Source organism: Psychrilyobacter piezotolerans, from assembly GCF_003391055.1.
Taxonomy (GTDB): Bacteria; Fusobacteriota; Fusobacteriia; order Fusobacteriales; family Fusobacteriaceae; genus Psychrilyobacter; species Psychrilyobacter piezotolerans.
The window spans coordinates 1-115,343 of record NZ_QUAJ01000002.1; the positions used below are offsets into that span (position 1 = coordinate 1).

At 33.5% G+C, this 115,343-nt stretch carries 98 protein-coding genes, 1 pseudogene and 1 riboswitch (1 of these 100 running past the window's edge); of the genes and pseudogenes, 10 read left to right on the forward strand and 89 right to left on the reverse strand.

What is annotated here, in order from left to right:
• From DYH56_RS01380 to DYH56_RS01610, 47 genes and pseudogenes are all read right to left on the reverse strand, one after another.
• Positions 1–2,762 (reverse strand): NACHT domain-containing protein (locus DYH56_RS01380; protein ID WP_114641062.1); only part of this gene is annotated, 2,762 nt, incomplete at its 3' end.
• Positions 2,763–3,392: 630 nt separating this feature from the next.
• Positions 3,393–4,313, reverse strand: a pseudogene (locus tag DYH56_RS01385) (peptidase U32 family protein); the annotation flags it as partial.
• A gap of 139 nt (positions 4,314–4,452) precedes the next feature.
• Entirely contained in the window at positions 4,453–5,688 is a 1,236-nt protein-coding gene (locus DYH56_RS01390) for a peptidase U32 family protein (protein WP_114641064.1), read from the reverse strand.
• A 354-nt stretch (positions 5,689–6,042) separates the two neighbouring features.
• The gene (dnaB, locus tag DYH56_RS01395; RefSeq protein ID WP_114641065.1) at positions 6,043–7,383 is read right to left on the reverse strand and encodes a replicative DNA helicase; all 1,341 of its coding nucleotides are present in this window, start codon (positions 7,381–7,383) and stop codon (positions 6,043–6,045) included.
• Positions 7,384–7,391: 8 nt separating this feature from the next.
• Positions 7,392–7,841 (reverse strand): 50S ribosomal protein L9, encoded by a 450-nt coding sequence (gene rplI, locus DYH56_RS01400; RefSeq protein ID WP_114641066.1) that lies wholly within the window; start codon positions 7,839–7,841, stop codon positions 7,392–7,394.
• On the reverse strand, positions 7,842–8,636 hold the full coding sequence (locus DYH56_RS01405) for a hypothetical protein (RefSeq protein ID WP_114641067.1): 795 nt from the start codon (positions 8,634–8,636) through the stop codon (positions 7,842–7,844).
• A gap of 71 nt (positions 8,637–8,707) precedes the next feature.
• The gene (gene dnaX, locus DYH56_RS01410; RefSeq protein ID WP_114641068.1) at positions 8,708–10,198 is read right to left on the reverse strand and encodes a DNA polymerase III subunit gamma/tau; all 1,491 of its coding nucleotides are present in this window, start codon (positions 10,196–10,198) and stop codon (positions 8,708–8,710) included.
• Between the two features lie 16 nt (positions 10,199–10,214).
• Positions 10,215–11,609: a sigma-54-dependent transcriptional regulator gene (locus tag DYH56_RS01415; RefSeq protein WP_114641069.1), complete on the reverse strand. Its 1,395-nt coding sequence runs from the start codon at positions 11,607–11,609 to the stop codon at positions 10,215–10,217.
• Between the two features lie 3 nt (positions 11,610–11,612).
• Positions 11,613–12,554, reverse strand: a complete 942-nt coding sequence (locus DYH56_RS01420; protein WP_114641070.1) for a TonB family protein — start codon at positions 12,552–12,554, stop codon at positions 11,613–11,615.
• An 11-nt stretch (positions 12,555–12,565) separates the two neighbouring features.
• Entirely contained in the window at positions 12,566–13,006 is a 441-nt protein-coding gene (locus tag DYH56_RS01425; protein ID WP_114641071.1) for an ExbD/TolR family protein, read from the reverse strand.
• A 10-nt stretch (positions 13,007–13,016) separates the two neighbouring features.
• On the reverse strand, positions 13,017–13,631 hold the full coding sequence (locus tag DYH56_RS01430) for a MotA/TolQ/ExbB proton channel family protein (RefSeq protein WP_202922745.1): 615 nt from the start codon (positions 13,629–13,631) through the stop codon (positions 13,017–13,019).
• Positions 13,632–13,761: 130 nt separating this feature from the next.
• Complete coding sequence (locus DYH56_RS01435) at positions 13,762–14,118, reverse strand: hypothetical protein (protein WP_114641072.1); 357 nt, start codon at positions 14,116–14,118, stop codon at positions 13,762–13,764.
• Positions 14,119–14,127: 9 nt separating this feature from the next.
• Positions 14,128–17,088 carry a tetratricopeptide repeat protein gene (locus DYH56_RS01440; RefSeq protein WP_114641073.1) on the reverse strand — a complete coding sequence of 987 codons (2,961 nt, stop codon included), beginning with the start codon at positions 17,086–17,088 and terminating at the stop codon, positions 14,128–14,130.
• A gap of 9 nt (positions 17,089–17,097) precedes the next feature.
• Positions 17,098–17,628, reverse strand: a complete 531-nt coding sequence (locus tag DYH56_RS01445) for a DUF116 domain-containing protein (RefSeq protein ID WP_114641074.1) — start codon at positions 17,626–17,628, stop codon at positions 17,098–17,100.
• Positions 17,629–17,783: 155 nt separating this feature from the next.
• Complete coding sequence (gene dnaN / locus DYH56_RS01450) at positions 17,784–18,896, reverse strand: DNA polymerase III subunit beta (protein WP_114641075.1); 1,113 nt, start codon at positions 18,894–18,896, stop codon at positions 17,784–17,786.
• Between the two features lie 255 nt (positions 18,897–19,151).
• Complete coding sequence (locus DYH56_RS01455; protein WP_114641076.1) at positions 19,152–19,979, reverse strand: sigma-70 family RNA polymerase sigma factor; 828 nt, start codon at positions 19,977–19,979, stop codon at positions 19,152–19,154.
• 19 nt (positions 19,980–19,998) lie between these two features.
• Positions 19,999–20,997, reverse strand: a complete 999-nt coding sequence (locus DYH56_RS01460; RefSeq protein ID WP_114641077.1) for an NAD(P)H-dependent glycerol-3-phosphate dehydrogenase — start codon at positions 20,995–20,997, stop codon at positions 19,999–20,001.
• 29 nt (positions 20,998–21,026) lie between these two features.
• Complete coding sequence (plsY, locus tag DYH56_RS01465; protein ID WP_114641078.1) at positions 21,027–21,638, reverse strand: glycerol-3-phosphate 1-O-acyltransferase PlsY; 612 nt, start codon at positions 21,636–21,638, stop codon at positions 21,027–21,029.
• Positions 21,639–21,666: 28 nt separating this feature from the next.
• The gene (rlmD, locus tag DYH56_RS01470; protein WP_114641079.1) at positions 21,667–23,025 is read right to left on the reverse strand and encodes a 23S rRNA (uracil(1939)-C(5))-methyltransferase RlmD; all 1,359 of its coding nucleotides are present in this window, start codon (positions 23,023–23,025) and stop codon (positions 21,667–21,669) included.
• A 94-nt stretch (positions 23,026–23,119) separates the two neighbouring features.
• Positions 23,120–23,407, reverse strand: a complete 288-nt coding sequence (locus DYH56_RS01475) for a hypothetical protein (protein ID WP_114641080.1) — start codon at positions 23,405–23,407, stop codon at positions 23,120–23,122.
• The gene (gene rsmH / locus DYH56_RS01480) at positions 23,404–24,345 is read right to left on the reverse strand and encodes a 16S rRNA (cytosine(1402)-N(4))-methyltransferase RsmH (RefSeq protein WP_114641081.1); all 942 of its coding nucleotides are present in this window, start codon (positions 24,343–24,345) and stop codon (positions 23,404–23,406) included. The genes DYH56_RS01475 and rsmH overlap by 4 nt, the downstream gene beginning before the upstream one ends.
• Positions 24,346–24,508: 163 nt before the next feature.
• A complete protein-coding gene (locus DYH56_RS01485; RefSeq protein ID WP_114641082.1) occupies positions 24,509–24,775 on the reverse strand; it encodes a YggT family protein in 267 nt (88 codons plus the stop codon).
• 12 nt (positions 24,776–24,787) lie between these two features.
• Positions 24,788–25,345 (reverse strand): CDP-diacylglycerol--glycerol-3-phosphate 3-phosphatidyltransferase, encoded by a 558-nt coding sequence (pgsA, locus tag DYH56_RS01490; protein WP_114641231.1) that lies wholly within the window; start codon positions 25,343–25,345, stop codon positions 24,788–24,790.
• A 30-nt stretch (positions 25,346–25,375) separates the two neighbouring features.
• A complete protein-coding gene (gene rimO / locus DYH56_RS01495; protein WP_114641083.1) occupies positions 25,376–26,716 on the reverse strand; it encodes a 30S ribosomal protein S12 methylthiotransferase RimO in 1,341 nt (446 codons plus the stop codon).
• 218 nt (positions 26,717–26,934) lie between these two features.
• The gene (accB, locus tag DYH56_RS01500) at positions 26,935–27,387 is read right to left on the reverse strand and encodes an acetyl-CoA carboxylase biotin carboxyl carrier protein (RefSeq protein WP_114641084.1); all 453 of its coding nucleotides are present in this window, start codon (positions 27,385–27,387) and stop codon (positions 26,935–26,937) included.
• Positions 27,388–27,471: 84 nt separating this feature from the next.
• A complete protein-coding gene (locus DYH56_RS01505) occupies positions 27,472–27,918 on the reverse strand; it encodes an ACT domain-containing protein (protein WP_114641085.1) in 447 nt (148 codons plus the stop codon).
• 17 nt (positions 27,919–27,935) lie between these two features.
• A complete protein-coding gene (gene folD / locus DYH56_RS01510; RefSeq protein WP_114641086.1) occupies positions 27,936–28,784 on the reverse strand; it encodes a bifunctional methylenetetrahydrofolate dehydrogenase/methenyltetrahydrofolate cyclohydrolase FolD in 849 nt (282 codons plus the stop codon).
• The gene (locus DYH56_RS01515; RefSeq protein WP_233499971.1) at positions 28,777–29,424 is read right to left on the reverse strand and encodes a redox-sensing transcriptional repressor Rex; all 648 of its coding nucleotides are present in this window, start codon (positions 29,422–29,424) and stop codon (positions 28,777–28,779) included. Before DYH56_RS01515 ends, folD begins: the two co-directional genes overlap by 8 nt.
• Positions 29,425–29,434: 10 nt before the next feature.
• Positions 29,435–30,388, reverse strand: coding sequence for a methionyl-tRNA formyltransferase (gene fmt / locus DYH56_RS01520; RefSeq protein WP_114641087.1), 954 nt, complete (start codon positions 30,386–30,388; stop codon positions 29,435–29,437).
• A 134-nt stretch (positions 30,389–30,522) separates the two neighbouring features.
• Complete coding sequence (gene def / locus DYH56_RS01525) at positions 30,523–31,035, reverse strand: peptide deformylase (RefSeq protein ID WP_114641088.1); 513 nt, start codon at positions 31,033–31,035, stop codon at positions 30,523–30,525.
• Between the two features lie 11 nt (positions 31,036–31,046).
• Positions 31,047–33,176: a replication restart helicase PriA gene (gene priA / locus DYH56_RS01530; protein WP_114641089.1), complete on the reverse strand. Its 2,130-nt coding sequence runs from the start codon at positions 33,174–33,176 to the stop codon at positions 31,047–31,049.
• A 7-nt stretch (positions 33,177–33,183) separates the two neighbouring features.
• The gene (locus DYH56_RS01535) at positions 33,184–35,298 is read right to left on the reverse strand and encodes a penicillin-binding transpeptidase domain-containing protein (RefSeq protein ID WP_114641090.1); all 2,115 of its coding nucleotides are present in this window, start codon (positions 35,296–35,298) and stop codon (positions 33,184–33,186) included.
• A 76-nt stretch (positions 35,299–35,374) separates the two neighbouring features.
• Positions 35,375–36,820 (reverse strand): Asp-tRNA(Asn)/Glu-tRNA(Gln) amidotransferase subunit GatB, encoded by a 1,446-nt coding sequence (gene gatB / locus DYH56_RS01540; RefSeq protein WP_114641091.1) that lies wholly within the window; start codon positions 36,818–36,820, stop codon positions 35,375–35,377.
• Positions 36,821–37,157: 337 nt separating this feature from the next.
• The gene (gene gatA, locus DYH56_RS01545; protein WP_114641092.1) at positions 37,158–38,651 is read right to left on the reverse strand and encodes an Asp-tRNA(Asn)/Glu-tRNA(Gln) amidotransferase subunit GatA; all 1,494 of its coding nucleotides are present in this window, start codon (positions 38,649–38,651) and stop codon (positions 37,158–37,160) included.
• Positions 38,641–39,495, reverse strand: coding sequence for a phosphatase PAP2 family protein (locus DYH56_RS01550; protein WP_114641093.1), 855 nt, complete (start codon positions 39,493–39,495; stop codon positions 38,641–38,643). The genes gatA and DYH56_RS01550 overlap by 11 nt, the downstream gene beginning before the upstream one ends.
• On the reverse strand, positions 39,495–40,940 hold the full coding sequence (locus DYH56_RS01555; RefSeq protein WP_114641094.1) for an ArnT family glycosyltransferase: 1,446 nt from the start codon (positions 40,938–40,940) through the stop codon (positions 39,495–39,497). The genes DYH56_RS01550 and DYH56_RS01555 overlap by 1 nt, the downstream gene beginning before the upstream one ends.
• Positions 40,941–40,951: 11 nt before the next feature.
• Positions 40,952–41,245 carry an Asp-tRNA(Asn)/Glu-tRNA(Gln) amidotransferase subunit GatC gene (gatC, locus tag DYH56_RS01560; protein WP_114641095.1) on the reverse strand — a complete coding sequence of 98 codons (294 nt, stop codon included), beginning with the start codon at positions 41,243–41,245 and terminating at the stop codon, positions 40,952–40,954.
• 20 nt (positions 41,246–41,265) lie between these two features.
• Positions 41,266–41,991, reverse strand: coding sequence for a polyprenol monophosphomannose synthase (locus DYH56_RS01565; RefSeq protein WP_114641096.1), 726 nt, complete (start codon positions 41,989–41,991; stop codon positions 41,266–41,268).
• Between the two features lie 12 nt (positions 41,992–42,003).
• The gene (locus DYH56_RS01570; RefSeq protein WP_114641233.1) at positions 42,004–42,423 is read right to left on the reverse strand and encodes a GtrA family protein; all 420 of its coding nucleotides are present in this window, start codon (positions 42,421–42,423) and stop codon (positions 42,004–42,006) included.
• Positions 42,424–42,461: 38 nt separating this feature from the next.
• Positions 42,462–43,172 carry a pseudouridine synthase gene (locus DYH56_RS01575; RefSeq protein ID WP_114641097.1) on the reverse strand — a complete coding sequence of 237 codons (711 nt, stop codon included), beginning with the start codon at positions 43,170–43,172 and terminating at the stop codon, positions 42,462–42,464.
• Between the two features lie 166 nt (positions 43,173–43,338).
• A complete protein-coding gene (gene scpB, locus DYH56_RS01580; RefSeq protein ID WP_114641098.1) occupies positions 43,339–43,893 on the reverse strand; it encodes an SMC-Scp complex subunit ScpB in 555 nt (184 codons plus the stop codon).
• Positions 43,890–45,545, reverse strand: coding sequence for a hypothetical protein (locus tag DYH56_RS01585; RefSeq protein WP_114641099.1), 1,656 nt, complete (start codon positions 45,543–45,545; stop codon positions 43,890–43,892). The genes scpB and DYH56_RS01585 overlap by 4 nt, the downstream gene beginning before the upstream one ends.
• 19 nt (positions 45,546–45,564) lie before the next feature.
• Entirely contained in the window at positions 45,565–46,620 is a 1,056-nt protein-coding gene (locus DYH56_RS01590; RefSeq protein WP_304466112.1) for a rod shape-determining protein, read from the reverse strand.
• A gap of 9 nt (positions 46,621–46,629) precedes the next feature.
• Positions 46,630–47,214 (reverse strand): Maf family protein, encoded by a 585-nt coding sequence (locus tag DYH56_RS01595; RefSeq protein WP_114641100.1) that lies wholly within the window; start codon positions 47,212–47,214, stop codon positions 46,630–46,632.
• A 2-nt stretch (positions 47,215–47,216) separates the two neighbouring features.
• Positions 47,217–48,071 (reverse strand): hypothetical protein, encoded by an 855-nt coding sequence (locus DYH56_RS01600; protein ID WP_114641101.1) that lies wholly within the window; start codon positions 48,069–48,071, stop codon positions 47,217–47,219.
• A 143-nt stretch (positions 48,072–48,214) separates the two neighbouring features.
• Entirely contained in the window at positions 48,215–49,597 is a 1,383-nt protein-coding gene (locus DYH56_RS01605) for a phospholipase D family protein (RefSeq protein ID WP_158539009.1), read from the reverse strand.
• Entirely contained in the window at positions 49,594–50,460 is an 867-nt protein-coding gene (locus DYH56_RS01610) for an alpha/beta fold hydrolase (RefSeq protein WP_158539010.1), read from the reverse strand. Before DYH56_RS01610 ends, DYH56_RS01605 begins: the two co-directional genes overlap by 4 nt.
• Before the next feature lie 361 nt (positions 50,461–50,821).
• Here DYH56_RS01610 and DYH56_RS01615 point away from each other — a divergent pair, with 361 nt between their 5' ends.
• A complete protein-coding gene (locus DYH56_RS01615; protein WP_114641104.1) occupies positions 50,822–52,255 on the forward strand; it encodes an amino acid permease in 1,434 nt (477 codons plus the stop codon).
• A gap of 175 nt (positions 52,256–52,430) precedes the next feature.
• On the opposite strand, the gene folE is transcribed toward DYH56_RS01615, so the two are convergent.
• Positions 52,431–52,991: a GTP cyclohydrolase I FolE gene (gene folE / locus DYH56_RS01620; RefSeq protein WP_114641105.1), complete on the reverse strand. Its 561-nt coding sequence runs from the start codon at positions 52,989–52,991 to the stop codon at positions 52,431–52,433.
• Between the two features lie 291 nt (positions 52,992–53,282).
• Between folE and hslU the strand changes: the two genes are divergently transcribed.
• The 8 genes from hslU to nox all read left to right on the forward strand — a co-directional run bounded on the left by hslU (position 53,283) and on the right by nox (position 64,802).
• Entirely contained in the window at positions 53,283–54,602 is a 1,320-nt protein-coding gene (hslU, locus tag DYH56_RS01625) for an ATP-dependent protease ATPase subunit HslU (protein ID WP_114641106.1), read from the forward strand.
• Between the two features lie 105 nt (positions 54,603–54,707).
• On the forward strand, positions 54,708–58,220 hold the full coding sequence (smc, locus tag DYH56_RS01630) for a chromosome segregation protein SMC (RefSeq protein WP_114641107.1): 3,513 nt from the start codon (positions 54,708–54,710) through the stop codon (positions 58,218–58,220).
• Positions 58,221–58,232: 12 nt separating this feature from the next.
• On the forward strand, positions 58,233–59,912 hold the full coding sequence (locus DYH56_RS01635) for an ABC-ATPase domain-containing protein (protein ID WP_114641108.1): 1,680 nt from the start codon (positions 58,233–58,235) through the stop codon (positions 59,910–59,912).
• A gap of 40 nt (positions 59,913–59,952) precedes the next feature.
• The gene (gene lpxK, locus DYH56_RS01640) at positions 59,953–60,942 is read left to right on the forward strand and encodes a tetraacyldisaccharide 4'-kinase (protein ID WP_114641109.1); all 990 of its coding nucleotides are present in this window, start codon (positions 59,953–59,955) and stop codon (positions 60,940–60,942) included.
• A gap of 8 nt (positions 60,943–60,950) precedes the next feature.
• Positions 60,951–61,688 (forward strand): hypothetical protein, encoded by a 738-nt coding sequence (locus DYH56_RS01645; RefSeq protein ID WP_114641110.1) that lies wholly within the window; start codon positions 60,951–60,953, stop codon positions 61,686–61,688.
• 434 nt (positions 61,689–62,122) lie between these two features.
• The gene (gene nadD / locus DYH56_RS01650; RefSeq protein ID WP_114641111.1) at positions 62,123–62,710 is read left to right on the forward strand and encodes a nicotinate-nucleotide adenylyltransferase; all 588 of its coding nucleotides are present in this window, start codon (positions 62,123–62,125) and stop codon (positions 62,708–62,710) included.
• A gap of 182 nt (positions 62,711–62,892) precedes the next feature.
• Entirely contained in the window at positions 62,893–63,240 is a 348-nt protein-coding gene (locus tag DYH56_RS01655; protein ID WP_114641112.1) for a cupin domain-containing protein, read from the forward strand.
• A gap of 209 nt (positions 63,241–63,449) precedes the next feature.
• Positions 63,450–64,802: a H2O-forming NADH oxidase gene (nox, locus tag DYH56_RS01660; protein WP_114641113.1), complete on the forward strand. Its 1,353-nt coding sequence runs from the start codon at positions 63,450–63,452 to the stop codon at positions 64,800–64,802.
• Positions 64,803–64,922: 120 nt separating this feature from the next.
• Here the strand turns inward: nox and DYH56_RS01665 are convergent, their stop codons facing one another.
• The 15 genes from DYH56_RS01665 to DYH56_RS01735 all read right to left on the reverse strand — a co-directional run bounded on the left by DYH56_RS01665 (position 64,923) and on the right by DYH56_RS01735 (position 84,394).
• Positions 64,923–65,276 carry a uracil-DNA glycosylase gene (locus DYH56_RS01665; RefSeq protein ID WP_233499972.1) on the reverse strand — a complete coding sequence of 118 codons (354 nt, stop codon included), beginning with the start codon at positions 65,274–65,276 and terminating at the stop codon, positions 64,923–64,925.
• 97 nt (positions 65,277–65,373) lie between these two features.
• Positions 65,374–66,693: an APC family permease gene (locus DYH56_RS01670; RefSeq protein ID WP_114641235.1), complete on the reverse strand. Its 1,320-nt coding sequence runs from the start codon at positions 66,691–66,693 to the stop codon at positions 65,374–65,376.
• Positions 66,694–66,853: 160 nt separating this feature from the next.
• Positions 66,854–69,145 (reverse strand): patatin-like phospholipase family protein, encoded by a 2,292-nt coding sequence (locus DYH56_RS01675; RefSeq protein ID WP_114641114.1) that lies wholly within the window; start codon positions 69,143–69,145, stop codon positions 66,854–66,856.
• 78 nt (positions 69,146–69,223) lie between these two features.
• Entirely contained in the window at positions 69,224–69,637 is a 414-nt protein-coding gene (locus DYH56_RS01680; protein ID WP_114641115.1) for a HutP family protein, read from the reverse strand.
• A gap of 64 nt (positions 69,638–69,701) precedes the next feature.
• Positions 69,702–71,816, reverse strand: coding sequence for an ATP-dependent zinc metalloprotease FtsH (ftsH, locus tag DYH56_RS01685; protein WP_199532950.1), 2,115 nt, complete (start codon positions 71,814–71,816; stop codon positions 69,702–69,704).
• 151 nt (positions 71,817–71,967) lie between these two features.
• A complete protein-coding gene (gene tilS / locus DYH56_RS01690; protein ID WP_114641117.1) occupies positions 71,968–73,323 on the reverse strand; it encodes a tRNA lysidine(34) synthetase TilS in 1,356 nt (451 codons plus the stop codon).
• A 299-nt stretch (positions 73,324–73,622) separates the two neighbouring features.
• Entirely contained in the window at positions 73,623–74,747 is a 1,125-nt protein-coding gene (locus DYH56_RS01695) for a SpoIID/LytB domain-containing protein (protein WP_158539011.1), read from the reverse strand.
• A 1-nt stretch (position 74,748) separates the two neighbouring features.
• Entirely contained in the window at positions 74,749–76,437 is a 1,689-nt protein-coding gene (locus tag DYH56_RS01700; RefSeq protein ID WP_114641119.1) for a B12-binding domain-containing radical SAM protein, read from the reverse strand.
• Between the two features lie 17 nt (positions 76,438–76,454).
• A complete protein-coding gene (gene mltG, locus DYH56_RS01705) occupies positions 76,455–77,432 on the reverse strand; it encodes an endolytic transglycosylase MltG (RefSeq protein ID WP_114641120.1) in 978 nt (325 codons plus the stop codon).
• A gap of 151 nt (positions 77,433–77,583) precedes the next feature.
• On the reverse strand, positions 77,584–79,242 hold the full coding sequence (locus DYH56_RS01710) for a DEAD/DEAH box helicase (RefSeq protein ID WP_114641121.1): 1,659 nt from the start codon (positions 79,240–79,242) through the stop codon (positions 77,584–77,586).
• A gap of 283 nt (positions 79,243–79,525) precedes the next feature.
• The gene (locus tag DYH56_RS01715) at positions 79,526–81,157 is read right to left on the reverse strand and encodes a Na/Pi cotransporter family protein (RefSeq protein ID WP_114641122.1); all 1,632 of its coding nucleotides are present in this window, start codon (positions 81,155–81,157) and stop codon (positions 79,526–79,528) included.
• A 136-nt stretch (positions 81,158–81,293) separates the two neighbouring features.
• The gene (locus DYH56_RS01720; RefSeq protein ID WP_114641123.1) at positions 81,294–81,650 is read right to left on the reverse strand and encodes a hypothetical protein; all 357 of its coding nucleotides are present in this window, start codon (positions 81,648–81,650) and stop codon (positions 81,294–81,296) included.
• Positions 81,651–81,798: 148 nt separating this feature from the next.
• Positions 81,799–82,080: a hypothetical protein gene (locus tag DYH56_RS01725; RefSeq protein ID WP_114641124.1), complete on the reverse strand. Its 282-nt coding sequence runs from the start codon at positions 82,078–82,080 to the stop codon at positions 81,799–81,801.
• A 60-nt stretch (positions 82,081–82,140) separates the two neighbouring features.
• Positions 82,141–82,476, reverse strand: coding sequence for a hypothetical protein (locus tag DYH56_RS01730; RefSeq protein WP_114641125.1), 336 nt, complete (start codon positions 82,474–82,476; stop codon positions 82,141–82,143).
• 196 nt (positions 82,477–82,672) lie between these two features.
• Complete coding sequence (locus DYH56_RS01735) at positions 82,673–84,394, reverse strand: AMP-dependent synthetase/ligase (protein ID WP_114641126.1); 1,722 nt, start codon at positions 84,392–84,394, stop codon at positions 82,673–82,675.
• Between the two features lie 218 nt (positions 84,395–84,612).
• Between DYH56_RS01735 and DYH56_RS01740 the strand changes: the two genes are divergently transcribed.
• Positions 84,613–84,990, forward strand: coding sequence for a hypothetical protein (locus DYH56_RS01740; RefSeq protein ID WP_114641127.1), 378 nt, complete (start codon positions 84,613–84,615; stop codon positions 84,988–84,990).
• 62 nt (positions 84,991–85,052) lie between these two features.
• Here the strand turns inward: DYH56_RS01740 and dapF are convergent, their stop codons facing one another.
• The 26 genes from dapF to DYH56_RS01865 all read right to left on the reverse strand — a co-directional run.
• Positions 85,053–85,874 (reverse strand): diaminopimelate epimerase, encoded by an 822-nt coding sequence (gene dapF, locus DYH56_RS01745; protein ID WP_114641128.1) that lies wholly within the window; start codon positions 85,872–85,874, stop codon positions 85,053–85,055.
• Positions 85,875–86,012: 138 nt separating this feature from the next.
• A riboswitch (Lysine riboswitch) is annotated at positions 86,013–86,187 on the reverse strand.
• A gap of 100 nt (positions 86,188–86,287) precedes the next feature.
• Positions 86,288–86,482, reverse strand: coding sequence for a hypothetical protein (locus DYH56_RS01750; RefSeq protein ID WP_114641129.1), 195 nt, complete (start codon positions 86,480–86,482; stop codon positions 86,288–86,290).
• 769 nt (positions 86,483–87,251) lie between these two features.
• The gene (locus DYH56_RS15775; RefSeq protein WP_147269579.1) at positions 87,252–87,461 is read right to left on the reverse strand and encodes a hypothetical protein; all 210 of its coding nucleotides are present in this window, start codon (positions 87,459–87,461) and stop codon (positions 87,252–87,254) included.
• Positions 87,462–87,531: 70 nt separating this feature from the next.
• The gene (locus DYH56_RS01755; RefSeq protein ID WP_114641130.1) at positions 87,532–87,744 is read right to left on the reverse strand and encodes a hypothetical protein; all 213 of its coding nucleotides are present in this window, start codon (positions 87,742–87,744) and stop codon (positions 87,532–87,534) included.
• 213 nt (positions 87,745–87,957) lie between these two features.
• Positions 87,958–88,602: an O-methyltransferase gene (locus DYH56_RS01760; protein WP_114641131.1), complete on the reverse strand. Its 645-nt coding sequence runs from the start codon at positions 88,600–88,602 to the stop codon at positions 87,958–87,960.
• A gap of 66 nt (positions 88,603–88,668) precedes the next feature.
• On the reverse strand, positions 88,669–89,985 hold the full coding sequence (gene rsmB / locus DYH56_RS01765) for a 16S rRNA (cytosine(967)-C(5))-methyltransferase RsmB (protein ID WP_114641132.1): 1,317 nt from the start codon (positions 89,983–89,985) through the stop codon (positions 88,669–88,671).
• Between the two features lie 181 nt (positions 89,986–90,166).
• Positions 90,167–90,592 carry an FKBP-type peptidyl-prolyl cis-trans isomerase gene (locus tag DYH56_RS01770; protein ID WP_114641133.1) on the reverse strand — a complete coding sequence of 142 codons (426 nt, stop codon included), beginning with the start codon at positions 90,590–90,592 and terminating at the stop codon, positions 90,167–90,169.
• 237 nt (positions 90,593–90,829) lie between these two features.
• Complete coding sequence (locus DYH56_RS01775) at positions 90,830–91,105, reverse strand: DUF1294 domain-containing protein (protein WP_114641134.1); 276 nt, start codon at positions 91,103–91,105, stop codon at positions 90,830–90,832.
• A 187-nt stretch (positions 91,106–91,292) separates the two neighbouring features.
• Positions 91,293–91,535 (reverse strand): TIGR03905 family TSCPD domain-containing protein, encoded by a 243-nt coding sequence (locus tag DYH56_RS01780; protein ID WP_114641135.1) that lies wholly within the window; start codon positions 91,533–91,535, stop codon positions 91,293–91,295.
• A gap of 106 nt (positions 91,536–91,641) precedes the next feature.
• A complete protein-coding gene (locus tag DYH56_RS01785) occupies positions 91,642–94,035 on the reverse strand; it encodes a glycogen/starch/alpha-glucan phosphorylase (protein ID WP_114641136.1) in 2,394 nt (797 codons plus the stop codon).
• A 75-nt stretch (positions 94,036–94,110) separates the two neighbouring features.
• A complete protein-coding gene (malQ, locus tag DYH56_RS01790; RefSeq protein ID WP_114641137.1) occupies positions 94,111–95,607 on the reverse strand; it encodes a 4-alpha-glucanotransferase in 1,497 nt (498 codons plus the stop codon).
• 325 nt (positions 95,608–95,932) lie between these two features.
• A complete protein-coding gene (locus DYH56_RS01795) occupies positions 95,933–96,898 on the reverse strand; it encodes a FomA family porin-like outer membrane protein (RefSeq protein WP_114641138.1) in 966 nt (321 codons plus the stop codon).
• A 279-nt stretch (positions 96,899–97,177) separates the two neighbouring features.
• Positions 97,178–98,116: a FomA family porin-like outer membrane protein gene (locus DYH56_RS01800; protein ID WP_114641139.1), complete on the reverse strand. Its 939-nt coding sequence runs from the start codon at positions 98,114–98,116 to the stop codon at positions 97,178–97,180.
• Between the two features lie 211 nt (positions 98,117–98,327).
• On the reverse strand, positions 98,328–99,293 hold the full coding sequence (locus DYH56_RS01805; RefSeq protein ID WP_114641140.1) for a FomA family porin-like outer membrane protein: 966 nt from the start codon (positions 99,291–99,293) through the stop codon (positions 98,328–98,330).
• Between the two features lie 472 nt (positions 99,294–99,765).
• Positions 99,766–100,239, reverse strand: coding sequence for a MarR family winged helix-turn-helix transcriptional regulator (locus DYH56_RS01810; protein ID WP_114641141.1), 474 nt, complete (start codon positions 100,237–100,239; stop codon positions 99,766–99,768).
• 250 nt (positions 100,240–100,489) lie between these two features.
• Entirely contained in the window at positions 100,490–101,350 is an 861-nt protein-coding gene (locus tag DYH56_RS01815) for a carbohydrate ABC transporter permease (protein ID WP_114641142.1), read from the reverse strand.
• The gene (locus DYH56_RS01820) at positions 101,350–102,225 is read right to left on the reverse strand and encodes a carbohydrate ABC transporter permease (RefSeq protein WP_233499974.1); all 876 of its coding nucleotides are present in this window, start codon (positions 102,223–102,225) and stop codon (positions 101,350–101,352) included. The genes DYH56_RS01815 and DYH56_RS01820 overlap by 1 nt, the downstream gene beginning before the upstream one ends.
• A gap of 53 nt (positions 102,226–102,278) precedes the next feature.
• Positions 102,279–103,556 (reverse strand): ABC transporter substrate-binding protein, encoded by a 1,278-nt coding sequence (locus tag DYH56_RS01825; protein ID WP_114641143.1) that lies wholly within the window; start codon positions 103,554–103,556, stop codon positions 102,279–102,281.
• Between the two features lie 19 nt (positions 103,557–103,575).
• A complete protein-coding gene (locus DYH56_RS01830) occupies positions 103,576–104,565 on the reverse strand; it encodes a LacI family DNA-binding transcriptional regulator (protein ID WP_158539012.1) in 990 nt (329 codons plus the stop codon).
• A gap of 163 nt (positions 104,566–104,728) precedes the next feature.
• The gene (locus DYH56_RS01835) at positions 104,729–106,132 is read right to left on the reverse strand and encodes a carbohydrate porin (RefSeq protein ID WP_158539013.1); all 1,404 of its coding nucleotides are present in this window, start codon (positions 106,130–106,132) and stop codon (positions 104,729–104,731) included.
• 295 nt (positions 106,133–106,427) lie between these two features.
• On the reverse strand, positions 106,428–108,506 hold the full coding sequence (gene glyS / locus DYH56_RS01840) for a glycine--tRNA ligase subunit beta (RefSeq protein ID WP_114641146.1): 2,079 nt from the start codon (positions 108,504–108,506) through the stop codon (positions 106,428–106,430).
• Between the two features lie 67 nt (positions 108,507–108,573).
• Positions 108,574–109,443: a glycine--tRNA ligase subunit alpha gene (gene glyQ, locus DYH56_RS01845; protein ID WP_114641147.1), complete on the reverse strand. Its 870-nt coding sequence runs from the start codon at positions 109,441–109,443 to the stop codon at positions 108,574–108,576.
• A gap of 66 nt (positions 109,444–109,509) precedes the next feature.
• Positions 109,510–109,980: a signal peptidase II gene (gene lspA, locus DYH56_RS01850; protein WP_114641148.1), complete on the reverse strand. Its 471-nt coding sequence runs from the start codon at positions 109,978–109,980 to the stop codon at positions 109,510–109,512.
• A gap of 76 nt (positions 109,981–110,056) precedes the next feature.
• Entirely contained in the window at positions 110,057–112,858 is a 2,802-nt protein-coding gene (gene ileS / locus DYH56_RS01855; protein WP_114641149.1) for an isoleucine--tRNA ligase, read from the reverse strand.
• Complete coding sequence (locus DYH56_RS01860) at positions 112,851–115,223, reverse strand: sensor histidine kinase (RefSeq protein ID WP_114641150.1); 2,373 nt, start codon at positions 115,221–115,223, stop codon at positions 112,851–112,853. The genes ileS and DYH56_RS01860 overlap by 8 nt, the downstream gene beginning before the upstream one ends.
• A gap of 1 nt (position 115,224) precedes the next feature.
• A protein-coding gene (locus DYH56_RS01865; protein ID WP_114641151.1) for a Tex family protein crosses the window boundary here: on the reverse strand, positions 115,225–115,343 show its end. 2,044 nt of this gene lie beyond the right edge of the window; the window shows 119 of its 2,163 coding nt (coding positions 2,045–2,163); its start codon lies beyond the right edge, outside the window; the stop codon is at positions 115,225–115,227.

Genomic DNA, 115,343 nt, shown 5'->3' on the forward strand with positions numbered 1-115,343 from the left:
TCATTTAATTCTAAATTTTTTATTTTAACGTTTTCAAAATTTATATAACCGCAATTACAATTAAAAAAACTTATGTTAATTAAATTTGAATTTTCAAAATTAGAGTTATATAAATTGCAATTTCTAAATGAAATATTTTTAAATATACTATTTGAAAAATCTACCTCCCCTAAATCTAAATAATTAATTGCATTCCATCTTTTAAAAAAAACATCATTGTCTTGATGATTAAAATAATTATCATTATCTTTATGATTAAAATCTAAACCATTGAATAATTGATTTCCCCATTCAGGTGAACTTGATCCATGAGTATAATTTCTATCTTTCCACAAAGAAATTATATTTTCCATTTTTAATTTTTTGTTAAAAAACTTCTCTTTGTTTTTATCATTATATAAAGTATTTCCAACTAGTAGTGCAATCCATTTATCAATTTTTAAATTGGAATTAACCATATAATTGTTTATTGAATAAATTTCTTCATTAAACAATGATGAATTTTGTTTCCCCTTAACAAATAAATTTGTATTATCTGATTCAAATAATTCATACATTGTATCTATAATCTTTTGAATTGTTTTACCTTTTATTGGCCAATCCCGTAACATTTCTTCATTAATGTGTGATAAATATTCATCACACATGTATTTTTCATTCCATGTATAGTCTATGTGCGATGAATATAAATTGTTGTTTTGATCAATTCCTAAAGATGCAATTATTGGGAGGAGAAGCTTTCTTTTTTCTAAGATTTCTTCATTAGCCTCTTCAACTGAAGATTCTCTTAACATAATCATTAAATTTGTGAGAAATTCCATTGTCTGATCAGTTGGTTCTCCGAGCGTTAACTTCATCCCTAATTCTTCAGCATTTGACTGTTTGTCTAATGAGTACTTAATTATAGCTTTTAAATAATATTCGGCTAATAATATTTCAGCAAATGATTGATGATGAAAGTGAAGTGTATTTCCATCTTCACCAAAATAAGAATGAGATAAAAATTGAATATCTTTAATCTTTTTAAATTTTTCAAGGACAACATTATCATTATCATCAATTTTATTACCTTTAATGGTTCTGCAAATATCAGATTTTTTCAAAATTCCTTGATTTCCAGTATGTCTTTCTACCATCCATAAAGCTGAAATTGCATGTAAAATATTTCTGAATTCAAATTCTTCTTTTAAGCTAACGTTATAATTAATGTCCTTAACGTGCTTAGCATCTTTTGTCAATAAATTTAAAAATGTCATATAAATACCTATTTTTCCATACTTATTAAAATCAATATTTTTTATTATCAATTGAAACATCATATATGAAAAAATAGGACGTCTTAGTTCATCAGCTGAAATCACTTGATCTTCTATTAACATTTTAGCAATGTTAATTTTTTGATCTTCTAAGCTATCGATTATTTTTTTTGAAAAATTAGTATATTTAGATTTATCCTGAACTATTTTCTTTAAATTTTTATAAATATAATTATTTACCTGTTCATTTTTAAATCCTAGAATAGATAAATAATTTGGTATAGGACAACAACCCTCTTTTATTGTTTCTTTTGGCTTATATTTACATAAATGACTCTTTAATCCTTCATTAATTGGTCTAGAAGTAATAATTATTCTATTTTTTCGACAGATTGACATATCAAGCCGTTGAATCCTACGAATACTTTCAATAACCTTATCAATATTTTCTGCCCTTAATTCTCCGCTTTCATCTAACCCGTCAAATAAAAATACATATTCTCTTTTTTTATAGTGTTCTTCTGATATGTCTATTTGATATTTTTTTATCAAAAAATTGGAAACTAAGCCTAATTTACTGTCATCTGAATACTGGCTAAATTCTCTTAAATTAATATAAATTGGGAATTTTCCTTCCATACATTCAAGATATTCTTTTGCCAATTGAGAAGCAAGATATTTCATAAATACTGATTTTCCTTTCCCAAAATCAGCTATAATAAATAATATCTTATCTAAATTATCTTCATCATTTTTAAAATATTCTTCAATTAACTCGTTAATTTCAGAATATTCATTTTCATCAATTTCATTATGAGGTGATTTATAATTAGTTACCTCTACCCATTTGGCATATGTTGTTTCATATTCTAAATTTTCATCTTCTTGAAAACCAATTTTTTCAAGCTTTTTAATATCTTCTAATAAATCTAATTCTTTTTCTTTTAACCAAAAATTTTCAATTGAAATTTGATGATTATTAAAACTATCCCCAAATTTAGTTTTTATCTGTTCTTCAATATTAGTATTAAAATGCAGTATAAATTTACTCATTACTTCATCTGACTCACCCAATTCATTAAATATATTTTTATAAATAGATTTAATTTTTAAAATGATTGGATGTTTTGTATAATCAAATCTTAATGTATTTAATAATTCTGTTGATTTATCAGTATCATTTTTAAAAGCGGTTTTAATTTTTTTTAACACTTCACCATTTAAAACCTTAAACCGAATATCATCATTAACGTACTCAAAAGATTCTTTTCCTTGTGTTAATGCAGCCATTAAATATGTATTCCGTCCAAACTCTTCCAATTTATTTTTTTCAACTGCTTTAGTACATTCATTAATTAAGGGTTTTGTAAAAACCTTTAAAATCAATCCAGTGATTCCATTAACATCCTTAAGTAACGTATCACCCTCTTCTCCAATATAATTAATTACCCCATTTAATAAATCAGGTATTTTTTCCAAATAATGTGTCACCATTTCTTTCTTCAAACGTTCTTCCCCCTTATAATTAACATTTATAACATAATCTTGAAATTTTCTAAAGTTTTTATTTTTTTCGACTTATTAATTAATACAATACTTTATTTTCTTCACTTAGGTTGAGACTTTACAGTAGCCTAATATTCTTTTACAATTCCCTTAATAAGTAATAGGTTAATCATAAACATATTAACTCTTTTTTAGGTTTTCTGCAATATTTTTAATTATTTTTTATGGTAGGGTGCATTATTTATAGACATAGCTTCCTCAATCTTTTATTTGAATCATTCTTATATATAGCACTCCTAAAAATACTCATGACATTGGTGGAGTAGCTTTTTAGCCTTCTTCCGAGACCTACTTCCCCCACTTATCCACATTTTAAAATTTTACTCAATTGAGTAAATTTTAAATACTCGTGGATCAAGGGGGAACAAAAGAGGGCGTTACTCTTTCGAAAATTTTCCTCCTCCCTCCACTTTAGTTTCTTTAACGAAGAGAAACTATAGAAAGGAAGAGTGGTTAAAGTCCTCCTCTCCTAATTTAGGAGAGGAGTTAGAGGTGAGGTCTGAGAGAAATCCACCAAAAAAAAAGCGACTAAATCCTCATTGGAATTTAGCCGCTTTTTATTATTTTCTATATTGATCTCTTACCTTCTATCCCAAAGTAGAAACCCCTTGTAAATTCCCTTGGTGAAGCTTTTTCCAGGTCTTCCAACCACTCTTCTTTCACATCAAAGTTTCCACTATAGAAATCATTGATCCCCTCATTATAAACTCTAACCGATGCAGTTAAGTAGTAGTTATCCATCATTCTTCCTTCAATTCTTATGGCATCTACGCCTAATTCTAAAATTTTATCTAAATTTTCAATGGAGCATAAATCCTTTGAATGAAAGATGTGGGTCCCATGCTCATCTTCAAATACCGGCATATATTCACCGGGTCTTGTTTGCTCTTCTACCGAATATTTCCACTGTGCATTGTTGGAATCCAGGTTTTCTTCCTTAGAAGACATATAGCTGGTCAGCAGACTCCTGCCAGAGGTAGACATATGCATGGCTCCGTGAACATAGATCTCCAACTCTATTTCAGGTACTTTTTCCCTAATATCTTTTACATTTTCAATGGATATCTCTCTGGCTAAGATAACTCTCGAAGCTCCTAACTTCTGCCACATCCTCACAGCTCTAAAGTTGGTGTTGCTTACCTGAGTTAATACACTTATCTTTAAGTTAGAAAACTCTCTCACAACCTGAAAAACCCCTAAATCTCCTACCATAACACCATGAACACCGATGGTCTCCAAATATTTAACATATTCATCTAAACCTTCTAATTCATGGTTATGGGGGATAATATCCAGTGTTACCCATATTTTTTTACTGTTTTTTTTTGCATAACTTACAGCTTCTTCCAGTTCTTCATCTGTAAAATTATGACTCCCTGTTCTCAGGTTATATTTTTTCCCGCCTAATAATACACTGTCAGCTCCACTTTCAAAAGCTAACTTTAATTTTTTCATATTCCCTGCTGGGGCTACTAATTCTGTTTTTCTCATCTTTTACTCCTTAAAAATCTCATGAATTTCTTGCACCTTCATTTCATAATATTTTCATAAACCAAAACCACAGATTATTTTAATTTATCTGTGGTTTCTTTAGTTTCTAGGACAGTGGAACGTCTCGTTCTTTTTGCCTCTATTCTGCTTCTGGTAAAACTCTTCTTATCATATCAAGTCTGTTGATATCTGCATCTATCTTTACCCTTACAACAGAGTTAGGATTAGCATCAGTTACCATACTTGTTATTCTCTTCTTTGTAATCTCCATCTCCGGCAGCACAATGATCTTCGGCTGGCCGTTATTACTTGCTACTTCCAGCTCTTCCCCAGTAAATATTTTATTTCTTACTTCTAAGATATATTCATTTTCACTTAGTTTCTCCGCTACTTTTGCAACTAATTTATGACTCTGACTGTATGAATTTCTATTGTTATAATTTTGTGAATCTGAATTTGGTTTATTAAAATAGAACCCAGATGTATATTTCCTATGGGACATTGTTTCAAGTTCTTTTAACCACTTTTCACTATATTTAAAGTTTCCTTCATAGTATCTATTGACTGCTTCCCTGTAAACTTTTACAGCTGTGGCAACATAATAAATACCCTTCATTCTTCCTTCAATTTTTAGTGAATCCACACCTGCATCTAATATCTGATCTATAAATTCAATTGTGCATAGATCTTTTGAGTTAAATATATGTGTAGGATCATCTTCAGAATAAACAGGTTGCTTATCCCCGTTATTATCCTCTTCCATGACATTATACTGCCATCTGCAGGACTGGGCACAGTCTCCACGGTTTGCATCTCTTCCTATCATATAGTTACTGAGTAAGCATCTACCTGATACAGACATACATAGTGCTCCATGGATAAATACTTCTATTTCAATATCCGGTACATGAGCTCTGATTTCTTTGATGTTTTCCAGGGAAACTTCACGAGCCAAAACAACTCTCGAAGCACCCATCTCCTGCCACATCTTAACCGATCTCCAGTTAGTGTTACTTGCCTGAGTACTTGCACTTATGTGTAAGTTTGAGTTTTCCTTAACTATCTCCAAAATCCCTAAATCTGCTACTATTACACCATCTACTCCAGCTGTTTTTTCTAAAAACTGTACATACTCCGGCAGTGCATCCATCTCATCGTTATGCGGGATTATATTTAGCGCTACCCATACTTTTTTATCCCTTGCATGAGCATATTTAACAGCTTCCACTAACTCTTCTCTGTCAAAGTTGTGTCCCCCTGCTCTTAAACTAAATTCTTTCCCGCCTAAAAATACTGCATCAGCACCATAATGAAAAGCCATCTCTAACTTCTCAAAATTCCCTGCTGGAGCTAACAGTTCTACTCTTTTTTTCATTCCTTTCATCTCCTTTTATATATGTTTATAAAAAGCAGACTTGCACCCTAACTTTTATTGCTATTTTTATTTTTATGACTAATCTATATTCGTCGATATATAAAACATTTTTTTTGACGCAGACTAAGATCTGACTTTATCACCGACTAATAATTCTTTTTTGTCACGAATTACACTAAATATCACGAATAAATTTTCAAAATTCTTTGTAATCTGTGACTGTTTTTTATTAGTGAAGATTAGTGTTCATTGGTGGCTAAGTTTTTTCTTTCACCTCACCTTTGGTTTCCTTGATCTGAGGGAAACCTAGGAGGAAGAGTTTATCGGGTAAGCACAAGGCGTTACCCTAACGAACTAGTTTATACTTGTAGTGTAATCTCCAAATTGTGTATATTCATGGAAGAACCGCAGTTTTACCGTTCCTACAGGACCGTTTCTCTGCTTACCTATGATAACTTCGGCAATTCCCTTATCTTCACTCTCTTCGTTATAGTAGTCGTCTCTATAGAGGAAAACTACCATATCGGCATCCTGCTCGATGGCACCTGAATCTCTCAGGTCTGATAACATTGGTCTCCTGTCAGCTCTTTGTTCGGGACCACGTGAAAGCTGCGACAGTGCTATTACCGGTACTTCTAATTCTCTGGCTATTATTTTAAGTGATCTGGATATATCCGAGATCTCCTGTTGACGGGATTCACCATTTTTATCCCTACCCTTTATAAGCTGCAGATAGTCTATGATTATCATATCTAATTTTCCTGCTGCCTTGGCTCTCCTTGCCATGGCTCTTATCTCCATAACATTTATATTGGGCATATCAGCTATCTGGATACTGGATTCAGCTAATTTTGAACTGGCTGATCCCAGCTTTACCCAATGATCTTGTTCTAAAAAACCGTTTCTCAGGTTTGAAAGGGGAATCCTGGCCTTTGCAGCTAAGAATCTCTGGAGTAACTGGGAGTTGGACATCTCCAGACTGAATATCATGACACTTTTTTTCTCTTCTACAGCAGCCTGCAGTGCCAGGTTCAGAACAAATGCTGTCTTACCCATGGCTGGTCTGGCCGCTAAGATCACGAGATCCGAAGGATGAAAACCATTGGTCATCTCATCAAAATGTTTAAATCCTGAGGAGATCCCGGTGGTCATTCCCTTGTTGTCCATTAATTTTTCCAATCTTTCATATTCCTGGGATATAATATCTTTTACCTCTATTACATCCTTACTCTCTTTATTTTCAGCTATTTTAAAGATCATCCCTTCAGCTTTATCCAATATATCATCTATATCTTCATAACCTTCATGGGTCATCTCCACTATTTGAGTACCTATATCTCCTAATTTACGCAGGGTAGCTTTTTCCTTTACTATTCTGGCGTAAGTTAAGATATTTGCAGCAGTAGGAACCTGTTCTATAATCTCATACAGGATGGCTTCCCCGCCGCTTTCTTCAAATTTATTTTGTTTTTTTAACGTATTTATTAAAACTACAGGGTCTATTACTTCCCCTTTAGAATAAGCCACTAACATGGCTTCATAAATATTTCTATGTGCTCCTTTGTAGAAGTCACTGGCTTTTACTATCTCTACGATATCTTCCAGGGAATCCGGCTTCAACAACACCCCGCCTAATACCGACCTTTCAGCTTCTAAACTAGTTGGAACCATCTTTAATTTATCTATACCTTGCATATTTTCTCCTACATTCTTTCTGCTATTACTTTTAAGCTAGCCTTTACACCTTTGTGTAATTTTAAATTTACTTTGTGTTCACCTATTTTTTTTATACTTCCATCTATTTTTTTCTTGTCTATTACCATATCAAATTGAGCTTTTATTGCCTCAGATATCTCTTTATTGGTTATAGAACCAAATACCTTTCCATTTTCCCCGGCCTTTACCTTCATGAATAAAGTTTTTTCTCCTAATACCTTAGCTTGTTCCTCTGCTACAGCAGTTTCAGCCTGATCTTTTGCCGCAGCTTTATTTTTTTTAGCTTCTAATTTTTTCATCTCTTCATCAGTAGCTATAATCCCTTTATTCCCTTTTAATAAGAAGTTTTTAGCATATCCTTCCGATACACTTACTATGTCACCTTTTCTTCCTTGTCCTGCTACATCTGTATTAAGTATTACTTTTATTTTTGACATTTATTTCCTCCTTTTGTTTATTCTTATTATTCCAAAACTATTCATTGCTCCTAAAATAAAAATTCCTATTGGAAAAAAACAAGCAGTTACTATTGCTAATGATTTTCCATAAACTCTCCATTTTATCTTTTCTCTAAACATACTATATAATACTTTAATTCCATAAATTACATAGATCAAAGTAGTTATTGAATATAAATTCTTAACATAAAAATTATCAATTTTCAGAGTCTTATCTATAAAAAATGTAACTATATATACCAGTATCCATAAATAAGAAATATTCCATTTTCTATAGGTTTTCCCTTTCAATATAAAATATGTAAAATAATTTATCACCAATGAATATGTAAACATTATAAATAATAGATGCTCTTTAACATAACCCATCATGGTAGTTATGACACTTTGGTCTAAAATTAGATATTCCCTGTACATAGTATCCATGATTGTCATCAGATTATCCGGTGTTCCGATAAATGCTTTCATAAGCAGGTATCCTGCTGCTGTAGTTATTGTAGTTGAAATAAAGATCCTGTCAAATATTTCTATAGAAGTCATTTCAAATATATAATAGGCTCCTTCTAGTAAGAGGAAAAAGCCTACATAGACAAAGAACAATTTATCATCTATAAAATATATTACCCCGCCAGAAATTAAATTTGCCAAGAGTCTGTCCTTAGAATTTAATTTAGGCATTTTTTTTATCTTATATGCCGGCAAGATAAATGACCCCAATGGTATCAATGATGACGCTAAAAATAATAAGATGATATTTATCGTTACTTTAATCATGATTTGTGCCTCCCTTTTTCATTTACTTCCACAGTCCTTATTGTATCATAATTCCCATAATTAGTTAAGAATTAGATAAGTTCACCATCAAAAAAGTCCACTACTCTTTCTACAAAATCACTTTTATCTTCTACAACTTTATTCTTTTCATTTAAAAGATCATATTTTACAACTACTCTCCCTCCGAATTTATCCTTGAGTACTCCTAAGAATATATCGTTGTAATATGGTTTTTCCATACTTTCCTTGTGGAATCTATTTTCTGCGTAGAATCCAATATGCAGAATCCCGTCTTCTATCTTAGTAGGTGTGGCAGTAGATAAAAATGAGATCAGCGGCATCTTTCTTCTCTTGGCCTCATTTACAAGGTCATTCCAATTTGTCCTGACATCCTCTATACTTATATCCACTGTTTTTTCCTGTACGGGCAATTCATGAATTGTCCCTGTCTCCTCGGATTTAGCAGAGACCTCTTTTTCAACATACACTATTTTTTCCACTATCTTTTCTTGTACGGGTGATTCATGTAAGGGCAATTCATGAATTGCCCCTATTTTATGCAGGATTACATAACCTAAGATCCTCTTATCCTCTTCATATCTGAATTTACCCATGACCTCAAATATATCTTCTATGACTGCTATAGATTTCATTATATTAAATGGTGATTTTTTTTCAATCATCAGTTCCTTCAGATAGTAGGCAAAACTTTTCAAAAATTCCTCTACATTTATAGAGTCATTCCATAAGTCATCTAAAAAATTGATCCCATTAACCAGGTCATTCTCTCTGATGATCTCCAAAAATTCTGCCAGTTTTTTTTCTGGGATAACTCCCAATATTTTTTCTGTTTTTTCTAAAGTGATCCCCTCTCCATAACATGAAGATATTAATTTTTCAAAGATAGAGATAGCATCTCTCATACTTCCGCCGGATTTTTCATAGATCAATTTTAGACTGGGATCATCTATTTCTACCCCTTCGGACTTGGCTATCATAAGGAGGTGATCCATGGATTCCTTTAAATTTACAGGTTTAAAGTCATACCTCTGGCACCTTGAGATAATAGTCTCTAATATCTTATCCGGTTCGGTAGTTGCCAGGATAAAGATAACATGAGCCGGGGGTTCTTCCAATGTCTTTAGGAGAGCATTAAACGCTTCTTTAGTAAGCATATGGACCTCATCTATTATATATACTTTTTTCCTGCCCTTGGCAGGCTGATAATTTATCTTATCTTTTAATGATCTGATCTCATCGATTCCACGATTTGATGCAGCATCAATTTCTATCAGATCTATAAACTTATTTTTACTGATTTCTATACAGTTTTCACATCTGTTACAGGGTGTATCGGTAACACCATTTTCCATACAATTTAATCCCTTGGCTATCAGTCTTGCAGTAGTTGTCTTCCCTACTCCTCTTGGCCCTGTAAATAAATATGCATGGGCCATCTTATTTTCCTTTAAAGAATTTTTTATAGTTTTTATTATATCGGTTTCTCCAGCTACCTCTTCAAAGGTACTGGGTCTATACTTTCTATAAAGCGTTATATGCATCTTATCTCCTCAAACTCTAATCTAAATTATAGTTATTCATCTTTGTTCTTAATGTATTTCTTGTAATTCCCAGTGTTTCTGCTGCTTCTACTTTTTTTCCATTGGCCACTTCCAGTACCTGTCTGATCAATTCCCTCTCAACTCTGGAGATTATATTACCGTAGTAATCTTTTTGATTAGATCCCTGGAGCATTTGGATCTCTCCCTCTACCCAGTCGGATAATATCCAGTCTTGGACATCTCCCCTTCTTTTAGTAGTTTTATTCCCAATAATATTTGACGGCAGGTCCTCTACTAAGATACTCCTACCTCTAGATAATACCATGGCTGATTTTACAGCTGATTTTAATTCCCTTACATTTCCCGGCCAGTCATACCTCATTATTTTCTTCATGGCTGGAGTAGATACTCCCTTGACCGCCTTAGAAAATTCCTCATTGAATCTTTTAATAAAATGATGGATCATAAGGGGGATATCATCTTTTCTTTCTCTCAGCGGCGGTATCTCTATCTCCAATATTCGGAGTCTATGATACAGCTCTTCAATGAAGTTTCCATTCATTATCAGTTCTTCTAAGTTTACACTGGTAGTAGCTATGATCCTGATATCGGTTTTAATAAGCTTTGACCCGCCTACTCTAAAGAATGCTCCCTCTTGAAGTACTCCCAGTAATTTTGCCTGGAGAGTCAGATCCAGTGACTCTATATTTCCTAAATGAATCGACCCGCCATAACCCTTTTCCAATATACCGATTTGTTCTACCTGTGATTCAAATATATTTCCCTTTTCATATCCAAATAACTTTCTGTCTAAGAACTCTTTTTGATATGCTGTACAGTTTACACTGACAAATGGTTTCTCCTTCAGACAGCTGAATCTATGGATAGATTTTGCCACTGCCTTCTTACCATTTCCCTTTTCCCCGCTTATCAATACCGGTATTTTATTTGTGGCTACCTTACCTATTTTTTTATACACTTCCACCATTTTAGGACTGTTTCCAATTACCGTTCCCTTAGGTGTCTCTTTTTTCTTTAACTTTTCAGCCTTTAACTTCTGGTCTTTTAATGCTTTTTCGATTATCTTTATTACCTCGTCCTCTTCAATTGGTTTAAGAAGGTAATCATATACTCCCAGCTGGATTGCCCAGGCTATCAGGTCTAAGGTTGCTCTTTCTCCCAGTGCCACAATTATAGCTTTACTCTGGTTTTCATAGATCTCTTTTATCACTGTTTTAGTTTTATCCAACTCTTCCAACCCATCTATATCCATGACTATCAGATTGTATTTGGTATTCTCTATATAATCTCCTACATTAGTATAACTACTTTCAAAAGAAAAATCTCCATCTAAATTCTCCAACAGTGATTCCTTTATTTTTTCCGTTAAATTTATTCCCAATATGTTCATCTATTACCTGCCTTTTAACTTAAATTTATATTCTACCATGACACTTCCACTTACAGCCATTCCGCTGTTTATAAGTTTTATATTCCAGTCACGGGCTATGCTTTCTACAGCTCTGTCTATTACATCTACTCCTGTTTTAACCAACCTTACTCTGAGAACTTTTCCATCGGCATCTACATCCAAAATTATTTTTACATCAGCAGTTTGAGCATTTTTTTCTGCTTCCAATGGATATTTTGGATCCTTATTGGATGGATCCCAGATCACTTTGGATTTCCCATCTACAGACCCTACTTTTAATCCTGATTTAGGCCCTACTATATTTGGATTTTCTTCACTCATGAGGTTATCCCATCTTATATCCTTTACCCCATCTGTTGGATCATTTTTTACCACGATTTTTTCCGATCCATTGTCAGATATTACAGCTTCCACTGAATCTAAATTTTCCTCGATTCTATCTTCAGGATTATCATTGATTTCATTTAATTTTCTGTCTTCCATTTCAGTTATTTTATTTTTATCTTCCATATCTGAAACCTTTATTATCTTAGGCTTAAGATCTTCCCCACTCTTACTTACTTCTCTGGGGGAGTCTAAACTTGCCAAGATATCCAGATCATCAAATGACTGGGTCATCTGTAAAATCTTCTTTTTCTCCACTTTTTTCTCTATCTTCTCAGGAATTTCTTTTTTTAATTCCTCTTTTTTTTCTGCAACTTTAACTTCTTTTTGCTCTATAACTTCAGCGGCTTTCTTCTTTTCAATAATTTTTTTAGGAGCACTGTCAACGGAATAATTATTTATCCCAATGGTGATCTTACTTACTTCCGGCTCCTTTATTACTATCTTTTTTAAGCCCGGCATTATATAGAGGAAAATTATATGAAGGATAAGGACTCCTACAAATATTTTATTAAAATAATCATTTCTATCTGTCTTCACCTTATCACCTCCTAATTCAAACTTTTAGTATTGAGGTCTAATGAACCTGCTCCCGCTTCTTTAGCTATATCTAACACCTCTATGAGAGATTGGTAATTCACACTTTTATCAGCACTTACAATTACATTTTTATCCTTTGTAAGTTCTAATTTCTGCCCTAATTTTTCTTTAAGATTTCCTTGTTCTACTTTCATCATTTCATTTTTGCCGTTTAGATCTTTCACTATTAAATAAATCTCCAGGTCTTTATTTATCTTCACCTCTAAAGTTTTAATAGTTATCTTATGTTCTGAACTGGATTTTGGCAGTTCTATGTTTACACTGGAATCCACATCTTGAAATGTTGTAGCCACCATGAAAAATATCAGGAGTAGAAATACTACATCTATCAATGGAGTCATATCCAAGATCAAATTTCTACTATTTTTCCTTTTCAGTCTTTGTATTTTCATATAGTCCCCCTTATTTTCTAAGAGAGTTGATAAACTCAACGGTAGTTTTTTCTATTTCATTTACTATATGATCGATCTTTTTATTATAATAATTATATAATATAAGTGCTGGTATAGCTACTGTAAGTCCTGCAGCTGTAGTGATTAAAGCCTGGGATATCCCGTCTGCCAGCATCTCCGGCTTTCCTGACCCTACTACTGCGATAACTCTAAATGCTGCGATCATCCCTGATACTGTCCCTAATAATCCTACCAATGGAGTTACATGAGCCACTACTCCCAATAACCACATATGATTCTCTAATTTAGGTATCTCTATCAAGGCTCTTTCTCTGGCTTTTTCTTCCAGATATTCGATATCTACCTTTCCATCAAAATCATGCTCTAATATGAGTTCTTTTAATACCTTTAAACTGGATGAATTCTCACTCTCACACAAACTCAAAGCTAACTCCTTGTCTTTAGAGGTAATCGCTTCCTCTAACTGTGCTTTCAGCTCATCTTTTATTCCTTTTTCATTCTTTAAAAAATATACAAATCTCTCTATTATTACTGTTGTTCCCAATATGGATAATAGCAGAATTCCATACATCAACATCCCGCCGCTCTTAAATATTTCTATCATGATTAAGTCTCCTTATAACTCTTTCTTTGTTATCGTTTTCCCTTCGCTAAGGAAAACTATCGTAAATAAATTCTGCACACTTTTTTACTTTGGTTCCTTTAGCGAAGAGGAACCATAGAAAGGAGGAGTCTTATTTTGAGCTCAAGGCCAATCCTGCTACCAATACTCCTAATATAGTCAATCCCCACACCACATAGTTAGGTTGTGTTTTTGTCTCACTTATATCTGCTAAAAGATCATCTGTCTGCTCGGTTTGATTGTAGTCTATATCAGTAGTTTCTAACTTTTGATCTGAATTATTTACTAAGTTTAGGTCCACTGCCTGTAATGTAGGGTCCTTTTCCTGCCCTTCCAACAATATTCTACCCTCTGTTGCAGTACTTTTATTGATCCCGCTGACTTCTTTCTGGATCTCTGCTTCACTTCCCTCTGCAAAAATACTCATCGACATCATTATTAATAGTAATCCACTTATAAATCTTCTCATCTTGTCCCCCTAATTATTGTTTGTTGTTTTTTCCTCTTTTTCTTGGGTTTTTTCAGTATTTACCTGTGATACTTCCTCTTTTTCATCTTCTTTTTTATCTTCTTTTTTTTCAAAGTATGAAGTGTATCTTTCTGCCACATCTTTATTTGCTGCCAATAGTTCATCGTAATATTTCTTAGCTTTCTCTGGCTTATCTTCATTTAGGTTTATCACCAATAATTTTTCCAAGATCAAGCCCCTGTATTTACTCTGAGGATAGGTTTCATAAAACTCTTCATAGGTTCTTTTAGCCTTCTCATCTTCTTTTTGAATCTCATAGGTCGTTGCAATCTTTAATTTTGCCGCTTCCCTCAGACTGCTCTCTTCATATAAAAGCTCTATCCTCATAAAGTTTCTAAGTGCCTTACTGTAATCCTTTGAGTTAAAATATATCTGCCCTATACGATATGTAGCTGTATCCTTATATGGACCATCTTCTACCTTCAATATATTTTCATAATATTTTTTTGCCTCATCATAGTTTTTTTCCTTATAATAGTTAGCTGCTAAATTGAAGTTTACCCTACTTCCATACTCTGCATTGTCTGTCAGTTTTTTATATTCCACTACAGCCAGATCCATCTTCCCTTGTTTTTCATAGATAAGTGCCGACAAATATATCTTTTCATTGGGATCACTTATTTTTTCCTTCCATAGGTTGGCATTTTCATAGTCATCCACATTGTAATATAAAGTTGTAAGCTCCTTGGCTGTTTTATTTTTCAGCTTTTCATCGGTTGTCTCCTGGTATATCTTGGCATAAGTTTTAGCTGCACTCTTTATATCGTTTAATTTAAAATATGCATCAGCCCTGTAAAAATTAACATCTGCTATATAATCACTCTCAGGATACTCCAAATTGAATTCCCCGCTTTTTTTAATTACATCTTCGTATTTTCCCTGGGTATAGAGGATATTTATCCCCCAGTACAATGATTTTCGGGCATACACACCTTTTTTATCTTCTTCATAGAGATCGTTATATCCACTAAAAGACAGATCAAATTTTCCCTCATTATAATATGTTTCAGCTATCTGGAACTGGCTGTATTCCTTATATTTTGGATCTTTTCCCAATTCACCAAATATTTCCCTGGCATCTGAATATTTCCCCAGTCTAAAGTTGGACAGGGCTTCTAAATCCATAACTTCATTTTTATATTTTTTGTACTCCTTCACTGTAAAATATTGTTCGGCAGATCCTATGGCATCACCATAATTTTTAGCAGCAAAATGAGTCTTTATCAGATTATAGCTGGCTTTTTCTTTTTGATCCAAACTCGCATCTTTTCCTGTCATTACACCTTGAAATTTTGTTGCTGCTTTCTCATATTGTGTCAGTCCCAGATATGCAACTCCTAAAAGATACCTGTTTTCTGCTGTTTTAGGCTGGGGAGTCAGGTATGTTATCAGATCCCTATAACTTCCATCTGCTACCAGGATAGTTATCAAATTTTCTGAAATTTTAGTGTCGTTATAGGATCTTAAATACTCTTTATAAGTATCTTTAGCTGCCTTTATATTCCCGCCCTTATAATATGTATTCCCTACTATAAGATAGATCTTTTGTCTGTATTCTATATCTGTAGAAAACTTAGTTTTATATTCCTCGAACCTCAACCTTGTATTTTCCAGATCCTTTAATTTACCGTTAACCAGGATCAGTTGGTAAAGACCTTCCTTACTCTGTGTTCTATTATATACATCTGTATAATAAATTCTGGCTTTTTTATAGTTTTTTGTCTCAAAATACGATTTCCCTAAGAATAGATCTATATTATTTCTATACTCCCTCTTCATCTTAGATTCATCATAAGATTTTAAGTCTTTTATCACTTCACTATATTTTTCAGCTCTAAAATCTATCAGTGCCATATAGTAGATCCCTTCGGAATTTAGATTCGTTCCCAGAAGATTTTCAAATCCTTTTTTCGATCTTTCAACCAGCTTGTCACCCTCTATACCACCTTTTGATTCTCCTACCTCAAGCATACTAAAGGCTGACCCGTATATAACTTTAGGATCACTGGAATTTTTTACTAATTCATAGTATTTCAATGAATTCTCATAATTTTTTTTTGCAAAATAATAATTGGCTAAAAGTATATTGGCTTTCTCCTCATTACTACCGCCCATTGATTTTTTATAGTATTCCCCTGCTTTTTCCATATCTTCGGTGGATAGATAGATATCCAAAAGACCATATCTCACATCCGCTATATATTTACTCTGAGGATAATTTGTTTCCACCTCTGTTAATTTTTTTATAGACAGATCATTATTTCCCAACTTATACTGGTTCATCCCATACATATAGCTGGCTAACTCTATGTTCTTCCCCAAAGCGTCACCCTTTAAATATTCATCTAAATAGATGGTGCTGTTCACATACTCCTCGTTATTATAAGATGACAGGGATATATACAGGAGGGCATCTTTTGATCTTGCAGGTTTAGTAATGAGATATTTAAAAGTTTTTTTAGCCTCTTCATATCTGCCGTTTTCATAGTAGGATATTCCCAGATAATAGACAGCATCTATTTTTTCAGGAGAATCTTTATCAATTAAGTTGATCTCTTTTTTGGCTCCATTATAATCCTTTAGATAAGTTAAATTTCTGGCTAAATAATAATGTGCTTCATTTTTCTCATCTTTTTTTAATCTTTCCAATTTTAAATATTGATTAAAATAAGTTGCAGAACTCTTATACTCTTTATTCAAATAGAGAGTTTTAGAAAGTCTCTCCAGTGCTACTTTTTGATACCTGCTGTCGGGATATTTCCCTACAAAAGTTTTCAATTCATCTGCAGCCATGGAATATTCTTTAGCTTCATATAATTTATCAATGTATTTCATATCATCTCTATCTGTAGCAAAAATTTGACTCCCCACTACAATCAAAAGGGATAAAATAAATAATTTTTTCTTCATGAGTTCCTCCTACCTTAATTTTTCTAGTACACTCTCAACCTCTTGAATTGAAAGATCGGTATTAAAACATGGCCCATTTATTTTTTTATTGAATACACCGTATACAGACATTGGAAAAGCATCATAGATTCCTGCTACTAAATCTCTTTCACAGGCTACAGCTATTACAAGTTTTGGTTTTGTTTCTTTCAAAAACTTACGAGCCAGTGTTCCGCCGGTAGCGATCTTAGCTTTCACGCCATATTTTCTTTGTAATTTCAGGATATCTCCTACTTTGCACTTCCCGCATTCCTTACAATTTTCTACCCTGGATGTCACCTTTAACGGGCATTCATAATTTTGAATACAATGGGGGAGTAAGATAGATACCCTGTTTGCAGGTATATTCTTACATCGTTTTAACACGACACCATTATTAAAACGGATAAATATCTTAGAGATCCTGCTATTCTCAATCTCTTCTTTGGAAAATTTTCTAGCTATGATCACTAGAAGGTAAAATATGAGATATATCCACCTTAAAATAACTAATTTCAACATATTATCTTCTCCATCAGGCCTATAGATAAAAACCTTTATAAACCTTATTTAATCAAGGGATTCTTACATATGGTACTCTTAGTTAGTATATCATATTAAAATTACACCGTCAAAAAAAGCTCAAGTTTTAACCAAAACTTGAACTTCCTTATATTTTAATCTTTTAATGCTAAAGGCATCACTAGATATTTAAAATTCTTTTCATTTTCTATCGTCAATTCCACAGCACCACTAGAAGTGGAAAGATTCAAAAATACATTTTTTCCCTTTTCTATAAAAGCAAGATAATCCAATAAAAACTTTACATTGAGAGATATTTTCAGATCTTCTCCATCTTTTTTTATCCCTATAGTTTCATTGATCTTAGCTATTTCAGATATCCCGCTTACTTCCAAGAGATCATCTTTAAATTCAAATATCCCGCTATTTTTAGATTCTGTATTATTTCTAACAAATATCTGTACCCTTTTAAGTACATTTTTAAATTCAGCCGAATCTATTAAAACTTCTTTGTTGTATCCTGTTGCATTTAATATCCCATCATAGTCCGGGAATGGCAGATCAATTACCCTGGTCAATATCTCGGTAGCTCCCACTATGAATTTAACCTGGTTTCCTTCATATGTAAAGATAATATCATCGACTTTTTTTGAAACTAAAATTTTTATCATAGCTTCTACACTTTTTAGGGGGATACTGACTTTTAATTCCCCATCCAGGTCTACTTCCTCGGTTATATAGACCAGTCTGTATGTATCTGTTGAGATTAATTTCAACATCCCGCCTTCCAATTCCATCCTCAAACAATTTATAGATATATTATCTGTAGTTTGAGAAGCCGCAAACTTTGATTTTTCCAATAAGTTCACAAAAAGTTCTATGGGCAATTTATATTCTTTCCCGCCTTTAAATCCTCTGATTTTTGGATATTCATCAGCATCAAAAACAGAAAATTCCGAAGATGAATCTTCAGTTTCTATCAAAAGAGTTTTTCCATCTATACTAAGAGTTATCTCGGTGTCACTGATCTCTTTCAGGTATTCTTCCACCAATTGATGGGAAAATACCAGATTTCCGCCCTCTATTACCTCTCCTTCCATCTTGGATGTAACCGTTAATTCTAAGTTTGTTCCCTTTAAAATTATCGTGGAATCATTGGCCTCCATATATACACCTGAAATAATAGGTCTTATTTTATTTTCAGTGATAGCCTTACTGACTATCCTTAAAGTTTTTAAAAATTCTTGTTTATTTACTTTTATTTTCAATTTTTACCTCCCATGTGCTAATTCCTTTATTACTACCTTTCCCTCGATTCACCAGTACTCAAAATTCTTTTTAACTACACGCTTTTCTACGATTATCAAAATCAAGTATAGTTAAAACTTGATTTTGAATGTCGATTCTAACAGTTGTAATCTCGAGAAACCATAAAAAAGAAGAGTCTGTTTCAATTCACTTATTCTACCACATCTATCATTAAAATTAAAGATTCCCCACCGGAAAAAGGCGGGGAACTTATATTATTTAAATAAATAGGGCTTCAATTCCTCACTAAATCTTGTTTTAAGCTTTAATAAGGTCTTTTTCTCAATCTGCCTCACTCTTTCTCTGGTAATATTAAATGTCTTACCAATTTCTTCTAAAGTATGGATATCGTATCCATCTATTCCATATCTTAATTTCACTATCTCTTTTTCACGAGGTTTTAGAGCATCTAACATCTTAGTGATCTCTTCCCTGCCTATTCCTCTCAAAACCTGGTTTTCGAGGGACTGTTCTTCAGGCTGGCTTATGGTGTCTTCTAAGAAGATGTCCTCTCCTATGGAAGCATTCAAAGACATCAGATCTTGAAATTCTAACATTACTTTTTGAATCTTGTCTTCTGGTATACCTAAGCCCTTTGATATTTCATTAAAATCAGGATATTTACTGGTTTCCATCACATGATTCATAATATATTTATTTACTTTATTCAACATATCATATTTATAAGATGGTATCCTTATTTCCCTTCCCTTACTTATTATAGACTTAGTTATAGATTGTTTAATCCACCAAACTGCATAGGTTGAAAATCTAAACCCTTTATCCACATCAAATTTCTTAATAGCATGAATAAGCCCAAAATTACCTTCACTGATAAGGTCCATTAAACCCAGTCCTTTTCTAGTATATTTTTTAGCTACATTCACTACTAACCGTAAGTTGGACAGAATTAATTTTTCCTTAGATTCCTCACAGCCATTTTTAGCTGCTATAAGTAATTTTAATTCCTCTTCCTTTGTCAAAATTTCATACTGCCTAATATCTTTTAAATATAAAGATACTAAATCTTTTGTTCTCTCCATAGTCTCATCATCCTTAGTTTTAAAATTCTCTCTTTAAGTCTCTAGTCATCAATTCTTTTACCATTTCAGTTGCTAATTTATCTTCATATAATACCTTGTAGACACCTTCTAATATTGGCATTGACACTTTCTTCTTTTGAGCTAATTCGTAGACAGCTTTCACAGTCGGTACTCCTTCAGCTACCATCTCCATCTCATCTAAGATCTCTTGTAATTTCCTTCCTTCACCTAATTTTTGTCCCACATATCTATTTCTACTGTGGGTACTAGCACATGTTACTATCAGATCTCCCATTCCAGAAAGTCCCGAAAAAGTCTCAGCTTTAGCTCCTAAAGCTTCTCCAAACCTTATCATCTCTGCTAATCCTCTAGTTATAAGAGCTGCCTTTGTGTTGTCTCCAAGCCCTATTCCATCAGCTGCACCTGCAGCTATTGCAATACCATTTTTCACAGCCCCGCCTAGTTCTACCCCGATAATATCATTACTTTCATACACCCTGAAATTTTCTGTATTAAAGAGTTCCTGGATTTTTTTAGCACACTCAGATTCCCCGGCAGCCACTATTGTAGACGGAAGATTTTTAGCCACTTCCTCTGCATGGGTAGGACCAGAAAGAATCACAATATTCTTGTGGAATTTCCCCAATATTTCATCCTTAATCACCTGGGATAATCTCATCCCTGTAGAAATCTCTATCCCCTTGGCAGTGTTAACTATTATTGTTTTTTCTGTCAGCTGACAACTGATCTTTTCCATAACAGATCTCAATACTTGGGATGGTACAGCCATGATCAGGTATTCTACCCCATCTAACAAACCTTCGATCTTAGATGTTACCTGTAAAGTTTCTGGAAATTCAGCATTGGGTAAAAACTTTTTATTTACCCTGCTTTTTTGCAATAATTCTGCCCTCTCTTCGTTGTAATCCCATAAAGTTACATTGTTTCCTTTAGACGCTATAATCCTAGCAAGTGCTGTTCCCCAAGAACCTGCTCCCATCACTACAATTTTCCCCATAATTTACTCCTTTTTTAAAATCGTTTAAATTATTTTTTAGCTCCAAATTTGTTTTCATTTCCATGAAGAAGTCTTTGTATATTACTTCTATGTTTGAATATTACAAATAAAGCTATTATAAGGGCAAATCCAAACATATTCCATTTTCCCAGCTCCGGCTTCACAGGCATAAACAGTACCAATATCGGAAATAATCCTGCTGCTGATACAGAAGCCAGGGATACGTATTTAGTTGAAAATGCAATCAGTATAAATACAGCCACTAAGATTAAAACTATATTTGGAACTAAGTATAAAAATACTCCTAAACTAGTAGCTACACCTTTTCCGCCTTTAAATTTTAAAAACATGGACAGGGTATGACCAACTATCGTCACTAACCCTACCAAGATAAGCTGCCACCCATTTATTCCAGCTAAATGTGCTAGAAAAACCGGCAGATATCCCTTTAAGGCATCTGCCAAAAGAACAATTATCCCGTATTGTTTTCCAAGTACCCTGTATGCATTGGTTGCACCGGTATTTTTACTGCCGTGTTCTCTGATATCTATACCTTTAAACTTTTTTCCTATAACTACACCTGTTGGAATAGATCCCATGAAATAAGCTATTATTAAAAAAATTATCAATTTAACTTCCATCTTCCCTCCTGTACGGATAATTCATGAATTATCCCTTCTTTAAAAATTTCCCCACTACCTCAATATGACTGGTATTAGGAAACATGTCTAACGGACAAACTTTGGTTAACTTATATCCCAATCCTTCTAATATCTGCGTATCCCTGGCAAATGTTGACGGATTACATGATATATATACCACTTCTTTTATCTTTGTTTCAGATAACTTTTCCAGTATATTCTGTGCTATTCCCTTTCTAGGGGGGTCAAATATTATTGAATCTATTTGATTTCCTGTTTCGATTAGTTCAATTAATTTTTCCTCAGCTTTACCATTTATAAATTCTATATTCTCTATCTTATTTTCTGCACTTGTTTTTAGTGCAGCTCTTGTTGCTGATTCCACTATCTCTATAGCGTAGACCTTATTGGCGTCCTTTGACAGGATCATAGCGATAGTTCCTGTACCTGAATAAGCATCCACTATATTTTTATTTTTTATGTCGTCAAAGTAAGAGATCGCCTTCTCATATAACTTTTTAGTCTGTTCTATGTTAATCTGGAAAAACGATGTAGGAGATATGTTAAACTCAATTCCATACAGTTCTTCCTTTATATATTTTTCCCCCAACAGATGGATATTTTGCTCACCTAAAGCAAAATTTGTCCTCTTGTTGTTGATAGAAACGTATACAGACTTAATCTTGTCGTTTTCATTATACAGGGTATTTAAAACCTCTTCTATTTTTGAATCTACCTTACCTTTAATGATAAGTACAACCATAGCCTCATTGAATGACGTGGTTCTGACCATTATATGTCTCAATATTCCCTTATGAGCTTTTTCATTGTATACACTTAGTTTAGCTTCATTTAGGAGTTCTTTGATCCTGGATATAATTTCATTTGAAAGCTGGGATTGAAGGATATTTTCCTCTACTTCAAAAACTTCATGGGATCTTTTTTTAAAGAATCCTGATATAATCTTTCCGTTTTTACGTGCAAAGGGTTCGATCACTTTATTTCTATAGTTAAATTGATTTTCTGCTCCTACGGTGTCCGATATTTCTACCTTATCTAAATCTACCTTCCCTACTCTGGAAAGCACATCTTCTACCATGAGTTTTTTATACTTTAACTGCTCATTGTATTTAAGCATGGCAAAGTCGCAGCCATGATGTTCTTCAAAACTTATTTTGTCTCCTGCTGCTCTATCTATTCCAGGTGTTATTATCTTTTTTATAAGAGCTCTTCCATATGTTTTTTTTAGTGAAATTATTTCTACTTCTAAGACATCCCCAGGTACAGACATAGGTACAAAAATAGCTAGATCGCCATAATATCCTAATCCTTCACCACCAAAAATTATCTTATCTATTTTAATCTCTACTATATTTCCTTTTTTCAACTTCTACCTCTTTTCATAACAATTTATAATCAAACTAGCACTTACTCATCATACAACCTAAATCGACCAAAGTCAAGTTTCAAAGCTTTTTATTTCATTTTGAAACACTTTTTCCCATCTTGACATAGTTTATAGACTCGGAAACTTCCATCCCCAACTCTTTTTCAGCACGTTTTTTAATTGTATTTAAGTCCATTTTTTCTGTCAATTTTATTTTTTCCCTGGATATATCCTTTTGAAGGTTCTGATTATAGGTTTTCTGTGCCTTAATCTCCTTACTCACTCTGACTGCCTCTATAGTATAATGCAGACGTAACCCTTCCATAAAAATTAAAAAAATTATCGGTAATAAAATCATTAATATTTTACGTCTTTTTTTCATAACTTTTCTACTACTCTCAATTTGGACGAATGTGCTCTATTGTTAAATTCCAGCTCATCTGTATTAGGAATAACAGGTTTTCTTGTTATACGTTTCACTGTTGCTTTATGGTTGCATTGACAAACCAATAGATGGGATGGGCAGAGACAATCTGTAGACAGCTCTTTAAATTTTTGCTTCACTATCCTATCCTCTAACGAATGGAAGGTAATTATAGCCAGTCTTCCCCCTGGCTTCAACAGGTTAACCGCCTTATCAATTACGTTTTCAAGTACATCCAATTCCTTATTAACTTCTATCCTTATAGCTTGGAAGGTTTTTTTAGCCGGATGTTTCTTAGGATGTCCTTTGATAGCTTTTTTGATTACCGCTACCAAATCTCCAGTAGTTTCTATAGCTTTTTCCTCTCTGTTGTGTACTATATATTTAGCTATCTTTCTGGCATATCTTTCCTCACCATACTCATATATGATTCTCGAGATCTCCTCTTCCTCATAGTTGTTTATTACTTCGTAGGCTGAAATAGGCATATTTTTATCCATTCTCATGTCTAAACGAGTATTATATTTATACGAAAACCCTCTTTCAGGATCATCCAGCTGTTTAGAAGAAACTCCTATGTCCATCATTATTCCATCCACTTTATCGTATCCTGCCATATATACTACACTATCCATCTCCTGGAAATTAGATTTAAATATTTTTACTTTATCCCCGTACTTTTCCAACCTTTTCCCTGCAAAGTCAATGGCATTCTGATCCTGGTCTATAGAGATCAACACACCTTTTTCCGAAAGTCTTTTCACGATTCCTTCTGAATGACCTCCTCCACCTAGGGTCCCATCTACATACACCCCGTCTGCATTAGTAACCAATCTGTCTAAGGTCTCCTCATACAGCACCGGTATATGGTATTCACACTCTATCTCTTTATGCATTTTTCCTCCTACTTAAAACTGTTAATTTTCTTTTTCCCCTTTAACTTTTACGTCATTACACGCCTTTAAAGATAATGGAGTCTGCCCGCCTTTGGCGGGCAGACTCCATTAATTTTTCATTTCGTAAGGGTAATTCATGAATTACCCTTACGAAGAATTACCCCTACGAAATCATACTTAATATTCTAAAAATTAAATACTTTGCAAGACCCAGTACATAATATGCCAGGATTGGTGACAGATCTAACCTGGCACCACCTAAAGGAATCAATATTCTAAATGGTCTTAAGATTGGTTCTGTAACCGTATAAATCAAATCAATAAATTCATTCCTGCTTCTTGGAGCAATCCATGATAATATTATTCTCAATAAAATTAAAATTTTCAATATTTCTACTGCATAACTCACTACTCTATATATCAAAAACATCTATTCCTCCACTTATTCCATATTCATAAAATAATGTTTTGCTTTCACTGAATAATCCCATCCTGACCATATAGTCAAAATTACAGAAGGTAACATTATCCAAATATTTAAATTAATACCCAATACTTCGATCTGTGTTACTCCCAATATCATTATTATCACTATCCCTACCATCTGAGCAGTCGTCTTATATTTCCCCAGGTTCCCAGCAGGAATAACCTCTCCATTGGCGGCTGCCAATGACCTGATACCACTGATCAGGAATTCACGAGCCAGGACAACTATAGATATCCATGATGGTAAAAAGCCAACTTCTACAAATACCACCAATGCTGATATAACTAATATCTTATCTGCCAAGGGATCCATCAGCTTTCCAAAATCTGTAATCATATTATTTTTTCTAGCTATATATCCATCTAAAAAATCTGTAATAGATGCTATCGTAAACAACCCTAAAGCTATCATTCTGTATATAAATCCATTATCTCCATCAGATATTCCTAGAAAATAAATAAATGGAACTGCTAAAACCATCCTTGCCATGGTTAATTTATTAGGCATATTCATACGCATCTTCATCTTCATTCCTCCTAAAGCTTAGTTAACTTCATTTGCTACTATGGGCCCTAACAGGTCATAATTGAAGTTCTGTTCTACTTTCACTTTCACTATCTCCCCTGGTTTAGCAGTCCCGTCATTGGTTAAAACTTTACCATCTATCTCCAGAGCCTGTCCTCTTGTTCTTCCTTCCAGCATATATTCGGATTCTTCCGATACACCGTCTATCATCACTTCTATCTCTTTTCCCAAGAATGATCTGTTCTTCGCTTCTGCAATCTCAGCTTGTAAATTGGTAAGTTCTACCCATCTTCTATGTTTTGTATCTTCATCCACTTGGTTTTCCATATCATAGGCTACTGTATCTTCTTCTCTTGAATATTTAAAGGCACCAATATAATCAAATTTAAATTCTTCTACAAAATCCTTTAATTCCTGGAAATCATCTTCTGTTTCACCTGGGAATCCCACTATTAGAGAAGTTCTAAATGTAGCATCTGGAATCTCTCTTCTGATCTTACGTAACAACTCTTTAGAAGCATCTCCAGATATGGCTCTTTTCATCCCTTGCAGCATAGAATCAGATACATGCTGAATGGGGATATCAAAGTAATTACACACTTTTTCTTCCGTCTTCATAACTTCTATAAGTTCATCAGTTACTGAATTAGGGAACATATAGTATGTCCTGATCCATTTTAAGTCCTCTATCTTAGCTAACTCTTTCATTAGGTCAGGCAAGGCTTTTTTCTTGTATAGATCCAGTCCATATTCAGTAGTTTCCTGAGCTAATAAGTTTATCTCCCTAACACCATTTGCCACTAACCTCTCAGCTTCTACTACGATATCTTCAATAGTCCTGCTACGAAGATTTCCACGTAAACTAGGGATGATACAGTAAGTACATCTTCTATTACACCCTTCTGCTATCTTCAGGTACGCAGTATGCGGGAAAGTTGTGATTATTCTTTCCGTTTGAGCATTGGCCAAGAAATCTAAAGATTCACTTCTAATAACCCTTTTATCTGCTAATATCTCGTCGATTACTTCCTCTATCTTATCTACGTCACCAGTCCCTATTATCGCATCTACTTCCGGCATCTCTGCCAACAGTTCATCGGCATATCTTTCCGCCAGGCAGCCAGCTACAATTATCTTCTTTAATTTCCCACTTCTTTTATGCTCTGCTACTTCTAATATACTTTGAATAGATTCCTCTTTGGCATCACCAATGAATCCACAAGTATTTATGATACAAAGATCTGCGTCCTCCACCTCTGTAGTGATCTCAAATCCTTTTTTATTTACTAATATTCCTAAATAATGTTCTGTGTCTACTAGGTTTTTACTACAACCTAAAGTTATAACGGCTAATTTCATCTTCTACTCCTACCTTTTTTTTTGTTTAAAAACATTTTTTCACTCTTCTTTTTTTACATTTTCCATCTTTAAATTATAGCATATTTAACTAGGAATTGCTAGAATTTCGACCTCAAGATTCCACAGATTCATCATGTGTTTTATAAGGTTTTTCAATTTTATTCTACCATATGAAAAGATGAAAGGCAGCTGCCTTTCATCTTTTCATATGATTCTCTTTATACTTCTTCTATTAAGAACAGATCGGCTCCCTTAGTTACAGGTGCTCCGTCAGTTAACACTGCTTTTACTATTCTACATCTTTTTTCTGCTTTTACTTCATTCATAAGCTTCATAGCTTCTACGATACATAGAATATCTCCAACTTCTACAATTTGTCCTTCTTTTACAAATTTGTCTGCGTCTGGAGATGGTGCACCATAAAATGTTCCTACCATAGGTGATTTTATAGAGTCATAGTTTTTCGTCTCTACCTCAGTTTTAGCTTTCTTTGCTTTTCTAGGGGCTGCCGCTACAACTCTTGGCTCTGCCACTACTTGAGTTACAGTTGCTTTTTCTATCTCTCTTTTAAGAGAAACTTTAGTTCCTTCACTCTCTAAAGTTATCTCCTCTAACCCGTATTTTTCTATATTTTCAGATAATTCCTTTATAGCTTTTACATCTATTTTCATATTTCCTCCTGCTAATATGGATAAGCACAAGGCATTACCCCTATATTTTTATTTGTTAATATTGCGTCATTGGCGGTTAAGCTCTTAATTATTCCCTATTATCCTGATCTCACTTACACCTGGCTGTTCAGTTATTTTTTCCAACATAGTTTCTATATTTCTTAGTGAATCAGCATTAGTTCTAAGTGCCAAAGTAACCCTTGCAATTCCGTCGATAGGTATATTTTGAGTTATTGTAAGGATATTTACTCCTGAAGCTGCTATTACATTGAATATTTTAGATAACATCCCCGGCTCATCATGGAGTGCCATATTTATATTAAATACAGTATCTTTTCCACTTTCAAAAAATGGTTTGATAAAATCTTTATATTTATAATATGTACTTCTACTTATTCCCACTCTTTTTATTGCCTCATACTTTGATATTCCCTCTTTTTGAACTATTTCATTTACCTTAATTACATTTTGAATTGAATTAGGTAAGATCCTTTTATCTACTATAAAAAATTCTCTTGATTCAGTTACCATGTCCCCACCCCGTTAATTTATATTTTTTCCATTCTTGATTTTACTGTGTTTTTCATAAGCATTGCTATTGTCATAGGGCCTACTCCCCCTGGTACAGGTGTTATTAATGATGTTTTTTTAGATACATTTTCAAAATCTACATCTCCGCATAGTTTCCCTAAACTATTTCTATTTATGCCTACATCTATTACTATACTTCCCTCTTTTACCATATCTTCAGTCAAAAACTTTTCCCTTCCTATAGCCACTATCACTATATCTGCGTTTAAAGTTTTTTCCGATAGATTTTTTGTCTTACTGTGGCATAGAGTTACAGTTGCATTTTCATTGGTCAGCATAACTGCCAATGGTTTTCCAACTATATTACTTCTGCCTACTATCACTACGTCTTTACCATTCAGATCCAGCTCATACCTTTTTAACAATTCCATAATACCATATGGAGTGCAAGATTTAAACCCATTCTTTCCTATAACTAATTTACCTAAATTTATTGGATGAAATCCATCTACATCTTTATTTGGTTTTATAGCTTCTATTATTTTATCTTCATCTATATGTTTTGGCAGCGGCAACTGCACTAGTATACCATCTATTTCCTCTTTATTATTTAATTCTTCGATTAATTTTAAAAGTTCCGCCTCTGTAATTTCAGAATCCAAATTATATTTTTCAGAATATATACCCAAAGCACTGCATGTTTTTACTTTTGAATTGACATATACCTTAGATGCAGGATTTTCTCCCACAATAATTACTGCCAGACCTGGTGCTCGTTTACCACCTTTAGTCAATTCCTCTATCTCTATCTTCATTTCTTCTTTTATCTCTGCTGATATCTTTTTACCATCTATAATTTTAATCATTGTTTATTACCTGCTCCTTCCAGTAATTTAATTCCTGTAACTTAGCATATAGATCTATATTTTGTACTGCAATATGATCAGGTACCTCTAAATTTATTGGTGCAAAATTTAAAATCGATTTAACTCCTGCTTCCACCAATAGTGTAGCCATTTGCTGGGCTACTTTTTTAGGTACTGTTAAGATTGCTACATCTACCTTGTCTTTAGACTGTAAAAAGTATGGAATCTCCTTTACATCTCTGATCTTGATCCCTTTCATCTCAGTTCCAATCTTGGTGTCAGAATTATCAAAAACCCCTATTATATTGAAGCTTTCCTTGGTAAATTCAGGTTCTGAAACCAAAGCTCCTCCAAGTCTTCCTGCTCCTATAACTATTATATTATTCGTTTTGTGCACTCCTAATATTCTTTCGATATCGCTATAAAGAGTTCTGATTTGGTAACCCTTTCCTCTTATGCCAAATTCACCAAAATTAGACAGATCTTTTCTAATCTGAGCTGCTGTGAATCCCATTTTAAGCGCTAACTCCTCTGACGATATATAATCTTCAGGTGATAAATTTTCTAAACATCTCAAATATTTAGTCAATCTCTCTATCACCCTTGAGGATATCCCATTTCTTTTTTCTTTTATAATCACTCGTTTCCCCCTATAATTGAATTACTTTACTGCCTATACTAAATTTTTCCCCCACTTTAATATAGTTTCCATTCACTAAATCCGCTCCAGTCATTACCCTTTTATTTTCAGGCTTTATACTGGTTATTATTAAACTTCCATCCAATACCTTTATAATCGGGCCTTTTCCTTTAACCAGGTCCACCACTTCTCCAAATTCACCATCATAGACCCTGTCGTATTTTTCTACAAAATATATTTTGTATAATTTTTCATTACAGAATGAATATGCAGATGGAAACGGATTTAATCCCCTTACAAAATTATATACCCTTTCCATGGAATGATCCCAGTGTATCTCACATTCCTCTTTTTTGATAGGTTTAACAAAAGTTACCTTGGTCTCATCTTGGGGAGTTCTAGTGGCAACTCCGCTTTCTATCATATTTACAGCTTTTAACAGGGCTTCGCTTCCTATTACAGCCAGTCTATCGTGCAGATCCTCCAGTGTATCCATTTCATCTATCGGTGTTTTAGCCTGTAAGATTATATCCCCGGCATCCAATTCCTTCACTATATCCATTATAGTGACCCCACTTTCCTTCTCACCATTTATTATGGCAGCATGGATTGGAGCAGCCCCTCTATATTTAGGCAGGAGTGATGAATGTACATTGATTATCCCCTTTTCAGGAATATCTATCAATTCCTGGGGTAATATCTTACCATAGGCCACTACTACGATAAGGTCAGGATTTAATTCTTTTACCAATTTTATCGTTTCCTCTTTCTTTACTGAATTAGGCTGGTATACAGGGATATCATTATCTAATCCGTATTGTTTAATCGGGTTAAACTTTATTTTTTTCCCCCTGCTGTTAGGTTTATCTATCTTGGTAAAAATCCCAATAACATCATGATTTTCATCCAGTGTTTTAAGTGAATTTAATGCAAATTCAGGTGTTCCCATAAATAATATTCTCAAATTATTTCTCCTTTATTACTTTTCTTTACTCTTCTTTTCTATGGTTTCTCTTCTCAAACGAAACCAAAGCTAAGTATTCTAGCGATAGTTTTCTTTGTATTTAAGAGAAAACGACAACAAGGAAAGAGTTATTTTTATTTTCCTAATTTTTTCAATGTTTCTTTTTTCATATTCACTAATTTTTTACTTACTAATCTTTTAGCCACAGGTGCTATCTTATCTACAAATAGAATTCCTTCTAGATGATCGTTTTCATGCTGGAACGCACGAGCCCAGAGGTCTTCTAACTCCTCTTCCACACTTTCACCGTTTTCATTTAAATATCTCACTTTTAAACTTTCAGGTCTCTTTACTTTCTTATGTATCCCGGGAACACTCAGACATCCTTCCTCATGGTCTACACAATGTTTGGAATATTCGATAAATTCAGGGTTGATTACCTTTTTAACTACCCCTTCCTCTGCTTCTACTACAAACATCCTCAAATTAATTCCTACCTGGGGAGCAGCTAATCCTATCCCGCTTATATCCCTCATAGTTTCTACCATTCCATCCAATATTTCCCTGATATCATCATCAATTTTTTCCACTTCTTTGTTTTTATCCCTAAGTACCGGGTCTCCATATGTTCTTATCTCAAAAATCATTTTTTCACCTCTTACATTAAATTTATAGGATCTACATCCACTATTATTCTATATTTATTGTTTTTAAATTTTAGCACAGTTTCTGCTATCTTTCCCTTTAATCTGTTTATCTCATGACGGCTTCCCTTTATAAATATCTGACACCTGTAGTTCCCGCCCATCTTATAGATTGGGGGAGCCATAGGCCCATACATCTCCAAAGTATCTTTTTTTATCTCTTTATAAAACTCACCGGTATATTCTTCTAATCCTTTTTCTTCCTTAGAGGATATGATAATATTTATTATCCGAGAAAATGGGGGATAGCTCAAGATCCTTCTGTTTTCTATTTCCTCTTCATAGAACCCTTCATAATCATTACTTATAATCTTTTGGATTACATAGTTATCAGGCTGGTATGTCTGGACTATTACTTCTCCTTTTTTTTCAGCCCGGCCTGCCCGGCCTGCCGCCTGACTCACCAGCTGGAAAGTTTTTTCCCCGGCTCTAAAATCCGGAAAATTTAATATACTGTCGGAATTTATTATTCCTACAAGGGTCACTTCGGGAAAATGAAATCCTTTGGATATCATCTGCGTTCCGACCATTATCTTATATTTTTTATTTAAAAAATCAGAATATATCCTGTTGTGGGAATCTCTGGTTTTTGTAGTTTCCGAGTCTACACGCAAAATAGGCAGATCAAAGAGTTCATTTAACTCCGATTCCACCCTCTCTGTACCCTTCCCTGAAAACTTCAATGACTTTTCCTTACAGTTGCTGCAGGTATTGGAATATCTTTTGGTATACTCACAATAATTACACTTATAAAGACCATCTTTTTTATAATAACTGAGAGATATGGAGCAATGGGGGCAGGTCTCTATATGCCCGCATTCATGGCATTGGACAAAGGTTGAATACCCCTTTCTGTTGAGGAGGAGCATTATCTGCTCGTCTTTTCTCAGCCTTCCAGCCATATGATCTATCAGGTCTTCACTGAAAAAATCATTTTTTTCGCCCTTCATATCCACTAATTTCATATCTGGTTCAATTGCCTTCCCATACCTTTTTTTCAATTCCAACAATTGAAATACTCCCTGGGCAGCATGATAATAGGATTCTATAGATGGTGTGGCTGACCCTAGGAGTACCTTAGCTCCCTCTATCTCTGCTCTTTTTATGGCTACATATTTTGCATTGTATCTGGGATTACTATCCTGCTTATAGGTGCCCTCATGCTCCTCATCAATTATGATATATTTAAGATCTTTTACAGGGGCAAAGATTGCAGACCGCACTCCTAACACAACCCTTTTTTTACCAGAATAGATGTCTTTCCACTCGCCAGCCCTTTCTTTTGCTGTTAGTCTGCTGTGTAAAATTGCAATTTCATCAAACTCACGTTTAAATCTATCTACCATTTGAGGAGTAAGGGAGATCTCAGGAACTAAAAATATAGCTCCTCCCTCCCTTTCCAATGCATCTTTTACAAGCTCAATATATACCTCTGTTTTTCCGGAACCAGTTATCCCTTTTAAAAGATAGTATCTTTTGGTTCCTTCTAATATTTTATTTTTTACCTCTGCCTGCTCCGCAGTCAGGTGTGATTTTTTTCTAGTGTATCTATATTTTATACTATTTTCTTCATTTTTTAAATACTTATTTTCTTTAATTGTATTATTTTCTAATACAACTTGAGATTTTATGAACTTATCCAGTAGTTTTTTACCAAATTTTTGTACCATTGTAGTTTTAGCAGCTGTCTGTTTTTTAGTAATATAGTCTATAAATTCCCTTTCATTTTCATCCATGGGTATAATTGATTTATTGAAAATAATTCTTTTGCTATAGGAAATTTTTATGTCTTTAGGCCTTGACACTCCTATAATATCTCCAAAATTACAGAGATAATAATTTTTTATCCATAGAAAAAGGTCTATTAATTCCACAGAATAAGATACCTGCTCATCTACCTGACCGAGAATTTCACTTATTTTAAACTCATGGCCGATAGATTTATCCTCATATAGGATTACCCCGACTTTCTTAGTCCTCCTGAAATTTATCCAGACATGATCTCCTACCTTATATTTTTTGTCTCTATCCCAATAGGTGTAAAAACCATTTTCTACTCCCTCTACATATAATACATAGTTCATAATATCACTACCTTAATTTTATCTTTATTTTTTTTATATCCTCGATCTTTGTTCCCGGTTTGGGAGACTGTTCCACTACCCGGCCCTTACCATCAATTGCTATCTCAATCTTATATTTATTGGCTATCATCAGAGCTAACCTCACACCATTCCCCTTAAAATCCGGCAGTAGATCCAAATCTACATTTTCAGACAGGGTATTTATGTAGTCTCCCCCCTCTAAAACATCTACATTTTCCGGGGTGATCCCCTTGTATTTCAATATCCTGTCCAAGGTGTTTCTAAATACCGGAGCGGCTACCCAGGCACCAAATTTTCTCCAATAATTTTCTGCAACAGGTTTTTCAAACATGATCAACATTATATATTTCGGATTCTCTGCTGGAAATATTCCCATAAATGAAGACATATACTCCTGCTTGAGATATCCGCCGCGGCCACTTATCTGTGCTGTACCCGTTTTTCCTCCAATGGAGTATCCTAAGATAGCACCATTTTTCCCTGTCCCATTTTCCACCGTCTCCTTGAGCATCTCCCTTATTTTTTTAGAAGTCTCTTTGGATATAACCCGTCTTTCAGGATTGGGTATATTTTTTTTAATAGTTACTCCCTCCGGACTCTTTATATTGTCTACCAAATAAGGCTCATAATATATCCCGCCATTTACGGTAGCGGCTAAGGCAGATATCATTTGAAGGGGTGTTATAGCTATCCCCTGGCCATAGGACATGGTGTATTTTTTCATACCATCCCATTTTTTATAGGGAAGTTGTCTTGGAGCTAATTCTCCAAATGTATCTATCCCTGTTTTGTCATATAGGTTAAATTTCTTTAAATATCTTTCAAATGTCAATGAGTCCAGTTTTTCTGAAATCAATGACATCCCTACATTACTGGATACTCTCATGATTGTTTGAGGACTTATCTGTCCTATCCCGTGGGAATCACTGTCTCTTATTTTATGACCATACCTCATGATATATCCATCTGGATTGTCAAATCTCGTACTGTCGTTTATTACCCCTTCCTCATATGCTGCTGCCATGATTATCGGTTTAAATATCGATCCCATCTCATACTGTGATCTTATAGCCCTGTTATTTAAATATGCTATATTCGTGGCCCTTGGATAACTGGACATAGCCAATATTTTTCCACTGCTGGGATCCATCATTATTCCAACAGCTGATTTAGGAGTCACTTTTTCAAATTGTTTCTGCATCTCATCGTCCAGGATATATTGAATATAATAATCTATGGTCAACTGTACATTATTTCCGTCTTTTTCTAAAAAATCATTATTTTTTCTATCAGATGGCAGGAGTAAATTTCTAAAATTAGTATAATATCCATTTTTTTCTATTTTGTTTCTTTTTAAGTACTTATCATAGTATCTTTCTATCCCGTAAGTCCCTAATCTTCTTTTCTCTTCCCCTGAAAAAGCTCCCATAAATCCTATTATCGGTGCCAACTCATGGTAGGAAAAATATTTCCTTTGGGTTGAATGCTCAAAATATATTTCATTGGATTTGATCTTATACCTAGACAGTATCTCATCAATCTTATTTTTTTCAACCTCATCGACCTTATTTATTACCTTTATATACCTTTTATTCTTACTGTAATTATCTCTCAGTTTAGTTTTAAAATTTTTCACAGTAAAAGGTTTTACTTTTTTTAACTCCTCTACTATTTTATCTTTTTCCTCCAGCACATAAAATCTTTTTGGGTCTATTATAACTTTATAGATATCTACATCATAGGCTAACTCCCTTCCTGTAGAATCTAATATTTTTCCCCTCTTACCATTGAGGTAATATTTACCATAACTCTGCTGCTTTGCCAAGGCTGTAAATTTTTCATATTTCATCAGTTGAACCTGGGCTAACCTCAAACCTAAAATACCAAAAAAAAGTATCATAACAAAGGAAAATAAATATGTTCTCTGATTAAATAACTCCATACCACTAGATTTTTTTAATATTAATCTAACTGTATTCCCAAATAAAAAAATTATAAGTAGGGCAGCTGCGACACTAACTTTATTGAGTAAAAAGAATAATATTATCAGAAAAATTATAAGTAAGTTCATAATCCTTATTATCTTTCTTTTATTTTCCACATCTACACTCCTTTTGTTTATATGATAAAAAGAGCGGAATACCGCTCTTTTATTTTTTCTCTAGGAAATATTGCCACTATGATAATTTTTCTATTAATATATCCATAACCATCTGAGGATTTGCCTTCCCTTTAGATGCTTTCATCACTTGTCCCATAAGTCCCTTTACAACCCTTGGCTTTCTTCCTTCGTCAGCTACCTTATAATCTTCTACTAATTTAGGATTATTTGCCACTACTTCTACTACCATTTTTTCAATCTCAGAGGTATCGGCCACCTGTGCCATCTTTTCCTCTTCTACAATTGCCTTAGGAGATCTTTCATCATTTAATTTAATCTCAAATAATTTTTTTGCTATCTTACTTGATATAGCTCCCTTATCTATTAACTTTATTATCTCTCCTAATTCCTCTGAATTGATAGAAAAATCTTCAATAGTTTTATTATTATCTTTTAATATTCTAAGTACCTCTGTCAAGATCCAGTTACAGCTAAGTTTAGGATTATCAGAAGATATCACTACCTTTTCAAAGTAATCAGCTAATTCAATACTATTAGATAATGTCTCAGCGTCATTTTCACTGATCTTATAATCATCCACAAATCTTGCCATCTTAGCTACCTTAGATTCCGGCATCTCATCCTGTAATCTTTCTAACTGTTCATCTGTGATTACTATTCTTACCAGGTCTGGTTCAGGGAAAAATCTATAGTCCATAGCTTCTTCCTTACTTCTCATCACTCTGGTTACCTGGGCTTCCTCATCCCAAAGTCTGGTTTCCTGGTTGATTTCCCCGCCATTTTCTATCTCCTCTATCTGTCTGCCGATCTCATAGTCGATGGCACGAGCTACACCCTTAAATGAATTCAGATTTTTCACCTCTACCCTTGTACCAAATGCTTTTGCTCCTTTATGCATTACAGATATATTGGCATCACATCTAAGAGACCCTAATTCCATGGAAACATCTGAAATCTTTGTGTATTTCAATGCATCCTTTACTAAATTCAGATATTGGTACGCCTCTTCTGAACTTCTCATATCCGGTTCAGATACGATCTCGATAAGGGGCATAGATGCTCTGTTGAAGTTTATAAAAGATTCTTCTCCTGCATGGATAGATTTTCCTGCATCTTCCTCTATATGAATTCTAGTAACTCCTATCCTCTTGTCAGATCCATTGGATAGTTTAATATCTATATGCCCGCCTTCAGCATATGGATGATCAAATTGAGTTATTTGATAGTTTTTAGGGGTATCTGGATAGAAATAATTTTTTCTATCAAACTTACTCTCCTTGTTTATGTCGCAATTTAATGCAAATCCTGCTTTGATTGCATAGTCTAATACTTTTTTGTTAAGTTTTGGTAACGCTCCAGGATGTCCTAAACATATTGGACATGTATGTGTATTTTCTGGTGAGTTATCATAGTCACTGCTGCATCCACACCATACTTTTGTTTTTGTATCTAATTGGCAGTGTATCTCTAGCCCAATTACTGATTCCCATTCTATAGCCATATATATTCTCCTTCTTTATTATTTTTTATTCTTACCCTCTCTATCAGCATTCATTGCTATTAAAATTAAAAACTTTTGCCACCAATCTACACCAATTTTATAAAAATTTTGACGCAGACTAAAATCTGACACTTGAATACAGACTTAACCCTTCAGCACTAAGTAACCGCTGAGGTCATCACCAAAGAACTATTAGTTTATTACATAAACATAGAGCTTTGAGAAAACGAGATAAAGAGGCTCACAAAGTTTTTCTTGGTTTTAAACCTAAAAATTAATTTCCGTGTGCTTTGCATTTTATTTTTTAATTTGTGATAATTGGTGGCTGATTTTTGGATTATTTTACTGACTTTTTAATATCTCTAACCTTATTTACAGAAGCTTCAAACTCTGGTATCTCCATCTTTGTATATGCTTTCTCATAAGCATCTCCAGCTTTTAATATAGTCGCCTCATCAAAGGCTTTCCCTAATAGTTGTATCCCCACTGGAAGGTTATCTACCTTTCCTGCTGGGATTACAAGCCCTGGGATTCCAGAAAGATTTGCCGGAATTGTGAATATATCCTCTAAATATAGTTCTACAGGAGTTTTCTTATCTGTCAATTTAAAAGAAGTTCCAGGGGTAGCCGGAGTTAAGATCACATCTACCTCATTAAATGCCTTTTCAAAATCATTTTTAATAAGCCTTCTTACTTTTTGAGCTTTTTTATAATAAGCATCATAATATCCAGCACTAAGTACATAGGTTCCTATCATAATTCTTCTCTTTACTTCAGGACCAAATCCTTCACTTCTGGTTTTAATATACATATCCTCTATGCCATTATAGCTGCCGGCTCTGTATCCGTATCTTACCCCGTCAAAACGAGCTAAGTTTGAACTAGCCTCTGCTGGGGCAATTATATAATAAGTTGCCGGGGCAAATTCTGTATTAGGTAAGCTGATGGGCACAATCTCTGCTCCTAACTTTTTAAAATTTTCAATGGCATCTTCAGTTACCTTCTTTATTTTAGGGTTTAATCCATCGATAAAGTATTCCTTGGGAATTCCTATCTTCATACCTTTAATATTTCCATCTAAGTTAGCTGTAAAATCAGGCATTTCTAATTCCATAGATGTAGCATCCATTTCGTCATACCCGCCGATTACATTAAATAAAGCGGCTACATCCTCTACACTTCTACCCATTGGTCCTATTTGATCCAGTGATGAGGCAAAAGCCATCAATCCATATCTGGAAACTCTTCCATAGGTAGGTTTCAGTCCAACTATCCCACAAAATGCAGCCGGTTGTCTTATACTTCCACCTGTGTCCGATCCCAGTGATAACGTTACTTGGTATCCTCCAACCGATGAGGCAGCTCCACCTGATGACCCCCCTGGAGTTCTCTCTAAATCCCAGGGGTTTTTACTCTCCTGTATATAAGATGATTTTGTCGTAGATCCCATGGCAAATTCATCCATATTAGTTTTCGCTATTATTATTGCTCCTGCTTCCTTTAATCTCTTTACCACAGTGGCATCATAGATTCCTTCATAGTTTGCAAGGATCTTAGACGCTGATGTAGTCAGATCTCCCTTGGATACCATATTGTCTTTTATGGCAACTGGGATTCCCTCCAGGGGCAGCAATTCTTCCCCTCTGGCTATTTTTTCATCGACTTTTTTTGCCTCTTCCAGAGCACTTTCTTTTTTTAACAGGGTAAAACTTCCAAGTTTTGATTCAGTCTTTTCAATCCTATCGAATATATCGTTTATTAATTCTACTGCTGTTATTTTTTTTGCCTTTAACATGGTAGATAGTTCTGTTGCTGTATGCTTATATAACATCTTTTCCTCCTTGATTTTCACTATTTTTTTCTTTATTTATCTCATATATCGTCTTAGCTACCAGCACTCCCAGGAATGCTGCCGAGATGATATCACTTAACCAATGTCTTGTCCCATATACTCTAGAGCAGCTTAACACCACAGCATAAATTACAGCCATTGCTCTAATAAATTTATTTTTATATCCATAATAAAATGAAAAAGCTACTGCCACCGATACGATTGTATGTCCCGAGGGCAGACTGGCACTTGAACTTTTAAATGGATTTATACTCTGATTCCCATTCATCCAGGATGCCCAGTTAAAAAACTGATAGGGCAGCATATTTACATCCGGCCTCAACCTGGATATTATATATTTTAATATATTTACCAGTAACCCTGATGCAATTATTGCCATAAGGGCTTCTTTAGAAACTTTTCTTAATTTTTTATTTTTAAACAAAGTTCCCAAAAGGAGTAGTACCACTACAGTTCCTGCTGTTGTATCTCCATCTCCCTGGTTGGCAAAAAATCTTTCGTATTTTGAATATTTATCCTTACTTATTTTTTCTATCTCAGCTTTTTTCTGTAAGATCACTATCTCTTCAGGTGTAGCTGTTCTGGCTTTATTTTCTATTCCCTGTAAAGTCTTGTCATAATATTTATTGGAAAACTGCTCAGCTACAGGAAGATCCAAATAAACTATGGTAAATATAGTTATAACTATACCCGATAAAGCTGTTTTTTTATACTTCATAAGGTTTTTTAAAAAAGCTCCTGCAAACCCCTTTAAATAACCCTCTCTCAATACATCTATAGCTATCAAGATAACTATTATTATCATCAACGTCTCTTTATTCACTATTTTCTCCCTCTAAAATTATACACCTTATATATATAATATTCCCTTTGAATCCTTCCCCATCTTTTGAACACAACTGTGTCTACCAGTTCTGCCCTGTCAAACAGGAATTTATCCTCTGGTTTTCTATTGTAAAATGAATGAGCTACAAAGATTCCATTTTTTCCGATTACTCCGTCTCTATCTCTCCAATAATCAAATTGACTGGTCCCGCCGCTGAGATTATATACATATTCTTTTTTCGGCAGATAGGCAGCCAGTTGGGAGGATGTCTGATATCTATCCCCAAATAAAAACCATTCTTCTCCGTCTTTGGTAGATTCATCGTATATCTGCTGCACTCTGGCCCCGGCCATATCCCAGCCCTGCATATCAGCCAAAGCATTTTCCTTAGGCTTTAACGGAACTACGAGAGTTGCGGCTGCAAAGTATAAGATTAAAGATAAACCTGCACCGAGGCCAATTCCTATCCGCCACAACTTATTAAACTCTGTATACCTTACAAAAACTATTATCATAGGTATATAAGCACAGGCTAACCAATGAACTTTAGAGCTGTTAGACAGGGAGCTAAAGGTAAATACTCCTATCAGTGGCAGGGCAAACCAAAATAATATATTTACATCTGGTTTTTTAAAGTTTTTTATAGAAGCTGTAAATATACCAAAGAATAAAATAGGAGATACTACACCTATCTGTCCTCCTATAAATTGAAAAAACTTTGTAGGCCTGAATCTAAAGGTTTTACTCTGGCGACCCTCTAAGTGAAACTGAAACGATCCCCAGTTATGGGAATAGTTCCAATAGATAACAGGTGAAAACATAAGTATCGACACAATGAATGCTATATACGGCTCTTTTTTCAGAAGCCAGAATCTATTTTCCTTACTGAGTAACAGGTAGAAAAATATACTTGGATACACCATAAACATATTGTATTTACTGAGTAGTCCCAAGCCTGTCAATATAGCTATAATATACCAGGATCTGCAGTCTTTTTCATAGATTACCTTTAAGAAATAGTAAAGAACCATTGTATACAGTAAGATTAGTGGTGAATCAGGCAGTGCCATTATAGACAGGAATGAATATAGTGGCAATATATTAAATATCAGCCCTGAAATACCGGCTATCCTTTCACTTTTATACAGATAGTAGGAGATTTTGTAGATATAGATACTGGTTGCAGATATCGTTCCTGCTGAGACAAGTCTCATGGAAAAATTATTTTCACCAAAGATCGATGTACTTAATCTTATTAGATAAGCAATCAGCGGCGGATGGTCATAATAACTCATCCCTAAATTTTTCGACCATAACAGATAATATGCCTCATCATCGGATAAGTTCAGATAACTGCCTATAATCAACCTAAAAATAGTAATCCCTGCTAAAAATAGTATGAATTTTTTCTTGTTAAAATTATCTAATATATCTTTTATCACTAAATTTCTCCTTAATTTTCACCAACAGTTCTAGGGACTGCAAATGTTCCCTCTATCTCTTCAGGAGCATTTTTTACTGCTTCTTCCCTAGTTAAAGATTCCGTAATTACATCTTCTCTAAATGAATTATATATGTCATTTACCTGGGTCATAGGTTCTATCCCTTCTACATCTGCTTCATCTAATTTAGATACAAATTCTAAAATATCATTTAATTCATTCTGCAAAACCACAACTTCCGATTCCTTAAATTCCAACATAGATAATTTTGCTACTTTCAATACTTCTTCTCTAGTTAATGCCATCTTCTTCCTCCATATATTTTTTAATTTTCTTTTAAATATTTCTTATTCAGCCTCATCCATAACACCTTTAATATAGCTTCTAAAAATATTTTTTTGCTCATCTTAGACTGCCCCAGGGTTCTGTCTTCAAATATAATTGGTGTTTCCTTGATTTTCATCCCTTTCAGCCACACTTTATAGTTTAATTCCACCTGGAAAGAATAACCATTGGATACTATCCTATCTAAATTTAAATTTTCCAGGGTTTTTCTTCTAAAACATTTAAATCCGCCGGTAAAATCTTTTATGGGAGCTCCTAAAATTATCCTGGAATACAGACTCCCACCACGGCTAATAAATTTTCTTATGATTCCCCAGTTTACAACTCCTCCACCAGGTACATACCTGCTTCCGATTACCAGATCGTGAGTTTCTATCTCCTTTAAAAATTCAGGGATATACTTTGGGTTGTGGGAAAAATCGGCGTCCATCTCAAATATATAGTCATAGTCCCTTGCCAAGGCCCATTTAAATCCAGCAATATAGGCTGTTCCTAATCCTAATTTTCCGCTTCTTTTATGGATAAACAACTTATCTTTATATTTTTCCACCATGAGCTTCTCTATGACCTCATAGGTCTTATCTGGAGAATTATCATCCACTATCAATATATTCAGGTCGTTTTTAACCCGGTATATCGTCTCCAATAATTTTTCAACATTTTCACTTTCATTATACGTTGGTATAATTATCAGCGTTTTTTTCATCTGCTTCTCCTTCTATTCTCGAAATGTTATAAAGTAATTCCCAAAAAAATTAAAAAATGTAGCTACCCCTATTCCGGTAATTTGAGCTATTATTTTAATAATTTTATCAGTATTAGATCCTGCATATTTTTTTATTATATCATAGGTCAATTCATTTCCCGATAAAAATTCTACCGCTATCTTAAGAATAAATAAATTGATTACAAAATTTAATAAACTTATTATAAAAAAATGCAGATATTTTTTCTTTACACTCTTGCCTTTCCCCTTACCTCTGAATGTCCAAATGAAATTTAAATAGAAATTACTGCTCACTGCAAATAAAAATGCCACTGTGGCAGCTATAAGATAGTTTACATCCAAAGTTATCAGGGCGGTGTAGATCAAAAGGTTTACTATTACCCCGCTGGCACCTACTAAACCAAACTTCATAAAAATTTTAATTATTTCCAAGCTTTTCGACTCTCCCTCTAAACATTTTTTAAATACTTTACTTCCTCTTTTGTAAGGGCTCTATATTTTCCTACTTCTAAATCTCCCATAGTAATAGTCCCGATTTTTACCCTGGTTAAACTTATAACTCTATGTCCGATAGCATCCATCATCCTTCTAACCTGACGATTTCTTCCCTCTCGAATAGAAACTGTTAACCAGGTAGTGCTTCCCTCTTCCCTCAAGAACCTTACCTTAGCCGGCAGTGTTAATCCATCTTCTAATTTTATCCCAGCTTTTAACTGTCCCAAATCTATTTTTTTTATAATTCCTGCAGCCTGGATTAAATATTTTTTATACACTTCCCCTTTAGGATGGATTACTTTATTATAAAGGTCTCCATCATTGGTTAATATGATCATTCCTTCAGTATCGTAGTCCAATCTTCCTATTGGATAGATCCTTTCCTTTGTTTTTATAAAGTCTATTACAGTTCTTCTGCCTCTGTCATCCTTCACTGCACTTATTACTTTTTTAGGCTTATTCAAAAGATAATATACTTTTTTTTCCTTTGTCTGTCCTATTAATCTTCCGTTTACTGATATCTTATCTTTGATATTTACCTTTATCCCCGGGCTCGGATATTCGCCGTTGACCATTATTTTTTTTTCTTCTACCATCTTATCTATCTCACGCCTTGACCCTATTCCTATAGATGCAAGGTATTTATTTAATCTTACTTTTTCCATTTTTTCCTCCAGTTTTTTACCATAAATGATGCAAATATTCACAAAATTAATTATTTTTCATGTCAATCAGTATAATTCTCGGTTTATTTATTTTATTTATTTTTTTATTTTTTATTTTTGACACAAATTAAAAACCTTCAATTTTTCAGCACTAAATTTTTATTTTTTAGTTACTACTATCTAGTTGAGCTGTATCCAGTTCTTTCCTTATCTCTGTGTAATTGGGCAGCATTGTTAAACTGTCTATATTTAAATAATTTAAGAAATTATCCGTTGTACTATATAAATTAGGTCTTCCAATTGTTTCTAATTTCCCGCTGGAGTATACCAAGCCTTTCTCTTCTAAATTATGGATAACTCTTTCTACACTTACCCCTCTTATAGATTCAATATGACTTTTCGTTACCGGCTGTTTATACGCTATTATAGACAGGGTCTCCATAGCTGCCCTGGATAATTTTTTAGGTTTACTCTCTTGATTAAAGAAGTTGTGAACAGCTTCTCCGTATTTAGGATTGGTTTCAAAATATACCATCCCCTTTTCAATTTTTAAATTTATTCCAGAATCTTTTTTTTCTTCTCCCAGTTCATCCAGGCATTCTACCATCTTCTCCATATTTATATTGTAAAATTTAGCCAATTCTTTTATTTCTAATTCTGAGGCTAAATATAACATCGCTTCTATTTCTTTTATTATATCCTGTATATTTTCCCTATTCATTCTTCACTCCTATCATATACGGTATTCAAGTATTTAGATGACAGGTATATATCAATACCATTAACTTCATACCTCTTTCCACCTTTCAAATAAATTTTATCGGGTATTTTCATAGAATTTCCCTCTATATCTTCGTTGAGCTGCAATAAGTTAATATCTCCAAATCTCGACAAGTCATTGAGATAAAGTCCTCCTAGCAGGCTTAAATTCACTTCAACGTCTACACTTTTTTCACTGCTAAAATAAGGGTATCTCTTAAAAATACTGTCACTATAAAGTTTATCTATCAATCTTTTTGTTTCTACATTATCATAAAGCAGCAGATACTCCCACTTAGAATAAGTATTTTTTTTATCCAATGCATATTTTTTTATACCATCACCTGATATAAAATTTTTAAATAGATAGTTTTTTAACATTTCTTCCATAGGAGCATATTTTCTATCACCGTCTATCTCTCTATATAATTTTAAAAGATTATAGGTATAATAATAGATCTTAAATTCATAACCTTTTTCCAGGATATTTTTTTTATTGAGATCTTGTTTTACCCCTTCCACTATCTTATGAATTTTCTTTTGAATTTTTTCTATATATTCAGTATAAAATTTAGTATCATCCGATTCTTTTAGATAACTCAGATATACATACGCCTCCTGAACCTCTTCAATGGTCAGTTTTGTTCTACTGAGATAGAAAAATTCTTCCTCCTCCTTCTCCACTAGTCTAGTCAAAATCTGCTCAGCATCATCAAGGTATCCATATTTTATAAATGTCATAGCTGTGTAAAGAACATCTTTTGTTTTAGATGTTTCCCTCAAACCTATATTTGTATAGTAATCAAATCCATCGGTAGATGTTTTCAGGTAGATCAAGAACCTCTCCACGATCTTCCGGGTTCTGGTGTCAACTTTGAAAGGTATCGGTTTCAGCCACTCCATCCAATATGTTTTTTCTAAGAACAGCAGCCTTTCAGAACTTTCAAAAGATAAAAAATCCGGAGTTTTTCCATATCTGATTTGAACTATATCTGATTTTTCCCCATCCGACAACCTTACTTTACTGGACATTACCATCCTTTGATCCCTGTACTTTATAGAGGAATCCTCTATTTTCTTTAATTTAACCACCTCTAATTCACTGGCTGGAACTATATATCCTGCCATTGAATTTTTTAAATTTTTTATATAAATATTTTCATTGTATTTATAATAATCCTTTGTTTTTTTGTATTCGATTATTCCATTTCTGTCCGACATATTAAAAAGGTATAAAAATTCCAAAGTTTCACCTTTTTTTATCTCATAGTTATTTATAATATAGAATGAATTTTTATCTACCATGGATGGGATATAGGTAGTTTTAATTTTCCCGTATGGAAGTTTTGCAACAGTCTCAAAAATATTCGTTTGAGGAATAAATCTTTTAGAAATTATATAATCCGATAAAAGATAATGTTCTCCCTTGTAATATATTCCAACTTCGAGACTGTCTATATCGGTTTTATAAGTTTCCATATTCCCATTGAATCTTGTTATTTTATTGTATTTCTCATTGTATTTAAAACTTAGCTCTCCATTGGAAGTTATGAAATCACTGCTCGAAAAAAGGAGGGTTTTTAGAATGAAAAAAAGTAGTATTTTTTTTTTCATCTGCCCCCTCCCCTTTTATTTAATAATCTTTCTCTGGAGATATCAAAACACTCTTATATTCATCAAAATTTTGTAGTAATACCTCTATCCCGTTCACTACACAATTTAATGGATTCTCAGAGGGTCTAACCTCTAGTTGGATACTTTCTGCGATCTTTTGATCTAAGCCTCTAATTCCAGCTCCTCCACCAGTTAATATTATTCCCTTCCTCTTAATATCTGCTGACAGCTCAGGTGGTGTTTTTTCTAAGACTAATTTTATCTCTTCAACTATCTTCTTTATTAGAGGCATTATTGCTTCCTGTACTTCCAATGAAGATATAATAACATTTTTAGGTAACCCGTTTAAGATATTTCTTCCACTTATTTCATAAGTTACCTCTTCATCTCCTGCCAATGCAGTAGCTATATTTATCTTGATATCTTCTGCCGTTTTTTCTCCTATAAGCAGATCATGTCTCTGTCTTACATATTCCCCTATAGCCACGTCAAATTTATCTCCTGCAACCTTCAGTGAAGATGTTCTTACTATCCCCCCCAATGAAATTACTGCTATCTCTGTGGTTCCTCCACCTATGTCTACTATTAAATTCCCTTCAGGATCAAAGATATTTACTCCTACCCCAATAGCTGCTGCCATAGGTTCTTCCACTAAGTACGCCTCTCTGGCTCCTGCCTCTAATGTTACATCTATTACAGCTCTTCTTTCTACCTGGGAAACACCTGCAGGAACACATATTACTACCCTAGGACTGCTCAAGAAATTTCTCTTATGAACTCTTTTATAAAATTCACGGAGCATCTTTTCCGTTATTTCATAATCTGCTATTACACCATTTTTTAAGGGTCTTATAGCCTCGCAGCTATCCGGAGTTCTTCCTATCATTTTTTTTGCTTTTTCCCCTACAGCAATTATATCTTTTGATCTTGTATTTATAGAAACTACCGATGGTTCATTTAATACTACACCTTTATTTTTTACACATACCAATGTATTTGCCGTCCCTAAATCTATCCCCAGGTCTTCTGAAAAAATCCCAAACATATTTTTAGCTAACTTTAATATTTTTAACATTTGATCCTCCTACAACTCTATTATGTTCTGTATTTTTATTCCGTGTTTTTTCAGGTCATCTACAAATTTTGAAATTGGAAATCCCATGACATTATAAAATTCACCCTCGATCCTGTCAATCAATATTCCTGCCCCTACACCTTGTATCCCGTAAGACCCCGCTTTATCCATTGGTTCTCCTGTTTCTATATACCAATTTATCTCCGATTCCGATAATTTTTTAAATTTTACAACAGTTTTATCATAGCTGGAAACAAATATTCCCCTGCTCTTATTTATCAGGGAGTAAGCTGTTATCACTTCATGAGTTCTTCCAGAAAGGCTGGTAAGTGTTGCAAAGGCTTCATGGCAATCCTTTGGTTTCCCCAATATCTCATCATCTAAAATAACCACAGTATCTGCCGATAATACAAATTCATCTGGGTAAGACTTTGCTACTTCCACTCCTTTTTTTACAGCTATATCTACCACCTGTTCAATAAGATCTTCTTTATCACTTATTTCCTCTATTTCAGCAGCAACTACCTTTATTTTTTTAATCCCAAAGTTACTCAAAATTTCAAATCTCCTGGGAGATTTAGAAGCCAATATCATCTTTACACCTCTTCTGTTTTAAATTTAAAGCGCAACTGTCCCTCAGTCGCCTCTTCTATTCCATCTGCCGCATCTTCTTTCTTTATTTTTTCTTCTTTTAATTTTTCATCATCTATCTCTATACCGCTGATCTTCAGCTGTTTTCCCATGGATGTTTTTTTATTTTTTTCCATCTTATTTTTTAATTCTAAAATTCTTTCTTTTCTTTGTTTTTCCCTTGTTTTTTCAATTATGGTTTGTTTTTCCCTCTCTACTCTTTCCCGCTTTTCTTTTTCCAAAATTTGTTTTTTTATTTTTTTTTCCTCTTTTATCAAATTTCTTATTTTTTTTCGTTTTTCACGATTCTCCTTGAGGTAATATTTAAGTATTTTTCTGACCATATTTCCTATTATCTTTCCAAATAATATAAATGATGAGAAAAATAATATTGTCCCTGTAACTGCAATATTAATATTAACAGGCACTAAAAAATAAAATTTATAGAGAAACATAGTGATTAACATCCCTAAGTTTTTATGCACATAGAGATAGACAAATATTTTTTTCTCCAGATCATCTTTTTCTAAATTATCCAGATAAAATAATAACTGAAGGTTACTCAGGCATATCAACAAAATAAAGAAAAAATTAAGCCTCATTAGAAAGACCGTCTTTTTATTTAAATCTGATATGAAAGCAGAAAAAATACTCAATATCAAGTATGGAATCAAAACACTTCTAAAGCCTCCCAATACCTCTTCTAAACATTCATAGGCTCCGCTTAAATATATTTTTTTTCCATCTGCAGCATAAATATATATCAAGAATACTATTAAAATAATTTTTAATAAAATAAAAAATTTCCTTTTCTTATTCAAATCGACCATCCTATCTATCCAAAAATCGAACTTTTATTGTAATTTTATCATATGAGGTAGCAAAATACAAGTTTAGAACATGCAAATATCCAGTAAATACAACAATAATATATATAATTGTTCCATCCAGGTTTATTTAGAATTTAATAAGTTGAAAATCCACTTATATTTTGAATTTCGTATAAAATTTTATTACTTATATACCCATTTTCTAATTTTTCTTTTTCTATAGTATAGGTATTCTCATCATTGTTCCATAACATATCAAAATATTGGTCTATCTCCATAGCCAATTTAGAATTTAAAGGAGCTGCCACCCTTATATTGGTATCCAGAGTATAATCCCTGATATTTCTCTTGGTTAAATTAGCCGACCCTCCGTTTATCACCATCTTATCAGAAGTTTTTATGACCATTAACTTAGTGTGATACTGTTCTCCTGAGGACCTGTACCACTTTATCTCTATCCTGCCTTTACTTTTATCTATTAATTTTTTACCTGTTACCTTATTTGGCAGCCCTGTTTTCTTCATCCCGAATGCCTCATTATTTTCATCCAGTATAAGTCTTACTTTGACACCTCTTTTGGATGCGGCAACCAGTTTTTTCACAATCACTTTATCTCCCAGGTAAAACATTCCTATATAAATCTTGTCCCCGCTTTGGCTGTTATCTATATCCCTATCCAAAGCTTCCCCTATTTTTCCCTCGGTAAGCAACTGTACCTTATACCCGCCCTCATTATGGAATTTAACTATAGGCAGCTTCATTTCAACCCCTGATAATTCTCCTACAGCTTTCTCTGAATCTACCACTGAATTTATTATCCCGCCATCAAATTTAAAGCCTATATTGGAATGATATCCGCTGGCACTATGGGGATTAGCCGAAGTTATCAGGGCTTCTTTTTCTGTAACCAATACCTTTCTATGATTTCCCTTTAAATTAATCAATTTCAAATAGGATCTTATGGTTACTTTAGGAGCTTCCGGGCTAAATGGATTTTCCAGCCATCCATATTGTCCTGTTCCAAACCAACTGAAAAAATATCTCCAAAATGTGGAATAAAAATGGTTTGCCCCATTGGTTTTTGTAAGGTCTGTTAAAATAACTGTAATTCCATTCTCTTCCAGCTCATCCAGCTCATCCGAACTATAAACACCATAAAAAGTATTTATCTCATCGGTTATAAAATATATCTGAATATCTTTATCTTCCCTCTTTTTTTTTATCAAAGCCTTTGTTATTCCGGAAGATACTTTGGGAAAATTGAATTCACTGGCATTATATAAATCATTAAACAAAAATACATCCATAACTATAAATTCTTCCGCATCCTCTATTATTTTTTCCATCTGATTAAAAATTCTATGCTCTGTATAGATAACATCGTCTTTTTTATAGGTTAAATCATAATAAAATTCCACATTATCCGTCTGGTATATCGGACTCTCCATAGATATATTGGGTGGAAGGTGGCTGCATCCACAGAGAATTAAAAAAAATAAAATTGCAATTCTTTTCATCTTTCTGCCCTCCTGTCTAACCATGTTAAAAGGTCATCACAGACCTCCCGTCTATTTACCTCATTGAGCATCTCATGACGTCCTTTTGTGTATAATTTCAATGTAATGTCCCTGTATCCGATTTTTTTATAAAATTCATATAGTTTTTCAACACCAGACCCATAGACCCCCACAGGATCATCCGAGCCGGAAAATATGTAAACAGGGGTTTTTATATAATTTCTCTTGTTCCCTATTTTTAATGATTCTCTTAGAAGATAAAATAAGCCTTTAAAATAACTTGTATAGGGGATAAATCCGCAAAGGGGATCGGCCTCATATTCTTCTACCATCTTTTCATCTCTTGACAACCATCTGAATTTTTTATCTCCTGTAAACTTTAAATTGTTTCTGCCAAATAAGAGTTTATTTAATATAAGATCTCTTTTATTTCTAAATATCAAAAGAAACCCCGATAAAAAATACCCAAATTTTATCGAAACCTTAGACGGTCTTGTAGATCCTGATAGGATAAACCCATCACTCCCTACCCCTCTTTCCAGTAAAATTTGAGCCATAAAAGAACCCATACTATGCCCTAATATAAACAGAGGCCTGTCATCTCTAATTTTTTCAATGGAATCCACAATCTCCTCCAAAGAACTTTTGAACTCATCTTTTACCAATCCCAATTCATCCAACCTTTTTATATTATTTCCATGCCCCGCATGGTCTATCATGGCCACCCTGTATCCATTATCGTTTAAATAACCAGCTGTTCCTTCATACCTTTTCGAATATTCTCCCATACCATGAATTATAAATACCGTCCCCTTTATACCCATAGCTGCAGGAGGCTCCCATAATTTGATTTTTTTCTCCATCTCCATTATCCCTCCCACCTTCTATTATTAATTTAATTATATTGTAATTCTAAGTTTTTTCCTAATTTGTATCATATTTTATCGGTTTCTTTACAACATTTACATTTTATAACCCCTGGATGAGAAAAAAATATTAATAAATAACAAAAATAATATAAGTATTAAGAAATTAACAGAAAAAGTGAAATTATTAACTTAATTTCATTGACATCTAAAAAATTTAAGGGTATATTTGTATTGCTCAAAAGGAACTTTTCTTAAAAAGTAACTTTTTTTTAGTACTGTTGTATTAACTAAGATATGAAATGTCTGATTAAGAAAAGTATATCACAATTCAAGTGTAATATTTAAAGGGGGAAAAATGAACAAGAAAAAACATTTATCAGTAACAGCAATGGTTATGATCATCTTCGTAGCAGTTTTTGGATTTGGAAATATAGCCAACAATTTTAAGGCTAGCGGAACCGAATCAACATCAATGTTTGTTTTAGGAGCAATTATCTATTTTTTACCTATGTGTCTTATCATGTCTGAATTCGCATCCTATGCAAAGGACAGAACTGGTGGGATCTATTCATGGATCGATATTGGTCTTGGAAAAAACGTAGCTTACTATGCTCTATGGTCTTATTTTGTAGCCAATATTTTCTATCTGCCTACTCTAGCATCAAGAGTACCTACTTATCTATCTTTTGCCTTTACCGGAGACGCAAATATAGGAAATTTTTCTATGGCTGTTATGTCAGCAGGCTCCCTTATTGTGGCACTTCTCATAGGAATAAAATATGAGAATGGATTCAGTAAGATCTCTACACTTACGGGATATATATCTTTAATCGTAGCTGGTATATTTTTAGTAGGAGGTATAGGTACATATATGGGATTCTTTGGAACTCCTGCAACAGAATTGACTGTAAAATCCCTTATGATGCCTATAAACACCAAGGAAAGCTTAGGAAGTTTTCTTAGTACATTTGCATGGATAATATTTGCTTATGCTGGTTCTGAGCTGGTGGGGACCTATGTCGATAAAGTCGAGAAACCAGAAAGAGATTTTTCAAAAGGGTTACTCCTTTCAGCTTTACTAATCGGAATCTTATATGTGCTTGGTGTCATATCAATAGCTGCTTTTGGTACACCAGAAGATTACAGCAAGATCTCTCTTGTGAATTCTGTAATAAGTGGTTACGCATTTATGGGAACCGCCTTTGGACTAGGAGTATGGTTTGTTAAAATAATTGGACTTACTTATACAATAATTACTTTTGTAGCATTGGTACTATGGTCATTGGCCCTGTCTAAAGCAGTATTCAGTGAAGCTCCCAACGGAACTTTTCCTGCATGGATGACGAGAAAAACAAAAAATGGAGTTTTAAGAAACGCTCTTATATTTCAAACTGCACTATCATTTTTATTTATATTAATAACTACATTTGGTGGTAAGTCAGCAGGAGATCTTTATTATAAAATCTATGACATGTCTACCATGGCATTTACTTTACCCTACTTATTTTTAAGTGTCGCGTATATAAAATTTAGAAAAGATGGTCATAAATCACCATTCCAACTATGCAAAAATAACACACTGGCATGTATTGTAGGTGGTACAGTTGTGCTGCTTAATATAGCAGCTATTGTATTCGCCGGATATGACCTGAGTATCCCTTTGGCAGAACAAATGGATGTTATTAAATTGTATTACGGTGGATTAGCAGTATTCCTGGCCATAGGTGCAGTTATTAAGATGATCAAGTTTAAGGAAGAGGAGGCAGTGGCAGAAACCACAAATGCTTAATCAGTTTATTCTTTAGATTCATAATTATGTCTAACCTTTGATAGATTATTATTTTGTCATAAATAAAATATTAAATCCCCAATTTAATTGGGGATTTTTTTATTTTTATAAATTTATACCACGAATAAAAAAAATGAAACCTATTTCTAGATCTCATTTTTTAATTAATTTTGTCCTACATATGCTTTATCAGCGATAATCCTTCTTCCCTGGTTGCAAGGTTAGTTCTAAATATTCCCCTTACCCCAGATGTGATTGTCTTTGATCCTGTTTTTTGTATTCCCCTCATAGTCATACACATATGCTCTGCTTCTATTACAACCAACACTCCCTTTGCACTGAGTTTGCTCATTAAGGCTTCTACTATCTCACTGTTTAATCTCTCTTGAAGCTGGGGTTTTTTAGATGCCACATCCACTACTCTGGCTAATTTACTCAGTCCTGTTACTTTTCCGTCTTCTGGGATATAGGCTATGTGCACCTTTCCATAAAAGGGCAATAGGTGGTGTTCACACAATGAATAAAATTGAATATCCTTAACTAACACCATATCATTATGTTCCACATGGAAAAATACAGAGATTTCATCTGCCGGGTCCTTGTGTAATCCACCGCAAATTTCACCAAACATCCTGGCCACTCTATCTGGAGTATCAATCAATCCCTCTCTATTTATATCTTCTCCCATACCTTCTAGGATTAATTTTACCCCGTCCATTATCTTCTTTTTATCCATAAAAATCTGCCTCCTCACTTTCTAACTATTCTTTACAATGCTCATAAGGTATCCATAAATACACTTATATAGTTTTTTTATATTTTATCATATTTTTAGTTTAAAATCACCAAAAATAACTCCCAGGCAGATTATACTCCCCTTAAAAAAAATTAAAATACCCGGCAAATTAAAAGTTTTTTTTCAGAGAAAAAAACACTTACATTTCCCCTTATATTATGACCCCTTTCTTGTAATAGCCAGATAAATAGTATATAATATGTCGTTAGACACTGTTATGAGGAGGAAAAAATGAAGGAAAAATTAATCCCAAAAAAAATTGTAGAAGAATTAAATAAATATATAATTTCTCAAGAAGATGCAAAAAAAAATGTAGCTATTTCACTCAGAAATAGATACAGGAGGAAACAGATTTCAGATATGAAGTTAAAAAATGAAATTACTCCTAAAAACATAATCTTAATAGGACCTACAGGTGTTGGTAAAACTGAGATTGCCAGAAGATTAGCAACTATTACAGATTCCCCATTTATCAAAGTGGAAGCTACTAAATACACCGAAGTAGGATATGTAGGAAAAGATGTGGAATCCATGATAAAGGATCTTGTTTCCATTACCTTTAATAAATTAAAGGTAAAAAAGATAGAAACATTGAAAGAAAAATATCAGGAAGTTACCTTCCTTAAGGTAGCTAAACTTATAAAACCTTATGGTACGATCAACCCTGATGAAAAAAACATCTTATTGGATGAAGTGAAATCCGGGAAATATGACGATCAGGAAATTGAGGTTGAAAAACACCAAAATTCCGATGCTCCAATGGTTGAAGTTTTTGCCACTGGAAATGAACCCGATGAAGATGGTGTAAAGGGTATTATCGATAATATTATGAGTTCTTTTCCCGGCGGAAAGAAAAAAATAGTTAAGATGAGTGTCAAAAATGCCATCGAATATTTTTTACGAACTGAAATCGAACAAAATATAGACCTGGAAGAATTAAAACCCTTAGCCATCGAAAAAGTCGAGGAGGATGGAATAGTCTTTATAGATGAGATCGATAAGATTGCAGAAAGGGAAGGCAGTAACAGTGAGGTCTCGCGTCAAGGTGTTCAAAGGGACATCCTGCCAATAATCGAAGGTACCACTGTTATGACAAAATACGGTTCTGTCCGGACAGAACATATTTTATTTATTGCGGCGGGAGCTTTTACCCAGGCCAGTCCCAGTGATTTAATGCCTGAATTACAGGGAAGATTCCCTATAAAAGTAAGGTTAAATACTTTAAATAAGGATGATTTTGTAAAAATTTTGACCGAGATAGACTTTAACTTATTGACTCAATATAGGGAGTTATTAAAGACCGATAAGGTTAACTTGAGTTTTACCAAGGGTGCTATAGAGGAAATAGCAGAGATAGCTATCGATCTCAATGAGGAAATAGAAAACATAGGTGCCAGAAGGTTAGCTGGTGTTATTGAAAAAATCTTAAACGATATAATGTTTGAAGCACCATATGAAAAACAAACCACTATAAAGATAGGAAAGAAAGATGTTGTTAAAATATTTAATTATGATTTTGTAGAGGAAAACTTGGATAATTATATTCTCTAAGATAAAACACTTTGACACAGATATCACAGATTAATAGTGATATCTGTGTCAAAATATATAGTGTAAATTGGTGGCAAAAAAGTAAAAAGTAAAAGTGAGGAAAATATGTATTTAAAATGTATAGAAATAGATGGATTTAAATCCTTTGCAGATAAGATAAAACTTGATTTTGATATGGGAATAACCTCTATCGTAGGACCCAATGGAAGTGGGAAATCTAATATACTAGATGCTATCCTGTGGGTATTAGGAGAACAATCCTATAAAAATATAAGAGCTAAAGAAAGCAGCGACGTAATATTTTCCGGAGGAAAAAATAAAAAACCTAGAAATACTGCTACTGTATCCCTTTATATAGATAACGAAGACAAAACTTTAGAGATAGATGATGAAGTTGTTAAAGTAACAAGAAAGATCAATAAAAAAAGTGAAAATGAATACTATATAAACGATCAGAGATGCAGATTGAAAGATATCAATGAATTATTTCTAGATACAGGTGTAGGGAAAAGTGCCTATTCTGTAATTGGGCAGGGAAAGGTTGAAAAGATAATCAGTGCCTCCAATAAAGAGATCAAAAGTATTATTGAGGAAGCTGCCGGGATAAAAAAAATTAAGCTTCGTAAGGATGAAGCTATAAAAAAACTTTCTAAGGTGGAATTAGAAACCGACAAAATAAACCTTATTGTCAATGAATTGGAGGAGAATAAGGATAAAATTGGAAAACAAGCTGAAAAAGCTATTAAATATAAAAAATTAGATGAGGAAGTAAATACTTTAAAAAAATCCATCTACTTAGAAGAACATCGAGTCAATCAAAAAATTGTAGATGAACTCTCTAAACAAAAACACAATTCCAGCCTTATCTTAAAGGAACTTGAAAAAAGTTTTACAGAAAAGGAAGCTGCTCTGGAAGAGGTCAATAATAAAAGAAACCTCCTCAGCGATGAGATCAATACACTGACCGATAAAAACATCGACTTAAAGAAAGATGTGGATAAATTAGTCAACGATAAAGTTTTATATGGGGAAAGGATCAAGGGATTCAACCGTGAGATCTCCAGTAAAAAAGAAAATTTAGAAATTTTAGAGGGGAAACTAAAGGATCAAATCAATGAACTGGATAGATTGAACTCTAAAAAAGATGTTGTTTTGGAGCAGTTAAAAGATCTGGAAGGGGACAACTTAAAGTATGAAAAACAAATAGGTGAATTTGAAGTCCTCCAAAGGGATCTGGAGATCGAGATCGGAGTACAAAAAGAACACGTTATGGATTCTGAAGTAGGCAGATTAAAATTAATCGCTGAAATAGAAAACTCTGAAAAAAGAACCAAGAGCAGTGCCAATAAGATCCGTGGATTAGACGAAGAAACCCTGGAATACAGCAAAAAAATTGAAAAATTAACTGCTGAATTAAACCAATTGGAAACCAAACAAAAAAATATCCAGATAGAGATAAAAAAAATAGACGATACCATAGAAGATGCTGAAAAACAAATAGACATCCTCAGTCAAAAGATGAATGAAATCTACGATGAAAGGAAAGAGGTGGCTTATAACTTAAGCCGGCAGGGTGCAAAATTAGAAAATCTAAAAAAATTAGAAGCTAACAACGAAGGTTTTTTTAAAGGGGTAAAAGCTGTTTTAAATGCCGATATTCCTGGGGTAGATGGAGCTTTTATCAGTCTTATCGATATCCCGGAACATCTGGAAGCTGCTATAGAGTCAGCTGTCAGCGGATCGCTGCAGGATATTGTTGTAAAAGACAGCGGGGTAGCTAAAAAATGTATCTCCTACCTGAAACAATCAAAGGTCGGCAGAGCTTCATTTTTAGCCTTTGACAGTATAAAGTTAAACAATTCTAAAAAGGCAATCTCACAAGATGGTGTCTTGGGATATGCCAGCGATCTGGTAGGCTATGATTCCATCTACAATAAACCTGTAGAATTTGTATTGGGAAATCTCCTGGTAGTTAAATCTACAGATGTTGCCCTGAAGATATCTAAAGATAACCTCCATCGTGGAAATATCGTTACCCTGGGCGGAGAGCTTATCTCCGGCAGGGGGCGTATCACTGGTGGACAGCATATAAAATCTGCCAGTTCAATTATTTTTGAAAGAAAAAAAGATATAAAGAAACTGGAAAAGGTAGTAAGTGAATTGGATAAAAAACATAAAGAATTAGACGATTCATATAATGGGTACTCCAAAAAGATGGATGAGTATGAGAAAAAATTAGAAAACATAGATGACCTCAAGGTTGCCAAAGAAGACTCCTCCCGGGAAATTTCAAGAAATCATGCAGATCTCACAGACAGACATAGAAAAGAAGTAAAAAAATTAAAGATTATAGAGATGGAAAAAATTGAAGAAACAAATTATATAAATGAATATAATAAACAACTGGAAAATGCCACTACCCAAAGGTTTGACATTGAGGAGTTTTTAAAAAAATCTAAAGACCGATTGGCAGAAAACAATAAAAAATTAATCACTCTCAAGATGGAGATAGAATCAATTAATAAATCCTATTCCAATATAAAGATAAATTATTTAAATAAGAAGGAACAGATTAAGCAGCTTGAAAGGGAGATCCAAAGAAATACAGGATTCTTTGAGGAGTTCAAAACTGAAAATAAAAAAACTGTGCTGGAAATCGATAAACTTAACCAGGATATAATCAAGTTAGGTGATAGATTAAATAATATACAGAAGGAATTTCACAATGAAAATGTAAGGTATGAGAAAGAATTTTTGGAGATTAAAGAGAAGAAAAAACTCCAGGAAGAACTGGAAGCATTGGAAAAAAAGGAAATTTTAGCTGTTAAAAATATTGAAAAAGATCTTATCTTAGGGGAGAACAAAATAAAAATTCTCATTGAAAAATTAGAAAAAACTATAGGCTGGGTTGCTCAAATAGAGGAAAAACTAGCTGTTTTAGTAGATATAAAAGAGACTCCTCTGGATTCAACTATTGCAGAATCTAAGGATATCCTCTTCCGTTTAGAAGCAAGACTCAAGGGATTAGGCCTGGTCAACCTATTGGCCATCGAAGAATTTACCGAACTCACAAAAAAATATGAGTTTATAACATCCCAGAGGGATGATCTTATTGTCAGCAAAAAATCTCTTTTAAAGTTAGTTGAAGATATCGAAAAAATCATCGAGACTAAGTTTTATAGTGCATATAAGGAGATCGATAAAAACTTCGAATATATGTGTAAGGAGGTCTTAAATAATTCCATGGGTAGATTGCAGCTGGTTGATAATGAAAATATCCTTGAAAGTGGTATCGACTTAATGGTAAAATTTAAGAATAAAAAATCTCAATCTATCACTTTACTCTCTGGCGGGGAAAAATCAATGGTAGCCATTGCATTTATTATGGCTCTATTTATGTACAAACCCAGCCCATTTACTTTCTTTGATGAGATTGAAGCAGCACTGGATGAGACCAACATAAAAAAACTTATCAGTAAATTAAAGGAATTTACCGATAGATCACAGTTTATTTTGATTACGCATAACAAAGAAACTATGAGACGATCCGATACCCTGTATGGTGTTACTATGAATAAGGAATTAGGAGAATCTAAATTAATATCGGTAAGTGTATAAAAGAGAGGTAGAATGAAAAAATTAAAAGAGGCATTAAATAAATTGGATGGAAAGAGTTATGGCGGTTATAAGGAGATCAGGGGGAGGTATAATTTTATAGATTATACCTTTGAAATCCTGAGAGTTCAGGGAGACCCCTTTGCCTCTCCATCACTTTTTTCTGTAGAGATAGAACTGTTAAAATACGGTTATTCAAAGGATTATTATGATAACCCCAGTAAAAAAGTTGCCTTTGAGGACTATATCTTAAGAAAATTAAATAAGTTGATCTTAAAATTAGGAAAAAGATCCGGTTCGGGAAAAAGCGGGCAGCTAAATATCCTTTCTCCTAAACAGGAAATTTTAAAGAGATCGGCTGTTGAGATCATCGGTGATACCCTGGTCGTAAAATTTTACGGGGGGCTCCCTGCCAACGGCAGAAGGATTGCCAGCAGGGGAGCTGTTATGATGATCTTTAATGAGATACCTAAAATCTCTAAAGAACTGGAAATTAATAATGTAGGTTTAGAAAAATTGCAACAGCATATAAAAACTAATTTGAAATCCGACTCCATAAGACGTGCCATAAAAAAAGAAAATTTAATAGTTTTCATAGAGAATAATTCAAACTTAGCCAGAATGAGCTCCATCGATGACAGGGTTTTAAAGGATGGAATACCATTTAATGCCCCTAAATCTCTGCAGGTTACCCTCCACCTTGACAATGGTGACGTTGTCACTGGAATGGGGATACAGAAGGGAATTACCGTAATTACCGGTGGCGGTTTCCACGGAAAGTCTACCTTACTGACTGCCATTGAAAAAGGTGTGTACAACCACATCTTAGGAGATGGTCGTGAAGGTGTCATCACCCACAGGGATACCGTAAAAATCCGGGCTGAAGACGGCAGGTGGATAAGCGGGCTGGATATCAGTAACTTTATAAATAACCTCCCCCATAAAAAAGATACCCGTAATTTTACTACTGCAAATGCCAGTGGTTCCACATCTCAGGCTGCCAATATAATGGAAGCTTTGGAATTAGGAGCGACTACCCTCCTCATCGATGAGGATACCACTGCTACAAACTTTATGGTGAGAGATCGAAAGATCCAGGAATTAATCTCCCATAAAAAGGAACCTATCACCCCATTTATCGAAAGAATCGAGTCTATGAAGGCTCGTGATATTTCTGTTATAATTGTTGTGGGAGGGTTAGGAGATTATTTTTCCATGGCAGACAGAGTTATTATGTTAGATGAATATAACCTTATAGATGTCACTGAAAAAGCAAAAATCATCGATAAAAAATTTGAAAATTTAAATGTCAGAGGTGTTACTGAAAAATTTAATATCCCTTTTAGGAGAGTAGATTCCCGGAAAACAAAAAAATTATTCACCTCAGACCGTTGTAAGGTAAAGACCAGGGAATTAGATGAACTCCTCATAGACAGGGAGAGCATCGATATCCGTTATTTAGAACAATATGTTGAAAATGCTCAGGTAACATTCACCGGGGAGATCATCAGAAAGATATTTTCTCAGGATAAATATGAAACTTTTAAAGAAAAATTAGAAAATTTACAGGCAGAGATCGATAAAAATAATTTAAGTAAACTACTAAAAAGTAATAGCGGCAGTCTGGTTGAAGCCAGGAAATATGAGATTGCAGGTGCTGTTACCAGGTTACGTAAAGATATATTTGAAAAATAGTTATTATGAACAAAAAAAAATAGTCGAAAAGAGGAATGACATGGAACTTTTAGCGTACCTATATCATTTAATAACAAATTTCAGAAATAGATTATATGACAAAAAGATCTTTAAGTCTAAAAAAATAGACGATATAGAGATTTTTTGTGTTGGAAACATTACAGTAGGAGGGACAGGAAAAACCCCTACCGTACAATATCTAGTTCAAAAATTTTTAGATGAGGGAAAAAAAGTCGCCATAGTATCTAGAGGGTATAAGGGAAAAAGAAAAATTGACCCCATGATCGTTAGTGATGGAAAAAATATTTTTGCAACAACAAAAGAAAGCGGCGATGAGCCTCTTTTGCATGCTATAAATACAAAGGTTCCAATAATTGTAGGCCGGGATAGATATTCCGCCTGTATGTTAGCCAAAGAAAACTTTGATATAGATACAATTGTATTAGATGACGGCTATCAGCATAGGAAACTAGAAAGAGACTGCAATATTGTTTTAATAGATGCTACCAACCCATTTGGCGGCGGGAGACTTCTGCCACTTGGAACACTCAGGGAAGATTTAAGACAACTTAAAAGAGCAGATGAATTTATCATTACTAAAGCTGATCTTGTAGATGATAGAGAGATAAAAAAGATCAAGAAATATCTGTCTAAATACAAGAAAAATATCTCAGTGGCCAAATATGGTGTAGTTTCTTTAAAGGATCTCAAGGGAGATAGAAAACCTCTTTTTTGGGTAAATAAAAAAAAGGTCTTATTATTTAGCGGGTTAGCTAATCCCCTGAATTTTGAAAAAACCGTGATTTCTCTTATGCCTTCTGCAACTGACAGGATGGACTTTTTGGATCACCATAATTTTAAAGAAAGAGATTTCAAAAAAATAATGAAAAGAGCAGATGAAATGGGTGCAGACTTTATAATAACTACAGAAAAAGATATTGTAAAACTCCCGCAGAATTTTCATATGCCGAGAACGTATGTACTGAAAGTAGAATTAACTATGTTAGAAGATAACCTGTTTCAACAGTAGGAGGAATAATGTTTCAAATAGACGATATAAGAGAAAAAAATATAGATAAATTTTATGAAATTTATCTTACAGGCGGAAAATTAAAATTAATCGAAGCTGTCGCAGAAGGGTTAGGAAAAAGATCATATTTTACTATCGATTGTGATGGAACTATTAAAAGAAAGCCAATGAATCATGCTCTCCCACTGATAACAACTATAAATAGCGATAACTATAAAGAGATCATAGAGACCCTTTTAGAACAAATGGTCGACCTGACTCAGAGGGAAAAGATAAAAAAAATAGAGAGGTTATCTAAGTATTCTATGGATACTTTAACTAATAATTTCAATAAAATCATGGCCAGCGGGGATAAAGTTTTTGGTCTTAAGTATGGAAAGGAACTATTTTTAAGAGATAGACAATTATTCTTTAAGATGCTCTTTGATTATGTTTTATTGGAGGATATAGACAGTGAAAAGTCAGCTATGGCCTGGAGCTTATACCTACTCATGAAAGACAATGATTTTTCAGATGAAGTATTTTATGTGGGGATGTCATATCTCCTGCAAAGAAGATCTGAATTCAATGATTTTGAGAGGGTAAGCAGCACTAATTTCACTCCTACACCTAAGATGGAAGTAATCGCAGTATCTAAAACTATAGATTCTTCAGCAGTCTCTAGTTATGGAAAGATCTTAAATGAATTTACATATAAAAAAGAAGCGATCTATACAGAGATCCTGAAAGAAAAAATTAAATACTAAAAATTAGCTACCAATATTCACTAATAAAAAGATTAAAAGGCACAGTCACGAATTACACGAATGACGCGAATTAATATAAGAAAATAGAACGCGGATGACACAGATCTCAAGTTGATAATCACAGGTTGATGCAGATTTAAAAGATTGAATACAGAGGAAAAGAAAGATTTAGCCACTAATTAACACCGATCATAATTAAAGTTGAAGGATTTTCTTTGTGAAACTCTTTATCTCGGTATCTTTGTGCTGAGGAATCTGTGTCATCTGTGTCAAAAAGCTTCTGTGATATAACAGTAAAATTTTATAAATTAGTGATACATTTTAATTTCTTTATTAAAGTAATAGAGAAATTAAATATTCGTATAAACTTGATGGCAAAGAAAGGTATATTCGTGATACACAAGTATTAACTAGATAAAAAAGGATGTTAATATATGGATAATAATAATAATAATAATATAAAAAAAATAGGAATTTTCGGTGGAAGTTTTAATCCTGTCCATAGGGGACATATGGAGATGGCGAATCTGGCCATAGAAAAACTTGATTTAGATCGATTATATCTTGTTCCTGTGGGAACTCCCTGTCATAGATGTGATAATGACTTCGTTAGCGGTCAGGATAGAATGGCTATGATAAAACTAGTCTGTTTAAACAACAAAAAGCTTTTCCCCTGCGATTATGAGATAATTTCTGAAAAGGTATCCTATACCTATGATACCCTCCTGAAAATCGCGGAGATCCACCCTGACAGCCTTATATACGAAATTATCGGAGAAGATTCCGCAGAGTATCTAACCAGTTGGAAAAATTATGAAAAGATGGTTGATCTCTGTAAATTTGTTTTTTTCAAAAGAAAGGGCTATCAGTCCACTATCCATGGCCTTCTGACTATTGAAGCACCACTATTTAATATCAGCTCTACCCTGATCAGGGAAAAAATAAAAAACAACGAACCATTGGAAGATTATATAACTCCAGAAGTAGAAGAATATATAAGAGAGCATAACTTGTATAGATAACCTGTCACGAATTACGTGAAGAAAAATTTTAATTTAAGGGTTTAAAACCTCAAAAGTTAAGAGAAAGATAGCTATGCTATCTTTCTCTTATATCCAAACTTTGGTTCCCCTAGGGGGAACCATAAAAGGAAGGGGAATTCGTGACAACAAATAAAATTTTTATATAAAGGGGGCAATAAATTATGATAATCAGAGAATGTGACACGAAAAAAGTAACCAGTGAAAAACCTCGTGGGGGGCATGGTCTTATCCATGGAATGCAATATCTTGTAGGTGATCAAATTACCAATAAGATAAAAATCGTCATGGCAAACGACCTTGAGATAGGAGCTATGATAGGAGAACACTCCCATATAGATGATGAGGAGTTTTACTACATTATCGCAGGGCAGGGCAGGGTTATCGATGATGGTGTGGTAAAAGAAGTCAGTGCCGGAGATTTAGTTTATACAGGTTCCGGGCACTCCCATTCATTGGAAAATATAGGCGATACAAAATTAAAATTTTTGGCTTTCATAGTTGAAAAGTAGGGACATGACGGGTAATATAGGGTGACTCATAAGTAGAAAATCTACTTGTGAGTTGCTCTTTTTTTATACTTCTATTTCAGACGTTGAATTGAGTTTTTTAGAAAAAACAAAAGAAATAATTTGACATGAAGTACATTCAATGATATATTAATCACATAAGTATTGTAATAATTATAAAATTATAATTAAACCAAAAGGAGTGTATAAATATGAAAAAAGAAAAGGTAGTAGTAATTGGAACAAACCATGCAGGAACTCATTCCATCCTTGAGATAGCTAATAAATATAAAGATACCCATGAGGTAGTTACATATGATAAAAATGATAACATCTCATTTTTAGGGTGCGGAATGGCACTGTGGATCGGCGGAGTAATTGATTCTGGAGACGGGTTATTCTACGCTACCCCTGAATCACTCCGTGAAGCTGGAGCAGAGGTTCATATGAAGCATGATTTTAAAAATGTAGATTTTGATAAAAAAACTATAGAAGTTGAAGATATAGACACTGGAGAAATGAAGACTGAAACTTATGACAAGCTTATCTTTGCAATTGGATCATGGCCTATCTTACCTCCTTTACCGGGACATGATTTAGAAAACATTATGTATGCTAAGATCTTCCAAAATGCACAGTCTGCAATTGAAAAGATAAAGGACCCATCTATTAAGAAGGTTACTGTGGTAGGAGCCGGATATATAGGAATCGAATTAGTAGAAGCTTTCAAAGAAAATGGAAAGGAAGTTACTTTAATCAACGATATGGATGTTCTAAACAGATATTACGATTCTAATTTCCAGGAGATGATGAGAGCTAACTTAGAAAAAAATGGCATCATCATGCAATTAGGAGAAACTGTTACTGAATTTGCAGGAGATGGGAAGGTTAGTAAAGTCATCACAACTAAGGGTGAGTACGATACCGACCTAGTACTCATGTCTATTGGATTCAAACCCAATACAGGAATTTTAGCGGATACAGGTATCGAATTGACACCTAGAGGAGCTATCCTCACTAACAACAGGATGGAAACAAGTATTAAAGACGTCTATGCAATAGGAGACTGTGCTACCGTATACAACAATGCCTCGGAACAATTTGAAAATATTGCTCTTGCAACTAACGCTGTCAGAACAGGAATCGTTGCAGGTCACAATGTTTGTGGTACACCACTTGAGATGCAGGGAGTACAGGGGTCTAACGCAATCCATATATTTGGATTGACCTTATCCTCTACCGGATTGACTGAATGTGTAGCAAAAAGTTCAGGAATGAATGTTGAAACGGTTGAATTCACAGATTTAATCAAATCTGCTTTCATGCCGGAAAATGATGAGATCACAGTAAAAGTAGTCTGGGAAAAGGAAACCAAGAGAATTGTAGGAGCACAAATGGCATCTACTTCAGATATTACATTAGCATTACATTTCTTTAGTTTAGCTATACAGGAAAGATATACTATGGATAAGTTAGCACTTACAGATACATTTTTCCTCCCGCACTTTAACCAGCCGCATAATTTCATTACAAAAGCTGGATTGTTAGCCTTGGGTAAATTATAAAAAATATAAGAAGAGGCTCTTTGAGCCTCTTCTCTTTAAAGTTGCCAATTTATTGCCTCTCTTCCCTTGGATCTTAAATAGTCATTAGTTTTGGAAAAAGGTCTGCTTCCAAAAAATCCCCTATAGGCTGAGAGTGGTGAAGGATGAATGGCTATTATCAATTTTTAAATCATCATATAATTCCTTATTAATATTTATTAAAGACCCGGGAAGGGGCTTTACATCCGGTAAAACTGAAAAACACAACCCATGAGCATGTCCTGGAGTAGGATAGGGGTCTTGCCCTAAAATAACAACTTTTATCTTATTTAAAGGAGTGGAATTTAAAGCATTAAACCACTGGGAAGGTTTCGGCAGAATTAATTTCCCTTCCCCTTTCTCCTTTTTTAAAAAATCACTTAGATTATTCATATACTCCTTTTGAAATTCTTCCTTTAAAAATTCTAACCAAGAATTGTCTAATTTTATTTTCATAATTTAGACCACCCCTTAGTATTTTTCGTATTTCTAAAATAAAAAAATGTAAATTTTAAAAGCTCCTAACTATAGTTAGGAGCTTTTTTATACTTATTTATTTTTTCCTATAAAATGGAATTCCTGATAAAACTATAATTATAGAATATAACATATAGTACGGTTGATTTACTGTGGCACTTATTGTTATTCCTATTCCACCAATTGCAGCCAGTACCGGGATGATTGGGTATAACGGAACCTTATATGGTCTTACTAAATTAGGTTCTTTCTTTCTCAGTATGATGAGTCCTATGAACAACACTGAATAAAAAGCCCATATAATTGCTACTGGAATGTCAGCAAATATATCAATACTCATTCCGATTATAAATGGTGCTATCAGATAAAGAAAACTTATCGTCCCTATTAAAAAACCAGATTTTAATGGTGTATCAAACCTTGTACTTACTTCTGAAAAATGCTTCTTCATAGGAAAATGTCCCTCAATCGCCAGGGTATAAGGAAATCTTATTCCTGCCAGTGTCAGTCCATTTAATGTCCCGTATGCCGATATGACTATTCCACCAAAGATAGCTTTAGTTGCAATTGGTCCAAATAAAAGATTAGCTGCTCCTACAGTTCCCTGTTCTGCCAGTAAATTAGCCGGCAAAGTCTTAAGTAAAGCGATATTTAATCCTACGTATAAAACTATAATCAGACCTAATCCAAAGATAATTGCCCTAGGCAGGTTTTTCGTTGGATTTTTTATTTCTCCACCTATACTACAAGCTAACATCCAGCCATCATAAGCAAACATTACCGGTACCAATGCTGCTAATACTAAACTCATGCTAAATGGTGAATCTATTCCTGGGGCCACGCTAAATGGTGTTGGATTTGCTCCATTTAATAAACCAAAAATAAGTAATCCTGCCAGTGGAATTATTTTCACTGCTGTTACTAAAGTCTGCAGCCTACCACCAGATTTAGCCATAAATAAATTGATAACAAAGACCGATATAAATGCCGGGATAGATATCATAGCTACATTTGTAGGAGTGCTTTCTATTCCTAAAAATATAGTCGCAAAGAACCCGGTATAATATGCCAGTACCGCCACTAACCCCGGCAGATATAAAACTACATGCATCCATCCAGTCATAAATCCGGCAAAGTCTCCGTAAATTCTTCTGATATAAGCTACTAGTCCACCTGTTTCCGGGATAGCTGCTCCCAATTCCGCTGCTGTTAAACCTGCCAAGATGGTAATAGTTCCACCTAATACCCACGCTAATATAGCAACTTTCGGGTTTAGACTAGATGCTTTTAGTATAGCCTCTGCCTTAAAGAATATTCCTATTCCCACCACTATTCCAATTACCATTGCTGTTGCCACCGATATTCCATATTTTTCATGTAATTTTGTTTCTTTCATTTCCTTCACTAATACCACACTCCTAATTTCTATACTTTAGTCTTTTCACACCTAATTCCTACTCTAATACTCTAATACTTATTCTACATTTTAGATATAAAAAACTTTAGTTATTCTATCATGAATTTAAAGATACGTCAATTTTCATGTTTTTAGCTTTTTAAAATTCATAACCAAAAAACGCTGATAAGAGCATTCCCCTTGCATCTGAATCATTGGAAACCACAATTTCTAAAGGCCCGACTAAGCTATCCCACCCCAGACCAATTCCTACTCCATGTTTAAAATTTTCTCCTGCCTTACTATCTTCAGTTATTATTAAATCTGTAGGAGTATCATATGTAACAGTATTGTATTTCATATTGATATACACACTCGCATTTAATTTATATCTTAGGTTGATTCCTGCCATATAAAATTCTTCAGCATATTTCCTCATGGCATTCATTCCATAAAAGGAAAATAGATTTGTTTTTAAATCATTTCTCAGCCCGCCTATTTTAAAATACTCATTTTCCGGTATTTCTGTCCCATCCATCTTTCCCCCAGAGATAAATAACTCGAGATTAAATTTTTCTTTAATTGGAATATGCTGATGCATATCAAATAAGAGTCCGCTAAATTCAACACTTCCGCTGCCTTCAATATCTCCACCTGTAAATAAACTCAGATCATTTTTTACACCTTCATCTGAAAAATGCGAATCATCCCTGCTGTCTGACTTTATGAAAATATATCCTTTATAATAATCCCAGGATGATTTAGATTTAAATTCTTTAGAACCGCTTTCATATTCATTTTTAGACATTATATATTCAATCTTAGTCCCTAAAGAATATGAATTGAATACAGCAGTCCCTAGTATTCCATCTATATAGACACTCTCATTAGCATATTCACTAATTTTATCCGCCTTATCATATATAAAAAGGGGATTAGCTTTAGCACCAAAACCTATAGAACTTAAATATTGGATTTCTTTAAAATTATACTCAGAAACTCCTCTAAATTCCAACTTGGGGTATTTAGATATTTCTGCCGTTACCATATAGTCATTATCAAGGAGTCCATAAGTAGAGATTTCCGTTGCTATCCCTATGGCAGCCCCAAAATCACTGCTGGCATTGATCCCTAATCTCAAATATCTAGTTTCAGTTTCTTGGATTTCTATAGTTAATTTTTTATCTTCTATTCTATAAAAAGATCTATTGATAACATATAGTGCATTTATCTTATTCATCCATAAATTTAATTCTTCCTGAGTATAATTCCCTGGAATTCCCTTTCTAGAAATCCCCAATATTTTTTCTTTAGTCACACTTTTATTTCCTACAAGGACTACCTCATCTATTTCAAATTCTATTTCTTCATTATTTATATCTTTTGATTCAGGTGTTTTTTTTGATTTACTTCTGCTTAATTTCACCAGCTCTTCCCTATGTTTTTTTGTTTCTCTCTCTCCCATTTCTATAAGAGTTTCTAAATTTGAAAAATCTGCTACCGAAGTTTTTTTCACATCTGGTACTATCAATATATCGGCCAACTCTGTAGCTTCTTTAAACTCTTTTTCACTCCTATAGGTTGATATTTTATCCATTATTTCAACTAAATTAGAATTTTCTTTAATTATAGTTTCATCAGCACTTATATCTACTGCAATGACAATATCGGCTCCCATATTTAAAACCTCTTGAACAGGTAAATTATCTACTAACCCACCGTCTATATAAAACTCACCATCATCTTTTACAGGTTCAAAAATTGTTGGAATAGTCATACTCATAAATACTGCCTTGGCTAAATCTCCTTTTCCTATAGCCTGTCTCTCTCCAGTATTAATATTGGTGGCAATGGCTCTAAATGGTATCTGCAGATTATCAAAATCATCTACTTCTTCTACTCTTATAAAGAGTGATTTCAACTCCAAATAAAATGCCCTTCCAGTCAATACACCCTTTGGAAATTTTAATTTCCAGTTTTCATCTATTTCTAAATTAAAACAATATTTTTCCCGCTTATCCTTATCAACTATAGAAGTGTACTTCCTGGCCTGGTTATCGTTTTTAAATGAATCCCAGTCTATATTAAGTATGATTTTCTCTATCTCATCTGCTGTATAACCAGCAGCATAAAGAGCTCCTACAATACTACCGAAACTTGTTCCGGTTATATAGTCTATATGGATATTATACTCTTCTAAGATCTTTAATACACCTACATGGGCAGCTCCCTTGGCTCCTCCTCCGCTGAGAACCAGACCTATCTTAGGAGGTCTTTCCATATTTTCTTTTTTTTCTAAGACTTCCTGGTGTAGAACTTTTAATTTTTCTAATTCTATTTCCTTTCCCGATATCTTCTGTTCCAATATTTTTAGTTTGTGATACCCCATTGCCTCTGAAAATCCCGTCAAAAACATCAATCCAAATAAAAAAATAACTATTTTAAACCTCATAATATCTCCTTGTATAATGAAATAGAGCTATATAATAAAATACATGAATTATGAAACTATATATCGTAGCCTTTGATCTTATTTATTTATTATTCTATGTGCTGTAGCAATGGCTACTTCATTTAGATGTAATATCCCAATATTTAACAGTACTGCCACAGAGATATCCTCGTCTATCCTTACCAGTGAAATCTTACCTCCTACATTAAAACCATTAGTCTTACTGCTAACTTGATTTAGAGCATCCCTTACAGCTCCTATTATGATCCCGTTATGACTCCTGTTATCTTCTACTAATCCATTTTTTATTGCAGCCACTATGGAATTTTCTACTATTTTAATGGTCATATCCGGCATCTTCCCGCCTATATTTACCGCTGCTGTTAATATTCCATTTTTTTTGTATTCTTCCTTTAATTTTTTTTCCTCTTCCCTGGTTGTAAGCACCATATTTATAGCTATTTTAGAAATTTCATAACTTTTTTCCTTCATCCTTTTCCTCCTACTTTTATTTTCTTAGAAAAAGGGCTACCCTTTTTAAGGTAACCCTTTTATATTATTTCTCTTCTTCTTTTATATCTGTATCTGTTTTTTCATCTTCACTTTCATCTTTAGTTTCGTTTTCGTTTTCAGTTTCAGTTTCCTCAACTTCTAAAGGAGAATTATCTGAATCAGAAGTTAGTTCTTTTTTCTTTTTAGCTAATTCTTCTTTTTCCTTTTTAGTTAATTCTTCTTTTAGTTCATCTATTCCCTTAGCTACTACATCTTTTAATGGTTTTAATGGCTCTAATTCTCCTCCACTCATAAGGATATTAAGTTCTTCTCCTGTTATTGTCTCTCTTTCCAATAAAGATTTAGAGATCTTATCCAATAGGTCATAATTATCTCTAAGGGTAGTTTTTACCTCATCATAGGCATCATTGATCATCTTTCTGATCTCTTCGTCTATAGATTTTGCTGTTTCTTCTCCATAGATCTTATTTTGGAACATATCTCCCTCTTTGGTAGCATCCAATAGTACAGGTCCAAATCTATCAGACATCCCTAATTTAGTTACCATAGCATGGGCTATTCCTGTAGCTCTTTCTATATCGTTACTGGCTCCAGTTGTAATATCTCCAAAGACTACCTCTTCAGCAGCTCTTCCACCTAACAATCCTCTGATATCAGCCAGATACTCTTTTTTACTTCTCAGGTATCTATCTTCTGTTGGTAAACTCATTGTATAGCCAAGAGCTGCCATTCCACGCGGTACTATAGTTACCTTATGAACAGGATCTACTGTGTCTTTATAGAAAGTTTGAATCATTGCATGTCCCACTTCATGGTATGCAACTATATTTTTTTCTTTTTCCACTGTTACCCTTGATTTTCTAGCAGGACCAATGGAAACTTTTTCAGATGCTTCCTCTAAATCTTCCATCATAATAATATCTCTATGCTGCCTGGCTGCCAGTATAGCCGCTTCATTTAATAAGTTGGCAAGGTCTGCTCCTACAAATCCAGGAGTCTTTTTAGCCAGTGTATGCAGATCTACATCTTTTCCTATTTTTTTCCCTTTAATATGTACATGTAATATAGCTTCTCTTCCCTTGATATCAGGTTTATCTACTACAACCTGCCTGTCAAATCTTCCCGGTCTCATAAGAGCTTTATCTAAGATCTCAGGTCTATTAGTTGCAGCGATTACTATTATAGTTTCTTCGCTGCTGAATCCATCCATCTCTACCAGGAGTTGGTTTAAAGTTTGTTCCCTCTCGTCGTTTCCTCCACCTTGACCAGATCCCCTCTTTCTTCCTACTGCATCTATCTCATCGATAAATACGATACAAGGTGCTGCTTTTCTAGCTTTATTAAATAGATCTCTTACTCTAGAGGCTCCTACTCCTACGAACATCTCTACAAATTCAGAACCAGATATAGTGAAGAATGGCACTGCTGCTTCTCCTGCTACTGCTCTTGCTAATAGAGTCTTACCTGTTCCTGGTGCTCCTAACAATAATACACCTTTAGGTATAGCTGCTCCTATTTTTTTGTATTTTTCAGGTTCTTTCAAGAAATCTACAACCTCTACCAATTCCTGCTTAGCTTCCTCAATACCTGCTACATCATCAAATTTAACATTGGAGATATTTTCACCATTATCTTTGGCTCTGGATTTCCCCATATTAAATACACTAGGACCGCTATTTGATCCACCCTTCATCTTATTCATCATAAATATCCAGATTCCAACAAGCAATAACATCGGGAACCATGAGATAAGTATTTGAACGATAAGTGGTGTCTTAGCAGGATCTTCAGACTTTATCTCAACACTTGTCTGAGTCAAGGCTTTCATAAGGTTAGGATCTTGGGAAACTCTGTTGGATATCATTCTAGCTCTGAATGCCGATGTATCTTCTAGTTGTTTTTTTCCGATTACATAACCTTCTTTTTCTTGAACTACCTTAAATTCTCCATTGTTAGCTTTTTTCAAAAACTCTGTATAACTAATTATCTTTTGATCTTTCGTTTTAGCACTATCCATCATTGATGGTAGTGACATAATTATTGTGACAACGAATAACAGCATTATTACTGTTTTAAAGTTAAATTTCTTTTGTGGTTCTTTTTTAGAACCCTTCTCACCATTTTCATTATTAGTTTTTTTACCTTTCTTTTTTCTCATGCCGTATTTCAATCTCTCTTTAAGCTCATTCTTTCTTTCCTCTAATTCATTGTACTCAGTGTCCTTATCCTCTACATTTTCCTTCTTTTTTTCATCTTTTTTTTCATCTTTTAAACCGTCTTTTAAATCATCCTTTAAATCATTGTTGTTGTTATTTTCCACCGAAGTCAACCTCCTCAATTTTTTCAATTTTTAGTTTTGCAGTATTCTTTTTTAAATCTTCAAAACGCCTGTCTCCTCTAATTCCCCCTACCCATAGAATTTCATCCAAATTAGTAATAATTGGAATAAAATCCCTCTCCTCTTTTGGAACCTTAGAGTCGATAAATAAATCTTTTAATCTCTTTCTTCCGTGCATCCCAACAGGGTAAAATTTATCCCCATTTTTTCTTGAACGGACTGTTAAAATATCATCCTTTCTTAGTTTACAATAAAATTCATTTTTTCCTTCTTTGGATTTTTGATCTTCATTAATTAATTCAGCACTGATCTTGTAGTTATTCCAAAGAACACTTCCAGGAACAGTTAATTTTTCAATTAATTGATCATTAAATTTTATTTTTTCCACTTCTACTACTTCTAGAATATCATATGTCTTTTTGATACGGTATCTGTAATTTCCATATATTTCCTTGCTTCCATCAGCATAGATAAGCTTTTGTACTTCAAGTATTTTATTTCTATTCACAGATATATCAAATTTTTGCAGGTATTCCGAGATAATGGTCCGTTGAATAAACTTTTCCTCTTTTTTTAGTTCCCTTACATCTAAAATATCATTTTTTGTGTACTTTTTCAAGTTACTATTAATAATACCATTAAACTCCCCTATATCTGAAATTAAATTTATTATTTTTTCTTTAAAATTAATATTATATTCTTTTTCTATAGATGGAATTAAATCTAACCTGATCTTATTTCTAGTATAAATATTCTCAAAATTCGTCTTATCGATGCAGTATCCTATTTTATTTTCATCTAAATATTTTAAGATATCCTCTTTTCTATAACTTAAAACAGGCCGTATAAAAAATTCCCTCACCACCGGAATTCCCTCTAAACCCTTAAAAGATGTCCCACGGATAAGACGAAACATGAAGGTCTCTACCAAATCATCTTCATTGTGAGCAAGAGCTACCTTGGTGGCTCCTAATCGATCCTTTAATTCCCTAAAAAAACCATATCTCACTTCCCTCCCGGCTTCCTCTTCAGATAAACCGTGGAGTTTAGCATATTCTTTGATATCAACTTTTTTTGTGTAGGCAGGTACCTTTTCTGATTCTCCTAATTTTATAACAAATTTTTCATCCCCGTCACTATCTTTTCCCCTGAGGCCGTGATTTATGTGGGCAAAGTATATTCTAAGATCCATCTTATCTTTTATTTTTTTTAGGAGGTTATATAAAAATACTGAATCCGGTCCCCCAGACATGGCTATAATTATCCTATCTCCATATTCTATCAGTTTTTTCTCACTGTTTAGTCTTTCAAATTTTTTTAAATCCATAATACACTTCCTTTTTTACCTAATTTTACATCTATACCTAATTATTATATTTTTTTGCCACTAATCTACACTAATTTTCACAAATTTAATAGAACGCGGATTAGATCTGATAGCAGCTTTGATTAGCACAGATTAAAAACCCTTACACTAAGCTCACTAAGGTTTTGATCCCCTTTGCGAGCTCTCTTTCTTTTCCTCTGTGCACTTCGTGTTAATTCATGTCTAAATCTTTTAGTTCTTAGGTTCTTCATTGATAATTCTGAATTGTTAGTTATTGGTGTTTATTGGGTGAGGTTTAGTTAGTTTTTCTTATACTCCTTTATCTCCACACCCTTATAGTAGTGTTTGAGTATCTCCTCATAGGTTTTTCCTTTTTTAGAGAGACCATAGGCACCATATTGACTCATCCCAACTCCGTGTCCTGATCCCTTTCCAGTGAATACAAAGTAGTTTCCGCTGGATTTCACCCTAAATTGAGTACTGTATACCTTCCCATATCCAACTATACTCCTAAATTTGTTCCCTGTTATAATCTGGTTTTTATCCCCGTATACCCTGATCTTACTTACCCTGTTACTTTTGACCTCCATGACTTTGAGACCACTTACCCCGAATCCAAATTTTTTAGAAATTTCATTTTTAGAAATTTTAACTTCCCACTTTAATCTGGGTGACTTGGATTCATTCCCCCTGTCATTGACCGATCGGAGGTATGGGGTGGAATTCCCTCCCCATACATCTTCATTATTAGCTGTTACCCCCCCGCTGGTAGAATAGTAGAGAGCATTTATCGGTTCCCCGTCATATAATATAACCTTTCCACGGGTAGTATCTATGGATGAGTTTATCTTCTGATTTTCCCTGTCCATTCCCAGGTACATCTGAGAATTTACATTGTCAAACAGGTCAAATTCATCATATTTTGAATACCTCAATCCATAATATAGATACGACCTGGCAGCTAAACTCTGGGCTTTTATAGCTTCCTCAGGAAAATAATGCCCTATCTCCGATGGAACTACAGAATATATATAATCCTCTGATTGGACACTATTTAACGGCAGCACATTGTTTTTATAGGGAATAAATTCAAAATCCCCCCTATATCTGCTGAATGTTTTTCCGTCCAGACTGATCTTTATAATTGTTTCGGGAGCCCCCTTGTATAGGTAGATCTTAGGAGATTCTTTATCTTTAAATTTTATCTTATCTCCGCTCATTGATATAGTTTGGATATCCCCGGGTTTTAACTCATGGGTATAATATTCGTTCGATTTTATCTCTATAACAGCACTTTCATTCTCTGAGCTTATATATATTTTTTTTCCTTTAAAACGATTGATTCCTACTATTAGATCATCCTGTATATACTCTTCCCCATAGATTGTCAGACCAATAAATAAAAATATATAGAGTAATTTCATCCTAACACTCCTGTATTTTAGTTTCTTTTCCTTCATATATAAATAACAATTTTGTTTTTTTTCTTTCACCTGTGAAGATGTCTATATCAAACTCCTCCATCTCTGTATTTTTAAATCCCTGCCTGTTATTTTTAAATTTTGATTCCTCCACCAGTTTTTCCACCACTTCATGGTAATGGTCTCTATCCTTAGAGGATATAAACCACTCTGGATATTTTCCCGGTTTCCCTAAATTGATATAATCAAATTTTAGATATTCTATAAACCTAGTTTTTCTTTCACCATCTCCAAACTTCTTCTCATTGTAGAAATCCACCAAAAAGTTAAAGATAGCTAATTTTTTATGGGATACCTTAAAGTGGTCCTTTTCCTCATAGAAATCAGCCAGGTCCAGATAAAATTCAAAGGGTGAACTATAAAAATTATTTATCAGATAATCCACACTCTTTATAAAGTCACCTGAATTATAGTAAAAGTCTAATACTTCCTCTACATCCTTTAATTTTAGGAGTTCTTCATAGGTAATGTCATCGTTGGATATAACTTCATAGGGTGGAAATCCCATATATTTATAGTCAAATTCCTCTATCTGGCCGGATATCTCGGTACCTCTCAGGATCTTCAAGAATCCCAATTGAATCATCTCAGGTTTTAAATCATACACATAGTTAAATGAACTCTTAAAGGTCTCAAAATCTTCTTTTGGCAGACCTGCTATGAGGTCAAGGTGCAGATGGATATTATCCTTTATAGCCACTACATTTTTCGATAATTTCTCTAAATCATTTTTACGTCTGATCAACTTCATAGTACGGTCATTGATGGTCTGCACCCCTATCTCAAATTGAAATAGTTCTTTTGGCACTGTAGTTAAAAATTCTATTACCTCATCATCAAATAAATCTGCACTTATCTCAAAATGAAATGTAGTATTCGGCCTGTAGTTTTCTATTAAAAATTTCCATACTTCTATATAGTGATCTTTCTTTAAATTAAAAGTTCTATCTACAAATTTTACTAAATTCACCCCTGCATCTAAAAATGTCATAAGATCTCTTTTTACCCTGGGCAGGCTGAAACTTCTCACACTTTTTTCTATGGAAGACATACAGTATGAGCACCTGAATGGGCATCCCCTGGTGGATTCATAGTAAAATATCTTACCTTTGTTCTCCATTAATTCCCAATTTTCATAGGGAAATGGTATTATATCTAAATTTTCTATGGGAGTTTCATGTCCGTTAAACTTTATATCATCTTTATTTTTTTCATCTCTATAATAAAGCCCCAAGACATCTTTTTCCTCTTTTTGCAGGAGGTTGGTTATTATTTTTTCTCCCTCTCCTTCTATTATTCCATCTACCTCACTGTAAGTTTCCATTACCTCTGCAGCATTATATGACACTTCCGGCCCGCCTAGATAGATCTTCAGATTGGGATTTATCTTCTTTAATTCCACTATTATTTTGAATACAAATTCCCTGTTCCAAATATATGTAGATACCAACAATATCTCTGGTTTTGATTCTATTACTTCTCTGATAATATTTGGCAGCTGGTTATTGATGCTGCTTTCCACCATGGTAAGGTTATATCCCTCCACCTGTTCTATCATTTTTTTTATATATCTGATAGCTAAATTTGTATGAACAAATTTACTGTTTATCCCTAAAAGTGTTATGTTTTTCATATTTATTTACCCCTTCTCTATTTTGGTTTATTCTTATTCTCTTTCTGATAGTTCACATGTTCCCTGTATGTCTTTGTAAAATGATGACTATTTGTCCCATCATATGTGGCTACAAAAAAATAATATCCTGTACTGGCGGGGTTCAGACTAGCTTCTATAGCTAAACTTCCAGGGTTTCCAATGGGAGCAAGGGGCAATCCATGATTTCGATAGGTATTATACGGAGATTCTATCTTGAGATCTTTATAGTAGATCCTTCTTTTTTCATATCCAAATATATAGTTTACCGTGGCATCAGATTCCAGCCTCATCCCTTTCTTTATCCTGTTGTAAAATACCGATGCAATCAGAGGTTTTTCTATATCCAATACCGCTTCCCTTTCTATAATTGAGGCTAAGATCAGTTTTTCATAAAAATTCTGTTTATCTTTTTCATTTTTTCCGTAGTTCTCTACCGGGAATTCCCTTAAAAACTCTCCTAAGATGGTATCTATTATTACCCTGGGATTTGATCCCATAGCGAAATAATATGTTTCAGGAAAAAAATATCCTTCAAAGTTATTGTTAGGAGTAGGGTATGGAAATTTAACTTCCTTTAAGATTTTTTGAAATTCCACCTCAGTGATCATTCCCTTAGATATTAAGAGTTTTTTTATCTGTTCCACTGTAAATCCCTCTGGAATGGTCACTTTGATCATCTGAAAACGCCCTTCTTTTAAGATCTTAAAAAACTCTGATATTGTATATTCCCTGTCTAACTTATAATACCCGGCCTTTATCTCACTGGACACCCCTGATACTCTAAAATATATCTTTAAAAAAATGTCTTGTTTTATCCCAACTTTATCCAAAAACTCTCCTACACTTTCTCCCCTTGCAAATTCAACCTCTTTTTTTATATCTACTTTTTTCATATGGATTTCATAATAATAGGTGCTCATTCCCAAAAAAAATATTATCACTATACTAAATGTAAATATTTTTATCGTTTTCATTTTTTTTCAACTCCTTCTTAATTTTTCAAGTCTAACCTCAACGACTAATCTACTTTAATTTTATAAGTGATACTCCTTATATTATATACTATATCCCTGGAAAATAAAACATTAAAAAAGGGAAGGTACAATTCCCTCCCCTTAAAAAATATTAGTTCTTAGCTTTTTCTACTAATGGTCTTCCACCTTTTCTAGTAGCGTTTAATGCATGGATAATATCCTCTGCTTCAGAAAACGGAACCGTCATAAATGAAAATTCATTCATGATTTTGATATCTTTGATCTTTCTTCCTGGAACTTTAGCTTCCTTATTAACTATAGCTAATAATTTTTTAGCATCTAAGTTGTCTTTTTTACCCATTCCGATAAATAATCTAGTCTGGTTATCTAGAGTTTGTCTACCGCCTCTATCATCTCTTCTTCCATCTCTTCTATCATCTCTATCTCTTCTATCGCCTCTATCGCCTCTTTCATTTGATCTCATGTTGTTTCTGATTTTTCTATAAGTTTCCTTATCGAATTCATCATCATATACATGTCTTAATAGAGCTGCGATTACATCTATAGGATTACTTTCTACAGATAATTCAGTTGCCATTTCAGAGTATACTGAGAAATCTTTCTCTGCAATGATCTCTCCTACACAAGCGTATAAACTTTCTTTCTTAGCTTTTAAAACTTCCTCTATTTCAGGGATAGTTGATTTTCTGATCTCTGCATTAGCTACTCTTTTGATTCTGCTTAATTTTCCCATCTCTCTAGGAGTAACAAATGTTATAGCCACACCTTTTTTACCTGCTCTACCAGTTCTACCGATTCTATGTACATATGCCTCAGCTTCTTGTGGTATAGAATAGTTGATTACATGAGTAAGGTCATTTACATCTATTCCTCTTGCTGCTACGTCTGTAGCTACTAAGATATTTATGTTTTTAGTTTTGAATTTTCTAAGAGTTCTTTCTCTTTGGGCTTGTGATATATCTCCATGGATTCCTTCAGCTTCATATCCTCTTTCGATAAGTTTGCTTACTACACCATCTACATCATTTTTAGTTCTACAGAATACGATTCCGTAGAAGTCTACTTCTACATCTACAACTCTGCAAAGAGCTTCGAATTTATCTCCATCTCTTACTTCAAAGTAAATTTGTTCTGTATTTTTAGTTGTAAGCTCAGTGGCTTTAACTCTCATTACATCAAATTCACCCATATATTTTTTAGCTACTTTTAAAATTTCGTTAGGCATAGTTGCTGAGAAGAATAACATTTTCTTATCATCGTTAGTTGCTGCTAAGATAGTTTCGATATCCTCTACGAATCCCATGTTTAACATCTCATCTGCTTCATCTAAGATGAAGAAATCTAAGTTATCTATCGCTAAAGTTTTTCTTCTGATATGGTCTTGTACTCTTCCTGGAGTTCCAACTACGATATCTACTCCTCTTCTAAGAGCTCTGATCTGTTGGTCCATAGCTTGTCCACCATATACTGGAAGTACTGATAATCTTCTTTCACCTTTTAAAGAGTTGATCTCTTCTGCTACTTGGATAGCTAACTCTCTTGTAGGAGCTAAAACTATTGCCTTTACTCCTCTTTTGTTCTCATCCATCTTTTCTAAGATAGGTAATGAGAAAGCTGCTGTTTTACCTGTTCCAGTCTGTGCTTGACCGATTACATCTTTTTCACCGTTAAGAAGAGCCGGGATAGTAAGTGCCTGTATTGGACTTGGCTTTTCAAATCCTTTTTTTTCTAACGCTGCTAATGTCTTATCCGACAATCCTAATTTTCTAAATTCTACCATTTTTTCCATAGTTCACATCCTTATGTTTTATTAAGGCGGGATCAAATTTTATGCTCTATATAATGCTTTTACAAACAATTTATTCCATACGTGGGTATTCATTCGATCTTAAAATCAATACAATTTGAGTCCACCTTTATTTAAATTAACATCACAGTGTAACATATTAATTGAAAAAAAGCTAATACTATTTCAAAAAGTGTATGTTTTTCGTTATTTCATTTTTCGAATTCCGAATTATCTAACAATAAATAAAAAAGATCCCCATGGAATATGGAAACCTCTTTTATATCTATATATTCATTATCTCTACTACTGTTAACATATGGTCACTTAAACGTCTATAGTAATTTAATATATCCATATGTCCCGTACTCAACATAGGTTTTGGCTTTTCTCGTGCCATTCTGTCTAGATGACTCTTTCTAGCTTTTCTATACATGTTGGTAATATCAGTAGATTTTTTTACCGCTTCCATTGTTATATCTGCATTATTTGTTATATATGCATTGTTTACCAACTCAAAGAAATCCGCTACTGCATCATGCAGCATAAAGATATCTTCTTTTTTATATTTATTGAGAACTAAATCATTTTCTTTTAACCTGGAATATACTTTCATAATTCTCTCAGCATAGTCAGTTAAAGACTCATATTGGTCACAGATAGCTATATTTTTTCTTGTAACCATAACAAAGTGCTGTTCTATATCTAGTCCTAAAATTTGTGAATTTAATTCCGCTACTTCTTTTTGAACCATATCTGCTTTTTCTTCAATTCTAAATACCTCTGCTATTTCATCAGAATTTTTTGAAAGATTTTTATCTATTACTTTTTTTACCATCTCTAAAGATAATTTTATATCCTCACCTATAGAACCTACCTCTGCCTTTGTCTGTTCAATGGCTAAAGTAGGAGTTTCCAGCATCCTCACATCTAGATGTGTATATTTTTTTACCTTCACCTCATCATCTGGGATTAATTTCTTTAAAAAATTAGCCAGTGGTGTCAGCAAAAATATAAATAAGATTGCATTGGTAACATTAAAGATTGTATGAGCCGCTGCTAAAAAACCACTTATATTTACACTAGGGTCTACAATATGACCTATCATATTAGTATATATTCCATATATCGGAAGTACCCATAACAGTCCAAAAATATTAATAATCGTATGTGCATAAGCTGCTCTTTTTGCATTAGCTTTGGCTCCAAATGATGCTAAAAATGCCGTAATAGTAGTTCCGACATTTAATCCCATCACTATAGCTACACCAGTTTGTGCATCGATCAACCCTTGACTGGCTAACATTATAGTAATTCCTAAAGTAGCTGCCGAAGCTTGTACCACTGCAGTTAAGAAAGCTCCTACCATAGCTACTAAAAATGCACTTCCTATTCCTGTTACATGGAATTTTTGAAACATTTCAACAAATTCAGGCATAGCTCTAAGGGGCTCAAACCCATTTTTCATAAGCTCCATTCCAAAGAATATCAAACCTATTCCCATCATTAATTTTGATTTTTCTTTGCCTTTTTCAGTTTTGGCAAACATTCCGATGATAGCACCGATCCCTGCTAAAGGAAGTCCATATTTCCCTACTTTCAAAATAAGCAGCCAACCTACAGCAGTAGTTCCTATATTGGCTCCCAAAATAACCCCTAAAGCTTGAGTCAGGTTCATCAAACTGGCATTTACAAATCCAATTACCATAACTGTCGTTACAGATGAAGATTGAACTAAAATTGTAATTATTATTCCCACTAAAACACCTAAAAACCTGTTTTTAGTCACAATTGCAATTACATTTTTTAATTTATCTCCCGCTACTTTTTGCATTGCATGAGCCATATTTTCCATTCCATATAAGAAAATTCCTAATCCACCAACTACATTCAGCATTATATTCAATGCATTCCCCATTTCTTTACTCCTTTAAATAATTATTTCTACGTTTTTTTACATAATCTTTACATGTAATTTACAAGATTTTTACACAGTCTGTGAAATTATACAATAAGGCCTGTAAAAAGTCCATAAAAAAAGAGCACCTGAGTGCTCAAAATCTATATTTACAGTTGAATGTTAATCTTGTTGAATTATATATATTTTCTTCCTCTTGCTGAGTCACTTCAATAATTTGGTAGTTATATTTTCCATATAATATCTCAAACTCAACATTTTTAACGGTAATACCAACACCAACTCCATAATTTACCATCTGGTTAAAATCATTCAAAAACTTATCTAAATCTACGCCCTCTCCTTCAACTAAGTTAACTCCCGCTGAAAACAAATAACAGGGGGAAGATTGATCCTCTGGATCCAATAAATATTTTATTTTTGCATAATAAGGGATTATTTTTGTGCTTACTCCTATAGAAATATAGGCTGCTTCCCCTGTTTCAAACTCCAACCTCCTATAAAACTCTGTTGGTATCCCTACCTTTATCCTAGCCAGGAGAGAATCATCTTCCTGAATTTTTATTGTTCTGCCCTCTAGAGAAGGTAGAGGGTCTCTACCAAAACATATTCCACTGTACGCAAATACCAACAGAATAAGGCTATATCTTGTTAAAATAATAATCGACCCCTATGGAATTTTCCAGAGATAAAAATGTTTCCCCCTCTTTGAAAATGTATTCCTCTAAAAGGATATATTTTATTCCCTCCTCCTCATAAGTATACCTAAATTCTAGATCATCAATTTTTTTTGTATTTAGAGAATCCATTTGAAATTTTATATCTTTTTTAAATAATTTTTTCAGTAATTCACCATCTTTTTTATCTAATTTACACGGAAAATGATCTTTCTTCATTAATATTTCTAAAAATTCTTTTTTCATAAAAAACACCTCCATAAATTTATTCTTGATATCTAAATGTCACCATTTTTTTATCCACCTTTATCTAAAATTACCAAACATCTCCAATACGACCCCAATAACTTCTACTGCACCAGACAGTACAGAGATCTTAGCGAGAATTGCATATCTCTGTAGACCCTCATATTTATTAGCACTTCTCCAGATTGCAACACATATAAAAACAGTATAAATAAAAACAAAAACATTTAAAATAAACACAAATATAAAACCAACTTTTGTAGAAAATCCGATATTTTCATGTTCGATATAAGCAAAAATAATATTAAAAAATATATTGGCAATTACACCAAACTGCCAATATGTTATCACCAAAGGAATATCACCATACCACAGAGCTCTTATCAAACTTCTCATTTTTCTCCCCCTCTCATAATACCAATCTATCTAATTAACAGTTAACTATAAATTGCATAACAATATAAATAAAATAATGACTTTATTGATTTCAATATTATTAACTACTAAAAATAAACAGTTATTCCTTTAGAGTGAAATTTTTCAAATGATTTTTAATACATTTTTTCTGTAATTAATCCAAGCTTTTTCATCCTTAATTTTTAAAATCACCGGAATCTGTCTTTTCTCCCGCTTCCTCTAAAAATCTATGGATTTTTTTACCTTCCCTTTTATTCACCATATGTCTTCGCACCTTCATGGTTCCTGTGTAAGTTTCATCCTCTACAGTAAATCTGGAAACCAACAATATATCTTTAGGCTTTTGATAAGGAACCAGGTGACTGGTCAGCCTTTTCACCTCACTCTTCAATAAGATATTTAATTCCCCCTCATGTACTCCGTCATAATTTTCTGGAACTGTCAAACATGCATATAAATTTTTACATCCATCTCCTATAACCATTACGTCATCTATAAAATCTGACTTTTTCAATTCATTCTCAATAAATTCCGGGTGGATATTCTCGCCGCCTTTTAAAACTATCATGTTGGTTTTTCTGCCGCTTATATATAATTTTCTCCCCTTATAATAACCTGTATCCCCAGTATGGAGCCAGCCATCCTTTATAACTTTGGCACTTTCATCCCTATGATTCCAATACCCTTTCATAACACAGCTGCCCTTTAAAAGCAGCTCCCCCTTAAGATCTTTCCCTCTATTTCCCAATTCATCTAAAAAGGTGAAATCACCAAATGGCTGATCTGTCAGCCACTCCAATAAGTTTCCAGAACTCCCGTAACAGTAGTCCTCTAAACTATCTACACTGACAACTGGTGTAGCTTCAGAGAGCCCATACCCCTGCATCACAGGTATTCCTAAATAACCAAAATATCTTTGGAGATTTATATCCAGTGCCGCTCCTCCAGAGATAAATTCTTTGAGATTTTCTCCAAAAACAGATCTGATTTTCACCAATAATTTTTTATCCAAGATATCATAGATCTGTCTATATTCTTCATTGGGAATAAAATCAAACCTATCCCCCTTTACAAATGGTGCAACTTGTAACAATTTTTCATAGCTTTTCAGTGATTCTGCTCCAGCATTTTTTACCTGCTTTTCTATACTTCCCTTTATTATTTCCAGTATCCTGGGCACAGCCAGTATTATAGTAGGGTTAAATAGAGGGATGTTTCCAACGAAATTCTTTGAATTTTCTGTAAATCCCAGGCTGGATCCACTGCTTATAGACCCTATAACTTCTACAGCCAGGGAAAAACTATGCCAATAGGGCAGGATCGAATAGAGGCAGTCATCGGTTGTTAATTTTTTTATATTAACAATAGACTTTCCATTACTAACCAAATTTTTATGAGTAAGCATTACACCTTTTGGGTTCCCGGTAGAACCACTGGTATATATCAGAGCTCCGGTATCTTCTGAATTAGTTTCACATTCCTCTCTATAGATTGAACCTTTAGATAATTCATCTAATTTTTCCAGCAGAACAATCCTTGCCTCTGGATAGATATTTTTAATTTTTTCCTCCAATGAAGAAATTGTTAAAATAACTTTAGGAGTTGCATCCTCCAGTATAAACTTTAATTCCGCCTCCCTGCTATTTTCATTTATGGGAACAACAATTCCTCCTGCCATCCATACGGCATAAAGGGATTTTAACTGCTCCACAGATTTAGGAGTTATTATTCCTATCCTGTCTCCTTTTTTTATCCCTATTTTCGTTAAATATCCAGCCCATTTTAAAACTTTTTCTATTATTTCATCATATGTATAATTTCTCAAAGTTGATTTGACAAATATACCCTTTTTATATTTCTCCCTTGCTTTGAGTATACATTCTTTTAATGTTTTCATATCTAAATTCTCCTTTTTTCAAATTTTAATATAGATTTTAAGCACAATTAACATCAAAATCATACACTTAATTATAGCAGATTTTAAAATTAAATTAAAATCTAAATTTTAAAGGAATTTTATTGATTTTCTATATCTATATATAATACAGATATATTTCTATCTGTATCGAACCGACCTTATATAAAAAATTATTTTAGCTAGTCTGGAGGTATAATATGAAAAAATGGATGGATCACATATCGGAAGTGGAGATAAAAACTATTGAAAAAGTTCCAAATCATGAAAATTACTATACTTACTGTGATAAACACGATGTTCATCACCTGGTAGATGAGGAGAAGGAGCTGTGTTTTGGAAAAGAGATTGAAATCTTTGCCAATGGTGATTATGCAGTCACTAAAGATTATGATAATTGGACACTTTATCGGGATGAAACCCCTCTCTGTACAGGGGTTTGGGTTTCTTCTCATATGGACGGCAGCTACAAATATAAATTTTATAACGACTCCTCCAGCAAATATGTCGTTCGAACAGTTACTTCAGAGGGAGATCATAAGGATGAGATAGAAGGACACGAGGAACATAGGCTATAACGTGTATAAAAAATAGGAATTTACCATATTAGAATTCCTATTTTTTATTTTAGTCTAAAGTTTTATTGTTGATTTTCAAAATGACCGGAAGCTATCTTAACTCCAGTTCCTATCATATATACATCTTCTCCCAGTTCAATCTCCAAGTCTCCCAATAAATGCTGAACCACCACATTATCTCCCATAAGATCCAGTCTTTTAGCTACAATTGCTGATGCACAGCTTCCTGTCCCGCATGCCAGTGTCCGTCCGACTCCTCTCTCCCATGTTTTTATCCTTAATTTACCTTCCTCTATCTTACAAAAATTAACACTGGTATCTATTGGAAAAAAATTAAAGTCATTTATAAGGGGACCGTATTTATCTACAAATTCATTGGAAATATCCTCTACAAAAACTACAGTATGAGTAGTTCCCATAAATAAAGAAGTGATATGAAATTCTTTTCCCTCTACCACTATATTTTCATTAAATAACTCCCTTTGAGAATTAAATTTAATGGACTCGTGATGATAATTTTCCCTTCCCATATTAACCTTTACCATAAAGGGATCGGAGTTGATAATTTTCGCTTCTAAAATTCCCGCCCCTGTTCTAACTACTAAATCATCTTTACTTATTAAATTGTGATTTTTTAAATAAAGACAAAAACATCTAAATCCATTTCCACACATAGTATCAAAACTTCCGTCAGCATTATAAAAGATCATTTCATTATTATTGTTTTCATCTTTAGAAACAATAATTAACCCATCAGCACCAATACCAGTCTTCCTGTCACAAATATTTTTAGCCAGTTCAGAATATTTTAAATCTGTCCCTATCTCTCCTTCACCTACAATGATAAAATCATTTCCCAATCCATGATATTTTTCAAACCTCATAATCACCCCTCCTAAACTTAATCAAAATTTAAAATAAAAAGCAACGTGACGCTGCATCCAGATAACAAAAAAAGCCCACAGATTTTTATCTGTCGGCTTTTACCTTTTAAGTTACTGGAAACTTATCTGAATAAAATACCTTCAGATAGCGCTCCATTGAAAAATTCAATGACAGTGATATAATTATTCATTATACCCCCAGTAGTATTTTTCTGTTAAAAAATACCCTTCGGCAAAAAATCCTTTCATCCAGTTTCACAGACCAACCATCTCCACTAAACTACTGATATTCAATGCAACCTCTATCAACATTTAATTGTAATAGTATATTGTACCTCATAATCATAATAAATCAATATATAATTTAAATTATTATCTAACCTCTATTTTCAATTTTTTTTATTTTATACTTTTCAATCAGTTTTTTCATATTTTTTATATTCCTCTTCCATGGTTTCCTTGGCTTTTTTTAACTTTTCTTGGGACTCTATATAAATTCTCTTCTGAGTGATAATCTCACTGCTTTTTTTATCCTGAAACCCTCCCGTATAAAATTTTGCCAGAATAAAAATTAAAAAAAGGACTACCAAAAGTTCTATAATTTTCATTTCTACCTCCCTATTTCATAGAATATTTTCTTAGAATTTTGACTATCAGGAACATTTATTTAGATCTCTTCTTTAATTTTATATTATTTTTTGTAATTTCCTTTAAATCTATAGGAAAGTTGAGTTTTCGATTTTAAACAATTTTATAAAAAACCAGATGTTAACTTCTAAACATTAACAAGTCAGCATAAAAATTGATTTTAAGGTGTGCTTATGACATACACATTAATATCCAGTTTATTTTTAAAAAATAGATAATTTTTAATAAAAAAATTAAAATAATTATTAAAAAAAACTTAAATGTGGTATAAACTATTGTTATATATAATAACCTTACAAAACTATATATATATAGTTTTAAATAATATTTATTTTAGGGAGGGAGAGTGCAGTGAAAAAAGTAACGTGGTATTTAATAAGATGGTTCAGGTACTATATTTTAAAACCTCATTACCAAAAGTTCTATGGGAGCTTTGAAAAATATTGTAAACAAAGAAAAATCTATGAGAGAAAGAATCAAATCAAATAAAATTAGAAATCCCAACATGCATGAATTATTATTACAACCATAGGTATCAATGGAACTTAAAAAAGATGCCTCCCGTGCAGTACAGGAGTCATCTTTTATCAGTAGCCTAACTATACCTTTTTTTAGTGTCTTTAACAAGGGTTACAGTTTATTCAATAACAGTCCCCCTCCTTCTATCTTTTTAAATTATTTATGTTTTTTTTGTTTGTGTTATACACAAGACCAGTTGTATAAATAAGTTTACTCAGATGTAATAAGCCCATCTTTATACGAGATCTTAACCTCTTTATCGGTCAGAGGTATTTTTGTGGTAAGTTTTCCTGTAAAAAGCTTCTCTTTATAATATAATTTTCCACCTTTGAGATCCAAATTAGGGTCACCCATCTCAACCTCTTTTTTCATGCAGGCTGTAAATGACAAAGCGATGCACAATATTAAAAATTTTTTCATAATTTTCTCCTTTTTTACTCTTATAATTTATTCCTTCTATTATTTTTTCAATATATTGTGAGTTTTTCATCTAAAGATTTATATTAATGCTGCTATTGCTTCCACCTTTATAGTGGGGATTTTTAGGGTTTTTATGTCCTAGTGCATTCCCATTTGATTTATTACTTTTTTTATAATTACTGCTGTCATTTATTTGGATAGATCCAAGTTTCCCTTTTGCACTTATAGAGTCACATCCTACTAAAAATACCATTAATCCTAATATACATAGTGTTTTTTTCATTTTTTTCTCCTTTTTTAATATGTTTTATCTTCCTATATATATTTTATCAATTTTTATTCAAAATAACAAATGTCCATAAATCTCTTTCAATATAGAAATATATATATGGCATAACTGCACCCGACTTTTCACATGTTCTCGGATGAATATAGGAAAAAGAAAAAAAGGACTGTTTTTCAATAACAGCCCCTTCTTTTACCCTATCTTTTTAAATTATTTATGTTTTTTGTCTCCTCTGTTGTATACCAGGCCAATTCCATCTCCAAAAGGCAGAAGTACAAAATCTTCATTTTCATGTAAATATTCGATAAATTCATTTAATTTTCTTACTATAGTCTTAAATCTTTTAGGGTATTCATTGTATAGATACCCCCTAAACATGATGTTATCTATGAATATTATCCCGTCTTTTTTCAATAATTTATAAGAATCTTTATAAAAATCCATATATTTTCCCTTGGCTGCATCGATAAAGATAAAATCAAAAGTATCATCTAATTTCGGGATCTCTACAAGAGCATCTCCTAAAATTTGATTTACTCTGGAACTATATCCCATCTTTTCAAAGTTAACACGAGCTTCATTGTATCTGTCTTCATCTATCTCTATGGTTGTAATAGTGACATCTTCATTCCCCTGCAGCATTACACTTCCTGAATATCCAATAGCTGTTCCAACTTCTAATATATTTTTACTCTTATTGGATTTAATCATAAATTTCAGATACTCTGCCACTTCCTTTGTAACGATGGGTACATTATGTTCTTTTGCATATTCTTCCATCTCAAGAATAACTTCATTATTTTCTTTGATTTTAGAAATTACATACTCATTTGCTTTTATTAAATCATCTATCATAAATATCTCCTTTTTCATAAAGAAAAGGCAGACATAAAATCCACCCTTACATATTATTATATTTTTCTATTTTTCTATTTTCTTTAATTTAATCATATAGAATCCGTCTAAAAATTCATCGAATATATTAAGTCCGCCCAATTTATCAAAACTTCCATTTACATTAGGAGATATTTCTACTTTTTCCACCTCAAAGTTAGGATTTGTCTTCAAAAATCTAGTTACATTTTCAAGATTTTCCTTATTAAGGATAGTACAAGTACTATATACCAGAGTTCCTCCTACTTTTACCACTTTAGCAGCGGCATTTAATATATCCAGCTGTAATTTAGCTAATTCCTGTACATTTTTCATCTTCTTAGTATAAAGTACTTCAGGTTTTTTTCTTATTACTCCAAAACCACTGCATGGAGCGTCTACCAATACCCTGTCAAAAGACTCCGCACCAAATTCTGCGTCTACTAATCTGGCATCCATGAGCTCAGGATGAACTATATCTATCCCCATTTGCTTAGTTCTGCTTTCAATTAATTTCAGCTTATGCTCATGGATATCTAAGGCTACTATTTCACCTTCATTTCCCATCATCTCTGCCATAGCCATAGACTTACCTCCAGGAGCACTGCAGGTATCCAATATTCTTTCCCCTGGTTGAGGATCTAAGTATTTAGCAGCTAAGAATGAAGATCCATCCTGGACTGTAATCTGACCTCTTTTGAATTCACTAGTTTCTAATATCATTCCTGAATCTATATAATAAACATCTTCTACTTTTTTTAATATTTTTATACCTTTAATCTCTAATAATCCTAAAAAATCTTCCTCATTGTAGTTTAATTTATTTATTTTTACACTTATATTTGGAATTTTTTTATAAGATTTCAGTATCTCTAAATAATTTTCCTTATGTTCCCACTTAATCTCATCGAAGAACCATTTTGGATACGATAAAACTATGTCTTCCCTTCCCTCTTCTAATAATTTTTCTATATCTTCATCTTTTTCCCTGATAAATGATCTAAGTACACCGTTTACAAAACTTCCTATGAATGTTCCGCCTCTTAACTTAGCTACCTCTACCCCTTCATAAACTACTCCTGCATCATCTGAGTCCATAAAGTGTATCTGGTACATAGATAATCTAAGTAAGTTTCTTACCCACAATTTATCTATACTTTTCACTCTTTTATCTATTGAATAATCCAAAAACATTACATTTCTAATAACTCCATAAAATACTTCAGTAATAAATCCTTTTTCCCCACGAGTTAATCCCGGAAGTTCTGTTTCCTTCTCTTTAAAATAATCATTCAATAATATATTTGAAAATTTTCCATGCTCATACTGCGATAATAACCCTATTATATCCATTTTTAAACTCAAACTAACACCTCTTTTAATTTATTTGCTAAATATTATACCATAAATTCAAATAAAATTAATAATTAATAATTAGGAATTGATAATCATTAATTTTATTTTTTTCTATCCAAAAACTTTTGAAAATTTAAAGTTTATAAAGACTTAAGTTACCCCTAGCTGGATGCAACGTCACGCTGCTGTTTTACTTTACCTTTATTACTTTTATCTCAAAATTAAGGGTCATTCCTGCATAGGGATGATTCCCGTCTACGATGACTTTATCTTCCTCTGAGATAACCTCCTTTATTGTGAAAACTCCTACACCTTCATCTGTGTCAGCTTCAAATTCCAATCCTTCGTAAAGGCCCATCCCATCAAAATCTTCTATGGCCATCTCAATGGTAAGATTTTCATCATACTCTCCGTACCCTTTATCGGGAGTTATTTTCACATTAAATTTATCTCCTGCTTTTTTTCCTAAAAGAGCTTCTTCCAGCCCTATAACCACAGCTTCATCACCATAGGTAAAATTTAACTCATCACCCTTGGTAGTTTTATCCAATAAATTCCCCTTATCATCTCTCAATACAAACTCTAAAGTTACTTTTTTCCCATTTTCTATCTTCATTTTCTATCTTCTCCTTTTATAATTTTTTTTCACGAATTTCACGCCCCCTCTACACTAAGCTCACGAAGTTTTTTGAAATAAGATAACTAAGTCTTAGCTTCTTTTTGTGATCTTTGTGTCCAAGGTTTTTAATCTGTGTAATCTGCGACTGAGCCTTTTAATTTTTTACTTCTTTATTATACATTATATATTTTGAATTCCAATTGGTGTCCATCGGTGTTCATTGGTGCCAAGTTATTAGTTGTTCATTAAGACTTTGTAAAAATGATACCAGCTGTAAACTGCTGTTACTATGGATATTGGCACCAACAGATTAAAATACCATTTTCTCGTTTTATGTCTAAAGGTATACATCCCGATAAATCCACCTATTCCACCGCCTATAAAGCAGAGGAAAAATAATGCTTTTTCCGATACCCTGGAATAGTCTTTTTTAGCCTTATACTTGTCTATTCCAAAAATTAAAAAAGTTAACATATTAATAATACCTATATAAATATACACATATTTCATCTAACCCCTCCTAATATACTTTGACAAACAACTGTACTAACTATTATTGTGGCTGTTTCTATGAATTCAGAGATCGCCAAATCTCTTAGAGTTTTTTTCGACTCTTATAATTTTACCATATTTTCGTAAAAATATAAGCAATTTAAAAGAGGTTTTCAGTCTAATCACTAAAAACCTCTCCTAATTTTTATTTTATAAACTCTTTCAATGCTTTTGCCAGTTGATCAGGACATGATGTAGTCTTTTCTCTGCACCCAATTCCCTCTAATCTAGTTATTACATCCTGTATCTTCATTCCCTCTACCACAGCAGACAACCCTATTGCATTCCCAGGACATCCACCGTTGAATTTTACATTTTGTAAGACACCGTCTTCTATTTTAAAATCTATTGTTTTAGCACATACTCCACTAGTTGTAAATGTTTGCATCTTTTCCTCCTAAGTTTCTATTTGATTTTTCATCAAATATTGTAGCACCTTAGTCAGGAATTAGCAACTATTTTCCTCTCTACAAATAAGACTCATCCGGTTAGAACTATTTTATCTTTTTCCCTTCTATCTTCCATATCTCTTTTGCATACTGAGCTATGGTTCTGTCACTTGTAAATTTCCCTGCATTGGATATATTCATCCATGCTTTCTTAGCCCATCCCAACCTGTCTTCAAAGGCATCATCGATACTCTCTCTAACCTTTCTATAATCATTAAAATCCTGCAATACAAAGTAGTGATCCGGTGCATGCCAAGACGCCCCCACTAAGAGTGCATCATACAGTTCCTTAAACATTCCTGTGCCACCATCATCATAAGTTCCATCTATCAGCTGATCCATTACTCTTTTCAACCCTTTAGTTTCATTCATTACTTCAGTGGGATTATATCCTGATTTTTTTAATTCCACTATATCTTCCACCTTCATTCCAAAGATGAAGTTATTCTCGATTCCCGCTTCCTCCACTATCTCTACATTTGCCCCATCCAAAGTTCCAAGGGTCGGAGCTCCATTCATCATAAACTTCATATTCCCTGTTCCACTGGCCTCCTTTCCTGCTGTAGAAATTTGTTCCGATATATCTGCTGCTGGGAATATAAGTTCAGCTGGTGAAATATTGTAATTTTCCACAAATACAACCTTGATTCTTCCATCTACATCCGGATCATTATTTACAGCTTTTGCGACCTCATTGATTAATTTTATAATCCCCTTAGCTCTAAAATATCCGGCAGCAGCTTTAGCTCCAAAGATATAAGTTTTAGGAGTAACTTTCATATCAGGATATTCTTTTATTCTATTGTATAGATCCATTATATGGAATATATTTAATATTTGTCTCTTATACTCATGTAACCTTTTTACCTGTACATCAAATATAGAATCGGTATCCACATCTATTCCTGTATTTCCCTTTATGAATCCGGCTAATTGCTCTTTTTTTATGTTTTTTATATCTAAAAACCTATTTAATATATTTTCATCTGTCACATGGGTTTCTAGTTTTTTTAATTCACTGAGATCGGTAATCCAATTATCTCCAATTAATTCTGTAATTAATCCGGATAATTCAGGATTTGATTTCAACAGCCATCTTCTTTGAGTTACCCCATTGGTTTTATTTTGAAATTTTCCTTTATATAGCTCATACCAATCTTTTAATTCTGCATTCTTTAATATCTCTGTATGAAGTGCCGCCACACCGTTTACAGCATAGGAACCATGAATTGCAAGCCAGGCCATATGAATTAAGTTTGTATCCTCATCGATTATTGCCATCCTCTTTCTTCTTTCTAAATCTGCCGGATATTTTTCCTCCAATAATTCTTGAAATTGCACATGAATTCTTACAATTATATTGTATATTCTGGGCAATACCTGTTTAAATAATTCTGTATACCATTTTTCCAAGGCTTCCGATAAGATCGTATGATTGGTATATGCAAAGGTTTTTTTCACTATCTTCCATGCATCACCCCACAACAGTCCCTCTACATCTATTAGGATTCTCATTAATTCGGGTATAGCTACCACCGGGTGGGTATCATTTAATTGAATACTTGTAAAATCCGGTAACAAACTAAAATCAGTTCCATGCTTTAATTTAAATTTTCTAACAATATCCTGTAATGATGCTGAAGTAAAGAAATATTGTTGTTTCAGCCTTAATTTTTTTCCCTCATCGGTATCATCATTGGGATACAGAACTCTGGATATATTTTCTGCTTCATTCTTTTCCCTCATAGCTTCTACATAGTTTTGCTCATTGAATTCTCCCAGATCCAGTTCCTCTACTGGTTCTGCCTGCCATAACCGGAGTGTATTTATATTATTAGTTCCATATCCAATGATTGGTGTATCGTAAGGCACTGCCATTACACTCTCATCTTTATTAAATCTTATTTCTACCTTATCCCTGTCCTTTCTCAGACTCCAAGGATCCCCGTATTTTAACCAGTTATCTGGATATTCCACTTGAAATCCATCTTCAAATTGCTGCCTGAACATCCCAAATCTATATCTGATCCCATATCCTGTTCCAGGCAGATTTAGTGTAGCCATCGATTCAATAAAACAGGCTGCTAATCTTCCTAATCCACCATTACCTAACCCTGCATCCGATTCAGCGCTCTCTATCTTATTGATATCAATATTTAACTCCTCCAATAACTCCACAACCCCGTCATAGACCCCTAAGTTGATTAAGTTGTTACTGAATGCTCTTCCCATTAGATATTCAGCAGAAAAATAAAACGCTTCCCTCCCTTTATTATATCGGTCTTCGGTAGCTTTCCAAGATCCTCCTATCTCCTCCATTATTGTTTGAGATAGTGCATCATATATTTCAAAATCAAGCCCTTCAGATAATTTTTTCCCGTATTTAACTAATAATTTTTTCTCCAAACCTGTTTTAATTATGTCTTTTTTAAATTTCATATATTCCCCCTATATGCCTGCGGCAAACTAAAAATAATTTAAAATCAATTTCTCTTTTTTGTCCAAAGTTTTTTCCTATCTATCGTATTTAATCGTCATTTCCTTTATTTTTTTTGCCAATTTATCGGTGAGTTCATCACCTTTTAATCTCCATTTCCAGTTATTTCCCAATGTCGACGGCATATTCATCCTGGCTCTATTGTCCAGTCCCAAAAAATCCTGCATCTGTGCCACAACTATATCTGAATTGGATTTCCAGATAGCCTCTATAAATATATCGTTTATTTTTTCGCTCTTAATTTTTTTTAATTTTAAATATTTTTTCAAATATTTTTTTGCATGTTTCTTATCATTTTCTACTACATTTTCATACCAGCCTACCACAGTTTCGTTATCATGGGTCCCTGTATAAGCCACTGAATTTTTAGGATACTTATGAGGCAGATAGTCACTCTCCTCCCTTGAATCAAAAGCAAATTCCAATATTTTCATCCCTGGATACCCGCTATCTTTCAGAAGTTTTCTTACCCCCTTAGTTAAAAAGCCCAGATCTTCAGCAATGATAGGCAGATCCCCTAATTCACTCTTTATTGCTTTAAACAGCTCTATTCCCGGTCCTTTTACCCATCTTCCGGGTCTGGCGGTGGGTGCATCTGCCGGTATCTCCCAGTAGGATTCAAATCCCCTAAAATGGTCTATCCTTACCAGGTCATATAGTTCAAATGCTGCCCTCATCCTCTCGATCCACCACGAGTACCCTCTTCTTCTCATAATTTTCCAGTTATAGAGGGGATTCCCCCACAGCTGCCCTGTACTGCTGAAAGCATCTGGAGGACATCCTGCCACAACCTTCATATTTTTTTCCTCGTCAAATAAAAATAACTCTGTTTTTAACCATGCATCTACACTGTCGCCAGATATAAATATAGGCAGATCCCCCATTATCTTTACCTTATTCTCGTGGGCATACCTTTTCAACCTTCCCCACTGAGTATAGAATAAATACTGCAGGTAGATATAATAATCTATCTCATTTTTCAGTTCTATCCTGTATTTTTTTAAGGTATTGATATAAGCAAATTTTTCTTCCTTCACCCATTTTGTCCACTCTTTTCCGTTATTTTTATCTTTCAACGCCATGAATAGTGCGTAATCATCTATCCAGTAAAAGTGTTTTTTCTTAAATTTTTCTATCTCTTCTAAAAAATCTCCTCCCTCATTTGAGTAGGCTTTTTTCAAAAGTTTTAATTTATTTCTATATAGTTTTTCATAGTCTATATACTCCCTATTATCTCCTAAATCGGTGTCTTCCACCTCTTCCCTGTCCAGCCCCCCTCTATCTGTCAATTCTTCTAAATCGATAAAATAAGGATTCCCTGCAAAGGCTGAAAAAGACTGATACGGCGAATCCCCGTAGGAAGTTGTTCCCAGTGGTAAAATTTGCCATATTTTTTGCCCTGATTTTTTTAAAAAATCAACAAATTCATAGGCCTCTTTTCCAAAGGTTCCTATCCCTCTGCCTCCGCCTAAAGATGAGATGTGTAACAATATCCCACTGCTTCTTTCAAACATATTTATTCCCCCCATCGCCTATGGCAATTAATAATTTAAAATTTATAATTGAATTTAAAACCTTCCACTAAGTTATCTCATAACTTTAAAATCCATCCTTTGATTAGCTTTAAGTTTTAAAAGTATTTTTTCTTTTTGGAATCGTTTCCATATAATCTTAATACAAATAACAACAATTGTCAAGAAAGTCTTCTTTTTTTTTACATTTGTTGTTGTTTTAAAACAAATTGTCTGATTAGAGTTGGTGAAATGCTAGTTTTTTTTAAAAATCTTAGTCATAATAATAAAAACACCCCTTTATTAGGAGTGTTTTCAGCAGGTACAATCAGAACTTACTTGTATATCCAAACCTTATAAAGGCTGTATCGTCTGCCTTCCCGGTTGAATTTTCATCATTTTGTTCTACATAGTACCCGCCTTTTAAATAAATCAAATTATTTTCATCCAGTAATTTACTTACCTGGATCGATGGCTCTGCATACAATACATAAGTTTCATGTCCTTCTACCCCGCTTCCACTTACATTATTCAGATCATCAAAATGTCTAGCCCCAAATGAATACGGATCGAACCCACCCTCCAGCAATGCCTCTAGTTTTATACCATTCCCGGCATTATACAGCGGATAGTCAGCATATACATAGGCTTCTATGTTTACATTGTTATAATCATCTGAACCATCCCCGACGAAAGTATAGTCATAGTAGATATTTCCTTCCACTGCCAAATAATCATTTATTGTGTAGAAGTTTTCAAATGATGATGTGAATAAATAATCATTAGTTGTATCTTCAGTTTCTGGTGAAGTATGCTGAAATGCTATACCTGCCCTCAAGTGGGAGCTTAATCCTTCAACATCTGTAAATAAGTGCCATGTAGGCTGCACTCTGAAATATTGTTGATTCCCTACATCGCCGCTACCATATGTGTTTGTCTTTAACTCTGTTCTGATTATCATACCCTCAACAGAAGTTTGAGTATGTAGTCTAAATCTCATCTCTGTACTGTCCCCTGCAGTATTGCCGCTGTCCCTGGTATCTCCAAAATCTCCATAACCTACGTTACTGTAATGTCTCAGTCTCATCTCTAATCTGTTGTTTTCACTTAGATGCAAGTTTCCATTTATTTCCAGCCTGTTTTCATCAAATCTCACCCTGTCGTTGATGTTAAAAATACTTGATTCTTTTTGCTCCTTTGTCTTCAATACCTCAGCATCACTGTCCTCCATTGCGAAGGATACCATTCCCATTGTCACCAACCCAGTCAATACAACTATTTTTTTTATATTCATCTCTTTCCCTCCAAAATAAATATTTTTAATTTCTGTACCCAGTTAATTGATCTGTTATAATTTACATCCTCAATCTAAAAATTCCTTTTTTATTTTCCTGCCTCTTTTAAAAAATTCCCGACAACTTTCAATAAAATAATAAAATGAAGGCGATCCATAAGTAAATTTCACTTTTAAACAACTACTAAATAATATATTTTTCTAGTAGATTTAGTAGTCAAAAAAGAGGCATAACCCTTTTGGATCAGCCTCTTTGAATATAATTTTTATAAAATTTGATTAGAATGCAGATGAAAATCCTACTGTTACGAATGCTGTATCATCAACATTCCCAGTTGAATTAGATTCATTTTGCTCTACATAGTATCCACCTTGTAAGTAAACTGAGTTGTTCTCATTTAATGTTTTAGTAGCCTTAACTGATGGCTGAGCATAAAGTACATATGATTCTCCACCCTCATTATCTTTTGAAACATTGTTTAAGTTGTCAAATTCTCTAGAACCAAATGTATACGGGTCTGATCCACCTTCGAATAATGCCTCTACCTTTATTCCGTCAGCATTATATAATGGATAGTTAGCATACGCATATGCCTCTATGTCTACATTATGGAATTTATTACTATTTCTAGCAAATGTATAGTCGTAGTATATATTTCCTTCAATTGCGAAATAATCATTTATTGTATAGTAGTTTTCAAATGATGATGTAAACGAGAAATCTTCTCCATCTCCAGAAATATGATTCACCCCAAACCCTACCCTCAAGTGGGAGCTTAATCCTTCAACATCGTTGAATAAATGCCATGTTGGTTGTACTCTGAAATATTGCGTACTGTCTTCTCCTTCATATGTATTTGTCTTTAATTCTGTTCTGATTATCATATCCTCAACAGAAGTTTGAGTATGTAATCTAAATCTCATCTCTGTACTGTCCCCTGCAGTATTGCCGCTGTCTCTACTGTCTCCAAGATCTCCACTACCTACGTTACTGAAATGCCTAAGTCTCATCTCTAATCTGTTATTTTCATCTAAATGTAAGTTTCCATTTATTTCCAATCTGTTTTCATCAAATCTCACCCTGTCATTGATGTTAAAAATACTTGATTCTTTCTGTTCCTTCGTCCTCAACACCTCAGCTTCACCCTCTTCCATTGCGAAAGATACCATTCCCATTGTCATTAATCCAGCTAATAAAGCTATTCTTCTCTTGTACATCTCTTCCCTCCAAAATAAATTTTTTTTAATTTTTGTACCCTGTAAATTGATCTTTTATAATCTACACCACCGTCCAAAGAATTCCTTTTTTATTTCCTGCCTCTTTTAAAAAATCCCGATAATTTTCAATAAAATAACAAAAAAAAAGGTAATCAAAAAGAGGCACAACCCTGGGGTCAGCCTCTTTGAATATAACTTTCATAAAAATTAATTAGAACTTACTTGTGAATCCCACTCTTACGAATGCTGTATCATCTACATTCCCAGTTGAGTTTTTATCATTTTGTTCTACATAGTATCCACCTTGTAAATAAACTGAGTTGTTCTCATTTAATGTCTTACTTGCCTTAACTGATGGCTCTGCATACAATACATAAGTTTCATGACCTTCTGAAGGAGTTTCTTTATTAACATTGTTTAAATCTCCAAAATGTCTGTTTCCGAATGAATATGGATCCATTCCACCCTCTAATAATGCCTCTACCTTTATTCCGTCAGCATTGTATAATGGATAGTTAGCATATACATATGCCTCTATGTCTACATTGTTATAATCTTCAGTACCTTTACCACCGAAATTATAGTCATAGTAGATATTTCCTTCGATTGCTAAATAGTCATTTATTGTATATGCGTTTTCAAATGATGATGTGAATGAATAAGCATTCTCTGAAGATGCTGCATCTGGTGAAGTATGTTTAAATGCTAAACCTGCCCTTACATGAGAGCTTAATCCTTCAACGTCTGTAAATAAATGCCATGTCGGCTGTACTCTGAAGTATTGTTGATTTCCACCATCGCCACTACCGTATGTGTTTGTCTTTAATTCTGTTCTAACTACCATATCCTCAACAGATGTTTGAGTGTGTAATCTTAACCTCATTTCTGTTCTATCCCCTGCAGTATTACCACTGTCTCTATTATCTCCAAAATCTCCATTACCTACACTACTGTAATGTCTAACTCTCATCTCTAATCTGTTATTTTTATCCAAGTGTAAATTTCCATTCATCTCTAATCTGTTTTCATCAAATCTTACCCTGTCGTTGATGTTGAAAATACTTAATTCTTTTTCCTCTTTTGTCTTCAATACCTCAGCGTCACTACTCTCCATTGCGAAAGATACCATTCCCATTGTCATTAATCCAGCTAATAAAGCTATTCTTTTCTTGTTCATCTCTTTCCTCCTAAAAATAAATAATTTTAATTTTTCTTGAATAAATTAATCGAATTTAATCTACAGCTAAAATTAATTAAATTTAATTAATCTGATAGCTTGATAGAAGTTTACTTCAAATATCCGACTTCCACAATGGTTGTTTTATTAAACCGTTCATCTATTAAACTTTATGAAAACCAGTGTTTTTGCCTAATATTTAATTATTAATGTGTTAAAAAAAACACTCCCTGGATAGAAAGTGATTCTTAATATATTCTTCACAATGAGTATCTACAGAATGCTCCATCCTTCTTTTGTTCGACCTACTTCTCTTTTAAAAAAAATTAATTTTTTTGATTCAAGTTAATTTATTTTAATTTGAAACAAAATTTACATCCACCTAATTTTTTTAATGGATTTTTTATTCAATGGTTTCCTTTTTTTCTAATCATAATAAAAAAAAAAGACATGACCCCTCACGCCTTAAAAATTATTTTTCTTTCAAATATTCCGGTGTCTTTGTCCCCAAGGTAAGTCTCATATCCATCAATATTTCGACCATCTTATTTCTATATATTTCATATTCAAACTTCTCTTCCCCGGTCATATTTTTTATGGTATCTGCATAGATCTCTTTTACCCCTTCTATCACTATTTTTTCACCTGATTCTGTTAAATATAGTGGTTTTTTTACGAGTGACCCTACCATCTCTATTTTTTTCTCCAAATACCCCATCTTCTCCAACTTACCGACTATTTGATTGGCTCTAGATTTAGTTAACATTGTATATTTTAAAAGGTTATACTGGGTTTCTCCCGGACTTTTTTCTAGATGACGCAGCATATAATACTCTTTAAAACTTATATTATATTTTTCCAGCACACCATTTAACAACTCTTTCCCAGCCATTGAAATAGCGTTTGCTACTGTTAAAATATCTATAATTATCTCTTTATCTTCCAATTTTAACCACCTCACTTTTCCCCTAGATAAAAAGTATACCCTTTTTTTTATTTTTTTTCAATTTAAAATACAGGAATCCTCCTATTTTTGTACACAACATTTTTACTTTCAGCACATATTTTAAAAAAAATTTTAGTTTTCTATTTAGTTAAAAACAGGCTCATTTTAAGCCTTAATTAGTCAGACTCCTTCAAAAAATAAAAAAAAACTTCACTTTTTTTTTGAAAAAAATGAAGGTTTTTTTATTTTTCTATTTTTCAGATCCTGCTGTCACTCCCTCTATAATATGTTTTTGTGCAAAGAAATAAAATATTATTACAGGTATTACAGCTAATAATAATCCTGCCATTGCAAGATGCCATTGTTTTGAATATCCTCCAAAAAAAAGATACATCTTCAGCGGAATAGTTTGTGTTCCTTTCTTATTTATCATAAGCTGAGGTAATAAAAAGTCATTCCAAATCCAAATTATATTTAGGATAGATACCGTTACATGAATTGGCTTTAATGTGGGAAATATAATCTTCCAAAATACCTTCCAGGGCCCGCAGCCATCAATTCTTGCTGCTTCCTCCAGAGATATAGGGATACTTTTTATAAATCCATGATAGAGAAATATGGAAAAACTCGATCCAAATCCCAGATACATAAACACTATTCCCAATCTATTTTGTAAGCCCAGCCTCCCCATAAAAGCTACTAAAGGCAGCATTACAGCTTGAAAGGGAACCAGCATAGCTGCAATAAACAGATAAAATACAAAATTACTCACCTTTGATTTTGTCCGAACGAGAATCCAGGCAGCCATGGAAGAAAATATAATAATTAAAATTGTACTGGTAATTGTTATAAACATCGAGTTAAATAGCGCCGATCCAAAGAACCCCTCCAGACTGAAACTTTTCCCAATCCATAAAAATGATAGTTTATTTAAAGCTACTTTAAAATTGTCCAGTATCCATTCCTTAGGCAGGGTCAAAGTACTTCCAAAAAGCTCCCTCTTAGTTTTAAAAGCATTGACTATCAAGATATAAAATGGCGATATGAATAAGATAGATGTCAGAACTCCTATGATATATAGTAATATCCTCGAATTTTGTTTACTTTTCATTACATCTCCACCTCTTTTTTCTTATTGACATACACCTGCACCATGGTAATAGAAGCTACTAATAAGAAAAATACAACAGCTTTTGCCTGGGCTGCACCATAATTAGTAAAAGTATACGCTGTTTTATAGATATTTAAAGCCAACATCTCTGTAGCTCCTCCTGGCCCTCCATTTGTAAGGGACAAATTTTGATCGAATAATTTAAATGAATTCGCTAAAGTTAAAAACATACTGATGGTAAATGCTGGTGCCACCATAGGAAATATTATATGTCTGGTTTTAGTCCAGCCATTGGCACCGTCTATGTCTGCTGCTTCCAACAATGATTTTGGAATATTTTGTAGTGCCGCAATATAAATTATCATCAAATATCCCGACATCTGCCAAACCATTATTATTACCAATCCCCAGAATCCGGTATTGGCATCTGCCAGCCATCCCTGAAAGAATGTCCAACCAGTGATTTCACCAATAGTCTGGAATACACCCATAAATATAAATTGCCATATAAAACCTAAAATTAACCCTCCTATGAGGTTGGGCATAAAAAATATCGTTCTCATAAAGTTAGAAATTTTTAATTTTTTAGTTACTAAAAGTGCCAAACTAAACCCTATTGTGTTGATAGCAATTACAGATACCACTGTGAATTTCGCTGTAAAGAGAAAAGCATTTCTAAATCCCTCATCTTTCATTATGGCTATATAGTTACTAAAACCTATAAAATTTGGAACTTGATCCATCCTTCCATTCCACTCTGTAAATGAATAGTAAACTCCTATAAGGAGCGGTATTACTACCACCATTAAAAATGCGACTATTACCGGTCCTGCAAATAAACAAAATGTTTTCTTATTATAATTCATATCCATCATTCCTTTTTTAAAAAAAAGGGGATTCCCCCCCCCTTTTTTTTATTGATTATATTTTACTTTTCTTTTCTACTCTGAGTCCATGAAGATTTAGCCGTTTCTAAAACCTCATCCCAAGTGATCTGCCCATCTATATATTTTTGAAATTCTACTCCTAATGTCTCCATTCCCCATCCTGTAGGATATCCCATAAATACCCAAGGGATGGTATTCCCAGCTTTTGAAAATGCCATGATATCTTTAGCCAATGGATCTTTTGGCTGTAGATTATCCCCTTCAAATCCTTCATATGGCGGTATAAAATTAAATTTATTGATTACATAGTCTTTTCCTGTTTCAGATGTATATACCCAGTTTAAAAACTCTTTAGCTGCTTTTATTTGAGCATCACTTGAGTCTTTATTTACAGTCCAGTACATTGGTATCCCCACTGGCAATACATTTTCTTTAGCTCCTACAATTGGCATAGGTAAGAACCCTATATTTTGTGCCAACTCTTCATCTATCCCTTTGATCGATCCAAATGCCCAATTCCCTTGCTGGGTCATAGCTACTTTCCCCATAGAGAATAATCTTTCTACCTGGGTAGAATAATCAGTTGCATTTATCGGTTTTCTACCATAGTCTATCTGCAGATCAAATAATTGTTTCATCCCGTCAGAATATGTAAACTCCACTGCTTTAGCATTATATGCTTCAAATACACTTCCAAACTCTTGTGATAAGCCTACATTTGAATAATGTAATCCTGTTACCCAAGTTTCTTTTCCTGCAGTTGCAAATACAGCTTCCAATCCTAATTCATCTTTTTTAGAATCCAGCATCTTAACAGCAGCTTCTAAAGATTCATAACTAGTAATAGTCTTTGCATCTAACCCGGCTTTTTTTAACAATTCCTTGTTATATATAAATCCATATCCTTCTTGAGTAAATGGTAATCCATATGCCTTCCCATCCAATGTTGCCCCGCTTAAAGCCCCGTCAAATGCCTGTCCTGCTAATTCCACATCCGATAGATCCACTAATTTATCCTGCCAGTCATAGACGTCCTGAGGTCCTCCCACATTAAATATAACAGGTTCGTTCCCTGATGCCATCTTAGCACGAAGTGACGCACCATAGTCATCTCCACCACCTACGGTTTCTATATTTATCTCTATATTAGGGTGGGTTTCCATATATATTTGGGATAATTCATCAAACTGTTCTGCTATCTCTACCTTAAATTGAAATATATCCACTACTGTTTTTTCCTCTTTTTGCTCTGTTCCACCGCCGCAAGCTGTAAGAAGCATCGCTCCTCCGACCATTAACCCCTTCATATAATTTTTCATATTTCCCCCCCTGATAATTTTATTTTGTACTCTCCCTTTCTATCATATGGACTTTTAAGCAAATATCCTGTTTTTTTATTTTTTTATCTTTCTCACCTTTTACATCGCCTATAAGTAATTTAGCTGCCATCTCACCCATCAATTTTCTCGGCTGTTCAATTGTAGTTATGGACGGATAGTAATATTTACTCTCCTCTATCCCGTCAAATCCAATTATAGAAATATCTTCCGGAATCTTATATCCATTTTCTAATATATATCTCGCAGCTCCTATGGCCATGAGATCGGATATGGCAAATATTGCATCTGGTTTCTCCTGTAAAAACATCTTTTTGGCACCTTCATACCCGCCTTTAGCGGTATATTCACCTTCACATATAATTTCATAATCTAATTCTGCTTCCCCTATAGCATCCTTATATCCTTTTATCCTTTCAAGGGCCAGTTCATCTTCATAGTTTGAAATAATGATTCCTATTTTTTTACACCCTTTCCCTATCAAAAATTTTACAGATTCATAGGCAGCTTTTCTATTATTTATACTTACCATATGAAATTTATCTGAACACGAATTTTCTATTGTTGTAGAAGCCAGTACCAGCGGAACCTTTATCCCTGTGAGATTATCTTTAGATTTCCCTCCTAAGTAGATTATTCCTTTTACCTCATAATCTATCAATGTTGACACGGCTACCTGAAAATCTTCTAATTCTGTATAGTGGACCAGGGAAGTTAAATTTTCTTTTCTTAACTCCCTGTCTATTCCACCTATAACATCATCAAAGAATGGATTGGGATACCCGGTAATCAATATCCCTATCACATTATTTTTTTTTCTTTTTAGATCTCTGGCTAATTCATTGGGTTTATAGTTTACCTCTTCTATTATCTTCAACACTTTATCTTTTGTCGCTTCCTTTACACTTGGATGATTGTTTATCACCCTAGAAACGGTTCCTACTCCCACTCCTGCCATCTTAGCTATATCTTTAATTGTATATTTAGCCATCTTCCCCCCCCATAAATCATTTGTTTCCATTTTAAACTAATTTTCTTTTTTCAACAACTTATTTAAGAAATTAGAGAGCTTTTTTTCCGGGGGAAAGAAATTTTTGCCCTTATTTTCATCTTTAAAGCACTTGAATCGATTCCAAATTTAACCTAAAAAAATATTAGAACCAGAATTCTGCCTGTGTACCTATTAATATTTCTGTATCTTCTCCATTAGCTTTTTCTCCACCACTTACATCTTTTATACAACTTATAAAAGTTCTGATTTCCGGTCTTCCCCAGAATCCTGAATCAACAGTGAAAGTTGGAGCTATTGTTCCTGAAACTAGATCATAGCTTTCATATCCACCCCAGTCAACATCAAAGTCTCTTTTCCCGTAAGATCCTTCAAATATAATCTTAAAGTTATCATTAACTACGTATTGAGGTCTTGCTATAATTCCTGCTTTAAGTCCATCTGGAGCCCATGGATTATCCTCGTTTCCTAAAAGAATATTAATCTCTGTACCCATACTCCATTTTTCATTGATATCCCATACTCCAAGTGTGTTAAATCTTACCATTTGAGCATCATCACTTATATCTGTAGGTACCCAGTCACCAAAATTCACCCCTGCTGCTCCTCCTGCTAACCCTTTTCCATATATAAGAGATGCGTTAGAGAATCCTTTCCCTGCAAAGTAGTATCCCGGTAAGTTATAAGTAGCTCTTGTTGCAAATCCAAAATTAGAGTCTTTATCTGCCGGTTTATTGTCTTCATTATCCCCGTATAAATTCACTTGGAAATCCCAGTTATCAACTGCATGATATCTCATGTCTAAGTTATAAACCGTATTTGCACTCTTCCCTAAGTTATCTGGAGCAGAGTTATCTGTAGTACCATCAGCATCTACACCTACTAAAGCTGCAGACCATCTAGGATTTTCTATTCCAATTCCTACACCTGATGATTGAACGAAAAAGTCATCTGAAAATGCTCCAGCCATTCTTTTATAATATCTTCTACCTGCCCATAGAGTGTAATCATCAGGAAGTGATTCTAAACCTCCTAATTCAACAAATAGTTCTTTCAATTCAAATTGTGTTGAATCATCGTCTGATTCTGGAGATGATGAATCTATATAACTGTAATTATTTCCATACTCTACCCTGGTACTAACTTTAGCCCAAGAACCATTTTCTTTCACCCATTTTCTAGATCCACCTATTTCTAAGTAGTTTGTCTCAGATTCTCCACCTAATCTTCCCATGAAGTTATCAGTATGCCCTTCATAACTCGTTGTATTCCAATCATTGTTTTTAGATGCTCTTAGAGTTGTTCTTCCGTATCCAAACACATTCCAAGAACCATCTTCTGTTTTCTTTTCCTCTGTTTTCTCTTCTTCTATTTTATTTTCTTCATTTTTTGCTAGAATATCTTCTACTCTCTTTGTTACCATCTCATCTAATTGATCCATTGTTATAGATGTCACCGCTACTGGAGTCGATTCCATCTTTGTTTCAGCTGCTATTGTTACTGTACTAGCCAACAATAAAGCTGCAATCCCAAAACCTAATTTCTTCATTTTTTCTTCCCCCTTTTTAATAAATCTCAACATTTTGGAAACGTTTCATTCTGCTTCCATTATTATTTTAATTCACTTTTTATAAAAAGTCAAATTAATTTTGCACTTTAATCTTTTTTTAAGTTTTATTTCAAGACATTAAAAACTATTCTTGCACAAACAAATTCTAAATCAAAGAAGAATTAAATTAAAACAAAAGAAGGCGGCTCATAAGTAATGTGTTTCTCTAGTCGGTCAATAACTAGATTTAGTAATTAAAAAAGAGGCTCAACCCTTTTGGGTCAGCCTCTTTTCACTACTTTGTCTCTATTAAATTTAAATTTGCTACCCTGTTAAATATTGCATTTAAAGAAGTTAAGAGTGATAATCTATTGTTTTTTATATCCTCATCCTCATCCATTACCATTACTGAGTCAAAGAAATTATCTATAATTTCTTTTCCAGAAAGGATAGTTTTTAAATAAGTCAGATAATCATTCTTACCTAAGATCTCCTCGGATATACCCATAAACTCCATATAAAAGTTATATAGAGATTTTTCAGCACCTTCCTTCAGGAGTTCTTCAGTGATATTTACTGTACCTTTATAGTCTTTAGAGATGTTTCCAACTCTTTTTAGAAGGGAAACTAATTCATTAAAGTTTTCATTAGAAGATACTTCCTCCAACGTTAATAATTTTTTCTCTACCTCTAATAAATTTTCATTTTCAACATCTAAGATAGATAAAATAAAGTCTTTTCTATACCCCTTATCTAATAATACATTTATTATCCTTTGATTCATAAATTCCATTACATCAGATTTCACTTTTTCTTTTTCTTTTTTCAACACTCCATCCAATTCCAAAATATCAATACTGATATTTACAAGTTCATCTATTGATAGATCTAATTTTGAATTAGATATAATATTTACTATCCCCAGTGCCGATCTTCTAAGAGCAAATGGATCTTTTGATCCGCTTGGAATAAGTCCTATTCCAAAACAGCCTACTAAGGTGTCTATCCTGTCACAAATCCCTGTAATTACCCCCTCTATATTTTGAGGTAGTTTATCTCCCTGGTATCTAGGGTAATAGTGTTCCTCTATTCCCTTTGCTACTTTTTCATTTTCTCCAGATCTAAGTGCATATTCTGCTCCCATAAATCCTTGCAATTTTGTAAATTCTTTTTCTCCAATCATATTAGAAACTAAGTCTGCTTTAGATAATTCAATTGTTCTCAATATATCTGATTTATTTCCTTCAAACCCTAAGATATCAGCTAATTTCTCGGCTATTTTCTTACTTCTCTCTAATTTTTGGTGAATAGTCCCCAAATCTTTTTGGAATACTACATGTTTTAATTTTTCTACATTTTCAGATAATGGTTTTTTAAGATCCTCCTGGTAGAAAAATCTTGCATCGGAAAGTCTGGCAGATAATACCTTTTCATTTCCTATCCTTACATTTTCAGATCCATCTATACCGTTTCTTACTACCACAAATTTAGGTAACAGGTTTCCATCTGAATCTAAAATTGGGAAATATCTTTGGTGTACCTGCATAGAGATGATAAGTACATCTTGAGGTACTTCTAAAAATTCTGAATTAAATGTCCCCACTATTGGATATGGGTATTCTACAAGGTTAGTTACTTCATCTAAAAGTTCGTTTTCAATAACTACTTTTTCCCCTGCTGATGCACAATTTTTATTGATCATTTCAACGATCATATTTTTTCTCTCTTCTATATCAACGATTACATTGTTAGCTCTTACTTTTGTAAAATAATCATCTATACCAGTTACAGCAAATTCTTTCTCTCCAAAAAATCTATGTCCTCTAGAGATTAATCCACTCTTGTATCCTTCCACTTCAAATTCAACTAAATCATTGTCTGCTAAGGCTAATATCCATTGGATTGGTCTGGCAAATTTCATTTTTTTGTCTGACCACTTCATAGATTTAGGAAAAGTCAATCCTTCTACTAATCCCTTTAGGGCTTCAGGCAATAATGTCTGAGTCTCTTTTCCTTTTACAAATTTTTTAGCTGCAATATATTCTCCCTTAGGAGTTTCTATTATCTCTAAATCTGTAGCTTCTATACCTTGAGATTTTGCAAATCCCATTCCTGCCTTTGTAAGATCACCATTTGATCCGAAAGCTATGTGCTTTGCAGGTCCCTGGTTTAATATATTTAAATCCTCTTGTTTCTCTGCCAGATTCGATATAGATAATATCAATCTTCTAGGAGTCCCATATGTTTTTACCTCTTCAAAGACTATCCTATTTTCTTTTAAATAAGTTTTCATATTTTTTTCTAGATCATTTAGTGCAGGTTTTAAAAACCTCGCAGGTATCTCTTCCATACCAATTTCTAATAAAATATTCATCTTTCACCTCTATTTTTTTATTATGAATTTTTCAACTGAACCTCTTCTTAGATCCACGGTTTTATTTTTACTTTTTCAAAAGTGGATATCCCAGGTCTTTTCTTGCCTGCAAGAATACTTCAGCACATCTTTTAGACATATTTCTAACTCTTAATATATAAGACTGTCTCTCTGTAACAGAGATAGCTCCTCTGGCATCTAATACATTAAATATATGGGATCCTCTAAGTACAAGGTCGTAAGCTGGGAATACCAGTCCTTCATCTAATATTTTCTGAGCTTCAGCTTCACACTCATCAAACCATCTAAAGTGCATGTCTAAGTCAGCTAACTCAAATGAATATTTTGACTGCTCATATTCATACTGTAATCTCATATCTCCATATTTGATTCCAGGTGCCCATTCCAGATCATATACACTCTCTTTTTCTTGAATATATAATGCTATTCTTTCTAAACCATAAGTAATCTCAACTGGAGTAATATCTAGCTCAATTCCTCCTATTTGCTGGAAATAAGTAAATTGAGTGATCTCCATACCATCTAACCATACTTCCCATCCTAATCCCCATGCACCTAATGTCGGAGATTCCCAGTCATCTTCTACAAACCTGATATCATGCTTCAATGGATCTATCCCCAGCATTCTTAAACTATCTAAATAAAGTTCTTGAATGTTAAGTGGTGATGGTTTCATTATCACTTGAAATTGATGATGCTGATATACTCTATTTGGATTTTCGCCATATCTACCATCTTTTGGTCTTCTTGATGGTTCTACATAAGCTGTACTCCACGGCTCAGGTCCTAATGCCATCAGTGTAGTATTAGGATTAAATGTTCCTGCACCTGTTTCTATATCGTATGGATTTCCTATTACACATCCCTTTGATGCCCAAAATTGTTGTAACGCCATTATCATATCTTGAAAATTCATTCTTGCCTCCCGTTTCTCATTCTTTAAAACTAAAAACTTTTTTAGACACAGATTATGCTGATTTTTTTAGTTTCTCTTTTTTATTTGCTTCTTTCTTTTCTCCAGTATAATTACTTCTAATACCAGTAAAAATACTCCTATATTAATCCAGACATCTGCCATATTAAATACAAACTTCCAAATCCCTCGAAAATCTGCAAAATCAATTACAAATCCTCTGTATATTCTATCTATCATATTCCCAATAGCACCTGCCAATATAAATGCATATGCATATTTTGAAATAACTTCATGAGGTTTTAACTGTTTTATCATAAAATATATGATTCCTAATATAGCTATTATAGCCACTATACTAATAGTTTTTATCTCTCCCTGGAACATTCCAAAGGCCACTCCATGATTTTTTACATAAGTTATATGAAAAAAATCATTTAAAATACCTATAGTATCTCCTTCAGACATAGACCCAGCTACCAATTCCTTAGTCCATTGGTCTATTCCTAAAAGGACTATAATCAAAATAATTAATCTCATATTGCTCCCCCTGTTTTAATTTAGAGGAGAGAGGAAAGACCTCAATCTATCCTCTCTCCTCCTAATAACTTAATTCTTATTTTGTCATTACATCTGTACATCTAGGACAAATATCAGAATATTCTGTATCTGTTCCTAAGCTTTCAGAGTATTTCCAGCATCTTTCACATTTTTCTCCAGCTGCATGGCTGACTCTTAAACTCAATCCTTCTATCTCTTCAGCTTTTGTAAATTCTTCTGCCTCTTCATTTACAATATCAAATTGAGATACTAAGAATACCATTTCTAAAAGTTCTTTATTAGATTCAACAAAAGCTTTTAATTTTTCATCGGCTATATGTAACTCTAATTTTGCATCCAATGCATTACCAATTATTTTATTTTCCCCTTGTCTAGCTTTTTCTAATACTTTATTTACTTCTTTTCTAAGTTTTGAAATTTCATCCCACTTAGTTCCTAATTCCTCATTGATCCATTCAGGGTTAGCTTCATACCAAGATGTCAGTAATACTGAATCTGTATCTTTAGCTGCCTCTGGTAATTTACCCCAAATTTCTTCTGCTGTAAATGATAACACAGGCGAAATCATCTTAGTCATAGCTGCTAATACTTCATGCATAACAGTTTGAGCTGATCTTCTTGCAACTGAATCAGTTTTTTCCACATACAACCTATCCTTAATTATATCAAGGTAGAATGCTGACATCTCAATTCCTGCAAAATAATGAATATCGTTGAATAAGTTATAGAACTCATATTTATCGTAGTTAGCTGTTACATTAGTTTTTAACGTCTCCAATCTATGTAATGCCCACTTATCTATCTCTGTTAAATCTTCATAGGCTACCTTGTCCGTTGCAGGATCAAAGTCATTGGTATTCCCTAAAATATATCTAGCTGTATTTCTGACTCTTCTATAAGATTCAGAAATTTGCTTAATTGCATTGTCAGATATTCTTACATCATCACTGTAGTCTACCGATGCACACCACAATCTTAGGATATCTGCTCCATATGTATTTATTATATCCATAGGATCTACTGTATTTCCTACTGATTTAGACATCTTTTTACCATCTTTATCATTTACAAATCCATGAGTCAAGATAGTTTTATAAGGTGCATCTCCAGTAGAACCAATAGAAGTTAACAGTGAAGTCTGGAACCAACCTCTATGCTGATCCGATCCCTCTAAATAAAGGTCTGCAGGTCTTCTTAGGTAGTCTCTAGTGTTTAATACACTTCTATGAGATACTCCTGAATCAAACCATACGTCCATAATATTTGTTTCTTTACGAAGTTCTATATCTTTTAAGTTATATTTTTCCAATAACTCCTCTCCAATTAACTCTTCAGCCGAATATTTAACCCATGCTGCCGATCCCTCTTTTTTAACTAACGCAATAACTTTATCAGCTATTTCAGAGTTGAAGATCTCTTCCCCAGTCTTGTTATTATAGAAAATAGGAATATGTACTCCCCAAGTTCTTTGTCTGGAGATACACCAGTCAGGTCTGTTTTCCATCATGGTAGTTAATCTGTTTCTTCCCCATGCAGGTAAAAACTCCACATCTTCCAATGCTTTTAATGCTTTTTCTCTAACATCTGATCCCTCTATCTTTACAAACCACTGTTCAGTTGCTCTAAAGATTACCGGTGTCTTACTTCTCCAGTCATGGGGATAAGAATGTTCTATTACTTCTGTATGTAACAGGTGACCTGTTTCTTCCATATATGCTAAGATAGCTTTATTTGCTTTTTGATAGAACATCCCAGAGAACCTTTCCCCTGCTTCATCTGTCAAGTGACCATCCTGGTCTACCGGGCAGATTACTTCTATACCGTATCTTGTAGCTACTACATAGTCATCCTGACCATGTCCAGGTGCTGTATGTACACATCCTGTACCAGCTTCTAAAGTTACGTGGTCACCTAAAATAATTAATCCTGTTCTATCTAAGAATGGATGCTTATATGTTAATTTTTCTAATTCCCCGCCTTTAAATTTCTTGATTAATTCGGCACCTTCTATTCCCATATCAGCTAATGCTTTCTCTGCAAGACCCTCAGCTAATATTAAGTTTCCTTTAGATGTCTTATAGATACCGTAATCAAATTTTTCATTCAGACAGATTGCCATATTGGCAGGAATTGTCCAAGGAGTTGTCGTCCAGATTACAAATGAAGCTTCCTCTACATCCATTGCTTCCAATGCGTCTGGATTAGCTTCCATCTTAAGGAACATTGTAGGAGACTTATGATTATGGTACTCTATCTCTGCTTCTGCAAGAGCTGTTTTACTTACAGGTGACCAATGTATTGGCTTTAATCCTTTAAAGATATACCCGTTTTCATACAATTCTTTGAATACTTCCAGCTGCTCTGCTTCGTATTCTGGATTTAAAGTTAAATAAGGGTTATCCCATTCACCTAATATTCCAAGTCTTTTGAACCCTTCTTTTTGCTTTTCTACCCATTTTTTAGCATATTTAGTACATTTTTCTCTAATTTTTAGAGGGTGCATATCCTTTATCTTGTCTCCTAATTCCTCTGCAACCTTAAATTCGATTGGTAATCCATGTGTATCCCAACCTGGAACATACGGTGCATCAAAACCTTGTAACCTTTTATATTTTAATATAATATCTTTTAATATTTTATTTAGTGCATGTCCTATATGGATATCTCCATTGGCATAGGGAGGCCCATCATGCAATATAAATTGCTTAGCACCCTCTTTTAAACTCTTCTCATATATATTTTGTTTTCTCCAAACGTTTAACATTTGAGGTTCCTTACCAGCTAAATTAGCCCTCATTTGAAAACTTGTTTTTGGGAGATTTAGGGTTTTTCCATAATCTTTTTTTTCTTCAGACATTCATATCCTCCTTATATCTATTTAAAATTATTTTTATCTCTGCTCCTTCACCGAGTTTTGATTTTATTTTAATAATCCCTCTGTGGCTGCTAATTATCTTATTAGCAATAGCAAGCCCCAGTCCGGACGATTCCTCATTTCCACTAGCAAAGGGTTCAAATAAATTTTCTCCTAAAGCATTTGCAGATATTCCTGATCCGTTATCAAGAATTTTTATTGTTATATTCTCATGGTTTATCTTAGATATTATATTGATCCTACCATTTATGACCCCGCTTATTGCATTTAGTGCATTATTTATAATCTCGCGAAATGCTTTTGTAAGTTCTATAGAATCTCCTAAGAAACTAGCTTCTTCACCTAAAAATAAAGAAATATCTCTATTTGGATTACACCTAACGTAACTTTCTACTACCTCGGTGAGAAATTTATTGATTTTTAATTTCTCAAAATTATACTCCTTTTTATCGGAATAATCAAATAATATCGAGTCTTCCCTATTGATATTGCATATTTCATCTCTAAATTCTTTGAAAGCCTCACCATTTATTTGGTCATTTTTATAAAGTTTCATCATCATAAGGGTATACTTTTCAATTACCTTGTTTCTCCTATAGATAATCTTTTTAAACATACGCCCTATGGCTATATCCCTTTCATTGGTTATTTTTTCCAGTTCAATCTGCTGGTTTTCATAGTGTATTCCGACATTTAATAGGATTACATTGAATAATTCCACATCTTCAAGTTCTATCCTCCTGCCAGAGATATAGTTATCCACTAAAATACAACCGACATTTTTATCCCCATTAAAGATCGGTAAGATCATAAAATTACTCAGACCAAATCCCATAAGGAGGTCGCTGCCTAAATAAATTTTATATCCTCTTCTATTTTCAAAGATAATCTTTTTTTCCGATATGGCTTTATGAAATAAATTATCATCATTTTTTATCTTAATCAATGGAACTATTTCCTTCATAGTTTCGTATCTCAGATCAAAACTAGACAGCTTATCTTCCTTCAGTATATTTCTATTCTTTCTGATTTTTTTACCTACCAGACAGCCTTTTTCATTACTGTATTCGAAAAATATCGCCCTGTCGTAATTTAAGCCTACTCCAGAAGTAAATCCCTTTAAGATGATGTCTATGATCCCCCTGTCACTAGGTTCCTTCCTTACACCTAGAAGGAGTTTTTCTACTCCCTCCACCCTATGGATATACTCCTTTAATTTTTCATTCTGGTCCTCTAGTATAAAATTGTTATTTTTCAATTTTTCTACCATTTTTTTCGTAGCAAGACTTAAGAGTTTTATCTCACTGGTTCCATTGAGCCTTACATTTCTATCTAAATTTCCCGATGCTATATCATCTACAGCTAAGGACAATTCTTCTAAAGGCATAAGAAGCTGTTTAAATGTTCCACTTATTATAAATGAATTGAGCAGGATCAAGATTATTGTAGCTAATATTATTAAAGACATGGTATCTATTTTAAATTTAGTCAATGCTGGTTCCGATAAACTCAGTACCAGATAGCCAACTTTCTCACCAAAAGAATTTAATACCGGTCTGGAAACAATGTTATAATCTATCCCTTGAATAGTCAAACTTTTAACATCATATTCTTTCCCATTTAATTTCATTAACTTAGCTTTTTCCTTTTTTAATCTGTTTAACTCCAAAGCATTTAAAAGCAAGGGCTCCCTTGTCTGATATAACCCTATATCTTCTACATCATCGTGATCTGCCACCATAAGATATTTGTTCCCTCTAAAATAATTTTTTTCCAAGGGAATTTCCACCAAGACAGCATATATCTGTTTACTTTCCTGTACAGGAACTACAATTTCATAATAAAATTTATCCTCTAGTTCATCATACATAACAGAGTCTATAGTCATAGATAATTTATTTCTCAAAATTCTCAGGTTTTTAATAAACTCATTATTTACCTCGGTATGGATTCCGCTTTCATCCAATATTGACCCATCTTTTCCTATGACAGTCAGCCTGGATTCATGGTAGAGACTGAAATTTTTAGAGATCAATTCTTTTTTCATATTTTCATAAATTTCTTTATTTTCTTCCGGTGTCCGAATGGAAGCTGTAAAAAGGTCTTTTTCTATAAATCCTTTGGAATTAGTAAGTTTAATAAGTTCATTTATAAATTCAGTATTTCTTATATCCAGCATATCCTCTATCACCTGGAATTTTTCTACAGCTTTGATGGAGAAGTTTTTTTCCAATTCTTTGAATACAAAAATAACAACTAATCCTATTATTGTTAAGCCGGTAAGCAGCATAGACAGGTCGTTATATAATATTGTTTTAAAAAGCAGTGAATCTCTTTTAAGTTTCATCTTATAGTCCTTTCTTAGTTAACGCTACCCTATTCCTATTATGGTCTATACTGTCTACCTTTACCTTGATTATCTCTCCAACTGCCAGAACACTTGTCATATCTGCTACCCTTTTATCAA

Excerpts from the sequence above, each read along its gene's own strand:
- DYH56_RS01390 (WP_114641064.1), bottom strand. The coding sequence starts at position 5,688 with ATGAAAAAAAGAGTAGAACTGTTAGCTCCAGCAGGGAATTTTGAGAAG.
- dnaB (WP_114641065.1), bottom strand. The coding sequence starts at position 7,383 with ATGCAAGGTATAGATAAATTAAAGATGGTTCCAACTAGTTTAGAAGCT.
- rplI (WP_114641066.1), bottom strand. The coding sequence starts at position 7,841 with ATGTCAAAAATAAAAGTAATACTTAATACAGATGTAGCAGGACAAGGA.
- DYH56_RS01405 (WP_114641067.1), bottom strand. The coding sequence starts at position 8,636 with ATGATTAAAGTAACGATAAATATCATCTTATTATTTTTAGCGTCATCA.
- dnaX (WP_114641068.1), bottom strand. The coding sequence starts at position 10,198 with ATGCATATAACGCTTTATAGAAAGTATAGACCCAGTACCTTTGAAGAG.
- DYH56_RS01415 (WP_114641069.1), bottom strand. The coding sequence starts at position 11,609 with ATGAACATATTGGGAATAAATTTAACGGAAAAAATAAAGGAATCACTG.
- DYH56_RS01425 (WP_114641071.1), bottom strand. The coding sequence starts at position 13,006 with ATGAAAATACAAAGACTGAAAAGGAAAAATAGTAGAAATTTGATCTTG.
- DYH56_RS01430 (WP_202922745.1), bottom strand. The coding sequence starts at position 13,631 with ATGATAGAAATATTTAAGAGCGGCGGGATGTTGATGTATGGAATTCTG.
- DYH56_RS01435 (WP_114641072.1), bottom strand. The coding sequence starts at position 14,118 with ATGAGAAGATTTATAAGTGGATTACTATTAATAATGATGTCGATGAGT.
- DYH56_RS01440 (WP_114641073.1), bottom strand. The coding sequence starts at position 17,088 with ATGAAGAAAAAATTATTTATTTTATCCCTTTTGATTGTAGTGGGGAGT.
- DYH56_RS01445 (WP_114641074.1), bottom strand. The coding sequence starts at position 17,628 with ATGTTGAAATTAGTTATTTTAAGGTGGATATATCTCATATTTTACCTT.
- DYH56_RS01455 (WP_114641076.1), bottom strand. The coding sequence starts at position 19,979 with ATGGAGAGAACAAAAGATTTAGTATCTTTATATTTAAAAGATATTAGG.
- DYH56_RS01460 (WP_114641077.1), bottom strand. The coding sequence starts at position 20,997 with ATGGGGAAAATTGTAGTGATGGGAGCAGGTTCTTGGGGAACAGCACTT.
- plsY (WP_114641078.1), bottom strand. The coding sequence starts at position 21,638 with ATGGAAGTTAAATTGATAATTTTTTTAATAATAGCTTATTTCATGGGA.
- DYH56_RS01475 (WP_114641080.1), bottom strand. The coding sequence starts at position 23,407 with ATGAAAAAAAGACGTAAAATATTAATGATTTTATTACCGATAATTTTT.
- rsmH (WP_114641081.1), bottom strand. The coding sequence starts at position 24,345 with ATGCATAAAGAGATAGAGTGTGAATACCATATACCGGTGCTGTATGAG.
- DYH56_RS01485 (WP_114641082.1), bottom strand. The coding sequence starts at position 24,775 with ATGTTTTTGATATATAGAGTAGTGAGTTATGCAGTAGAAATATTGAAA.
- pgsA (WP_114641231.1), bottom strand. The coding sequence starts at position 25,345 with ATGAATATGCCTAATAAATTAACCATGGCAAGGATGGTTTTAGCAGTT.
- rimO (WP_114641083.1), bottom strand. The coding sequence starts at position 26,716 with ATGAAATTAGCCGTTATAACTTTAGGTTGTAGTAAAAACCTAGTAGAC.
- accB (WP_114641084.1), bottom strand. The coding sequence starts at position 27,387 with ATGAAAATAGATGTAAAAGCTATAAAGGAATTATCTGAAAATATAGAA.
- DYH56_RS01505 (WP_114641085.1), bottom strand. The coding sequence starts at position 27,918 with ATGGTAACTGAATCAAGAGAATTTTTTATAGTAGATAAAAGGATCTTA.
- folD (WP_114641086.1), bottom strand. The coding sequence starts at position 28,784 with ATGATTAAAATTATAGATGGTAAAAAGATATCAGCAGAGATAAAAGAA.
- def (WP_114641088.1), bottom strand. The coding sequence starts at position 31,035 with ATGATTTTTGAGATAAGAACATATGGAGACCCGGTACTTAGGGATAAA.
- priA (WP_114641089.1), bottom strand. The coding sequence starts at position 33,176 with ATGAACTATGTATTATATGTAGAGGGAGTAGAAAATGGTTTTTACACC.
- gatB (WP_114641091.1), bottom strand. The coding sequence starts at position 36,820 with ATGGCTATAGAATGGGAATCAGTAATTGGGCTAGAGATACACTGCCAA.
- gatA (WP_114641092.1), bottom strand. The coding sequence starts at position 38,651 with ATGTTATATAAGCATACAGCAACAGAACTATCTACCATGTTAAAGGCA.
- gatC (WP_114641095.1), bottom strand. The coding sequence starts at position 41,245 with ATGGCATTAACTAGAGAAGAAGTATTGAAAGTAGCAAAATTATCTATG.
- DYH56_RS01565 (WP_114641096.1), bottom strand. The coding sequence starts at position 41,991 with ATGAAAAAAACGCTGATAATTATACCAACGTATAATGAAAGTGAAAAT.
- DYH56_RS01570 (WP_114641233.1), bottom strand. The coding sequence starts at position 42,423 with ATGAAGTTTGGTTTAGTAGGTGCCAGCGGGGTAATAGTAAACCTTTTG.
- DYH56_RS01575 (WP_114641097.1), bottom strand. The coding sequence starts at position 43,172 with ATGGAAAAAGTAAGATTAAATAAATACCTTGCATCTATAGGAATAGGG.
- scpB (WP_114641098.1), bottom strand. The coding sequence starts at position 43,893 with ATGAATAGGGAAAATATACAGGATATAATAAAAGAAATAGAAGCGATG.
- DYH56_RS01585 (WP_114641099.1), bottom strand. The coding sequence starts at position 45,545 with ATGAAAAAAAAAATACTACTTTTTTTCATTCTAAAAACCCTCCTTTTT.
- DYH56_RS01590 (WP_304466112.1), bottom strand. The coding sequence starts at position 46,620 with ATGTTAAAAATATTAAAGTTAGCTAAAAATATGTTTGGGATTTTTTCA.
- DYH56_RS01595 (WP_114641100.1), bottom strand. The coding sequence starts at position 47,214 with ATGATATTGGCTTCTAAATCTCCCAGGAGATTTGAAATTTTGAGTAAC.
- DYH56_RS01605 (WP_158539009.1), bottom strand. The coding sequence starts at position 49,597 with ATGAAAAGAATTGCAATTTTATTTTTTTTAATTCTCTGTGGATGCAGC.
- DYH56_RS01610 (WP_158539010.1), bottom strand. The coding sequence starts at position 50,460 with ATGGAGAAAAAAATCAAATTATGGGAGCCTCCTGCAGCTATGGGTATA.
- DYH56_RS01615 (WP_114641104.1), top strand. The coding sequence starts at position 50,822 with ATGAACAAGAAAAAACATTTATCAGTAACAGCAATGGTTATGATCATC.
- folE (WP_114641105.1), bottom strand. The coding sequence starts at position 52,991 with ATGGATAAAAAGAAGATAATGGACGGGGTAAAATTAATCCTAGAAGGT.
- hslU (WP_114641106.1), top strand. The coding sequence starts at position 53,283 with ATGAAGGAAAAATTAATCCCAAAAAAAATTGTAGAAGAATTAAATAAA.
- smc (WP_114641107.1), top strand. The coding sequence starts at position 54,708 with ATGTATTTAAAATGTATAGAAATAGATGGATTTAAATCCTTTGCAGAT.
- DYH56_RS01635 (WP_114641108.1), top strand. The coding sequence starts at position 58,233 with ATGAAAAAATTAAAAGAGGCATTAAATAAATTGGATGGAAAGAGTTAT.
- lpxK (WP_114641109.1), top strand. The coding sequence starts at position 59,953 with ATGGAACTTTTAGCGTACCTATATCATTTAATAACAAATTTCAGAAAT.
- DYH56_RS01645 (WP_114641110.1), top strand. The coding sequence starts at position 60,951 with ATGTTTCAAATAGACGATATAAGAGAAAAAAATATAGATAAATTTTAT.
- nadD (WP_114641111.1), top strand. The coding sequence starts at position 62,123 with ATGGATAATAATAATAATAATAATATAAAAAAAATAGGAATTTTCGGT.
- DYH56_RS01655 (WP_114641112.1), top strand. The coding sequence starts at position 62,893 with ATGATAATCAGAGAATGTGACACGAAAAAAGTAACCAGTGAAAAACCT.
- nox (WP_114641113.1), top strand. The coding sequence starts at position 63,450 with ATGAAAAAAGAAAAGGTAGTAGTAATTGGAACAAACCATGCAGGAACT.
- DYH56_RS01665 (WP_233499972.1), bottom strand. The coding sequence starts at position 65,276 with ATGAAAATAAAATTAGACAATTCTTGGTTAGAATTTTTAAAGGAAGAA.
- DYH56_RS01670 (WP_114641235.1), bottom strand. The coding sequence starts at position 66,693 with ATGAAAGAAACAAAATTACATGAAAAATATGGAATATCGGTGGCAACA.
- DYH56_RS01675 (WP_114641114.1), bottom strand. The coding sequence starts at position 69,145 with ATGAGGTTTAAAATAGTTATTTTTTTATTTGGATTGATGTTTTTGACG.
- DYH56_RS01680 (WP_114641115.1), bottom strand. The coding sequence starts at position 69,637 with ATGAAGGAAAAAAGTTATGAAATTTCTAAAATAGCTATAAATATGGTG.
- ftsH (WP_199532950.1), bottom strand. The coding sequence starts at position 71,816 with ATGAGAAAAAAGAAAGGTAAAAAAACTAATAATGAAAATGGTGAGAAG.
- tilS (WP_114641117.1), bottom strand. The coding sequence starts at position 73,323 with ATGGATTTAAAAAAATTTGAAAGACTAAACAGTGAGAAAAAACTGATA.
- DYH56_RS01695 (WP_158539011.1), bottom strand. The coding sequence starts at position 74,747 with ATGAAATTACTCTATATATTTTTATTTATTGGTCTGACAATCTATGGG.
- DYH56_RS01700 (WP_114641119.1), bottom strand. The coding sequence starts at position 76,437 with ATGAAAAACATAACACTTTTAGGGATAAACAGTAAATTTGTTCATACA.
- mltG (WP_114641120.1), bottom strand. The coding sequence starts at position 77,432 with ATGAAAACGATAAAAATATTTACATTTAGTATAGTGATAATATTTTTT.
- DYH56_RS01710 (WP_114641121.1), bottom strand. The coding sequence starts at position 79,242 with ATGGAAAAAATGGTAGAATTTAGAAAATTAGGATTGTCGGATAAGACA.
- DYH56_RS01715 (WP_114641122.1), bottom strand. The coding sequence starts at position 81,157 with ATGGGGAATGCATTGAATATAATGCTGAATGTAGTTGGTGGATTAGGA.
- DYH56_RS01725 (WP_114641124.1), bottom strand. The coding sequence starts at position 82,080 with ATGAAAAAAGAATTTTTAGAAATATTAATGAAGAAAGATCATTTTCCG.
- DYH56_RS01730 (WP_114641125.1), bottom strand. The coding sequence starts at position 82,476 with ATGAGAAGTTTGATAAGAGCTCTGTGGTATGGTGATATTCCTTTGGTG.
- DYH56_RS01735 (WP_114641126.1), bottom strand. The coding sequence starts at position 84,394 with ATGAAAACATTAAAAGAATGTATACTCAAAGCAAGGGAGAAATATAAA.
- DYH56_RS01740 (WP_114641127.1), top strand. The coding sequence starts at position 84,613 with ATGAAAAAATGGATGGATCACATATCGGAAGTGGAGATAAAAACTATT.
- dapF (WP_114641128.1), bottom strand. The coding sequence starts at position 85,874 with ATGAGGTTTGAAAAATATCATGGATTGGGAAATGATTTTATCATTGTA.
- DYH56_RS01750 (WP_114641129.1), bottom strand. The coding sequence starts at position 86,482 with ATGAAAATTATAGAACTTTTGGTAGTCCTTTTTTTAATTTTTATTCTG.
- DYH56_RS15775 (WP_147269579.1), bottom strand. The coding sequence starts at position 87,461 with ATGAAAAAATTTTTAATATTGTGCATCGCTTTGTCATTTACAGCCTGC.
- DYH56_RS01755 (WP_114641130.1), bottom strand. The coding sequence starts at position 87,744 with ATGAAAAAAACACTATGTATATTAGGATTAATGGTATTTTTAGTAGGA.
- DYH56_RS01760 (WP_114641131.1), bottom strand. The coding sequence starts at position 88,602 with ATGATAGATGATTTAATAAAAGCAAATGAGTATGTAATTTCTAAAATC.
- DYH56_RS01770 (WP_114641133.1), bottom strand. The coding sequence starts at position 90,592 with ATGAAGATAGAAAATGGGAAAAAAGTAACTTTAGAGTTTGTATTGAGA.
- DYH56_RS01775 (WP_114641134.1), bottom strand. The coding sequence starts at position 91,105 with ATGAAATATGTGTATATTTATATAGGTATTATTAATATGTTAACTTTT.
- DYH56_RS01780 (WP_114641135.1), bottom strand. The coding sequence starts at position 91,535 with ATGCAAACATTTACAACTAGTGGAGTATGTGCTAAAACAATAGATTTT.
- DYH56_RS01785 (WP_114641136.1), bottom strand. The coding sequence starts at position 94,035 with ATGAAATTTAAAAAAGACATAATTAAAACAGGTTTGGAGAAAAAATTA.
- malQ (WP_114641137.1), bottom strand. The coding sequence starts at position 95,607 with ATGTTTGAAAGAAGCAGTGGGATATTGTTACACATCTCATCTTTAGGC.
- DYH56_RS01795 (WP_114641138.1), bottom strand. The coding sequence starts at position 96,898 with ATGAATATAAAAAAAATAGTTGTATTGACTGGGTTGGTGACAATGGGA.
- DYH56_RS01800 (WP_114641139.1), bottom strand. The coding sequence starts at position 98,116 with ATGTACAAGAGAAGAATAGCTTTATTAGCTGGATTAATGACAATGGGA.
- DYH56_RS01805 (WP_114641140.1), bottom strand. The coding sequence starts at position 99,293 with ATGAACAAGAAAAGAATAGCTTTATTAGCTGGATTAATGACAATGGGA.
- DYH56_RS01815 (WP_114641142.1), bottom strand. The coding sequence starts at position 101,350 with ATGAAAAGTAAACAAAATTCGAGGATATTACTATATATCATAGGAGTT.
- DYH56_RS01820 (WP_233499974.1), bottom strand. The coding sequence starts at position 102,225 with ATGATGGATATGAATTATAATAAGAAAACATTTTGTTTATTTGCAGGA.
- DYH56_RS01825 (WP_114641143.1), bottom strand. The coding sequence starts at position 103,556 with ATGAAAAATTATATGAAGGGGTTAATGGTCGGAGGAGCGATGCTTCTT.
- DYH56_RS01830 (WP_158539012.1), bottom strand. The coding sequence starts at position 104,565 with ATGGCTAAATATACAATTAAAGATATAGCTAAGATGGCAGGAGTGGGA.
- DYH56_RS01835 (WP_158539013.1), bottom strand. The coding sequence starts at position 106,132 with ATGAAGAAATTAGGTTTTGGGATTGCAGCTTTATTGTTGGCTAGTACA.
- glyS (WP_114641146.1), bottom strand. The coding sequence starts at position 108,506 with ATGAATATTTTATTAGAAATTGGTATGGAAGAGATACCTGCGAGGTTT.
- glyQ (WP_114641147.1), bottom strand. The coding sequence starts at position 109,443 with ATGAATTTTCAAGATATGATAATGGCGTTACAACAATTTTGGGCATCA.
- lspA (WP_114641148.1), bottom strand. The coding sequence starts at position 109,980 with ATGAGATTAATTATTTTGATTATAGTCCTTTTAGGAATAGACCAATGG.
- ileS (WP_114641149.1), bottom strand. The coding sequence starts at position 112,858 with ATGTCTGAAGAAAAAAAAGATTATGGAAAAACCCTAAATCTCCCAAAA.
- DYH56_RS01860 (WP_114641150.1), bottom strand. The coding sequence starts at position 115,223 with ATGAAACTTAAAAGAGATTCACTGCTTTTTAAAACAATATTATATAAC.